Genomic DNA, 115,343 nt, shown 5'->3' on the forward strand with positions numbered 1-115,343 from the left:
TCCATAGTAGCGTATTTATCTTTATCTGCTTCGCGTACTACAATAGCTTGTTCTGCTTTGTAATAAATATCTGAAAGTTCAACCGCTTTTTTGCGTTCTTCAGTCGGGCTAAGACCGGAAATCACCATATCTACGCGTCCACTGGACAATTCGTTAAGCAGTGAATCAAAAGGCAGATCCTTAACTTCAAGCTCAGCGCCCATGTCGGCAGCAATTTCCTTAGCGATGTCGATATCAAAACCTACGATGGTATCTTTTCCGTCCACTACTTTATGGAATTCGTACGGAGGAAAATCTGCACTTGTTCCCATAATCAGCTTTTTAGTAACTGCACCGGAATTTGCATTACCACTAGCAGCGGTATCATTATCATTTTTATTTTGACCGCAGCCTGAAAGCAGACCTACCGCTAATACCATTCCTAAACTAAGTTTACCCCATTTGTTCATTTCTATATCTCCCCTATTCATATGAAAAAATCTAAGTTGACCCAATGACTGACTTATTATAAATCAGAACGCATGAATATGCAAAGGCATAATTGTGACAATAACTTCCTTTTAATGGATTTCTATGAGGGGAATTCTATAATACGCAGCTAAAAAATCACTTTTATTCACGTTGAAGCTAAATTTATACATTTTTACTATCCCCTATACTGGCTAAATCATTCGACTGTTTATTCCTAATTTCATAAAAAAAAGGACTGCTCCCAGAGTATTTACCATACTCCCAGGTGCAATCCCTTATTAACCCATTACAGAATTCGTTAAACTTTATCTGGTTATATCATCGTAGATATCCATGTACTGCTGAGCGGATACATTCCAGCTATAATCTCCCGCGAAAGCATTTTTTGTGATCTTTTTCCAATGTTCAGGCTGCTTGTAAAAAGAAAGCGCCCGGCGTAGCGTAAACATCATATCGTGTGCATTATAATTGCTGAACGTAAAGCCATTGCCTTCACCGGTTTCTTCATTATAAGCGTGCACAGTATCATTTAGGCCACCTGTCTCACGGACAACGGGTATGCTACCATACCGTAAAGCGAGCAGCTGACTGATGCCACAGGGCTCAAACTTAGACGGCATAAGGAAGATATCGCTGGCAGCATATATTTTTCGTGAGAGTGCATCATTAAATAAGATCTGTGAAGACAGCTTGGTCGGATACCGCCATGCCGCTTCCTTGAACCAACGCTCGTAAGATTCATCACCTGTTCCAAGCAGCACAAATTGAATATCCTCGTGATATAGCAGCTCATCCAGCACTCGGGTAAGCAGATCTAAACCTTTGGAGTCCACGAGACGCGTGACCATGGCTACCATTGGGATATTAGCATCCACAGGTAATCCCAGCTCTTCCTGCAAGGCTACTTTGTTCTCCGTCTTCTTGGTCAAATTAGAACGATAACGGGTAACAAGGCTCGAATCTGTCGCTGGATTATAACTTTTAGTATCAATGCCATTCACAATCCCACTTAAAACATCTGACCGTGCGTTCAACAAACCATCCAAACCGTAACCATAATAAGGTGTGCGAATTTCTTCTGAATAAGTCGGACTGACGGTCGTGACCCGATCACTGAATACAATCCCGCCTTTTAAGAAATTCACATTACCATAGTACTCCACACTACCAAAATAGCTGCTATCCAGACCTAACAGCTCTCCAAGTACCTCATAAGGAAACACTCCCTGATACAACAGGTTATGTATTGTAAATACACTCCGCATTTCACTGTAAAATGGATTGTGGCGATAATGCCCCTGTAGCAGCATTGGAATTACGGCCGCGTGCCAATCATGGCAATGCAGTACATCAGGCTGGAAATCAATGGCTGGCAGACACTCCAGCACTGCACGATTATAGAACGCAAACCGTTCACCATCGTCCATATAACCATAAATTCCATCACGGCCAAAATAATACTCGTTGTCGATAAAATAAACGGGGATACCCTCATAGATAATGCGTTCAATTCCACAGTATTGTTTTCGCCAGCCAATTGGAACAAACACTTCCGTTAAATGCTCCATTTGAGCGGTGAACTTGTCAGGAATCCCACGATATTTAGGTAAAATCACTCGTACATCTACCCCGGCAGCCTTCAGCGCTTTAGGTAATGCTCCAATGACATCGGCCAAACCACCCGTTTTGACAAAAGGATGGGCTTCAGCTGCGGCAAATAAAACTTTCATGATTATTTCCCCCTTAAACTGTACGGATTCTCTATTCGTACTTAGATCTATAACTCTTTTGCCTCTTTATTCTTACCCATTCGTGACGTTTTTTTAAACACCAGAAAGCTAAGGGGCGGAAGAGTCAGCTCTATGCTGTTCACCTGATTGTGCCATTCCAGCTTAACGCTCTTTTGAGGGACATTGTGCAATCCGGAGCCACCATACTCTACATTTTCTGAGCTAAAGAGCTCTTCATAAGTCCCGGCCCGTGGCACGCCTATACGATAATTGTGCCGTTCTACCGGTTGAAAATTGATGACTATAAGCAGCGTATCTCCTGGTTTCTTCCCTCGGCGTATATACGAAATCACACTTTGATCATTGTCATCCGCATCAATCCACTGATAACCCTCTTGAGAATGATCCAGCTCCCACAACGCTTTTTCGGAGCGATACAGTTTATTAAGTGCAGCCGTGTAGGCAAGCATACGACGATGGCTCTCATAATCCAACAGCAGCCAGTCCAGCTGCTCCTGATCCTTCCACTCGATAAACTGACCGAATTCCCCACCCATAAACAGAAGCTTTTTACCGGGATGAGAGATCTGATATCCCAGCAGCTGCCTGAGACCTGCGAACTTTTGTTCATAAGTACCCGGCATTTTGTCTAACAAAGACTTCTTGCCGTGAACAACCTCATCATGCGATAGCGGTAATGCGTAATTTTCGGCATAAGCATAACATATTGGGAACGTAAGTAAATTATGATGATAAGGGCGCCCACCAAAATCATGTTCTATGTAGCCTAGCGTATCATTCATCCAACCCATATTCCATTTGTAATTGAAGCCAAGGCCCCCTTCATGCACTGGTGCAGTAACCCCTGGCCAAGCACTGGACTCCTCCGCCATCATCAATGCTTTTGGGAAATAATGAAAGATAGCCTTGTTCAGATTCTGGATAAATTTGATGGCCTCCAGATTCTCCAATCCACCATTAACATTCCGCCGATATTGATGATCCCGCTTTTCGAAATCTAATCGAAGCATACTCGTAACCGCATCTACACGCATTCCGTCGATATGATAATACTCGAACCAAAACAGCGCATTAGAAATAAGAAATGAAGAAATCTCCGGCTTACTGAAATCAAACGAAAGTGTCCCCCAGCCTGGTTTTTCAGCTAACATTGGATCGGCATATTCATAAAGTGGCGCTCCATCAAACATACGTAATCCGTGTGCGTCTTTGGCAAAGTGAGCGGGAACCCAATCTAAAATCACACCGATACCTGCCTGATGCAGCTGATCGATCAAATACATCAACTCATGGGGTTCGCCATAACGGCTGGTTGCCGCAAAATACCCCGTCCCTTGATAACCCCAGGATAGATCATATGGATGTTCTGCCAACGGCATAAATTCCACGTGTGTATAGTTCATCTCCACCAAATAAGGAATTAACAGCTCGCTCATTTCCCGGTAGGTGTAGAACTCTCCATCCTCTTTTTGACGCCAGGTACCGAAGTGCATTTCATAAATGTTCATTGGTTGTTGATATGGAGCTTTGCTTTTCCGACGCCATGCTGCATCTCCCCAGCGGTAGCCATCCAGTTCTGTTACTACCGAAGCCGTTGCCGGTCGAACCTCAGCTTTAAAAGCAAAAGGATCCGCTTTAAGGAAACTTGATCCATCTGAGGCAAGAATCCTGTATTTGTAAAAAGTTCCCGGCTGTATTCCCGGAAAAAAACGACTCCAAAATCCTGAATCGGGTATCTTATATAACGAGTCCACGCCCTGTGTTCCGTCCCAATCATTATGATCACCAGCTAGTCCTACATATGTCGCATGAGGAGCCCACACGGTAAAGCGCACACCGGTAACGCCTTCTTCAGCGGCAGTGTGTGCACCCAGCATAGAATAGCTGCGATAATTGGTGCCCTCATGGAACAGATAGATATCAGCAGCTGACGGAAGGGTCTCGATTTTTGCTTTTTCAGCCAATTCTACACCACCTTTTTCAATGTGCTTGTACCTATTACCTTACCCGAATATTACCATTTTGAAAATGTTTTGATGTTAAAAGAAAAGATTTTCTGATAAAGAAATATTAATTGTAATTTTTCTGTTTACAAAGCAATATATTTCACCTATGTCGTTTCAAGCGCTTGTCGTAAGTTTATATTACAAGCATTGACAAAATAATGGGAGGGATAACAAATGAACAACAAAAAAGATTGTATCGCCATGTTATTGGCAGGAGGGGAAGGCCGCAGATTGGCTCCCTTGACTTCCAGTATGGCTAAGCCTGCAGTCCCTTTCGGTGGACAGTATAAAATTATTGATTTCCCGCTAAGTAACTGTGTAAATTCGAACATTGATACAGTAGGTGTTCTGACACAATACGAAGCTGACTCTTTGCATAATCATATCGGTGAAGGTGAGCCTTGGGGCTTAGTTAGTCAAAAGGATAAAGGTGTCACACTGCTTCCTTCAGGTGTTGAAGGCAGAGACAGTTATACAGGGACTGCTGATGCGATTTATAAAAACATTGACTTTATTGATAGCCGCAACCCAGAACATGTGCTCATTCTATCCGGTGACCATATTTACCATATGAATTACCGTAAGATGCTGAATTATCATATTGAAAAAGGAGCAAAAGCAACCATCTCCGTAATGGAGGTTCCTTGGGATGAGGCTAGTCGTTTTGGAGTAATGAACGTAAACGATGATCTGAAAATTTCCGAATTCGCGGAAAAACCTAAAGTACCAAAAAGTAATCTTGCTTCAATGGGTATCTACCTGTTCGAGTGGGCTTATCTGAAGGAGCACTTGTTGCGGGATGCAGCTAATCCTAATTCCAGTCATGACTTTGGTAAAGACGTAATTCCTACCATGCTGGATCAGAACGATGATTTATTCGCTTACCGTTTCAAGGGTTACTGGAGAGATGTAGGTACAGTCGGCAGTCTTTGGGAAGCACATATGGACCTTCTGCAAAAAGACAATGGCATGAAGTTAGACAAGACTCATTGGCCTATGTATAGTCGGGTTCGCCGGACTAAGCTTGCAGTTCATAAACCACGTGTTCAGAACCCAGCAACGGACTCTCTCGTGAATGAATCCTGCTCCCAAGAAGGTAGTCTACAACGTTCTGTAGTCTTTAATGGGGTAGAAATCGGTAAGATGAGCCAGATCAAACAAAGTGTTATTATGCCTGGAGTTCGCATTGGCCGTGGAGTGCTGATTGAGAATGCCATTATTGGTGAAGGGGCAATCATTAAGGATGGAGCAGTCATCAAGGGAAGCATAAATAATATCGTTGTTGTTGGACCACATGAGACTGTGGCTGCCAAGCCGGCGGTCCGAAACCAACCTTCCCGTCTGTTTCAGGATGTGTATGAGAAGACAGGACGTTTGCGTGAAGTTCTTCCTTCATAACAACCATTATATAGAAAAATACTTTATATAAAAAGGGGCTGTTGTCCTGGTCGATCATGACCAGAGCAACAGCCCCTTCGGTTGTAAAGAATTAGTGATTTTATGAATTACGGCTAGCCGTCCATTCTCTGTCTAATATGCTCATTTCCACACAATTTACATATTGCTCACCGAATAAAGCAGACTCACGTTGAACACCCTCCCGCTTAAAGCCAACAGCTTCATAAGCTTTCAGGGCAGCCGTATTGAAATCGAAAGCACCCAGAGACAGACGATGCAGGTCCAGACCATCAAATCCGATTCGAAGCATTTCTTGCATCATACGTTTGCCAATGCCTTTACCTTGAAACTCAGGATCTACTACTACCCTGCCGATACGTGCAGAACGATTAACCCGGTCAATGACTGAAAAGCTAATATGGCCCACTACCTGCTGCGTAGCTTCTTGAATTGCACAGAAGATAAGGCGATCTGATAAGCCTGGATGATTAGCATCCTTTAAGTATTTAACAAGCTGCTCATCATCTAAGGGATAAGTTAACGAAGGTCCTGCCCACTGCTTCAGATACTCTGGAGAAACACTCCAGCGCTTTAAGTGTTCAAAATCAGATTCCGATATAAACCTTAGGATCAGACGGTCTGACTCAGCACCTTCCTCAAAATGTTCATATAAGTTCACTAAACGACCATTTCCCATATCGTTAGTGCCCATGTAGTGAAAACCCATGCTCTGATAATAACGATTAAGCTTAATGTTATGTGCCACAGTGTCAAACCTAAGACTCTTACAGCCTAGATCTTTGGCTAGAACTACTGCATATTTAAGCATTTGCTGTCCGAGTCCTCGGCCGCGGTGGGAGTCTTTCACAGCCAATCGGTGCAAATAAGCGTAGGACTCATCATTTTTACTGCCCCAGTACTGTGGATCACTGAATTGCAACGTGAACATGCCAACTACAGCCCCATCGTCAAGGGCTAAATAAACATGTCTGTCAGCGAAATATCCTGCAATATCGGTCTCATTAAATTGTCCGGGTGTCCATTGGTTAATCCCGTTACGCTCCATCCATCCTGCCGCTTCTTGCAGTAGCCTCAAGATGTCGCTAACCCGATCTGGCTCTCCACGAACTATACGGATCGAATTCTTCGTTACCCCCATCTCACGTTAGGCCTCCCAATCATCTAATTCAGGAAAGGTAGCTGTCACTTGAGTTACCTCTTCTGTGATAACTTCCGGCTGTGGTTCTGTAAGAGGCAAGATGACGGTAACTTCCGTTCCTTTTCCAAGCTCACTTACCATATCAAGTGTCCCATTATGAAGTTCTACAAGTTGCTGTGAAATCGCTAACCCCAAGCCTGTTCCTCCATTAAGTGCATCCACTTGAAAGAAACGGTCCTTCACTCTGGATATATGTGCTTCACTAATCCCTATCCCGCTGTCTCGTACCATAATCGCTGTTTCTGTAGCAGACAGTCTCTTTGCTGACAGTTCAATACTGGAATCTTCATGTGAGAACTTCACTGCATTGTCTACCAAGTTTAAGAATACCTGTTTTAGCCGATTGGCATCCCCTTTAACAAAGATCGCATCTTCACATTCCAGCAACAGATGTATTCGTTTCTTTTCCGCTTTAGCCCAAACATTCAGTATCGTCTCTTGCAGCAGTACCTTTACATCTACAACCCCAATCGACAGTTTCATCTGGTTCTGCTGCAGCTTAGAAAAGTCGAGAATTTCTTCCACCAGCCCAATCAGGCGTTCACTTTCTTTGGAAATGATGCTGACTCCAAGTTTTGTCTCCTCCGGATCATACCCGCCGGATACCAAGGTTTCACTCCAGCCCTTGATACTTGTAAGAGGTGTCCGCAGCTCGTGAGAAATGGACGAGATAAAATCATCCTTAATCTGATTACTGCGTACAATTTCCTGAGCCATATAATTCAGCGTTGAAGCCAAATCACCAATCTCAAATTTATAGTCTCCCTTAATCCGTACGTTGAATCTCCCCTTCGCCATCTGAGCTGAAACTGCCGTAATATTATTCAGCGGCTTCACAATCGAGTTGGCCAGTCCGAAGCTAAACCCAACAACTACAGCCATAACAGCTGCAGCAATAGCAGTGGACAATAAAGTTAGATTAAGCAAATCATTATTGATTTCTTCTAGTGAAGTAATATACCTTAGGACATACTTATCCTGTCCATGAATCTGCAGCATTTTGGAAACCGCCATCACGCTCTCATTCGTGCCTGCCTGACGCCCTACCCAGCGCCCAACGCTGCCGCCAACGGCTTCTGGTACATCACTGGTCGTAATGGTCCGATCCGGCTGAAAGCCAGTGGAACTAGTGATGATATCCCCATTTAGCGATAAGATTTCCAGCTCCGTCTTGCTCAATGAGAACCTCTCCAGTACTTCTTGTAGCAGATAGATGCTATTATCGCTGGGTATCATGTTCTTTTGAAAAAACGACTCTGAAACAGAAATGTGATTTTTAATCTTGCTGTATACACTGTCATAATAATATGTTCTGATGGCCAGCAGGAAGATAACTTCTACGAGGAGAAGCGCCAAAAAAACTACAAGAATGTAGTGCAGAACAATCTGTCTGCGCATCCCCTTCTTAATCATTGTCCTTGGCCTTTCCATCTATATCCGTGCCCCCATACAGTCTGCAAAAATTCCGGCTCCGAAGGATTGTTCTCAATCTTCTGGCGTAAGCGCCGGATATTTACATCTACAATTTTGGGATCACCCATATACTCCTTGCCCCACACATGATCCAACAGAAGATCGCGGCTAAGTGGAGTGTTTTCTTTTTCAAGAAAGAATTGAATCAGAGAGAACTCCGTGGGCGTCAGTTCAATGGCTACATTATCACGTTTGAATTGTTTGGTAATAAGATCCAAGCTGAAAGGCCCCGAATGAAAAGAAACCTTGGCCGACTGTTCACGATGCACATTTACACGGCGCAGCAAAGATTGAATACGTGCAATTAGCTCCGTTGGGCTAAATGGCTTACTAACATGATCATCTGCACCTACGGACAAAGCGTAAACTTTATCCTGCTCCTGAACCTTGGCGGTAAGAAAAATAATTCCCAAGCGTTCATTAGTCTCCCTAATCCGTCTACAAACTTCAAATCCATCAATGCCGGGAACCATAACATCCAATAACGCAATATCAATATCAGGTATAGTGGTTAATTTATGCAATGCTTCATTCCCGTCAGCAGCCTCCAGCACTTCGAAACCATTACGCTTCAAATTAATGACTATGAAACTGCGAATGGACTCTTCATCTTCCAATATCAGAACTTTACTCATCTATTCCCTTCCTTTCAATAGGGGAGGCAATCTTATTGCTTCCTTCTTTAGTTGTACTTTGTTCTAGCTCACCACGGTAGCCGATGACTTTATCTAAATCCCGTCCAAGCAGCTCCCAGCCTTCATTCTTAGCCTTATCCCATTCCGAAGGAGAAAAGAAGGAAACCTCAGCAAAAGTCTCTCCGGTATCAGTCATGATGAACTTAAGGTTTTTATCCAGAACAGATTTCGTATCAATACTTACCTTTCCATGCAGCTCTGGATCAAAATTAATAGTAAAGCGATCCGATGGATCACGATATAGCTGGACTGCAAAGGTTAGGCCATCTTTTCCATCCCATTTATAATAGGAGGTGAAATAAGGAATATCTGCGGGGTCGAAATACTCCCATCCTTTTGGCGCTTCAAGCAATCCAACTTCAATAATGCCATCATGATCGATATCTTCGCTTGCAATCAGACGATCTTTGTAAGTCCTCGTATCACCTGGCAAAACCACACGCAGCTTGTTATGCTCCATAAGAACCATTAAGCTGTAGGCGGATTGGAAATCCACCGAAGCGTCTAATACGATTCCTTCTTTATCCTTAGCAATCTTTCCTGCGACAATATTGTAATAATTAGAAAAATACGGATCGATATCCTCGATCTTATCGAGCACCTTAAAGCCATCATTGTACTGATAGATCGAAATGGTTGCAAATTCATTTCTTTTAAAATAAACAACGGTGATGTCTTCAATTCCATCCTTGTTAAGATCATCAAGCATATATTTGGTGTAAGGAAGTGAAAGCACTTCTTCCAATGATCCGCTGGAATAGCTATACACGACGAGGCCTTTTTCTTCCCCGCGTGAATAACCTGTAATGATATTCAGCTTCCCGTCACCTGTCATATCTTTCAGATCGACGGACTCCAGCATAGTTCCATCCCCATCAAAAACAAGCTTTTTGACCCAGGCATCTCCTTGCTTCTCTAAGATCATCCCGTGAATCTCTACAGCTTCGCTTGGCGTTCTATAGAACACCAACGACTCCATAATTCCGTCGTTATTAAGATCCTCTGTGAAAATTGAGCTCTCATCATTAACCGGACGGATCAACTCCGTACCCGCTGGAATATGTGAATTAATAGCAGCCATAAGTGTTGCTTTGTCAGCAGACAGCTGCGGAGCTTTCATCTTCGAAACGGGATCACTGATGAAAGTACAACCCGAAAGTACGGATAACGACAGTGTTGCAGCTGCCAGGCACCTAAGACTTTTTATACTCAACCTCATCACTCTTTTCCTTATCCGTGTCCGAACTTTACAAATTTGCGCGTTCCTGAGACGTTAATCTACGTCCCTTTATATCATGCTTAATTCGTCCATCTTCTAGTACCCATATACGTGAAGCGAAACGTTCAGCCAGTTCAATAGGCAGCACCGTCACTACGGTAAGACCCGTCTCTTTACACAGTCTGCGCAAAGTTTCCAATACACTTTCTGCGGATTTGGGGTCCAGACCCGTAACCGGTTCATCCGCTAGAATTACTTTGGCACCATGAGTTAATGCTCTAGCAATCGCTACACGCTGACGTTCTCCACCGCTTAGCTGGCTAGTCTTCATCTTCGCTTTGTCTAGAAGTCCAAGGGCATCTAATTCATCCATCGCACCCATATAATCATCTGAACGAACCATCCCTGTAACCATACGCCACATTGGCGTCTGTGCGGACTGGCCGATCAGCACGTTTTTCAGCGCTGTGCGGTTAGGATTGAGCTCTGCATTCTGCTCCAGGTAAGCCCACTCCCGTCGAATTTTTCTTTTTCCGGAAAAGGCACTCGCCATAATATCCGTACCGTCCACTCTAAAATTCCCTCTGTCCCACTTCTCTCGCAGCGCTAAACAGCGTAATAAAGTGGTCTTACCGCTCCCACTCGCTCCAAGTATGGCTACGAGTTCACCCGGCTCTAATTGAAATCCTATATCCTGCAGGACCGGATTTTTGTCTTCCCCAACTGCCTTGGCTAAGTGTTCAACTGTGATCATAGTTCAGCCTCTCCCTGTCTTCATCTATAATCTATAGTGTACTCTGAATGTGAGTTCAATTTCCATGCGAGCACTCGTTCTTATCTTACCTCAATTTCTAGGTTGTGGCGAGAATAATAACCCCAGCAAGCCGAACACGATATATAAACCACCCATCAGGGCGAAAATACCGCCGCTTAAGCCCACTTGCAGCAACAAACCACCAATGCCGGGGCCGATAATACTGCCAATACTAAAATGGAAAGAAGCAACCACATTAGCAGCAGGCAGTAGATGTCGTGGCAAAATATCCGCGGCCAGACTTAGCCCTAATGAGAAAAAGGAGCCCACTAATCCTCCTGCGATCATCAGAAGTACCATTGTCAGCGTAAAATGATCACCTGCCAGCGGCAACATCGCAAAGGCGATCCCGCCTCCGATCCCGGCAATAATCAGTACCCGCTTGCGGCCAAACCGGTCGCTCCACAGACCTAATGGAAACTGCAGAAGCAGTCCTCCAATCCCCGCAAAAGGCAATAACGCTGCAATTTGATCTGTGCTGTAACCGATACGCAGACCATATACCGGAAAGCTGCTATTTAAGCTGGCTTCCATAAAGCCATATAAAAGGGCTGGAATTAAAGCGAACCAGGCTAAGCTGTAACAACGACCGAAACGGCGAACCTGGCTTTCACCACTCTCCGCTTTATCTGGCCGGGAATCCGGCAGAATTGTAGTCACAAGGATTAAGACTAACAAAAATAGAAATGCGAGAACAATAAAAGGCACGGCCTGTCCATAACGCAGCAGACTTATCCCAAGTGGTCCTAAGCTAAAACCCAGACCATAGGACATGCCATATAGTGAAAGATTACGTCCGCGATGCTCGGCAGGTGTCATAAGCAGAACCCAAAGCTGGGCCCCGTAATTAATCGCAGCATCGCCCACACCCACAAGCAGACGCAATACAAACCATACCTTGATCCCTGTAAAAAAGGGAAACATGAGCAAGCTTACTAAGACTAAACTAATCCCACCAGCTATCAATTTTTTAAATCCAACCGCTCCAAGAACACGTTCAGCAATCAAGGTCATCCCAAATGATCCTATGTATAGTGCAGCAGCATTCAGTCCGTTCAGTGACGAGGACACTCCTTTTTGCTCCAAAAGAATGGATAGAATGGGCAGCAACAGCCCTTGGCTAAGCCCTGCGGCTATAGTAGCGGTAATAAGAATCATGAAAGTCATTTTGCTATTACTTCGTATAGATACTTTAAGCCGGTCTGACACGGATGATATCCCCCTATAATAAAAACAATGATGTGATCTAACGCCAATTGGCAAACACCGAACATTATAGTGGACAACCCTCTTCAAAACAAGAGATAATATGTAGAAGTTACGGATTTCTGGGGGTGCATGTTACATGGATTACGAATTAAAAATCGACGTATCGCCGGTTTATGAACTGTTGGACAGTTTTATGATATATGTAACCAGAAAATGGATCTCCAATTTAGACCTCGGTCCCCACTGGGTTAGTGATGTGGAAGATCGCATTACTCCTCATAAAGTAACAGCTCTCATGCAAGCTGCCGAGTGGCCATTTACAGATTATGATGTGTTATATGCTTGGGTTTACAGCCGGGGGCCCGCAACATCAGTGCTGCATTTCCTGGATGATCTGGATTCAGCTTCTATAGAAGAGTGTTATCAGCAGATCGCACCGTTAATTCATGATTTCACCATAGATGAAGCTTCCCGGATCAAGAGCAGCTATAGTCCGCTTCTTAGACTCTGGTATGAGCAATATTTTCGTCATGTAGAACACAAGATTTTACCGTTATTAATTGAAGATGCCTCTGAGAAAAAAATGCTGGAAAGCAAAATGGACCCTATTTCTTTAATTGAATATGCATCCGGTGGTGTAGTTTTCGAGGATATACGGGATCTTAAGACTATAGTATTATTGCCTACCGTTCATAATCGACCAATTAACACCTACTGCTTCTACAACACTATGGTGATTGTACAGTATCCTGTAGATGTGCCATTGGAAGATGAAAATGAACCACCGATGGTGCTATTGCGCATGACCAAGGCACTGTCAGATCCAACCAGACTCCGATTGCTTCGGTATGTCGCCCATGAACCCAAATCTCTATGGGAGATGCAATCCGATCTAAATCAATCCAGAGAAATGCTTATGCATCACCTAATGATCCTACGCGTAGCCGGTTTACTCCGTATCCATCTTCGCGGGGAACAAGACGAGCGCTTCAGTATCCGTCCAGACGGCGCTTCTGAGCTTCAAATGTTTCTAGAATCTTATATTCACCTATAGAACACTATACAGATACAGATCCAAGGAGTGAGAGATATGAAATACACAACTCAACAAGTAATTTTCGATCTAGATGATACGCTGGTTCATTGCAACAAATATTTCGATTTAATTTTAGGGCAATATTTCGAGCTCATGACTGATTGGTTTAATAAATTTGGTCCAAGCACCAGTGAATTACGCAGCAAGCAAATAGAAATTGATGTTGATACCGTCAACACAAGTGGCCTGGCCAGCGACAACTTTCCCAAATCCTTAATCGCCACCTACCGTTATTTCTGCGCCAAATATAACCGTCCGACAGATCGCTTTCAAGAGCAGCAATTACACAAGCTCGGCCTAAGCGTCTATGACCAAGAAATTGAAGCTTACCCTGGCATGGTTGAAACACTCGATACGCTGAAGCAAGAGGGTCACCATTTATTCTTGTATACTGGCGGGGACGACACCATTCAGCAACGTAAAATTGAACAAATGAAGCTGGATGCTTATTTTGACGATCGTATCTATATTCGGAAGCATAAAAATGTTGAGGCGCTTGAAAATATTTTGGCTACCCAAAGCTTTGACCGCAAACGTACCTGGATGATTGGCAACTCGTTACGTACAGATGTACTTCCCGCAGTTACCGCAGGCATCAACAGTATTTACCTGAAGCAGCAAAATGAATGGAGCTATAACCTTATCGAGCTGGAGCAAGAGATGCAGCAAGCCGTGATGACTATTTCGTCCATCCACGAGGTGCCCCCTGTCATTCGCTCAGCCGCTAAATTCAAAAACTAATAACTAGCTACAACGTTACGTAGCATTGTTACAAATGACATATCTTCACTACCTACTGGATGATTATACTATTTTTATAGTATTCCTATATTGTCTAGGAGGTGAGATATGAATAAGAAAGTGTCAGCTAAACAATCTCAGACCAAAAGACCTTTGCTTCCCATGATATTAGGTGTCGTTGTTGTAATCCTTCTCGCTGTAATTGTTTTCATCTTAAGCAATAAGACTGATGATACAGCAGATCTACCCAACTACACCGACGTAAAGGGAAGCATTGTTGTTGATGGGCTGAAATATGAGAAGCAACCTCATCTTGGAAGTCCTGATGCCAAAGTTAAAGTTATCGAATTCGCAGATTTCAAATGTCCCGCCTGCAAAATGTGGACTGAAAAGTATCTGGATACTTTTATTAAAGACTACGTAGATACCGGAAAAGTGGAACTTTTCTTCATGAACTTTGCATTTTTGGACCGGGACTCTTATCTTGCCGCTAGCGCCGGCGAAGCCATCTACAAGCAAAGCAACGAGAAGTTCTGGGAATACCTTCATAAGCTGTACGCTAATCAAGGCGATGAGAGCGAAATTTGGGCCACTCAGAAATTCATTTTAAAATTCGTTAAGAATAACATCGAGGGCATTGATTACGCCCAATTTGAAACAGATCTCAAGAATCATACCTATATGTTCGATGTAAAAGAAGACTTTAAGATCGCTGGTTCCTACGGAGTCAACGGTACTCCTAAATTTATGGTGAACGGAGTGCTGCTTCAGGATTCTTCGTATGAAGGGTTAGCAGCAGCGATTGACAAGCAGTAATCAGTCTTTAAACTGCGCCCTATAAGCTGTTCACTTTGAAAAAAGTGACCTTCTTACAGGGCTTTTTTGTGTGTATGAATTAAAAAAGATGACTTCTGTGATATACAGAAGTCATCTGCTGATTACTTAATTAAGCCACTGCTTATTCTACCAAATGACACACGGCACTATGACCTTCTGACACGATTTTCCGTTCAGGCTTGACAGCCATACATACATCCGAGGCAAAAGAACACCGCGGATGAAAAGTGCAGCCACTTGGTGGATTAAGCGGTGATGGCACCTCGCCTTGAATCGATACCATCTGCTGCTTCTGCTCCACACTATCCGGAATCTTCAAAATCGAATTTAGCAGGACCTGCGTGTAAGGATGCGTAGGTTTCTTGAACAATTCATCCGCCGGAGCTTGCTCAACCACCTCTCCTAAATAAAGAACCGCGATATCATCACTCAAATACTCCACTACTGCCAAATTATGCGAAATAAAGATATAAGTCAGGTTAAACTCCTTCTGCAAATCCTTTAGTAATTGAATGACTTGAACCTGAATAGATACATCCAATGCGGACACCGGTTCATCACAAATGAGCAATTTGGGATTCAGTGACAACGCTCTGGCAATCCCAACCCGCTGCAATTGTCCACCTGACAGTTCATGCGGATAAGCGTATTGGACTTCAGAAGGCAAACCGACCCGCTCAAGTAATTCGATCACACGCTCATGCCGGCTTACTTTAGTTCCAATTTTGTGGATAGCCATTGCATCTTCAATAGCGTCTCCTACCGTCATTCTCGGACTGAGACTCGCCTTGGGATCCTGGAAAATAATTTGCATATCCCGGCGCATCGCCCGCAGCTTCTCTTTATTTGCCTTTGAGAGCTCCACGTCCTCAAAAAATATTTTTCCTTTGTCAGATTCGAGTAGACGCAGAACCATTCGCCCTAAGGTTGATTTTCCTGAGCCACTTTCCCCAACAAGCCCCAGTGTTTTCCCCGCTTCCAGGGTAAAAGAAACATTCTCGATGGCATGCAGCTTTTTTCCTTGTACCCGAAAAGTTTTCGAGACATTTTCTACGCGCAAGAGCGGATTATTGGGCATAGGAAGCGACCTCCTCAGCATGATGGCAGGCGATCTGATGATCGGTGCTAAAATCACGAAGCTTGGGAACTTCATTCTGACACCGTTCAGTTGTATAGAAGCAACGATCGGCAAATGGGCAGCCGGTCAATGTCTGTGTAAGTGTCTTTGCCGTCTTTGGAATAGGCATTATTTCTTTTCCCTTGTGGCCCACTTCGATAATGGAGCGTTTCAATCCAAGTGAATAGGGATGCGCCGCCTCACTTATGAACTTGTCCGTAGTGGCTTTCTCCATGATTTGGCCCCCGTACATCACGATGATTTTGTCACAAAAGTTGGTCGCAAGGCCAAAATCATGCGTTACCATCACTACGCTCATCCCATGTTTTCTGCGCAAATCCTGCAATAGTGCAAGAATCTGCATCTGCACAGTGACATCAAGCGCGGTTGTTGGCTCATCGGCAATCAATAATTGCGGTTCACATGCCAAAGCAATAGCAATCATGATACGTTGGCGCATCCCCCCGGAAAATTCGTGAGGATAACTTTTAAATCGTGATTTAGGATCCGGAATCCCCATTTCATGCAAGAGCTGAATGGTGCGGTCAAAAGCTTCCTTCCGGTTTGCATATTGATGTGTCAGCATGGCTTCCATTATTTGATCCCCGATACGCATGATCGGGTTCAAGCTGGTCATCGGATCTTGAAAAACAACGCCGATGTCACGTCCACGAATATCTTCTAATTGTTTGGGACGCATTTTAAGTAAGTCCTTACCATTAAACTGAGCTGTCCCCGATGTTATTTTTCCATTTTCACGGATGAGCCCAATTGATGACATCAATGTAACTGACTTACCGGAGCCACTTTCACCAACAATCCCCAAGGATTCATTTTCATTGATCGAAAAACTGACGCCGTTTACGGCATAAACTTCATCTTCACTGCGGGAGAACTTCACATGAAGGTCATCAATAGAAAGTAGCGGTTCACCCATATTAATTGCCTCCTTTCGGACTGAATGCTTCCTGGAGACCGTCTGCTACAAACAGAAACGAAAGCAAGGTTATTGCAAAGATACCTGCCGGAAAATACAGCAGCCATGGAAAGCCGAGAATATTCTCACTGGCTTGAGCAATCATACTCCCAAATGAAGGGATTGGTGGCCGAAGCCCCATGCCAAAAATACTTAAGCCTGCAATCTGGATGAGATCACCGGGAATCCCGAAGGCGAGAGAGACACCCATACTGCCGATAACATTCGGCAACATATACCGTCTGGCAATATGCGCCTGAGATGCGCCTAACGCTCTTGCCGCTTCCACCATCTCCCCGTCCCGCATACTTAGGACCAGACTTCGGATCAAGCGTGCATACCCCGCCCAACCCGGAATTCCAATTGCTAGAATCAAAGATAAATACCCACGTCCCAGCATAATGACTAATATCAAGGCGAACAAAAATCCCGGCAAGGTCATCATAAAATCCACAGCACGCATAATAATCATATCGGCGATTCCGCCGCGCAATCCGGCCCACAAGCCCAATATGATCCCGATAATGAAGCTGACCAAAGTCGCGCCAAAAGCAATAATCAGAGCGCTTCGAACACTGAACAGAATCTGGCTGAACATGTCATGCCCCACATTATCCGTACCAAAAATATGCTGCCAGGTCGGCCCTTGATTGATAGCCAAAAAATCTCCCGTGCGATAGTCATATGGGGCCACCCAAGGTCCAATGATCCCCGCGATCAAAAAAAGGATAACCCAGACCAAACCAATAACGGCAAGACGATGTCTTTTAAATCGCTTCCAACCTTGATAAAACTGGGATCTCTGAAGATTCTTTTTTCTCTTCAAAGCTACATCCGATTGAGTTGCTGCAACTGTGCCAGCCAATTGCTCCCCCTCCTAGGTTCGTATAGTCTGTGCCGCTTATAATCTGACACGCGGATCAATAAAGGCATAAATAATGTCAACGAGTAAATTCATAATCATAATCATGGATCCCAGCAGAAATACAGATGTGATGGCGAGCGGATAGTCGAAACTGGTAAATGCCGTCTGCATCACCTGACCAAGCGCTGGAATGGCGAAAATTTGCTCCACCCAGATCGTGCCCATCACGGTAAAAGCAAATTGAGGTCCGATGACGGTTATCATCGCAGTCAGCGAGTTTTTGACACCATGCTTAAAAATCATCGGCCAATATTTGACCCCCTTAGCTTTTGCGGTTCGCATAAAATCCGACCTCATGGTTTCGATCAGACTGCCCCGCATATATCTGGCAACAACACCGACATTCGCCGCAGATAAACAAATAATCGGCAAAATTGCTTGCCTCCAGTGACCCCATCCCGTTACAGGCAAAATTCCTTGAAACACAACACCAAATAACAAAACCATAATCACCGCGAGAACAAATGCCGGAATAGCCTGACCCGTCAATGAGATGGTGCTTACCACATAATCAATCCAAGTGTTACGTTTGAGTGCTGCAATAATGCCAAGCGGAACCCCGATAATTACCGAAAGAACAACAGATCCAAAGGCCAAAAGTGTACTGATCGGCAAAGCCTGCTTCAGTTGAGTCGCAATTTGCAAAGAAGGATTCTGCATCGAATTACCGAAATCGAAGGTTAATTGATGCCAAATATACTTCATGATTTGTTGCCACAGCGGTAAATTCAAACCATACCGGCTTTGAAACTGGTCCATGACTTGTTGATAGAGAACAGGGTTTTGCCCTTGCAGCGGAGCCAGTGCCGTAGCCATGGTATTCGTATTCATGAAACCGCCAGGTGAATAATACATCATGGTATAGCTAACTGAAATGACCAAGATTAAAGTGATAATAATTTGTAAAATGCGCTTTGAAATAAATTTCAATATGGTCAAATCCGACCCTCCTTTACCGATTCACGGGCACCATAATTGGCGCCCGCGATTGGTAATTATTCAACCCATTTAGGATTATTCTACAGATAAAAGATGTAGCCCATAGAAGTTGCCCCATGCCCAAGGATTTGATTGCACTCCTGTAATGCCGGGTTTTACCAAGAAGTATTGCTGTTGATAATACAACGGAACAGCATAAGCTTCTTCGAGCAGGTTATTAACTACCTTAGCCGCGATAGGAGCAGCGTCTTCGACGGTCAGCGCATTTACGAATTGCGCTTGCCACATTCTCAAATCTCTTAAGGTATCAGATTGATAACTGTTGTAATATACCTGTACATCAAGTGCATTTTGATTCAACTTGCCACCTGGCGCGTTTGGTGCTACGAAGGTCCAAGCGGTTACAAAGGCGGCATGTTTTTCATCGTTATTTTTAGCATTTTTCCAAAGGTCTACAATCTGTTGCCATTGTTCAGCGGCCGTTGGAAGCCCCGGTTGTTTCAAATAAGGCTGCCAATCTGCAGGCTGCTCTGCTGTCCATTTATCCAAAAAGGCGATATCCTCTTTAGCAGCTTTTTCTAATGCTGCCCAGTCGCTCCATTCTACACCGGCGTTCTTATTATCCGGATCCCCATATTTTTCAATAGCCGGTTTATAATAAGTTTCCTTGGTCCAATCCACGAATTGTTTCGTAGCTTCTAGCGGGGCATCCAGTGTTCCTATGGAATATAGTTGCTGCGTTGCACCCATGTCCAAACTTCCTGGTTCACTCCAGTTGGTTGCGCCCGACGCCAGAATAAAGCCTGGTTTTGCATCGCCCTGAGGTCCGCTGTACTGATAAGCGTTAAACTGCGCCTCATTGAGCTGAACTAGCTCTGTTTTGATACCAAGATTTTGTTGCAGTAATTGACCTAACGCCAAAGCGATTTGTTCACCCTGAGCATCTACTTGCTTGACCCCAACATACAACGATAGGGTTGGCAGACCTTTACCGCCTTCATAACCAGCATCCTTCAATAATTGTTTGGCTGCCTCGAGATCTTCCGGAAGTCCTTGCTCCAGTTTTTCCGTTGGCCAACCTGGTGAAGCAAAGATATTGGTCGCCCCGCCCATGCCGTTCAGCACCGATTCTACGATCGGTTTACGCTGGATCGCTTTGGCGATAGCCTGGCGCACCTCTTTTTTGTCATATGGAGATTCCGTTGTCGGGTTGCTCCAGAGCAAATATTTGATTGCATAAGTCGCTGCAGTATACAGCTGGGACTTTAGCTCCTCCGTTTTCTTCACGTATTGTAAATCAGACGCGCTTTGGATTAGAACGACATCTGCATGGCCGGACATATAATCCTCCACCGGTACGGTTGTCGCCGGAAGAACATGGATGGTCTCTACATTGCCGTGATTAAGCTGGCCGGCTGCACCTACATAATTCGGATTGCTCACCATGACGAGTTCACCGTTAGGTGTAAAAGATTTAACCATGTAAGGGCCATTGCTCACAAAATTCCCCGGTTCAAACCACTTACCAGGGTTCGCTTCGACCGCTTTAGGATTCATAGGCATCGACCCGGAAAGAACCATATCCCCCAGAATAGCGTGAGGCAGCGTGGTCGTAATTTCCAGCGTGTAATCATCAACTACTTTTAGACCAACTTCTTCTTTACTTACAGATCCGGCATGGTATGCATATCCGTTCTTCACAAAATTAAGTACGCTTAGCCAAAGTTGTGCGGTTGTGTTAGCTGGATCCAATTGATACATATAAGAAAAATAAAAATCATGGGCGGTTACAGGATCGCCATTTGACCATTTGGCATCTTTACGGAGGGTAAACGTCCAAGTTTTTTTGTCATCTGAAACGGTATAACCTGTCGCAATTTTCGGAACGATTTCATTATCCTGATTGTAGCCATAAAGCCCTTCGAGCAAAGTTCCTTGCCCTACCAGAATTTGTCCTTGCCATTGTGTAGGATCGAGCGTCGGGATCTTTGGATTGAAAACGGTTACCGAACTTCCCGCTTTAATTTCAAGATCAGAAGCGCCTTCATTCTTAACTGCCGTTTGACCTACATCACTGGTTGCTTTTACCGAAGTATTGCTATTACCTGCAGCATTTTTACCGTTCTCATTGGCACTATTAGAGGAATTACTGCAAGCAGTCACAGATAACAAAGAAAATGACAGAAGTAGAGCTAAGAACGCGTTCTTTTTTTTCATCCTCAAGTGAACCCCCTCATACATAGTCATAAAACAAAAAACTAACATTTTATTATCTTGTTATCTATGATGTTATCCTTCACCTTTTCATGCTTTGCCCCCCTAAATTTAAACTCCGATGTTTGTTTGTGAACTTACGAATGTCTTCTTTTGAATATCACTTAGGAAACTAAGAGTAATCGCTTACATTCTAAAATTTTCCACAAAGATTGTCAAGAAAAAAAGTTACGTTAGTTAGCATAACTAGTTATTATTAATATAACTTAATCTTATAATATGAATTTTTCGTTAATTTTTTATTAGATTTTTTAGTGTTATTTCGTAAATAATACTAACTTATTGACGAATTTTAGCTTATTTCTTGTAATGCTGATATAAATGCTATAGAAGAACTAGTTCTATGAGTTGAGTTCCTTAGGACATAATAAAAAGAGTGCATCCCGGCAGTCATTTTATGACCTTTGGGATACACTCTGAACCATTTAGATATGGGAATCGGAATAAAATACTGTTATCGATACAAATATCAGAATAGGTGGACTCCGCCTCTACCGGAAATTATCTAAACACTCATGTAGAAAGGCGTCTAGTGTGCGTGGATCTCTGCCGAGTAAACGCTTCACAGTGTCATTTGGACTTTCTGGCACCATCCTAGACATGGTTTGAATTTCCACAACGTGGTTCGCGAGCCAAGGAGGCAGATTCCCATGCTCAATAAGATTACGGAGTAGTACTTGAGGGTCCATGTTGATGTAACTTATCGGCCGATTAAGCAGGGCAGATAGTCGACTCGCGATCTGGGGATAACTGAAAATCTCCGAACCAGTAAGCGTATATATATGGCCTGATACCTTGTCGTTGGTCAGAACTTCTACGGCAACGTCTGCAATATCGCGACAGTCAATAAAGTTACACGGTGAAACGCCCATAGAGCCGAAGAAAACATTTTGGGTTGTGATCGTTGGTGCAAAGCGCATTAAATTTTGCATGAACGCATAAGGGCGCAATACGGTATGGGTGATACCCGATACCCTCAACGTGTTCTCAATTTCTTGATGCCAGCCCGCCACTGCCACTGGAGCGCTCTGCTCAAAGGCTGGACTGGATATTTTTACGATATGTTTGATTCCAGATTCGGTGGCAATCTGAATGATTGAGGTTTCCAATTCGATTTGTCTTGGACTGTTGGACATGGCAAGGAAGAGCTGGCTAGCATCTGTAAACGCGCGTCGCAGCGATTCAGGATCGGAAGCATCTACCCTTGCGACCTCAGTAGTCGATCGGCCTTTTTCTCCGATTTGATCACGCAACTTCTCTGGCTCTCTACTCAGCGCCCTGACAGGTACACCAAGATCAACCAAACGTTCCAAAAGCGCACTTCCAATCGTACCTGTTGCTCCCATAATAACTATCATTTTTATCTTCTCCTTTTGGATGAAAAATTAGTTGTGACGGCAAGTCGCCACCGCCATGTCACTATCGTGCTCGCTATGAATCCAGACAACGGGAAATCGATCCAGACACGATTTACCCAGACCAAGTGATTACTCGGTATCATAATTTCTACTACAACAGATGTTACCCATGCAGCGTATAGCCCAAATGAGGACCCGGCCATTGCGAATACCCCTACCACAACCAAGTGAGGTGCACCGATGACCCATCGCAAATGGCCCACTCGACTATGCAACAAAAGTCCAATCATCAAGGCCATCAAGGCGGATGCACCGCCAATAGTGGTCAATGCCGCTATTTGAAGCCCCCTATCTGCAGTAACCAATCCCCCGATACCTGCCATAATGGCAGGAGCAGCATAGGCCATTACAACTTCACGCCATAGTACAAAAGTCTTTTTCTTGGAACCAACAGCCTTGATGCTGTAAACATCATCTGTCTGATTCGGGTATTTCATCTGGTTCATTTACTTGCTCCCTTCTTCTTTGAAATAGTTCAACGATTGATTTCAGCGAACTATAATTAGGCGCCTAACTATATAAGAGTAAAAATAGGCTAGCTTCACTAGCCCAATTCTACTCATTACTGATGTTTCCCCTTTGGTTTCGAGCCTAATTCGCCCGTAAGTGCTGAAATGCCTTGTGTAACTCGACCTAGCAAGTCGAGAAATACGCTGCGTTCTTCGATGTTGAGCAACCCCACCATAGCTTCCAGCCGAGCGAAATGCTCAGGAGCCATTTCACGGAGCTTCTTCGCTCCTTCTTCCGTTAAAACGACTGATTTCTGACGGCCATCGTCTGAGCTTAATCGCCGAGATACTAGCCCATCTCGTTCAAGAATGTCGATAAGACCAGTCACTGTAGCACGTGTAACGCCTAGATGCTCCGCTAATTGCGAAGGCAACTCTTCTCCTTCGTTATCTTCAAGATCTGCCAATAAACGATAACGCCCTGTTGATAAACCGAATCTAGAGAAATGAATCTCCGAGGCGTGTCCAAGCATGGCTCCCGCTGCCATTAGCCTAGACGCGACGAGTATAGCCTGTGCGTCTATGTCTAGGTTATAGCGATCAATCTGACGCTTGGATTGTACAAGCGAGGGAATAGCCTCAATGTCGTTTATTTTTTTATTATTGTTGTTCATATATGTAGTATGGTCCCTAACTACTTTTGTGTCAACTCATTTTTTATACCTCGTCAACCCCGGAGTTAAACAGTTGCATTTGGTTGTAACTCTATATTTCTCCCAAAGCTTGATCAATCGACCTTCAAGATCTTCAATCCGTAGTGAATATTCTGCTCCTATTTTCTAAAGTAGTAGAAGTTCTGTCCGCATCATTCTACTATTCAAATTTTAACTGAAGCGAATCACAGATTGGCATATAGCCTATCTTTTGATAAATGCTATTAGATGTGGGATTTGCTAAGTCGGTATATAAGACGCATCTAGTAAACCCTTTATCCAATGCAAGTTGGCTTATTTGCGCCACAATTGAAGTTGCGTAACCCTTTCCGCGCTCATATGGAGGGGTATATACAAATGCCACGCCAATAGCCGTCTGCATCTCCCTTGTATATCCTGCCATAGAAACGGGTATCCCGTTGTCCTCTAAAATATATAGTTTTTTCGATGCTATTCGGTAGAGGTAAGGGTCTGCATCTTGCGGGATGGACATTTCTGTTTTACCATAACTCCCCGCTGCATAAAATGCTTCAGCCCAGTATGGGAAAAAGTGAATATCCTTTTTATCTAGCAATCGAATGATACCAACCTTTTGAATGTCTGGGTTTACTGCCGTAAGTTCATATATACGTTGGGTCATGATTGTTTTAAAGGTTGTTCCCTTGCGCAAAGTATATTCTTTGGCAAAATACTCTGCCAAGGTTTTTTCGGTCATCACACCTGGAATTTCACGGTCTTTCAGCCCATCTACCAGACAGTTTATAGCTTCTGGGTTAATTATGTTGTCTGTTGCATAAAGCGTAATATTGTGTGGCGGTGTCATTATGGCGGTAAGTTGTATGCCCCTAGCATCTGAAATCGTTACCATAAGCCAATTTACAGGGTCACGCCAGTCTGTTTTGTCTTTTCCTTCATGTCCAATTATGATATTGCCAAGAGGAATCAAATTTTGTGCTTCATGACGCATCAACATACCATAGGTATCATTGTAAAACTCATAGACATCCGTATACAACTTGAATTGCATTGCAATATCCCCCTTTCATCTGGTCAACGTTTTTCCGGATTTTTCGAACTAATCGTTCTTCTTACGGTTTGTTCATTTTTCGCCTGCCAATTTAATAATTAATTTATGAAGACGCAAAAAACCCCATCCCATTAGGGACGGAGTTGCTCCGCGTTACCACCCTGATTGACGTTTATAATAAACGCCCTCTTTGCCATCGTCCAACAACGATGCTTCTTTGTAACGGTAGAATCCCGGTCCCATCTACTATAATTCGGGGGACTGCTCTGAGGTGATTTTTGGATTCGGATATCCGCTGCCTCGCACCAACCGGCAGTTCTCTGAACGGCTTTTCCAGATCTATCTGTCAATAATTCAAACAACAATAAGGACCTTTAAACTTATATTGCTTCTAAAGCAGATAATCTAACTAATCATGCGACGATATGAATGCGGAGACTACACTCCGGTCTGCTTATTTTCTTCATCAGCACATAGCACCAACCTTTTACTTACCTGCTTAATCTGTTTCGATTAGCTTAGAGGTCAACTTCACTACTGGCCTGATATACTTCAAAAACCGCTCCGGATCGTGATAAACGTAAATGATTCTCCCAGGGGAAGTATCAAAGCAGTAACCAGTGTCTGCAAAATTAAAAGTTGCCATTGCCCTTTCCATCTTTTCCTCTACACTACGATTTTCCTGCTCATAATTGAATGGTTCATGTTCAAAAACAATATACTCGGCTTCGAGAACATCAATCATAAGCATTTGTGGAGGTACTTCACCTTTATAATCAAAAGGAAGACGTACACCAAAACACTCTGTACGTGGAATACCCCAATCGCAGAGTCTGCCATCCGGGTCATTAATGTAAGCCATAATCTGACCGCTGCCACCGTTAGATTCACTCCCGCCATCGTCATCCAATTTGCCCTTGATACTATCGAGTAAGCCGCAAATTGTTTCGCAGTCCTGTCCCGTAATAAGACTTTGCTTTTGCCAAAAATCCCAATACCCATTACTCTCATAGTTTTTAATGTGCAAAAATTTGTGAGTGGGAATGGTTACAAAATAAATGTTAAGATCATCTGTAGATTTCATCATACCAATCTCTCCAAATCCGAAAAAGTAGCGGTCGAAAGAGTTTATTTTTGTACGAAGGGCGACAGGCATAGGCTTTTTCCGGTATTCACTTGGAGTTACACCATATGTTCCCTTGAAAGCCCTGGTAAAAGCTTCATGTGATGAAAAACCATAATCAAAAGCAATATCCAAAATGCTCTTTTCACTATCCCGAACCTCTTTTAGTGCAAAGGCTAATTTTCTATGCCGTAGATAATCCCTAAATTGCATTCCCGATATTTCCTTAAATTTTCTCGTAGCATGAAATTCGGAATAACCTAACTTGTGAGAAAGAAATCGTAGCGTTATTGCTTCACTGTTACGATTCTTAATACACTCGTCAATTTCATTAACGATTATTTGGATTTGCTTGTGCCACTCGTACAATTGGTCTGTTCACCTCGTTTCAACCACTCTATAGTCATTGTAGAGTAATGGAATTTGCATTGCTTGATTCTACTTGCGGAAAAGAGATGACAATTCAAACGTTTTGGTCCTACTATTTCGGAATCTCATCATGAAACGGTACCACTATTTCGTTTGTATCGTTAAGGAATACATATTGAATCTCAGATTTCCTCTTTGCATTTAGTGGTCGGTGTATAACCCTATCGTTCTGTCAAAGTTATTTCCGCAAGCAGCTTAAGCGTGTCATGCATTCGCAGGATGGACAAGAAGCATGGAGTATCGGGAGGCATTAAACAAAAGGGCTCGGACCCGTTGAGACATGGGAGTGAAAATCACATGCCCTTACAGTTGTTCCAAGCCACCGCCTCTTCAATTTCCTTCTTATCTCACATTTAGCTAAAGGTAAAATCCTACGAATTCATGAGCCTGCATGAGTAAACTAAATCATTTCGGAGGAGTTCAATGCCCATCTCATTCCGGGTAATGGTGATGATTAGACCCTGTTAGAGTCTGGCGAACGTGATGTAATCAACTTGGACAGGTTCTGCCAATTCCATCCGAAGTGCCCGGTTGATCTGTCCCCGGTGATATTGCCCATGTAAAATGACCTGCGACAAGATATCCCGGACGGACGTTTGGAACGGGACTCCGTTCTGGTTCGCATAATCGACCCTCACGTCCAAATCAGATTCCTCGAGCCCTTCGATATACACACGATATTTCTCGGCGTTTTCTTCGAACTCCGTTCGGATCGCCGTCAGGTCCTCTGCTTCCTCCCACAACGAATATTGCGCACTACCCTTGCCCTGCAATCGGGACAGCCAGACTCGTTCCGCAACCGCGACATGCCGAACCAGCTTCAGAAGGTCCTTGTTCTTCATCTCACTCTCCTCGAGCGCTTCTAAGATTTGTGCGTCCGCCCAGTACAGGTGGTCCATCATACACTTGATCGTCTTCATTTTCGTTTCCCCCTCTTCGTCTCATTGGATTAATTGAACCTACCGTTTCCCGTAATTGGTCATTTATTTCACAAATCATCATAATCTTCATCAGTCAAAGGTTCTATTTTTTATCTCGCTCAATGGAATCAGGAGACGTGTGTCGTCTTTTGGTTAGAATCAGAAAATATAAAAGATGAGACCTTTGCCCTCGGCTACAGTTTGGCTGTAGAAGCGCCGGATTTCGTTAAAATGCTGTAGCAGGTAGGCAAAGAACGCATCCTTATCCTCGTCTGAAACAATATCAGGTTCAAGAGGATATACTTCTTCCTTAACCATGGCCGGGAAATCATACCGCAAGCGGAGCTGCGCTTCATCCAGCTCAGAAATAACCTGATGCGCTTCTGCAACTTGCTTGGCACGTAAGGAAAACGCCCCGAATGAGCCAAAATCGATGCCTTTGTCTGATGTCAGCGGAACAACATAACTAAGAGGGGCATCTCCATCGGAAATAACTCCACAAAGCAAGTAGTGAATCGCCTCCCAGGATCTATCAATGTCCAGTCCGGGATAATCGTCTATTTTCAAGCTATTCAATGCAATGTCGCCTGTAACAATTTGTTGCACTAGGTTGTCATCCATAGCAAAGTAATATCCACGCATTCCCATGTTGTCATCCTTCCTTCCATTCTAGTAGTGACTATACTGCCCTATCAAAATGTAACCTCTGGATTTATCCCGCAAGATAGAAAAAGAGTGAAGATCAGCCCCCTACGTAATCATAATATCTTGTGCGCACAAGTTACTACATCCCGTTTAAGATAGGTATGTCCTACACTCTTTAACTAATGAATTTTATGTGTAAAATATATAGTCTCTCACAGCTGTCACCGAAACCATATCCCATATACGGCGAGTCCGACTAATAGTCTTGACTACGGACCCAGCTGATGCTATTGGCGAATTTATTGCCGTTGAAGCAAGTTTGCGGACTCCAGTGCTGCTATTCTCCCGCAAGCGGTGCATATATAGCCCTTTTCATGCCAATAACGACTATGCGGTCCGATAGCAGTCCAAAAAGGACGTATTCCCGCGTTTTGGGTCATCTGTGTCCGCTAGCGGCTTCGTACATGCAAATGTGATGTAATCACCCGTGTTCCATATAAACTTCCAGTCAGACTATGACTCCACTGTTAATTGACCCGTATCCATATTATTAAGCACAAGTTTGCCTTCCAGCGGGGTGCCGTCTTCGCTCGCAAGCTTCAGCTTACCCGTACGGCCCTTTTCAATTAATGCCTTTACTTGTGTATCTGTAAGGGTACGCCCGTGGTTCTCTTTCCAGATCACGAACTTGCAGCCTTCTTTGTAATGAGAGCAGCCGTAGCCTTTTTTACCCATAAAAATCATCCCGCCACAGCCAGGACGCGGGCAGTTTCCGATAATTTTCGGACCTGAATTTGCTGATTCTTCTTCGTTAGCTGGTTTACGTTTTCTTGGCGCGGCAGGTTTATCGCTACTTTTACGAGATGTACCTCCACCACTCCGACCTTTAGCCCCTGTATTCACAGAAGGAGTTTCCCCTTCAAAAGAAGTTTTGGACGCCCGAGACTGCACACGAACCTTGTCCACGATCATACAGGCAAATCTTTTTACATTCTCCATAAATTGTCCGTCCGACGCCGTTCCTCTTGATATTTCGTTCAAGCGACGTTCCCACTGGCCGGTCATTTCAGGTGAAGTCAACAGCTCGATGCCCGCTCCACGTATCAGTTCAATAGCCGTTCGTCCTTTTTGCGTGATGGCGATTTTTTTGCCTTGCATTTCAATGTATCCGACATTCTTAAGCCGTTCAATGGTTGCTGCTCGTGTGGCTGGAGTACCCAGCCCTGAATCCTTCATAGCATCCCGAAGCTCTTCGTCTTCAATCTGCTTTCCGGCACTTTCCATCGCTCTAAGCAGCGTGCCTTCCGTATAATGCTTTGGCGGCTGTGTATCTTTCTCTTTAACGATAGCGTCACTACAGATCACCTCATCTGCCGGAGCGATTGCGAACGGTTCATTCACTTCAATCTCTTCGTCTTCCTCATCATCCTTGTTTTTTCCCTTGGACGACTTCGCTTTATCTTTTTTCTGGTCCGCGTAAATAACCTTCCAACCGAGGTTTAATAATTCCTTAACAGTAGTTTTGAACTTTTCGTCCTCTACATCAGTCATAACCGTATGCACTTTATATTCCGCAGCCGGATAGAACTGTGACAAAAAGCGCCGCACAATCAAATCATACAGCTTTCCCTCATCCGCACTAAGCCCTGTTGCTTTCCGATATGTAGGCAAAATCGCATGGTGATCCTCTACCTTGGAGGGATTGCAGATAAATTTGTTTCCTTTATGAACGTGATTACGATTCGCGCCCTTCACCCATTCATCATAAGCCGTCCCTTGGAGCGCAGATAAAGTCTTATGCATCTCCGGAATATTTTGTTCTGTAACATAGTTAGAATTCGTCCGCGGATAGGATATCACCTTATGCTTTTCATATAAGGCTTGTGCGATATCGAGTGTTTTTTTAGCGGAAAAAGCGTACTTCCCATTCGCCTCCCGCTGCAACAGCGTTAAATCATACAGTTTATTCGGGTACTCTTTCGTTTCCTTAACCTCATAAGATTCAATACGTCCCGGTTTTCCTTTGACCTTGGCAGCCAGCGCCTCCGCCTTCTCACCATCAGTCAGCCGGTCACCCTGCCACATGCCTTTATAGGTCATTTCATTTTGTGTAAAATGGCCCTCCACCTCAAAAAACTTAAGGGATGAGAACGCCTCAATCGTCTTCTGGCGATCATAAATAAGTGCAAGTACTGGGGTCTGAACTCTCCCCACCGACAGCAGCACATTATGTTTCGTAGTAAATGCACGTGATCCGTTCATACCGATTAACCAATCGGCTTCACTGCGCGCTTTTGCTGCTTTGGTTAGATTCTCGTACTCCGCCCCATCCTTTAGCTCTTGAAAGCCTTTGCGGATTGTCTCTGGGGTCAAATCGGAAATCCACAGCCGCTTCACAGGATGTTCAAGCTTCAAATGCCGCTGAATGAGCGAAAATATATGCTGGCCTTCTCGCCCGGCATCACAAGAATTTACTAGCAGATCGCTTCGTTTAGCTAGCTCTCCGATTACCTTCAGCTGATCAATGGTCCGCGCATTAGGAACTAGCTTGAATGGGTCCGGAATAATGGGAAGATCATTAATATTCCATTTTTTGTATTTCACATCATATGCATCCGGCTCAGCCAATCCGATTAGATGCCCTATTGCCCATGTAATAATGTACTGCTCCCCTTCAAGATAGGAACGGTAATTTTTAGCCTTTGGTTCTATTGCGGCGGCGATATTCCGCCCCATGTCCGGTTTCTCCGCAATAATAAGTGTCTTCAAAAACATTCGCTCCTTACCTTCTCGTTCTTAAGTCCAAAATAGGTCCAGTACTCTATTATAACATTAACCTCGGTTTTTTTTAATCGACCGGACTTTTCATAATCTTTCGTTTGATTTAAAATAAGTTGGTATAAGCGTATTCATATATCGGAGGGAAACAAACCTTGTATGAGAATCACAGATTTACTGAACCTTTTTCTGATCGAAACCTCTCTGCCCTGAAGGCGGATTGTGAGCAGTGCTTTGGCTTGTGTTGTGCCGCATTGCCTTTTGCTGCTTCCATAGATTTCGCTAGAGACAAAGACGCTGGACAGCCATGTCACAATCTACAGTCGGACTTTCGCTGTGGTGTACATACAGAGCTAAGAGAATTAGGCTACCGTGGTTGCACGGTCTATGACTGTTTTGGAGCTGGGCAAAAGATTTCTCAAGTCACTTATGCTGGAGAAGACTGGAGGAAAAATCCGAAAACTGCGAAGCAAATGTTCGAGGTATTTCCGATCATGTGGCATTTGCACGAGCTGCTCTGGTATTTACATGAATCTTTAAACTTAGAAATAACCCGTACAATCCATACGGAGCTGCAAACAGCTCTCGATGAAACGGAACAGCTCACTTTACTTAATCCTGAAGCACTTGCAAAAGTGGATGTTGCCGCTCATCGAGCAAAAATCAATATGTTACTGTTGCAGGTCAGTGAGCTTGTACGAACTGAGGCTCGCCGTAAACTAAAGAAATCAGCGAAGAATTTCAGTCGAGGTGCCGACCTTATGGGAGCTAAGCTCACAGGAGCCGATCTCAGAGGCGCCAATTTGAGAGGAGCCTATTTAATAGCCGCAGACCTTAGGGACGCTAATCTCAGAGGTGCAGACCTTATTGGGGCAGACTTTCGCGATACTGACCTCAGAGGTGCTAATTTAGCAGAAGCTCTCTTTCTCACTCAGGCACAGATCAATGCGGCAAAAGGCAATACTCTCACAAAATTACCAGCAACACTCTCCTGCCCTGATCATTGGCATTCCCATTAAATGAAAAAAGATCATTTATATCAGCTGTGAATAGAATTGTTTGATCCGAGACACAGCTTCCATAATTTCTAAGACTTCTTTCCCCGCTGTGTTTCGGTTCAGATACTCTACTCTTCCCTGTGATGCTTCCTTGCCCACAACTATTGATAGAGGTATCCCGATCAAGCTTGAATCTTTAAATTTCACACCAGCGCGTTCATCCCTATCATCAATCAGCGTCTCAATGCCAAGCTTGGTTAGTTGATCATAGAGACCTTCGGCAACCGTCCGCTGCTCACTATCCTTGACGGACATTATCAAGATATGAACCTGATAAGGTGCCAATGCTGCTGGCCACATTAATCCATCCTCATCATGATGCTGTTCAGCAATAGCGGATAAAAGCCGTGAGATACCAATTCCGTAACAGCCCATAATCATAGGTTGACTTTTGCCTGAAGAATCTAAGTAAGAAGCGCCTAGCTTTTCACTGTATTTAGTACCTAATTTGAAGACATGACCCACTTCAATCCCTTGATGAAAATGCAAAATACCCTCCAAACAATGCGGACAAACTTCACCTTCTGCTACATTCCGAAAATCCCCCACATGCTCAAGCGAAAAATCTCTGCCGGGTACGACATTACGGAAGTGATAATCTTTTTCTCCCGCCCCTGTAATCCCTTGAGTCATATCAGCTACTGCCGCATCTGCTAGGACAGTAAGCGTTAAGCCTACAGGTCCTACAAATCCACTTTCAACGCCCGCTAAGGATTTCACAGACTCGTAGTCAGCAAGCTTAATCTCATTCGTTCCTAAATATTTACTTACCTTTATTTCATTGACTTCATGATCACCCCGGACCAGTACAGCAAAAATCTGTCCATCACCTTCATAGATTAATGTTTTGATAATCTGGTCTGGCCGGATATCTAGCTCCTGCTCTAGTTGCTCAATTGTGCGCAAATCAGGAGTGAGGAATTTCTCTATCTCCGGTACTTGTATGACAACTTCATTTTTTACAGGCCGCACGGACTCTGCCTGTTCCAGATTGGCCGCATAATCACAAACGGTGCATGCTGCAATCGTATCCTCCCCAATATCAGCCAGCGCCATAAATTCATGACTGCCGCCCTCGCCTCCAATCGCACCGGAATCCGCATGGACAGCACGGAATTTCAATCCACATCGCTCCAATACCCGGTGATAAGCCTCGAACATTTGGATATATGATTTATCTAGACCTTCCAGGTTTGTGTCAAAAGAGTAAGCATCCTTCATCAAAAACTCTCTGCCTCTCAGCAGTCCAAAACGTGGTCGGCGTTCATCTCGGAACTTGGTCTGAATCTGATATACGGTAATAGGAAGCTTACGATAGGAGCTGATCTCATTCCGGACGAGTGTGGTTACTACTTCCTCATGTGTAGGACCTAGTATGAATTCCCGCTCATGACGATCCCGCAGCGTCATCAGCTCCTTACCGTATACCTCATATCGGCCTGATTCTTTCCAGAGCTCCGCAGGCTGCATAGATGGCATCAATACCTCCTGAGCCCCAGAGACATCCATCTCATGCCGCACAATCGCTTCTATTTTCCGTAAAACACGTCTGCCAAGCGGTAAATAAGTGTACACTCCCGCTGCTAATTGGCGGATATATCCCGCACGCAGCAGCAGCTGATGACTGCTTGTCTCCGCCTCTGAAGGTGCCTCACGCAGAGTTGTTAATAAAAGATTACTTTGACGCATATTTGTACCCTCCCTAAAAAATGAACGCTCTAAACGCAAAAAGACACATTCGTCAGGGACGAATGTGTCGTGATACCACCCTTATTTAACCGCCAGCCCGTACATAGTCTACACTTGATTTGGCGATCCTCGATCGAATAACGGCCGATTCCGGCAGCGGTTATACGCTGCAGCTACCCAGGCAGGATACCATCCACACGTATTTGAGGAACCTTTCAGCCGGTGAGTTCCCTCTCTGTTCTAACGCTACTAGGATCGTAAGTCCTTGGTCAATGCTTTTGTCATTTAAATATTGTATTAAATCTATATGAAAATAATATTTCCGTCAAGCGTCGGCTCCAAAAAGAAGCCGCTTCTCCAGCAGGTAAACTGCTTTTGAAACGGCTTCTTGAATTAATGCCTAGACAAGAACGCTTGAGCCCATCAGGTATTTATCCACTTCACGTGCAGCTTCGCGACCTTCGTTGATGGCCCAGACCACCAAGCTTTGACCACGACGCATATCGCCCGCAGCAAACACTTTATCTACGTTCGTATTGAATTTGCCGTAACGTGCTTTCACATTGGTACGACGATCAGTCTCCAGGTTAAGCTCCTCAACAATATCTTGCTCCGGTCCATCGAAACCAATAGCGATGAGAGCGAGTTGAGCAGGATATACAGCTTCCGTTCCAGGAACGGGCTGGTAGATTTTACGACCTGTCTCATCCACGATCCGGCGGATCTGCACCGTATGAAGCTCCTTCAAGTTCCCCTCTTCATCCCCAACAAATTTAGTGGTCATGATAGAGAATTCACGCGGATCATCGCCAAAAATAGCTTTCGCTTCTTCTTGCGCATAATCCAAGCTGTACACATTCGGAAATTGTGGCCAAGGATTAGCAATCGGATCCCGTTGCAGAGGCGCTTTTTCATGTGTACCAAATTGAGTGATACTGCCGCAGCCATGACGAAGCGCTGTGGCAACACAGTCAGATCCTGTATCCCCGCCACCCAAGACGATTACATCTTTACCTTCAGCGGATACATAGTTACCATCCTCCAGATTGGAATTCAAGTAACTCTTGATCGTGCCATTTAAATAATCCATGGCATACATAACGCCCTTAAGCTCACTGCCTTCAATGTTGAAACGGCGTGCTTTAGTAGCTCCACCACACAGAACGACCGCATCATACTCATCAACAAGCTGCTGAGCCGGAATGTCTTTACCAATCTCAGTGTTCACTACGAAGTTAATCCCTTCAGCAGCCAGCAAATCTACACGACGTTGTACAACTTTTTTATCAAGCTTCATAGTAGGTATTCCATATGTCAGCAGTCCGCCAATGCGGTCACTGCGCTCAAATACAGTTACAGAATGTCCAGCCTTGTTAAGCTGTGCTGCTGCGGCAAGTCCAGCAGGTCCAGAGCCTACGATTGCAATTTTTTTGCCAGTCCGTTTCTCCGGAGGATTAGGTACAACCCAGCCCTCTTCAAAACCCTTATCAACGATCGCAAGTTCAATTGTTTTGATGGTTACCGGCTGTCCGATCAGGCCCACTGTGCAAGAGCCTTCACAGGGAGCGGGACAAATACTGCCTGTGAATTCAGGAAAGTTGTTTGTCTTATGCAGACGTTCCAGTGCTTCTTTCCAGAGTCCACGATACACCAAGTTATTCCATTCCGGAATTAAATTGTGTACTGGACAACCTGAGGTCCCGCCAGCCATATCAATACCTGTATGGCAATAGGGGGTTCCGCAATCCATACAACGTGCGCCCTGTGTCCGAAGCTCGTCCTCGGATAAATGATGGTGGAATTCTTCCCAGTCCTTTACCCGCTGCTCAGGATCCCGATCACCTGGGAGCTGCCGTTTATACTCCATAAAACCTGTAGGTGTAGACATGTTTACGTTTCCCCCATCCGTTCTCTTCGTGTTGAAGTATAGTACATTGTAGCATATTGCGGCTTCGTATGGTTGTCAGCAACGCAATGAAGTACCTGCACATTCTATTCTATACCTATACATAATCATTTCTAATTTTAATTATAGTAACATTCATCACTTTTGCACAGTAATGGATAAATCTACTGATTATTTGTACTATTTCACATGTTATGTCAGAGAAAACGTTTTATTGCTATTCCGTACGTTCATAAACAAGGAAACGGTAATCATACGGATTCTTCTCATCACGAATTCCCTTGATATTGGAGACCTCTTTCCACATCCTCCAGTCAATCTCAGGAAACCGGGTATCTCCTTCAAAATCCTGTTCGATCTGCGTCAACATCAACTTGTCAGCATACGGCAACATCAACCGATAAATTTCCGCACCACCGATTACCATCAGCTCATCTTCTTTTCTACCCTCACTGAGAGCCTCTTCAAGCGTGTGTAGAACCTCTGCACCTTCAGCTGAATAATCAGTATCCCTAGTTAGAATTAGGCTCGTTCTGCCCTTCAAGGGCTTGCCTCCGAGCGAATCCCATGTTTTGCGGCCCATTAGCATTCTTTTGCCCAATGTTTCTGCTTTGAAATAAGCAAAATCCAGCGGCAAATGCCAAGGCATATCGTTATCTTTTCCTATGACATGATTGGCACCCATTGCCCATATCAAGCTAATACTCATGAAGTTCTCTCCTTCCTCCATACTAAAGTAAAAAACTATATTGCCAAAAATTATATATGCGAATCTTCATTTACAATTACGTTATACTGCGATCGGCGCTTTTATCGAAGGATGCGGATTGTACCCCTCAATGACCAGATCTTCCAGTTCAATATCAAAAATTGATTTCTTCTGTGAATTAATAACCAGTGTAGGCAATGCTCTTAATTCTCTTGATAATTGCTCTTTCACTTGCTCAACATGGTTTGAATAGATATGCGCATCACTAATGCTGTATACAAACTCGCCTACTTCTAGCCCACATTCGTATGCGATTAAATGTGTAAGTAAGGAGTAAGATGGAATATTGAAGTTTGCCCCGAGAAAAGAGTCCGCACTGCGTTGCAGCAAGTGACAGCTTAGTTTACCATTTGCAACGTAGAACTGGAACATAACGTGGCAGGGCGGTAACGCTGCTTTGCTTCCTTTCGTCCCAGCATTTATAACATCTTCCGGGTTCCATGCGCTGACAATTAAACGCCGAGAATCAGGATTTGTTTTGATCTGATGAATAACGTCTTGTAATTGGTCAATTGATTCGCCAGTTGAAGATGTCCAATTCCGCCATTGCTTACCGTAAACGTTTCCTAGCTCGCCATATTTCGCAGCAAACTCATCATCTTCTAAGACACGATCACAGAATGATTTCATCTCTGCTTGATATAATTGATTAAAATCTTCATCAACTAAACAACGATTCCCGAAGTCTGTCATATCCGGGCCTGCATATTCGTCCGATTCAACCCATCTTTTAAAAGCCCATTCATCCCAAATATGATTATTATTTTTCAATAAATAACGAATGTTGGTATCGCCTTTAATAAACCACAATAACTCACTTGCAATTAAGCGAAACGGTGTACGTTTTGTTGTAAACAGCGGGAAGCCTTTTGATAAATCAAATCGCATCTGATAACCAAATACACTAATTGTACCAGTTCCTGTACGATCTTCTTTTTTCACACCATGATCCAAAATATATTGTAAAAAATTCAAATAGGTTTGTTCTAACTCATTCGTCAAAGTATTGCACCTCCGTAATATTTCACCTCATATATTATATCTGAAAAATCCGATTTTTGTAGAAGGTAAGATAATTTTTAAATATATTTAATAATCGGGTTACCTATTCAATTATAAAGGATTGATTCAGCAATTGTATCTCTACTCCGCTATCCTAAGCTCCACTCTTGCCCCATAAGCCCGAAGGCTTGCTTGTCCACCCACAGGAAAGGTAATCATCGGCGATGTATGTCCAAAGTCCACGTCTGCAATCACAGGAATATCGGATAATTCTTCTTTTGAGCGGATAATTGTGGTCAGTAGCTTCTTTGACATACGCGATTCTTTTTGGAACCTGCCGATCACCAACCCTTTGACCTCTTCAAACTCAGGCTGATGAATTAGGGATTGCAGATCTCGATCAAAGGTTGCAGGTGCTGACTCATAATCATCCTCAATGAATAAGATAGAATTTTTTAAACTTGGCATATACTCTGTTCCCTGCAAAAGATTTAAAGTGCATAAATTGCCACCAATAATCGTTCCTTTCGCTTCCCCATCATTGATAATGAACGGACCTTCATTTTTAATAAATATCCGGTTTTCCTGATCCAGATACCACTCATCATCACTCCAATGCCTGGAAGGCTGCACTAGAATTTCTTTATTGTCCATCATCAGCTTGCGGAAATATTCGATGGTATATTCATTATCGTGGAGCATCGCAAATGTGGAAAAATGCGGTCCGGAGTATGTAACTAATCCTGTTTGAGCATAAATCGCATTACTTAGTGCAGTAATATCCGAATAACCACATAAACGCTTTGGATTCTCTGCAATGATTGAATAATCGATATAACGCAGGAGCTGGTTACTATTGAAGCCCCCAATGGTCGTTAATATTCCTTTCACTTTGGGGTCTAAAAAGGCTTCGTGCAAATCCTCAATTCTCGAATCAATAGAAGAGGAAACAAAATCATCCGTCTCAAAAGAATTTGTTGAAATGGATATCCGAAAACCTAACCGTTCAAGCTGCTCTTTAGCGATTTTTCTTTGCTGAGCATCGATTAATGACAAACTTCTGGAAGGAGAGATAATACGCAGCTCATCTCCAGGCTTTAATTTATCAGCTCTCATCATTGAACCTCCCTATATTTATAAAATACAGATTAAGTAATTGCTCTTCCTCCCAGTATATCTCTTTTCAAAAAAGTGGAAAACACAAAAAAAGGCGGAACGCATTTGCGTCCGCCTTTCTGTTGCCTGCTAGAGCAATTTTTGGAGAAAAATTATTTCATTACATGAATTGGGTGACCTTCAACCAATTCAGCAGCTTCCATGACGATTTCGCCAAGGGTTGGATGCGCATGAATAGTCAAAGCGATATCTTCAAGCGTTGCGCCCATTTCGATTGCCAAACCAAGTTCAGCGATCAAGTTAGAAGCTTCGATACCAACGATTTGAGCTCCCAGTACCAAATTGTTCTCGGAGTTAGCAACAATTTTGATGAAGCCTTCTGGGCTGTTCAAAGATACTGCGCGACCATTTCCTGCGAATGGGAATTTGCCGCTTTTCACTTTGTAGCCTTTGTCTTTTGCTTCTTTTTCAGTCAAACCAACGCTTGAACACTCAGGATCTGTAAATACAACAGCTGGGATGACTTTGTAGTCAACAACAGATGTAAGTCCTGCAATTGCTTCAGCAGCGATTTTACCTTCGTAAGAAGCCTTGTGAGCCAAAGCAAGACCTGGAACAACGTCGCCGATAGCGAAGATGGTAGGAATGCTTGTGCGTCCTTGGTGATCAACTTTGATCAATCCGCGCTCGTCGAGCTCAAGACCGATCAGATCCAGACCAAGTTCACCGTCAGTGTTAGGACGACGACCTACAGTAACAAGCAAGTAATCTGCTGTAACTTCTTTGGACTCGCCACCAACAGAGTATTTCACGGTTACTTCTTTGTCGTTCTGAACAGCACTTTCAGCTTTAGCGTTAGTTACGATTTCGATGCCAGTTTTAGCCATGTTTTTCGCAACAAGACGAGTCATATCTTTATCGAAGCCTGGAAGTACAGTATCCAAACCTTCGATGATTGTTACTTTAGTGCCAAATTTAGAGTACATTTGACCAAGCTCGGCACCGATGTATCCACCACCGATTACGATCATGCTCTTCGGAATTTCTGGAAGTTCCAGAGCTTCAGTCGAAGACAGAATACGTCCGCCGAATGGGAAAGGTTTAAGTTCAATTGGACGGGAACCTGTAGCAATGATGCAGTGTTTGAAGCGGTAACGTGGAGATTCATGATCATTGAACACACGTGCTTCTGTGTCGCTAATAAACATGCACTCGCCGTTAAATACTTCAATTTTGTTGCCCTTCATCAAGCTAGTCACACCGCTAGTCATTTTTTTAACTACGCTGTTCTTGAATTCTTGAGTTTTGGCAAAATCCACTTTAACATTCTCAGCTGTAACGCCGAAAACTTCACCATGCTGTGCGGATTCAAATTGATGCGCAGCAGCGATCAAGGCTTTAGAAGGAATACATCCACGGTTCAAACATACACCGCCGAGTTCCGATTTATCCACGATGAGGACTTTTTGGCCGAGCTGGGCGGCACGAATTGCCGCCACATACCCACCAGGACCTGCACCAATGACCAATGTATCAATATCTAGTGAAGCGTCTCCTACTACCATAATTATACCTCCATAACCAGCAGCTCAGGATTATTGAGCAGCGATTTAATGTAGTTCATAAAGTTTTGAGCAGTCGCACCATCGATAATACGGTGGTCAAAGCTGAGTGACAACGCCATCACTGGAGCAACTACGATTTCACCATTTTTCACAACTGCTTTTTCACTGATACGGCCAGTTCCGAGGATAGCCACTTCAGGGAAGTTGATGATTGGAGTAAAGAACATACCGCCAGCAGAACCGATGTTACTGATGGAGATCGTGCTGCCCTTCATTTCGTTAGCAGACAATTTACCGTCACGGCCACGAACGGCCAAGTCAGTGATGCTGCTAGCAATCATCCAAATGCTCTTACGGTCAGCGTCTTTGATAACTGGAACGATCAAACCGTTTGGTGTATCAGTAGCGATACCGATATTGTAGTATTTCTTGTAGACAATTTCGCCTGCTTCTTCATCAATCATAGCATTGAGTGCTGGGAATTGACGGGAAGCTGCAACAAGTGCCTTAACGATGAATGGAAGGTAAGTAACCTTAACGCCTTTTTTCTCAGCAATAGGTTTCATACGTGTACGGAATGCTACCAGTTCAGTAACATCTACTTCATCCATGATGGTTACGTGTGGAGCCGTGTAAGCCGATTTAACCATTGCGTTGGAGATCGCCTTACGAATACCCTTGAATGGTACACGTTCTTCTTCAAGACTAACGTTACCGCTAGCTGCTGCAGGTGCTGCTTTAGCTTCGGTTTTAGCAGCCTTAGGAGCTTCAGACGACGCTGCTGCTGCAGGAGCTGCTGGTGTAGAACCACCTTTCAAGAAGGCTTCTACGTCTTCACGAGTGATTTTACCACCTTTACCAGTTCCGTTCACTTTGGAAATATCCACTTTTTGCTCACGAGCAAATTTGCGAACGCTTGGTGTAGCCAATACATCGCGGTCAGGAGCTGGAGTTACACTTGCAGATCCGCCTTCTTTAGCATCAGCAGGGCTTGTTGCTGCAGGGGAAGAAGTAGTGTTTGCACTTCCTTTTGCTGCGTCGGCTTCAGCAGATGCATGACCTTCTTGTTCAGGAATGTCGCCTTCAGCAGCGATAATAGCAACAACTTCGCCTACACGGCAAACTTGGCCATCTTTAGTCAGAACTTCCAATACAGTACCATTCACTGGACATGGAACCTCAACTACAGCCTTATCATTTTGAACTTCCATGATGATGTCATCATCCGTTACCTTGTCACCGGCTTTGATATGCATTTTGATGATTTCACCTTCATGCAGACCTTCACCCAGCTCAGGGAAGCGATATTCAAAATTCGATACTTTGTTAGATGCTGGAGCAGCTGGCGCTTGAGCAGCAGGAGCTTCAGTAGCAGCACCCTCTTGATCAGGCACGTCACCTTCTGCTTCGATAATAGCCACTACTTCACCGACACGGCATACTTGACCGTCTTTAGTCAGAACTTCCAATACAGTACCGTTTACTGGGCAAGGCACCTCAACTACCGCCTTGTCATTTTGAACTTCCATTACGATATCATCATCCGTTACCTTGTCACCGGCTTTGATATGCATTTTGATGATTTCACCTTCATGCAGACCTTCACCTAGTTCAGGAAATCGGTATTCAAACTTTGCCACTTTGAAAACCTCCTCGTGAAATTGGGACTAACCTTATGATTTAAACTTTATAAGATGAAACAACGTTGTCATCCATATGGATGACAACTGTTTCTCGTAAAAATATTTAGAATTCCAAAACTTTCTTCACGCCTGCAATAATACGTGCAGGGTTTGGAAGCCATGTATCTTCTATTTGTGCGAATGGATACACAGTATCAGGACCTGCGATACGAAGCACAGGTGCTTCCAAGTGCAGTAGTGCTTTTTCATTGATTTGTGCGATAACTTCAGCAGCTACACCCGCACTCTTTTGTGCTTCTTGCACCACGATAGCACGGTTAGTCTTCTTCACAGACGCTACAATAGTATCGATGTCGATTGGACTTACAGTACGAAGGTCGATAATTTCAACATTAACGCCTTCTTTTTCGAGTTGCTCGGCTGCTTTGGTAGCTGTATGTACCATCAGCCCGTAAGTAATGATCGAAACGTCAGAACCTTCACGTACTACGTTCGCTTTACCAAGTTCAACTGTATATTCACCTTCTGGCACTTCAGCACGGAATGCATGATAAAGGTTCAAGTGCTCCATGAAGAAGACAGGGTCATTGTCGCGAATAGACGCGATTAGAAGTCCCTTCGCATCATATGGGTTTGAAGGAATTACAACTTTAATCCCTGGGCTTTGTGCGATCAAACCTTCGAGTGAGTCAGTGTGAAGCTCAGCAGCCTTAACTCCGCCACCAAAAGGAGTACGGAATACTACTGGAGCGTTATATTTACCGCCAGAACGCCAGCGCAAACGTGCTGCTTGAACAACGATTTGATCCAGTGCTTCAAAGATAAAACCTACGAATTGAATTTCAGCAATCGGACGGAAGCCTTGTACACCAAGACCAAATGCCAGACCGCCGATCGCGGACTCAGCTAGTGGTGTATCAAAAATACGATCTTCGCCAAATTCCTTTTGCAGACCTTCAGTTACACGGAAAACGCCACCTACATTACCAACATCCTCTCCGAAGATAAGAACGTTAGGGTCACGATTCAGTTCAACGCGCATCGCGTCGCGAATCGCTTCTTTCATATTCATTTGTGCCATTGCCTGATATCCCCCTTATTCAAAATCGGCTTTTTGCTCTTCCAGATGTTTAGGTGTTACTTCGAACATGCTGTCGATCAAGCCAGGTATTGTCATTTTTTCGGTTTGTTCAGCTTTTTTGATCTGCTCGTTAACAGTAGCTTTCGCTTCATCCTTCACGCGCAGTGTATCTTCTTCAGTCCAAAGACCTTTCTTCTCCAAATACTTGGCAAGACGGGCGATTGGATCCTTTTCACTCCATTGTCCTTCTTCTTCTTTCGAACGATATTTACTTGCATCGTCAGAAAGGGAGTGTGGACGGAAACGGTAAGTTACAGCTTCGATCAATGTAGCACCTTCGCCGTTACGTGCACGTTCTGCAGCATCACGTACAGCACTGATTACTGCAAAGATGTCCATACCGTCAACCTTAATCCCTGGAATACCAGCTGCAACCGCTTTGTGAGCGATCGATTTGGAAGCCGTTTGTTTAGCGAACGGAGTCGTAATCGCATAACCGTTGTTTTGAACAAAGAAGATTACAGGCAGTTTAAAACGACCAGCAAAGTTCAAGCCTTCGTAGAAGTCACCTTCTGAAGAACCGCCATCACCAGTGTAAGTAATTGCAACATTCTTTTGTTTTTTCAATTTGAAGCCCATAGCAATACCAGTAGCGTGCAGGATTTGCGCACCGATGATAATTTGTGGCATCAATACATTAACCCCGTCAGGAATAGCTCCACCATGTTGGTGACCGCGGGAATATAAGAAAGCTTGGTACAATGGAAGTCCGTGCCATACTAGCTGCGGAATATCACGGTAGCCTGGGCATAAGAAGTCTTCTTTCTCCAAAGCGAACTCACTACCAATCATGGTAGCTTCTTGACCGGATACCGGTGCGTAGAAACCAAGGCGACCTTGACGGCCAAGGTTTACTGCACGATCATCCCAAGTACGGGTAAATACCATACGATACATAATTTCTTTCAGTTGATCGTCGGTTAAATCGGGCATCTTATCCTTATTGATAATTTCTCCATCCGGGGAAAGTACCGATAGAGCCTCGACGTCCTCTGTATACACTTCATAAGGAACTTTACTCATTATCTTCACCTCAATAAAAAAATTTGAATATCAGCTGCCTCTGTTATAATATTATTATACACCTGTTTAGTTACTTTCGTCAAAGAAATACTTATAAAATTTATATTCCTTCAAATTTTGTATGTATAACAGGTGAGGAAATTTTATATAACAGTTTAACACTTTTCCAACAAGTAAATGATTAATAACACAGTTACACATTTAATAATTTTAGCGTAACCCTGTGTGTATTGCAAAATTCGACAAGAAAGGTGACGTGACAACGATGAGCGATTCTGTTTTTCTGAAACGCACAATTGTAAAAGAAACGCTTTGGAGTGAACATCTGCAGGAGGAACGTAAATTACGTATCTATCTGCCCCCAGGCTACAATGAAGTTCTGAGTTACCCCGTGGTGTACTGCCAAGACGGAGAAGAATTTTTCAACTTTGGACGCATTGCTACACTTGCTGGACAACTTATTATAGAAGAAGATGTCGAGCCCTTCATTATCGTTGGTGTAGAAGTTAACGTCGCTGTTCGGACTCAAGAATACGCTCCGTTCGGCAGCCGATTCAAGCAGTACCTATCTTGCTTTTCCGAAGAGATTATTCCCTTCATTGAAAAAAATTATCCCGTACGCCGTACACCCGACGAACGAATCTTAGCCGGTGATTCCCTTGGAGGCAGCGTCTCCCTCCATCTCGCTCTTGCTTATCCAGCTATCTTCACACGTATCATCAGCCTATCCGGTGCATTCTATCCCGAATCGCAAGCCATGCTGGCTAAAGAAGAAGATCTCTCCTGGCTCAACATTAATATGGTCGTTGGACTGCAGGAAACAGATTACCAGACTGATACAGGGACCTATGATTTTGTTCAGATGAACAGAGAAACAAAAGCATTGCTTGAAGCACGTGGAGCTACCGTATCCTACCGGGAGAAAGACGGTCGTCATCTCTGGGGCTTTTGGCAAAAGGAACTCCCTGAATCTCTACTCTATTTTTTAAACACATAATGCCTTATTGATAGAAGCAAAAAATGAACATCTAAAGAACGTATGTAGATTTCAGCCGTGTTTACGCTTACAGTTTAATCCAGCAAATTTCCTTAATTTACTTTAATACTAATCAGAGAGGCTGGAACCCAACCGGGTTACAGCTTTTCTCTTATCACCATTTCTAGCAACACGTCACAGCCTGCATTGATCAAATCATATACCTGTTCAAAATTACCTGTAAAATAAGGGTCTGGTACTTCTCTCAATTCTTCCTCAGGCAATAAATCCATGAAGAACAAAAGCTTAGCCTCTTCTCCACCAAGAACCTTTCGAACATTCTCTCCATTAGACTTGTCCATGCAGACGATATAATCAAACTTCTGAAAATCCTCGCTTCTGACCAAACGCGCTGCCATATTTGCATAGCTAATCTTGTTTTGATCAAGTATACGTCTAGTCCCTTCATGCGGTTCCTTACCTATATGCCAATCTCCAGTTCCTGCAGAGTCAACCAGAATCTTATGTGAAAGCTCTCGTTCATCAATCTTATGGCGCAGAACGGCCTCCGCCATTGGTGAGCGACAAATATTACCCAGACAGACAAATAGCACGTTTACGATTTCATTCACCTCCCAATTGTTAAAACATTAGTAAATATGAATTTATGCACATAAAAAATCGCACACTATCATTTTAGCGTTGTCTTGGTCAATTGTGCAACTTTTCGATCTGCATTATACTGGGACAGGATAACCAACTAGAGTTTTAGAGGAGGAATGGATGTTATGCCATCCAAACGAGTTGTTATTTTTGCCGGTGGAGAACTATCTCCGGATTATTTCGCTCTATTAGATGAAGAAGATTTTATTATCGGTGCGGACCGGGGTGCATTATTCCTCATCTCACATGGATATATACCCGATATTGCGGTAGGTGATTTTGATTCTGTATCGCCTGAGGCTTTTCAGGATATTCAATCCAAAAGTAAAAAAACAATCACTTGTGACGCCGTGAACAAGGATTTAACCGACAGTGAGATGGCACTCGATATTGCAATGAATCAGCAACCTGATTCTATTTTACTATTAGGAGTTACAGGCACTCGAATTGATCACTCCTTAGCCAGCATTCAAATGATGACAAGGGCTCTGCAACGGCAAATCAATTGCTACGTGATGGATTCTAATAACTATGTGACACTTACCGGATCCCAAACAGTCATTGAAGATTTGGGCTACACCTATGTATCTTTGCTTCCATTAACTCCTGAAGTAACAGGGATTACATTAGAAGGATTTCAATATCCTTTGAATGATGCTACTTTAAAGCTAGGGCAATCTCTAGGTGTAAGCAACAAACTGATTTCCTCCACTGGAACAGTTAGAATACGTAGTGGATTATTGCTGATTATCCAGAGCAAAGACTAAATACATAGTGATATAGAAACATCCTTGTAACTTTTGTTTCAAAATTAAAAAGCCGTTAAATCCTTTATATATCAAGGGGTTTGCGGCTTATTTTATTGCTCAAAATATCAAGTTATTAATTTTTTGTAACTTTTAATGAATTTTTAATAAAACGTTTACAACCCAGGCCCAGCCTCACTTTATTGCTGCTCTACCAAATTTTATGACATAGATAACCTGCTATACTACGAATCAGGCAAGCAAGACAAGCCAAGCAAGACAGATTGATATACTAACTTTGGAGGTACTTACAACATGAATAAACAACAATGGATAAAAAAAGCGATTGTTATAGGAATGGTTACTACAATGGGCTTAGGAACAATGATGGCAACTGGTGTAGGTGCAACTAAAGTTGAAGCCGCTACGGTGTCCAAAGGACAAAGCGTTGTCAATTTCGGAAAAAACTTTATGGGAACTCCATACAAATTCGGAGCCTCTACTTCTACTACTAAGGTTTTTGACTGCTCTTCCTTTATGAAACATATCTTTAATAAATATAATGTATCATTACCCCGCACAGCTGCGGCTCAATCAAAAGTAGGAACTGCTGTATCCAAAGCTAACCTTCGTGTCGGCGATCTTGTATTCTTCTCCAGCGGCAGCAGAGCAACTGGTAAAAATGTAACTCACGTAGCTGTTTACGCTGGAAACGGTAAAATTCTGCACACTTACGGTAAACCAGGTGTTACGGTTTCTGATCTTAATTCTGGTACATGGAAAAAGACTTATCTAAAGGCTCGCCGCGTACTGTAAACAACAGCTCTATAGTAGAGTCTTTTCTATAAAAGAGAATTAGTCTCAGGATGTGGTGCTGCCTTCGGGCACCCTCATTACATATCCTGTTCCGCGAACAGTATGAATCAACTTGTTCCGGTACCCTTTATCAATTTTTAAGCGGATATGCCTGATGTATACATCTACAACATTGGTATCTGCATGGAATTGATATCCCCATACTTGTTTGAGTATTTCCTCGCGGGAACATATAATCCCTCGATTCGCAGCGAGATAATATAGAAGATCGAATTCTTTATGCGTCATCTTAAGCTCGATCCCTTCACGGGTGACCAGCCTGCGGCTGGGATCGAGCATTAAACCATCTACCTTTAACAGATGTTTTAAATTTCGACGCCGACCCGTGAGGGTTAATAAATTTAGAATTCTACATTTAAATTCACCGGTATGTAGTGGTTTTGTCATGAAATCATTCCCTCCGGCTAAAAAGGCCGCAACTGCTCCGTTACCAGATAATTCTTCGGAAATCACCATGACCGGAAGAATCATTCCCTCATCTCTTACTGCGGAAATGATTTTCCATCCTTCCCATGTTCCCACCTCGCCTAAATCAGCAAGCAGCAATACCGGTTCTACTTCAGAAATGGATAAGCGAAGATCTTCGGGATCTTCGCTTTTTGTTATTTGCAGACCGATATCATTAAACACTTTCGCAATAGCGTCTAGTTCTTCCTCTCCTCTTCCGTTTCCCGCAGACATGTACCATATCATTTGCTCACTCACGAAGATCCCCCGTATCCATCAGACATGCATCAGCATCCCATTAATAGATATAGAATCCCCGGAAAACAAAGAGACCATTCCTATGAAATGGCCTGAGGATTTGTTTATTATGCTTTTTATCCAAAATATCGATGATAAAAGGTACGGGCAGCGGCAATATCCTTCGTTCCATGGATCAATGCCCGGCCATCTGCGAAGATCACCATCCGGTAAGGACCTTCCTTAAAGGAAATCAGATAAGGATTGCTCTCTACCTCACCGTCTCCTAAACGAGACAGACGACTGGCTGTTTCCTGCAAGTTAAGTTTCTGCGGCCGGGCAGGGCGGATCTGTACGGTATCCCTGCCACAAAGCACATCACTTCGTTCCGTATTTAAGGCTGTTAGATAAGGGTAGATCGGATGAGTCCCACAAGAAGGACAATTCTCCTTTTTAGCACTTTTCACGCCAATTTCTTGATGTTCATTACGCCATACATCGAAAGTCAGCAGTTTATTCCTTAATTGGTCCTTACGGTTACCGAGAAGCTTTAACGCCTCAGCTGTAGCATTTGCAGTAACCAATTGCACGGCCTGTGGGAGAATACCCGCTGTATCACAGGTATCTCCCCCTAGTGGGACTGTACCTAAAAGACAATGCAGACATGGCGTTTCTCCAGGCAAAATCGTATATGTAATTCCATAGCTTCCTACACATGCTCCATAAATCCAAGGGATATTATTCTTTTGGGCAATATCATTAATGATGAGACGTGTATCGAAATTATCAGTCCCATCCATAATCAGGTCCACCCCTGAGATGAGTCCTTCCAGCTCTTCCTTCCGCACATCCATAACATGCGCTTCTATGACAACCTCAGAATTAATCTGCTGCAGCCTGTTCTGGGCTGCAATGGCTTTTGGAGCTCTCTCCTGCGCATCCATCTCGGTATACAGCTGTTGGCGCTGCAGGTTACTCCACTCTACATAATCGCGGTCAACGATAAGAACATGCCCAACCCCACAGCGGACTAATGTCTCTGCAATCCCTGTACCTAACGCACCCGCACCAACTACAAGCACTTTTGATTTTGCAATACCCTGCTGTCCTTCAGTTCCAAACGGCGCGAAACGTATCTGTCGTGAGTATCGATCTTCTCGCCCAGCGTTATGAAACATACATTATCTCCTCCCCATATCCAAAAAGCGGAGAACAGCAGGATGTCTGCTATTCTCCGGATTTATGATTATTCTATACCTGTACAGCTGACCACTGCTCAACATCCCAAATTTTCGTAACCCAATCTTCATAAAAATCAGGTTCATGAGATACAAGCAGGACTGTGCCTTTATATTCTTGCAAAGCGCGCTTCAACTCTGCTTTAGCAATAACGTCAAGGTGATTGGTAGGTTCATCGAACAGTACCCAGTTGCTTTCGCGCATCAAAAGCTTACAAAGTCGCACTTTCGCTTGCTCCCCACCACTCAGCATACTAAGCGGACGTGTAATATGTTCATTTTTTAGGCCACAGCGTGCCAGATGTCCACGAACTTCGTTCTGAGTTAAACTGGAGAATTCATTCCAGACATCCTCAATGGGTGTAAGACTAGCTGCTTTCACTTCTTGTTGGAAATATGCAGGGTTCAGATAATCCCCAAGATAGGTTTTGCCGCTGTATGTTGGGATCACTCCCAGAATTGTCTTCAGCAGTGTCGATTTACCCACACCATTGCAGCCAACAATAGCAATCTTCTCTCCACGTTCAATGACCATATTTAGCTGTGGCAGCAGCGGACGATCATAACCGATCTCGAAATCAATTCCCTCGAAGACGGTTTTCCCGCTTGCCCGGCTCTCTTTAAACTTAAAGGTCGGCTTAGCAGCTTCTTCAGGCCGATCAATTCGGTCCATACGATCAAGCTGCTTCTCACGGCTTTTTGCCCGGCCTGAAGTTGAAGCACGCGCTTTATTCCGCTGGATGAAGTCCTCTTGTTTTTTGATAAAATCTTGTTGCTTCTCATAGGCATCGATATGCTGGTTTTTGTTCATCTCCGCCATATCGAGGAATTTCTCATAGTTCGCCGTGTAACGGGTCAATTTACCGAACTCTAAGTGATAAACGACATTAACGACTTTATTCATAAACTCAGTGTCATGGGAAATCAATATAAATGCATATGGGTACTGTTTCAAATAGTTGGTCAGCCAATCGATATGCTCAACATCCAAATAGTTGGTAGGCTCATCAAGCAATAGTACATTGGGTTTCTCCAGTAGCAGCTTCGCCAGCAGCACTTTGGTTCTTTGACCACCGCTGAGAGAAGCAACATCACGATCTAGCCCAATCACGGACAGGCCTAAACCATTGGCCATTTCCTCTACTTTTACATCAATCAGATAGAAATCTCCGATATCCAGTTGTTCCTGAATGTCTCCCATCTGCTCCAGTAGTACTTCTAGTTCCTCAGGCGAAGCATCACCCATCTGCTCTGTGATCTTCAGCATTTCCTGCTCCAACTCAAGCAGTGGCAAAAAAGCGTCCTTTAGAACATCGCGAATCGTTTTGCCCGGTGTAAGAATCGTATGTTGGTCCAAATAACCGTAACGCACCCGAGGGGTCCACTCTACTTTACCATTATCCTTCAAAAGCTTTCCTGTCAAAATGTTCATTAGCGTCGATTTACCAACGCCATTTGCTCCAACAATTCCCACATGTTCTCCTGGTAACAACCGGAAAGACACGTTCTTGAACAATGTCCGATCCCCAAAATTGTGGGAAACGTCTTCTACAGTAAGTAAACTCATAAATTCTCCGCAAGCTCCTGTCTATACTTAAATAATGCGTAAATCAAATCACGTATAAATATATATTTTATCATACTTTAGCGGAACACTGAATTAAATGTTAGTCCCAATAGTCTATCTTAAGAAAAAACCACGGCGTTTTCTAACGTTTCGCTCGCCCTTAATGTCCCCTAACAGCTCAGCAATTACATCTGCCAACTTCCCTTTTTGTAAAAATGGATCTTGCTGACACGGTAGATTATAAACTCTATCTATACCTAAAGAATTTCGCAATAGTTCAACAGATTGGTATTCAGCAAGTGGTAACCCCACTCTCCATTCCCGTTCAGGCTGCAGCCCACTCCGTTTAATCCATAATAAAGATTCCTCCAATCGCCAATCGGCGCCAGAAGCAATCAGAATGGGAATATCGCTATGCTTGATTTCTTCCAGCGCTCCATCAAATCCACCCGTTCCCAGATCTAAGACAACAAATTGATAAGCCCCTCTCATAAGCTCTGCTACATCCCCATGGTGAGGTCGCTTCCAGTAATGAACCTTCCTCCAGGAAAATACAGACTCAGAGCTCTCATCAGGAACTGAAGCGCTCTGCACATCAACCATATTGTGCATGCGCTCATAAACCGATGAATCCGGTGATAGATCAACCCAAGCTGTTGAACCGATCTGTGCCAGATAACTGCTAATTGCAAATGAAGTATGTGTTGTTCCAAGTCCCGGCCTTACTCCAAGTAAGGCGATCACTTTAGCCTTCCGTTTATCAACCGCTAGGGGCACAGACACTGCTAAAGGATTACCTTCATCCATATCATTCTCCACACGAACCAGCGCTTGAATAACAGCTGTTGCCTCCTGATATCTTTCCTCCGGATGAGGCCGTAATAAACGTCTAATTATAGGAATAAAAGCTGCGGGAACATGATCACGCAACTTATTTTCCATTCCAGACTCCCAGTGGCTGCATAAGCCTCCGGTAGCCATATACAAAAGTAACGCACCAAGACCATATAAATCAGAAACCGGCTGACTCTGCCCATTCCCATACTGCTCAGGAGCCGCAAATCCTACTGTACCAAGCTTCACCGTATCTTCAACGATTCCTTTTCTAAAATTCCGAGCGATTCCGAAGTCGATTAACATCAATTCTTTTTGCTTAGTTAACATAAGATTGGAGGGCTTTAAATCACGATAAACAATGGGCGGATGATGACCATGCAAATATTGCAGAACTTCTAAAAGCTGTTTAGCTATTTGTAGGATGAACTCACAAGGTAAAGATCCGGGATTATCCTTCATCAGCTGACTTAAAGTTATCCCTTCAATATAATCCATAACTAAATAAGAATACCCTTCTTGATCCGAAAGATAGTAATCAACAATACGGGGAAGCCGCGGGTGATCCAGACCCATTAGCATCTCCGCTTCCGCCTCAATGTCTGAAGGTAGTTCTTCTGAGCTTACACTTTCTTTTACAGCCCAGCGTTTCCCCTTTAAACGCAGATCCTCCGCAAGATAGACAATACTCATTCCACCTGTTCCAATCTGATCAATAATTCTGTATCTGGCGTCCATTATCTGCCCTACCCCAAGCTTCGATGCAAAATTCACCTGAACTCCCCCCTTTTTCACATAAAAAAAGAGAAAGCTTCCGCCATTAACGTTGTTACCGCAGATTACGATAACGTTAATAACGGGATGCTTTCCCTTAAGATTTTTAAATTAGGATCTAACTTAGTATTTAATCATATAAAGTGTTATTTCGTCACGATTATGAAACAGCTGCTTGGCCCGTTGAATCTGCATACGTTCGCCCTCAAACATTGCAATGATCTCTTTGATCATCGCTAGTGGTTTCTTATGCATCAACTTCACAGTCACAATCGCTGTTCCACCTGGGGACAGGCTGTGCAGCAGCCCGGTTACAAGCTTCGCCATCAGCTTAGGACTCCAGCTCATATCACATACAAGCAGATCAAATTCATTATCGCGGAATTTCACTTCTCCGGCATTTTTGCGCAGGATCTTCAGACCCGGGTAATTACGCAGCGATTCATGCATCAAAGCAGGGTCAACCGCTGTTACCTTCATTCCACGCTCCAGCAAGAAAGAAGTCCAGCCCCCTGGAGAGGCACCGATATCAAGCGCATTACGGAAGCTGTAAAAAGGAATAGCGAACTCCTTCTCCGCTTCCATCAGCTTGAACTTAGCACGTGAGATTTGTCCGTCTTCCTTGCGGAAACGGATTGCACCGCCATTCCAGCCGGATAGATTCTCTTCTGGTCTGGACACTCCTGCATATAAGGCATTCCCGTCTGCGTAGACAGAAATGACCCATGCCGGATCTTGTACTGTAAATTCTGCACCCAAGCTCTGCAATTGCTCCTGCAGCCATTCACGAAGTTCGCCCGGACTTTCCTGCCAGAAGGAAGGATCCCCTTTACGAACATTTAGGGATACTTTCTCCCCCTCTAGCTCACTGCGGCGGCTTAAATACACAGCCAAACGCTGTAACGCATCCATGGTTCCTTCATCCTGAAACTGCACAGGCTGTATATGACGAAGGAAAATGGGCAGATTCTGTGTGAGCAATCGTGATACTTCCTCGGGTTCAGACTGCAAGGTGGCTAGAAAGATTTCTCCCGGCAGCAGCAGCGTACTCTTCACTGCGCCGAACAAGCGCCGAAGCTCTTCCTGAGCATATGGCGCAAAGCCGTGATTAGCTGTACAAATATATCGGGAGTACACCATTTCTTCCGGAGCAGTGGTCTGCTCTTCGTTATCATGTCTTAATTCGTTCAAATCGTTTTGCCTCCAGGTCTAATTTTAATCCAGGGACGACCGCTATCCCATTCTACATCAACAGGAATATCATAGGTGGCCAAGATCATTTCTTTGGTTAATACTTCTTCTTTCGGTCCGGAACCAGCTAGCTTACCGTCGCGAATTAAAGCAACATGTGTAAAAAGCGGGACAATTTCTTCCACATGATGAGTTACATATACAACGGAGACATTACGTTGTCTCAGCTTGTCTACTTCAGCCAGCATTTTTTCTCTTTCGTACAGATCAAGACCTGCACAAGGCTCGTCCATAATCAGAAGTTTGGGGTCAGCCATAAGACATCTTGCCAGCATTGCTTTTTTTCGCTCTCCCTGTGACAAGGTTCCAAAAGGATGAAGTGCCATATTGCCCAGATTCATATCCTCTAGCAAGCGGATTGCCTTCTCCTTCACTTCGTGTGGAATGCTCTCGTAGAAACGCAAATAAGCGTAAGCTCCTGTAGCTACAACCTCCCACACCGGATCATTTAAAGACATTTTCTCCATTAAGGAAGGACCAATATAACCAATCTCTTTACGAACCTCGCGTAAATCACATTGACCATATTTATTCCCCAATACCTCAACAGTTCCTTTGCTAGGGAATAAATAACCTGTCATAATCTCCAAAATTGTTGTTTTGCCCGAACCATTTCGTCCCAAAATGACCCAGTTTTCGCCTTCCTTCACTTCTAACGATACATCGTCCAAGATTAGGCTTTCTTCTCTGCGCAGAGATAAATGTTGTAATGAAATGATCATGATATAACACTCCTTATGTATTCCAGAATCCGCTCAACTGAAACCATTGAATAATAAATATGCGGATTCTCTATCCGGTCAGCAGAAGCCACAAGTAGAGCAGGGACACTGGTAATACGGTATTGTTGGACCAGATTAGGCAACATGTTCACATTTCCGGCAACCATTTGGAGTTCAGCAGGCAATAGATGTGCCGCTACTTCCAACATGCGTTCTGTAGCCTTACAGGTACCACACAGCGGAGTATGCAAAAATACTACCAGCGGTTCTCCCGGTTTCGTGAGTAGCTCCAGTAAATCCGCTTCATTCATTTCCTTCATTTCAGATCCGTCTCCCCAGCGATATCATAAAGCTTATCAGAACTTAGGGGACCATTAAACAAGATCATCCCCTCAGGTTTAGCCGCGTATAAGATTTCATACATTTCTTTTCTCCCTAAAACACTGGAGGTGTGTAGATAGATTTCACGGGGGTACAGCCCTTCCAGAACAATCCGTCTAGCCACTTCCCCACCAGAATAATCATCCGGTCCCATATCATAATCTAACGATAAAATTCCAACCTCACACTCACGCAGCATCAGAAGACATTCTTCTGTTGTCCTGGCTAAAGCAAATCCAAGCGGACCTTTACGGAGATCGTCCATATAGATATGAATCACTTTCTAGCCCCCGCTTCAAACCAACTGCGAACAGTAGCTATTTCATTCCGATGACTGCCATCTGGACCCTTTTCAGTTTCCAAAACAACAGATTTTTTACGTAATGGATCAGAAGTTATTAAGCGCTTTAGACCCTCTTCGCCGATATAACCTTTTCCTATTCCAGCATGCCGGTCCCGTCTCGAATCAAAGGGAAACTTAGAATCATTTAGATGAACAGCTACAAGATGCGTCCAAAATCCAAGCTGGTTTCCTCGTTCAAGCAAGTCTTCCGTATGCTCAGGATTCCAAATTCCCGCTGCAAAAGCATGACAGGTATCCAGACAAAATCCAATCTTCTCGGGAAACTGGCTAAGCTCACGAACCTTCACCAATTCTTCAAGTGTAATCCCTTCAGTACCATGGTTGCCCGCTTGATTCTCGATTAACAGCTTGGCGTTACCTTCCCAGGACTCCAGCGTCTCATTCATACATTGTATAATATTTTGATAGCCTTGTAACGGTTCCATTCCAGCAAAGTGTCCAAAATGAACAACAATACCTAAGGAACCGCAGGCTTCAGCAATTTCCAGATCATTAAGTAGGGAGTCTACATACACCTTTCGAGGGGTAGCGTCATCCCTATTCGCAGCCATATTGATTGCATAAGGGGTGTGGGCGATAGAGGTGATCCCTTTTTCTTGGCAAAAGAGTGCACAATCCCTTGTATCTCGAATATCAACCGTCTTTAACTTCAGACTGCGCGGATTTTTCGGAAAATATTGAAAACTTGTTGCACCGCTCTCCCAAGCAAATCGGGCAGCTCTCCCATATCCACCACGAATGCTGACATGAGCCCCTACTTTGGGTTTAGGCTTCATGCTGACAGTCTGGGCAAAAAAATACTTTGCGTCCAGACAGCTCTGTTTTGATAATCGTTCCCCCATCGCGTAGGCAAGGCTCGCCCTCACGGTCATAGACTTTACATTGATCATTATAAGAACCCGTAACCGTATCACCGGTCATAAATGGCATTTCCATGTATCCGCCAATCTCTGTCGCATCAGTTAATACTTTTTGAATGCTTTGATACAGGCGGGAAATGGCTTCAGGTGATAAATTTTGTACTAAAACTGAAGGCAGAAGCCCTGCGTCAAAAGCAATCTCATCCGCATAACAATTTCCAATACCCGCCATTACATGCTGATTCACTAACAGACTTTTTAACGCACCACGCCGCCCTTTTAATATTCCTGCAAAACGTTCCGGCGTCATCCGTCGATCCAGCAGCTCAGGTCCAAGCTTACCCATCGTTGCTTCGCTTTCCTTCACGGATACTAAATGTAAGAACCCTAACCGCAGGCCCATAAAATAAAGGATCTGATCACCAAATGCGATTTCTACTTGCGTATTACGATCCGGCCGTTCTTCTTCTGAACCATAAAAAAGCAATCCACCCAGCATTAAATGCAATAGTAATCTTCGTCCATCATGGAGATGAAACAAAATATACTTGGCGCGCCGCTCTACAAAAACAACACGCGCACCGATCAAGGCATTAATGAAAGCTTCTGTTTCCATGTTAATTGTTTTTTCTCTGTTCACAATTACATTAGTTATCGGAACATTTATAATACGCTGGCTAAGCAGCTGTCTATAATTCTCCATTTCCGGCAATTCTGGCATACTCATCGTCCCCTCTAAGTTGGTGAAGTAAATAAGACCCTAGCTATTATACACCGAGAAACATTTTAAGTTCAGCTAAATCGGCACATATTTCATCGGGAGTGATCCCTGTGATGCTTTTATAGTGCTCCAGATTCTCTGTAGTGGTTAAACCGGTAAGAACAAGGATTGTACGACAGCCCGCATTAACACCGGCAGCGATATCCGTACGCATATTATCCCCAACAACAGCAGCATGTTCAGGTTGAATGTTCAGAAGATCTGTCGCATATTTGATCAGGTGGGATTCAGGTTTACCGATCACTACTGGCTTCACTCCACTTGCAGCCTCAATTGCTGCACCAATCGTACCCGCACCCGGCATAACCCCATCATCTGATGGTAACATTAAATCTGGATTGGTGAGCACAAACTTTGCCCCGCTCAAAATCCAACGCGAAGCTTGAGCTAACGAAGCATAATTAAAAGAACGATCGATACCTTGCACCACATAATCAGGGGATTCTGTGACGATTTGGAGCCCTGCCTCAATGCAAGCCATACGCAGTCCCTCTTCTCCAAGTATCGCCACTGTAGCCCCAGGTGATTCCTCAGCTATGTAACGTGCGGCTGCCATAGAAGAGGTACATACCTCCTCAGCTTTCGCCTCAATTCCCATTCCACTTAAGTGGGCAGCAACGTTAGCTGCCGTACGCGATGAGTTATTAGTAACAAATAAAAAAGGGATATCCGCTTCACGAAGAGCTTTTATCAGCAGATCAGCACCGGGAATCATTTTATGCCCATGGTACAATGTACCATCTAGATCAATCAATAATCCTTCAATTTGTTCCATCACTAACCCCTCAGTTTCCACAATAAATTTAATTAATATAATAAATAAATAATACTATTAACAAACTTGTAGCCTTTGCCCTGCTTGGATTTACAGAAAAACTCAATCCCTTTAGGTGGAAGATATCACCTACTGATTTTCGGCAATATGTCCAGCCATTCGTTCGTCTTTTACTCCGTGATTACTTTAAATCTAACACACTTCGTCGAATGAAATCGAACAACCGTCCCATCCAGCATTTTTTAGCATAGCACTGTCATTTCCTGCGCTTTCCCGGAAAATAATCATTCCCCCTATTGCCCATTTAGTCTGCGAGGTACCGGATATGCATTAAATTCCTCAGCTAATAATGTCTCTGGGAATAGGAGTTCAGCTTCCTCAAGCAAAGGAATTAACTCTTCATGCGAGCTGTAACGAGAACTGAAATGAGTCAGCAACAGCTGTCCTGCTTTGGCTTCTTTTGCTAACTCTGCAGCCTGACGGGCTGTACTATGATGATATTGATACGCCATGTCAGCCAGATCATGGGCGAAGGTTGCTTCATGAACGATAAGGTCTGCATTAAGAGAGAGTTCTAAGGCTCCCGAACAAGGTCTTGTATCTCCAAGGATAGTAACAATACGTCCTCGTTTGGGTTCCCTGACAACATCAGCAGCACAGATTCGTACACCTTCATCCGTAACAACATCTTCACCTTTTTTTAATTTCCCATAAATCGGTCCCGGTTTTAAACCATAACTCTTAAGCAATTCCGTATTGAGGCTTCCGGGACTATCCTTTTCCGTTACCCGGTAGCCATAGCTGTCAATCCGGTGCTCAAGTAATGCAGCCTCAACTTTAAAGCTATCATCCTCGAATATAATTCCTCCTGAATGCTCTACAATCTCAATCTTATAAGGAATTCGGGATTGGCTCACAGCTAAGGAGATCTCTAAGTAAGCTTTTAATCCAGGGGGTCCGTACACCGTTAACGGCGCTGTCCCTCCCTGATAACCACGACTTGATAATAGACCTGGAAGACCAAATAGGTGATCACCATGCAAGTGGGTAATGAATAGCTTTTCCAGCTTTCCTAGCCGAATCGGTGAACGAAGAACCTGATGTTGTGTACCTTCCCCACAATCGAACATCCAAATACTGCGACGTTCTTCCAGCAGTCTTAATGTAACGGACGTTACATTGCGTTGTAGCGTTGGCACACCTGCATTAGTACCTAAAAAATATAAATCCATTCTTTTTCCTCCCTTCTGCTTATTGGCTCAACCATCTCATTTCAATTCTAAACGACCTTCTTCCAGCAAAAAACCCCCCAGTTACGGGAGGTTCCGCTGAAAGGGATACAATCCCCTACAGACCAGGTATATAAATGAAAGAATTACAGCTTCTCTACATTAAAATACTGCGCTTCTGGATGGGCAAATACCATAGCCGAAACGGAAGCTTCGGGCTCCATCATAAAGCCTTCTGTAAGGTGAACACCGATATCCTCCGGAGATAACAACTTAAACAGTGGACCTTGATCTTCTAAATCCGGGCATGCAGGATAACCAAATGAAACACGGATTCCTTGGTATCTTGCCCCATGTCTTTGCTTCATCGTCATATCCGCCGGATCCGGGAAACCCCAAGTATCGCGCATCATATGATGGACGCGTTCCGCCAGTCCTTCTGCCACTTCAAGTGCAACCGACTGCAAGGCGTGTGAACGCAGATAATCTCCGCTTTCTTTCAGCTGAGTAGACAATTCACGTACACCGTGACCTGCTGTTACAACTAGGAATCCAACATAGTCCATAATACCACTGTCAACAGGTTTCAAGAAGTCCGCCAAGCACAGATGAGGCTCTACCCCTTGTCTCGGGAAAGTAAAGGTATGCAGGATCTCGGACGTATTCTGTGGATTATACACTATAATATCATTCCCTTGCGATTGTGCAGGGAAGAATTGATACATAGCATGTGGAGTAATGGTACCCTCTAGCATTGCTTGATGGAGAATATCGTCTACGGTACCTTTCAGTTCAACAGTCCGCTGATCTCCAGCAGCTAATTGGGCTTCTACAGAACCCCGTAACCCCAAATGATGACCCAGCAGCATTTGCATATTCACATAGGGGATAATATGCCCCAATGGATAGTTACGCAGTACGTGGCGTTCTAAATCCGGTGGAACAAATACAGGTGCATCTGGAGATATTTTGGAACGCACTGCTCTGGTTAGTTTCGGCAGTTCTTGCTTAGGCGCCACCGCAACCGCTGCTTCTGCCTCCACACGAATTTCCTCGGCAATCTTCTCCCGTTCTTCAGGGTTCATAAGCCGATTGGCAATATCCAGCCCGTCCATAGCGTCCTTAGCATACAATACTAGACCGTCATATTCTGGACGAATACGGGTCTTCGTAAATTTACGGGTCAAAGCTGCGCCGCCAACCATAATCGGAACATCGATACCTGCTGTACGTAAATCCTGAGCGGTGAGGACCATCTGCTGAGCAGATTTCACAAGCAGCCCGGACAATCCTATCGCATCAGCTTTTTCTCGACGGAAGGCTTCGATAATGGTCTCTGGTGGTACTTTTATACCCAAATTAATGATCTGATAACCATTATTGGAGAGGATGATCTCCACTAGATTCTTACCAATATCATGCACGTCCCCTTTTACGGTTGCCAGCATAATTTTTCCTTTAACCGCTGTCTCATCCTTCTGCATAAACTGCTCTAGATGATTGACAGAAGCCTTCATCACTTCAGCGCTTTGCAGCACCTCAGCAACGATCAATTCATTATTATTAAATAACCGGCCGACTTCCGACATCCCTGCCATCAGCGGTCCATTGATGATCTCCAGCGGACCAGATTTAGTCAATGCTTCATTAAGGTCAGGAATGAGTCCTTCCTTCGTACCTTCAACCACATAGGAAGCTAAACGTTCTTCAAGTGACAGGTTGGAAATCTTCTCTTTTTTCTCTACTTTTTTACCACGGAAAGCAGCTACAAAAGCAGAAAGCGTCTCATCATTCGTATTATAAATCAGTTCCTCAGCAAGATGACGTTCTTCGGCAGGAATGGAAGCATACCGCTCCACTTTCTCTGTATTTACGATCGCATAATCCAACCCAGCTTTTGTACATTCATAAAGGAATACGGAGTTCAACACTTCACGTCCCGCTTCCGGCAATCCAAAGGAGACGTTGCTAATGCCCAAGATCGTATGAACACCTGGAAGTGCTTCCTTGATCAAACGAATGCCGTCAATCGTTTCTTTTGCTGAACCGATATATTGTTCATCTCCGGTTCCTACAGGGAACACCAACGTGTCAAAAATAAGATCTTCTCCTGCTAAACCGTACTTATTCACTAGCAAGTCATAGGAGCGTTTAGCCACTTCCAGTTTATCTGTCGCCTTAATGGCTTGTCCCGTCTCATCGATGGTACCCACAACAATAGCTGCACCATATTTATGAATGATCGGCGTCACCAGCTCGAATTTCTCTTCACCATCTTCAAGGTTAATGGAGTTAATTATCGCCTTACCTTGACAGTACTGCAAAGCCAAATCGATAACCTTAGGATCGGTAGTATCGATCATCAGGGGTACTTTAACCTTTTTCACAACCAGTTCTAAGAAAAGCTTAATATCTTCAATCTCATCACGGTCAGGGTCTTGTACACACACGTCAATAACCTGTGCCCCACTCTTCACCTGAGCACGGGCAATTTCTGAGGCTTCCTCATATTTACCTTCGACGATAAGACGTTTAAATTTACGAGAGCCAAGTACATTCGTACGTTCACCAACCATGTATGGACGGTTGTCGTTCTCAATATAGATAGGCTCGATGCCTGAAAGTGCAGGCGGATGATTACCTGTCAGCGGGCGTGGAGGATATTCAGAAAGTGCTTCCTTCATCGCACGGATATGCTCTGGTGTCGTTCCACAGCACCCCCCCGCAATGTTCAGCCAGCCTTTTTCGGCAAAGGCTGCAATCTTGCGAGCTAAAGAATCTGGAGATTCATGATAATGTCCGTTCTCATCGGGCAATCCTGCGTTTGGATAACAGCTCACGGCTGCGGAGGAGATCTCCGAAAGCGAACGAATGTGATCCCGCATAAACTCAGGACCAGTCGCACAGTTGAGGCCCATAGAGATAGGCTTCAGATGTTCTAATGAGATATAAAATGCTTCAATATTCTGACCCGCCAATGTAGTACCCATTGGTTCAATTGTTCCGGAAATCATAACCGGCAACGTGATGCCAGTCTTTTCAAAAGCATTACGAATACCAATACTTCCAGCTTTAACGTTAAGTGTATCTTGAGAGGTCTCCAGCAGCAAAACATCTACTTTACCGTCGATCAATGCCACTGCTTGTTCCTCATAGCTATCAACTAACTCTTGGAAAGTAACGCCTCCAGTTACTGAGAGCGTTTTTGTTGTTGGACCCATAGCCCCCACGACGTATCGCGGACGGTCAGGTGTGTCATATTTGTCTACTGCTCTGCGAGCCAACTCTGCTGCCGCTAGATTGATCTCACGTGCCCGCTGAGGAATATCATATTCAGCTAGCACAACAGAGGTTGCACCAAATGTGTTAGTCTCAATGAGATCAGCCCCTGCTTCGAGGTACTGCTCATGAATCGTCTGAATGACTTCTGGACGTGTTAATACCAGCATTTCATTACAGCCGTCCAGCTCATCGCCTCCAAAATCTTCTCCAGTAAGAGGCACCTGTTGGATCATCGTGCCCATTGCGCCATCAAGGATCAAAATCCTTTGTTGTAAGCTTTCCTCAAGTGTATATTTAGCCAACTAATAGTCCCCCCAGTAAAACATTAGAGTAAGTTTAGCAGAATAAAGGAATTTCGAAAAGCCTTCCTTTCCACTCTGCTTTATCTGTTATTGCTCAGTAACCTTTGCGAACCTTTGAATCATGGTTTCACAGACAGCTCTTTGCTAGGCATAGAGTGCTGTGTCCGGGCTGTCACATGTGAAGTGACATTATATTGTCCTTCCTTTTCAAGGGTCCCTTCTGCTTGATAGACTCCTTTACCAATTAGCTTTCCCTTAAGCTCTATTTTCTGTCCCTCATCATTTTTATTCACAATTTCGAACAGAACCTCTTTTGCATCATCTACTGCCTCGTTATCTTGGGTCACCACAGCTTCAAAGGTTACCTTTTGATTTACAACAACTTCTTCAGGACTCCATTGTAGTTCGACTTTGATAGGTTCCATAGACATGTTCATATTCATGTTATGTATTTCTGAATGCTTGGTTCCATTTGAAGAACATCCACCTAGTACTAGAAGTGTTGCACCTAATAATACAGCGACTAATTTCTTCGATCTCATCATTTGGAGCCCTCCCAATCATTATCGAATAATAAAAATCTACCAATTCATGTTATACATCTCCATCTATTATACACATTATTATTGGTTTTTCAGTATTTTGCATCAATTCCGCATTAGTCTTGTGACTTAAATCATTTACTTAAAAATCTAATGAAATCCTTATGTTAGTATGTATGTACAGAAAAGCAGCGAGTTTCTTAGGATCTCAGAAACTCGCTGCTTTTATAAAGTCTTTATATTGGAGCTAATAGCTCTGTATATCTTACAAGGATTGAACTAGTGGAAGAAGTTCCTCAAGGTGATTGATTTCATGATCCGGATGAATATCAAGACTAGGTGCTCTACCTTTTCTATTAATCCAGACCGTGGTCAACCCTGCTGCCAGCCCCCCACGGATATCCGTTGTCAGCTTATCGCCGACCATAACCGCTTGCTCAGGCGTTACATCAAGAAGCTCTAAAGCATGCAGGAAAATTTCCTTATCCGGTTTGCCTTTACCAAAGCTTCCGGAAATCACAATATGATCAAAGAAAGGAATTAACTCGGGCACACCATCTAGTTTCTCTTGTTGCAGTGCAGGACAGCCGTTCGTAAGTAGCAAAAGCTTCACTTGACCCCGTAACTGCTCCAGTACATGCATTGTTTCTTCATAGATGTATGGACGTTTTCTGCGCTCTGCTGCGAATTTAGTTGCCAAGGTCTCAGCTAGTGCTTCGTCTTCCACCCCTAACGCTGCAAGTCCGCGACGCCAAGACTCTTTACGATATACCGGTGCAAGCTGCTCCAATTGACGGAATTCTGGCTGTTCACCTGCCGTAAAGTTAGCCCAGAGTGCTTCATATGGATTAATTCCGATCATCTTTGTAAATGGGAACGTCTCATAAGATTCATACAAGCTACTTGCTTCCTTACGAACTGCAACTTCTAGTTCTTGTGGATCGATCGTATCCCCGGCGGCTTCACAAGCAAATCGAAATGCTTCTTCGACGCTCCGATCATCCCACAACAATGTATCATCAAGGTCAAATAGTACAGCAGAAATTGGCATTACAGGTCTCCCTCTCCCTTTAACTGGTCTAGTTCTATTCGTGAACTACTTCAATGTTGTGAGCTTTAGCGAATGCTTCTAATCGTGTACTCATCGCATTAGTATCATAGCGATTCATAAGTTTTGTGAAAATCCATTTCGTACGTTTCCCTTTGTGCTTAATGACTACAGCTCCACGCGAAAGGGTGATTTTCTCAATATCTGCAGCTGGAAGTCCGCGTTCGCGATTGAATTTAATAGTGGACAGTCTTGCTTTTTCCACCTTCAAGTACGGACGACGGAAGAACAATAGCGCTGCCAGCAAATAGTACAGTACTACTCCCAGCCAATTAGCCAGCATGCCATTGCCTTTGGCCTGATCAATAGAACCAACTACCCAAAACATAGTGCCAAGTATCACTAACACTACCGGAAATGCAATGTTGCGACCTTTAAAGACTTCGGCATTCTGGGTAGGAGATTTAGAGGCATAAATCGTATCCTTGCCTTGTTTCTTTCTTTGCTTGTTGATTTGCTGTGTGTTGCGTTGAACCATTCTTTCCCAAGAACGGGCCATGTGCGTTCCCCCTAGTCATCCTGAAATATCTATGAAAAGGAACAGCGAGCTAATGTTTAAGCCCCTTGTTACCTTGTTCATGCTCATCGTTATCTACTACTTCAATAGTATTTAATTGTGCTCGGAAGTTATTGCGGATATTCCCCAGGTAAATTTCACGAAGCTTGGCGCGTTCCGCCACTTCCTCTTGATTAAGGCCTACGCTCTTCTGTTTGCGTGCCAATTCGTTAATTCGCGCGACCAACTCATCAATATTCAATACTTTCCCTCCCCCTATAAATTAATTCTAACTCTGCCATGAGAAAAAGAGCTTGTCAAGGTCTACTCCCTGCAAGCTCTACTGGTCATTCTATTATGTTCTCAGAAAATTAATAAATAGGTAAAGTAAGTATGTCTCCAGCGTTAATTTGACTACTCTTAATCCCACTTGAACGTTTAATTCCTTCTATATAAACAACTGTCTTCATATCAGCTGGTTTATTCTTAAGAGCAATACTCCATAGTGTATCTCCACGTTCAACCACAATCCGCTTCTCTTCCTTCATTATAGTCGTCGATCCTGCAAACACATTTCCCACTACTGTTAGGCCAGATAATACTAGCACGAAAATCAATATTAACTTAATAAAGAAATCTTGACGGAACAACGAAATCATCCCTCCAAGCAAACGTTCCGTTATCTCTTTCACCTTAGCGGAATTACGGGCAACGTCATTATGTCCTATAGATTCAACCACTGGGGCCTTGTCGTAGATGCTGCGGTATGTACTGTATTTTAGCATAATCATCATCCTCCAAACACTTGTTCTTACTTTCGAATTTATAATAACACGAACATGTGTTTTGTTCAATACTATTTCAGAACAATTGTTCTCTTTTTTTTTGAGAGACTCAAGCGGTTCATTTTATTATCATTTGTCTACCATTTTTTAACTCTAGCAGATTAATATTTATAATAGTTAGAACTTATGTTTGTGCGAACGGTAGTTCTATGTTATAATTTTCCCAAACATTACTATATGGGGTTGATTCCAATGTCAAAGATTTCAAGTCGCCAGCTGGCGATCCTGGAATTTATACGAAGCGAAGTCCGCAGCAAGGGTTATCCACCTTCCGTCCGGGAAATTGGAGAAGCTGTTGGCCTTGCTTCCAGCTCCACAGTTCACGGTCATTTGGACCGGCTTGAGAAGAAGGGACTTATTCGTCGAGATCCAACGAAGCCACGTGCAATAGAATTACTAGGCCAAGAGGATTCAGAGAATGTTCACCAATTCGCGCAGACCATCTCACGGATTCCTGTCGTAGGTAAAGTTACCGCCGGGGTACCTATCACTGCTACAGAGAATATCGAAGACTACTTCCCACTTCCTACTCACTATGTAGGTGACAACAAAGTATTTATGCTGTCTGTCATGGGTGATAGTATGGTTGACGCAGGCATTATGAATGGTGACTATGTGATTGTTCGCCAACAACAAACAGCGGACAACGGAGATATCGTTGTAGCCATGACCGAAGAAGATGAAGCAACCGTTAAGACCTTTTACAAGGAACGTGATCATATACGGCTTCAGCCGGAGAATCCAGCTTATGAGCCGCTTCGCCTTAATCGCGTAACTATTCTCGGAAGAGTCATCGGATTGTTTCGAGATATCCACTAAGTATGCACTTCTAACATAAAAGGCTGTTCCGCATATGCGGAACAGCCTTTTTTCTACGTTTTTTTTGCTTTTCCAACCACTTACGAACATTTGTTCCCAATGGCTAAAATGGCCATTTTCTATGAATAACCCTTTAGGCGTTCTGCTCATATCCTAATTAGAAAGGAGTGTTGCGTATAATGCCCAACTACCGAATTATTGTAGATCTGACCCAACGAATGTTATATCTTCTGGACAATGATATTGTGATTAGAGGTTTCCCTGTCGGCATCGGTAAGATGTTAACCCAATCCCCAGTGGGTGAATTCACTATTATTAACAAACAACCCGACCCAGGGGGTCCCTTCGGTGTGTTTTGGATGGGACTGTCTAAACCACACTACGGAATTCATGGAAACAATGACCCTTCCTCCATTGGGAAAGAGGTGTCCCACGGCTGCATCCGGATGTACAACGAGGATGTGTTAGCACTCGCTGCTATTGTCCCTATAGGCACACGAGTAACGATAAGAAATTAAATTCGAATGGAGGCTCGGCAACCCCCAAATCACATTAAAAAATGGGGGTCATTACATAAGTAAGTATTTTTTCATTAGCATACTAGGAGTTTGGTGATTATATGTCGAATATTGTTAACAGGATTGCAAATTGAAAAGGATGTGTTTAGTTTGAATAATTCAAAAATTAGAACCCTCGTCGATTTTAAAGTCGATGCACTGGGTAAGCTGTCCGGTTTACTTTTAAATGATGAACAAGCTAGTGGAAAAAAAGTGAATTTGCTCACCTCTTTTGGCAGCATTCAGGGAATCGTCTCTCCAACCGTCTCCAACAAAGAGGATGTATTTGATTTAAAATCTTTGATGGATGATGTAATTGTAGACGAATACATATCTTATTTGGGAGCAGAACACCCTGATAAAAATTTCAGCTATAACTTTGTTGTCCTCAATGACGTTACTGTAAGACCTTATGCTAGTTATGGGACTCCGATCGAATACAAACAGCTGATTGTTTATACCGATCATATCACTGCCTTCAATTTTCTATAGGTTTTCATAATCATCTTAAAAAGCACCCTTGCAGCAACCCCCAATTTTGCATCATTTGCAGAATCGGAAGGTTTCTCTGGGTGCTTTTTTTGGGTTAATCGTGAAGCCGATCCTATAATTCCACGAATTTCCCTTTTAAAAGATACTAGTGGAGATCATTCAGGCATATCTTTCAATAAGCAACAATTTGAGTCTAATGAGATAACTAGGAGGTGTGATTATATGCTGATTATCTTGATGTACTTATTTGCTATTTTAGGAGTTGTTTTAATTCTAAGTGCCGCCATTATAAAATTGAAAACGCTATCTGCTTCATCTGAAATTTCTAAGCTAGTTAATGCGACCTCATCTTTTAACATCAGCTTCACCAAAACATTCATTCCCCCCAATCAATCTCACTTGATCGCACTTAACGAGCCTAATAAAAAATTGGCAATCGGTACCAAAAATCCGAAGAGTAACAAAAAAGCAGTAGCAAAGCTATACTCTTTTGATAATGTAATGGGATCCGAGATTGTGGTTAACGCACTTACCCTTTCAAAAGTATCCAAAAGACATCAAAACAGCAAAACTACTGCAACAAGTGCAGATATTAATGTCCTTAAGGACACCGATGAAGAAGCTAATGTGATAGAAGAGCTTACGCTTAAAATATATATGAACAGCAAAGAAACGCCTGTGTATTGTATCTCCTTCTTGCCGGGTTTATTGCCTATTCAACAATCCGACAACCAGTACAAGGAAGCTTACTCCCAAGTACAACAATTACATGCACTGTTCAGGTCAATCGTATCTGAATAATTAAGTTGTTTTTTGCGCAATAAGATGTGTGAAAATAGCAACGTCCTTGTATGGAGATAAACTGCTTAACTTAAGCTCTAGCTCCACCATTTCTACATGCCATTGCTCATCCATTTTTATTTCATTATCCACAATATATCCGTAGATATTATGTATTCCGTATATACTTCTAATCTCATAACCACACTCCGCGAGCCATTCCACTAATTGATCTTTTGTATAGATGGTAATGTCTGTTTGAATAATGCCGCTATATTCCTGCGTGTTTCCAATACTGTCTATAGCCCCCATAGGATCTTTATTCATAACGGCTTTTTTCATCACTTTTGCCACTGGATTATGAGTTATAAGAGAAAGCATTCCGTTTTCATTTTGTTTTTTACTAATGTCCATTAACAATTGTTTTGGATCATCGAGATATTCAAGCACATTATGGCAAAAAATCCAGTCATATCCGTCCGCTAATACATCTGCATCTTGTAGCGTTGCCGATCTAAAGGCTATGTTAAGACCGTCTTTACATGCAGACTCTTGCGCAATGACTATCATCTCTGGAGTCGGATCTATCCCTGTAACTGTATAACCTTTTTTTGCGAATTCACGACTGGTTATCCCAAAACCACAGCCGATATCTAAAATAGATTGAACCTCTTCAGAGCTGCAGTGATTGTCAATTTGCTGCCAAGCGGAATGATAAAACAATCTCCCCCAAGGCATTTTAATGTAGTTTAAATAAGAATCCATTGATCTAGCAAAAGCCTTTGATGTAGACGCCATATCGCCATACCCCCATTTGTTTTCGACATAAAAAAATCTAAAATTGCACACTAAACCCATCAAACTGGTGAATGCCCGTACCATGTGCTACTACCTTTTGCTCACGTAACTCACGAACCGCTTTTTTGACCTCTTGTAAAATAGATGGATCTAAACCCAGTGTATTATGAGAACCGAATACTTGGGTAACTCCTGGAATTTCCGTAATCTTTTCTAAGGAGGCCACTAAATCAACCGGACTAGTCGAAGGGTAAAAGGCATAGATCGGCGTAACGTCATACAATAAATCACCTGTAAACAGATATCCGTTGGCATGATCAAAAAGGCTGATATGACCTGGCGAATGACCTGGTGTGTGGTATATTTCTATTTTACGCCCGCCTATGTCGAGCACATCCCCTTCTTGTAAAAGAGCTGTTGGTTTCCCTTGAAAAGGTATGTAGGTGTTAGGATCAAAGGTTTCAGGAACAGGAAGGGTGATCTCCCGGCTCATATCTTTTCGAATCTGGGCAAGGGACAAGCCTTTTATTCCGTTAATCAGCCAATCCTCATCCGCTTTATGAACATAGATTGTCTCGAATTGCCCATGACTGCCAATATGATCTGCATGCACATGCGTAGTTATGACAGCGATAGGTAAATCCGTTAACTGGTCCGTTATTCTTTTTATATTATCAATACCTAATCCCGTATCAATTAACGCGGCTTGTTTTTGCCCCAAGAGTAAAAAAGAATGCACCTTTTCCCAATGTCCATATTCACTGATTGCATAGGTGGTCGGATCAATTTCAGTTACTGTAAACCAACGATCTTTAATCAATTACACTCCCCCATTCCATTTTTCCCTTACATGCTCTTCTCCCTTACAATAATCCGCCTGTTCATCTGCTTGATAGATTTCTTGATAGGGCAAAATGTTGATTTTGCCTGAGTCTGGATATTCGCAAATATCTATTCCCTGATTCGTTCGGAGATCCAGATACCTGCATGGTGCATCGGAATGATTATAAAGCTGGTGCGCCCCTTCCGGTCCCATTTCAAAAAATATTACATCCCCTTCAGTAACCTCCGTAAAACCCTCGGGTGTTCTTAACATCGCTTTTCCCGCTAAAATCACAAATATTTCTTCAGCATTTCTATGAAAATGATAAGGAAAAGAATATTTATCAGGATCTAAAGATCTGATATCAAAAACTAAATGCTTGGAGCCCACCATTTCAGCTAACCTTTCACTCGTATGCCAAGCAAACTCTGGGATCGGGGACTGTTTTTGTGTAAAAGAGACCGTATTTTCATTAAAAATCTTCACCATCTGCAACACTCCTCCTTATGTTGTGCGTTCATTTACAACAAATAAAGAATCCCAGCTACAGCTAATGAAATAAGACCACCTAAAGCGGACCAATTCGCTACTTTGTTTTTAGCTTTACGGTCTTGCTTAGATTCCGAATAAAAGTTACCTCTTTGTTGTGTACCTGTCGTGAAGGCTCCAACACATATACCTGAAATTATAAAGAAGCCCAATCCTATGTAAATAAAAATTTGCATGAACTTACTCCTTCCCAGGAAAGAATTAGTTATCTATATATAAGATATTTTAACATTAAATCCCTCTACTACGTGCCATGACTTTCGGACCCAGATGACGCTATTTGCTAATTTTGAGCCTTTGAAGCATGGTTTCGGACTCCATGAAGCTAGAATAAAAAGTGGACAGTAGTTAACAGACTGGCGATAATGAGTCCACGGAGGTGTGTTCACATGGGAGAACATCGACAACGGTATAACGAAGAATTTAAAAAACAGACAGTGCAGTTCATTCAAGAGCAAACAAAAACAGTGGGCGACTTGGCGGAAGAGCTCAACATCCCAAAAAGTACCCTGCATCAATGGATGAGCCAGTATCGAGAATTAAAGAATGAACCGGCAGCTAGCGTGGATCGAGTACGAGAACTCGAGGCACAGTTGAAAGAAATGAGCCGTCAACTTCAAGAAAAAGATAACAAGATTGCCGATGTGGAAGAGGAATTAGCGATCGTAAAAAAAGCAGTGCACATCTTCAGCAAACCAAGGAACTGAGATTCCAGTTTATTGAAAAACATCGCTCCGAGTTTCTCTTGGAGAAGATGTGCATGACCCTACATGTGTCACGGAGCGGGTACTACAAGTGGCGGACAGAAAAAACCAGTACGCATATGCTTCGTAAGGCTGCGATAATGAAGCGAATTCAGTATCATTTTACAGACCATCAAAAGCGGTATGGGAGTCCGAAGATCACCCGCCTGTTACATCAAGAAGGTTATACCGTTACCGAACGCACGGTGAGTGTGTACATGCGACATATGAAGCTTCGCTCCATTGTCTCCAAAACGTATCGGGTACAGACCACTGACTCCAATCATGACCATCCGATTGCCCCGAATACGCTGAACCAGCAATTTAAAATACGCAAACCCAATTCAGTATGGGTTACCGACATTACGTACATTCCTTGCCGGGGAGGGCGCTTGTACCTGGCTAGTGTGATGGACCTTTGCACGCGCGAAATCGTGGGGTGGCGTTTGGAGAACCATATGGAAACTAGCTTGATTTCGGGCGCTTTACAAGATGCCTACGAAGCTAAACAACCGGAAAAGGGTCTATTACATCACTCCGATAGAGGTTCTCAATATACTTCTCATGAATACACAAAGCAGTTGAAAGCGTATGGCATGGAGTCCAGCATGAGCCGCAGAGGTAACTGTTATGATAACGCCTGTATCGAGTCGTGGCACAGCATTTTGAAAAAGGAGCTCATTTATTGTAATCCACGATTCAAAACTAAGGAGCAAGCCTACCAGACACTTTTTCAATATATTGAGTTTTACTATAACCGCAAGCGAATGCATGGCGCGCTGGGGTATCTTTCTCCAGTTCGTTTTGCTGAGCAATTGACTAGAATGTCTGTTGCGTGACTGTCCACTTTCTTGACAGAGGTCCACCAGTGACGTTATTCCTAAGGATGAGGCTCATATTGAGCGTTTTTAATGCCAATAGCGACTATGGAGTCCTTTAGTATCCCAAATGTGAGATAAAGCTCCATATAAGGTCTGTTGGGTCCTATAGCGGGCTCATATGCGAAATTTGCAACCTCAGCAAACGAAAATTGGCGTTCGAATGAAGTAAGGTACCAAAAAGAAGAAGAAGTGTGCCAACAACCATTTTTTTGATTATGGTTATGGCACACCCCTTCTACTCCGCACAACTCCTACGGCTCTGATCACACTTAATTCCTTTCAAGTTCAAGTGTTGCCAGTGAAACCATCACCCAAGGTGCAAACTTATTCGACGAATCCCCCTTAGGATTGTGTATCCGAAAAAGAAAAGCTTCCCCCGCCTGATTCTTCCAGACCATATAATCTTCTATCCCTTTATCACCGGTTGCCTGCAGATATAATTCTGCAAAACCTAGAGGATGTTCAATTAGTTCCCCGCTATGGTCGTTGGCTTTGCCAATTGCAGAAAGCTCGGTTTGTCCCTGCTGCTTCAGAGCGGTGAGCTCGTAACCGGCAGGCAAGTGTTCAATTTGGGCATAATAGGTTGGATCCTTAGTCAATAATAAACGATTAGACTGCGAGTCTAGTGTGAAATCCTGAAAGACATACAGGGAATATCCATCACCTTGCTCAAGTGTACCTTCTTGCCCTGAAATCCCTCCCTCCTGTTCACCAAATGCTTTGTTCTTTGGTCGATCGGATGTTAGAGGATCAGTGGCCTCCGGACTGGCGGACTCCTGCACCTCCATAGAAGGAGTAGCAGAAGGTTCAGGAGTGGTTGTAGCTTCGACAACTGGCATAGGCGCTGCACTTGACGCTGTAGGTTTTGCCTCGTCTGTTGTTTTATTGTTACTACATGCACCGAGAATTGAGGAAGACAGAAGAATACTAGTAACTGTAGTTAATAATATTTTTTTCATTACGCACCTCCTTATTACTATATTAGTTATTACCCACATGAGTGACGTGTCCTCTTAATCTTCAAACCTTTTCTTCATTTTTATTGCTACGGATTGAAAAATTTCAAACAATCGACTCGTTCTTATTAACAGCTATGGAGTTGTGCTCGAAATTCAAATTGTTCCCGGACGATTCGGGCACCTACTATCTTAATTAATGCCACCAGATTCCATAAAGTGACCCATGAGATCTTAGTTCTTCTCGGTTTCATAAGGTTAATTGGACTGAGCAAGAGCAAGGTAGACGACACATCAATTAAGTAAAACAAATTCCACAAAACACTTTACTTAACACATTTTCAGAAAAAAATTAAATAGCGACTCACAGCAATAAGGAAAACCAATTGTGCGCAAACGTCGATAAGGTATCTTTCACCTGCTCGTTTTGCTGAGCAATTTACTAGAAAATCTATTTCTTACCGTCCACTTTTTTGACTTTGGTCTAATTAAGAAAAAGTAAGAAGTGAGATCATGCTCATACAATCAGTTAGCGAGCATATGATTGTTGATAGAATACTTATAAATTATTGGAGGTTTTGCTAATGTATATGGTGTATCCTTATTGGTTCAGATCTCAATTTGTCCCCATTTGGGCAACTTCAACTCAAGAGGCTCTTGAATTAATGAGGACTTCAGTCCAAGGTGAACGAAATGACGAACTTTTTTATGACCAACTCATTCAACTTGCTCCGAATAAAGAACAAGCTGAAGTTATTACTTCTATTCGGAATGATGAACGTGGGCATAATCTTATGTTTCGACAAATGTACAGAGAATTGACAGGACATGAAGTGACAGGAGTTAGCGACGAAGTCCCTGAACAAGTTAATTCGTATAACAATGGTTTGCAAAAAGCCTTTCAAGGTGAATTGTCAGCGGTTGAAAAGTATCGAAAGATATGGTTCGGTCTTCCGTATGGCGTTTATAAGGATACTTTATATGGCATTATTCTCGATGAGCAAAAGCATGCAGCGAAGTATAATAATTTATTGATACTAAATTCAGCTGCAAATCAGTAGTCATTGTATCGACTGCCCTTCAGAAATCACAACTTTACTTTCATAATATTAAGCGTGTCCCCTCTGCCTTCTCTCGAGTGCAAATGTAAGTCTTATCTTGTACCTGTGTCATGACGGCGCCTTCCCTAACCCGTTGAACTCATCCACATTCTCGATCCAATCAAATGTCCCGCCCACGATGTGTGTGAACGATGCGTCAGCTCTATCCATACCACCATTATTCCCCGCATTTCTTTCTGATACTTCGTATATGATCGAACGTTTACTTTCCAACTGTCGAACTATGGTCTGCAGCACAATTCCTCAAAAACCATATTCTTTGCCCTCATCCTAATAATCCATTTTTCGCTATGCAGCTAAGCTAGATGGTGTTAAGCCTTCTGGCTTTTTTACATTTTAGTCAAGAACGAATTCAAAGGTAACGCATGCTTTGGATTCGCCTTTGAATTGATTATCGATAACGAAACATACGAGTGAAATTTATCAAAAGGCCGAGCTCGCAATTCAAAAATTCAATCATTTGACTGAGTCATAGCATTCTCCTTATAAGAGGCTAAGAAGTTTTACCTGTCGCGAAAATGGCTTGTCCCAAGTTGGAGAGCATTCTTATAGTCCAATTCATAAAATCGTTTAGCCAGCTTATTACCCCTTTCAAGCTTTGGAATAACACGTTTAGGTCATGGTAGCATAAGAATCACAGCGCACATATACACATATTTCAAAGAAAATAAATGAAAGCAGTATGGAGAAATTTGAAGCTCATATGAGAAGTATCCTCGAATGATCACTACATTTTTTGGGGGCATTACGGGGGCGTCCATAAACCTCTACAATATCTCCTATCCTTACCCCCACACACAAAAAAACCCTCAACACCAAAGGCGTTAAGGGTTTAAAGGTTCTAGTAAAGCGTCATATATTGGTTTCTTTCCAACTCATGAACCTGAGTACAATTTACAGTTTGCCTTTTTTTAATGGTCTGAATAGTACCTAACTCCGTTAAAATAAAGGGTTCTCTGAGAAAACGATTACGGATTTCAATGTCTTCCTTCTATTATTTGTGAGCATTTTGTGGGCGTTTATGTGGGCAGGAAATATAGCCCAATTTTCAATCAGAAGAGGTACTACAAATGCAATTGAAGATTTCAATCTAGGGAATAGAATCCAGAACATCGCTATCTTAAAAGTGGCTTGAAAATCGTATTAGGAGAATCATCGCCATTAAAATTAACTGTAGATATCGGATAACCATCGCTAATTGGCTTCGCTCCGGAATCATTGGTGGATGTATCATAGGATCCATTGCCTCCGTGAGGGAAGAAATTTAATGTATGAACAAAAACCCTGCTACCATCATGGTCAGCAAGGTTTTATTATGACGCTTACTCGTAGAGTTGATTACAGATAAAACAATATTTTTTGAGCAATAAAAGAGCAGTTCAGGTTATCCCTGTGATGACTCTTCTACATGGTACAACTCCTAACAGCAGCAATACAATGTTACACAGCTTATCTACTACTAAAGGACAAGAAAAAAGGAACCATAAAACGTCGCCCGCGCGGCAAACGAAAATAGTTTCCCGGAGACGCCACTGATGCTACCGATACAACGACAGAACCATTACTCAAATGACAGTGCTGCTTACTTTGGAATGTCCCAGAGAACTTTTGAAGAACTAGGAGCACCCCCTAAATTATGAGATGGGAAGATTTAAAGCCGGGACAGTCCGTGCGTATCTGTGACAATCACGATAGCGGATTTGGTGGAAGGTGCGGAAGTATTGTAGCTATTGGTACTTTTATTGGTATCAGCGAACGTATAGGTGCGTTGATTGACATATATGAACCGTTACTAATAATTATTTAACCAGAAGCCCTCGAAGAAGTCGACTTCGAATCACTGCCACCAGGATGGGCTGAATTTGATATAAGACACATCAAATTATAATGCCTCGTCAGCATTATCACTGACGAGGCGATTTTCACAATCGTATTAGCTAGGTGTCTCATTGAGCTATCGTTCTCCGTTAGTTGAATCCACCCGTGGAATGTAAAACTTGGCCGGTAATCCACTCCCCATCATCGGTGGCTAAGAATGCAACCAGACGAGCTGCATCCTTAGGCAATCCTACTCTACCTGTTACAAATTGCTTAGATAACTGCTGTCGTAGGTCAGGAGTCATCCAGCCGGTGTCTGTGGGTCCAGGATTTATCGCATTTACGGTGATGCCTTTCGGACCCACCTCTGCTGCAAAAGTTCGTGTGAAAGCATCTATTGCCCCTTTCGTTGTGGCATAAGAGATTTCACCAGCCATGGGGCCTAGTGATTGGCCCGATGTCATATTAATAACTCGACCACCTGCCGATTGCGTAAACCGTCTAGCGAATTCCACACTAAGCATAGTTACCGCCCTAACATTAATTGCGTAGTGTGCATCCAAAGACTCTGGGGTAATCGTGGTTAAGTCATCGTTAACCGAATAACAAGCATTGTTAACAAGAATGGAAGGTTCTCCTAGCTTCTGCTCAACGTTATTTAATAAATCCATAAAGCTTTCAGGTACAGAAAGATCCATCATTAGGTGTTCGCAACGAACGCCCATGGAACGTATTTCCTCACAAAGTTGCTTTTGCTCCTCGTTATTGCTACCCCAGGGCATCTGTTGATCGTAACTAACCCAGTGTGTAAAAAATACATCAGCGCCTAGATAGGCCAACTCTTTGCACACTGCAGCACCGATTCCTGTGCTGCGACTTGCACCTGTTACTATTGCGATTCGACCTGTTAATCTGCCAAGTGTAGTATTCATGGGTCTTTTCTCTCCTTTTTATTTTGAAGTCGCATTAAACTGCGGTGACTATTGTGCAAATCTGCCCGTTACTTCAATGAAAACAGCAGGCTACCGTAGCGCCTGCTCATTAATGTGTATTATTCAACTAAAGTTCCCGTTAGCTCAATAGTCTTATGTTTTAATTAGAGTCGCTGCTTATAGTTGTGAGGCTTGCCGAACACCTAACGCAGTGACGTCCCGACGGGCTTAGGGGGCTGGATGTGGTCACTCGCTTCTCAGAGTGACCCGGAGCGTCAATATGGTGTTAGTCGAAGGAAGTTCTGGAAGCAGCCATTGTATTTAAGGCGTTCTCAAAATAGCTATATACTTCATCTGCAATTCCCAGAAACTCTTCAACAAGTACATTACTATCCAAGTAACAAGCATACAGATAATCAACTAAAGCGGAGTCAATATCACAATAGTTTAATATGGCATTCTTCATCTTAATAATGTCATCTTGCCATACACCTGTATCTTCTAAAACCAAAGAGTATAATGCACGAATTAATCTCTTAGAGTAACCTTTAATATATCTAATTTTCATTGTGTTATCACTAGCATTAGAAAGTAAACTATGTATACGATCTACTTCCTCCTTGGTCTCTGTATTTAAGTCTAAAATGAACTCTGGAGAAATAATTATCGGTGGTACTTTTTCACCAACGTCATGACCATATATGCAAACACAAATTATCTTTACCCAAAAACCCCACTCATTTGGTTTACTTAATACATCGTCAATCGAGCAAATTATCGTATCAATCTTAGTTACTATTGGATATTCTTCCAAAAGCCTGTCTTTAATATTTGACAATCTTTCGTAATCAATATCTTTGGGATTTACACATACAATAGTAAAGTCTGCATCTGACGTAAAAGGTTTAGCAATTCCTTTTGGAATCGAGCCACACATATAAATGCTATGAATCTTACCTTTGAATTCGGTAAGTATATTATCTATATACTTATCAACAAAATCCTTATATTCACTTTGTATTTCAATTCTATTTATAACTTTTTCTAATATCATATAGACTCCTCCTAAACTAAGAACTTCTTTCGGCTAACGCCTTTTTGGGAACTTCGTAAATTCGTCATGACTTAAGTTATTCGCGAAATCATTCAACTATCCTTCCCAGTTAGCTTAATAAGGGATAAGTGAAAATGTATTCTGATAGACTACTCCAAGAATCAAACATTGGGGTATTTATTTTTTATGAAAAGAATTTTTGTTTCAAGCTTCATGTCACTTTTCTTATTATTGATGCCTGTACTTGCTGAGGCACATCCAGGACGCACAGATGCAAATGGGGGTCATTATTGCCGCACAAATTGCGCAAAGTGGGGACTGGAAAACGGAGAATACCATTACCACAACGGTGGAGGTTCAGATTCTAAACCGGCTGCCACATTTGTAAGACGTTAGATTTTTCAGCTGAGGATGAAGCAACTCTATTCGGAGATACAAAAACGTTTAATTCGCAACGAACGATAAAAATTAGTCAATCTATCATTAGCGATCTAAAGCAACACATTAAATATCAGAACCAACATAAATTAGCTTAGAAGGGTTCCTATAAACATAAGTTAAACTTAGTTCTTTCTAGAGATGATGGAAACTTCATGCCGAAATCTTCTTTATTCAATTCTTTTTCGCGAATTTTGAAACGTATTGGTCTCCCGGCGATGCCGATTCATTCTTTTCGTCACACTCATGCTGTTCTTATACTTGAGGCTGGTAACGATATGAAGTATGTACTAGAACGTTTAGGTCACGGTAGTATGAGAATCACAGCGAACATATACACACATATTTCAAAGAAAATAAATGAAAGCAGCATGGATAAATTTGAAGCTCATATGAGAAGCATCCTCGAATGATCACTACATTTTTTGGGGGCATTACGGAGGTGTTCATAAACCTCTACAATATCTCCTATCATCCTTACCCCCACAAAAAAAACCCTCAACGCTTAGAGCGCCAAGGGTTTAAAGGTTCTAGTAAAGTGTCATGTATTGGTTTCTTTCCCACTCATGAACTTGTGTACGATAGATATCCCATTCGATTTCTTTCAGCTCGTAGAAGTGAGCCAGCGCATGTTCGCCGAGAGCTTCGGTAATTACATGGCTGCGGATCATTTCGCTTAGCGCTTCTTTCAAATCGGATGGCAAGCTTGGGATGCCTTCTTCAATACGCTCTTCCTCAGACATCACATAGATGTTACGGTCAATTGGAGCTGGAAGATCAAGCTTACGCTTAATTCCGTCTAGCCCTGCTTTCAACATAACAGCAAGTGCGAGGTATGGGTTAGCTGCCGGGTCCGGGTTACGAACTTCAACACGTGTGCTAAGCCCTCTCGAAGCTGGGATACGAATCATCGGGCTACGGTTACTTGCAGACCAAGCTACGTAACAAGGTGCTTCATAGCCAGGAACAAGGCGTTTGTAAGAGTTCACTGTTGGGTTAGTAATCGCTGCAAAAGCACGAGCATGCTTCAAAATACCAGCCATATAATAACGTGCAGTTTTGCTCAGACCTAGCTTGTCACTTTCATCGTAGAACATGTTTTCTTTGCCATTAAACAAGGATTGGTGAGCGTGCATACCAGATCCGTTAATACCAAACAATGGTTTAGGCATAAAAGTTGCATGCAAGCCATGTTGACGGGCAACCGTCTTCACAACGAGCTTAAAAGTTTGAATTTGGTCAGCAGAAGTGATCGCGTCAGCATATTTGAAATCAATTTCATGCTGGCCGGAAGCCACTTCATGGTGAGAAGCTTCGATTTCAAAGCCCATTTCTTCAAGGGTCAATACGATTTCACGACGGCAGTTTTCCCCTAAGTCTGTAGGAGCTAAGTCGAAATAACCACCTTGGTCATTCAATTCTGTAGTTGGGTTACCTCTTTCGTCTGTTTTGAACAAGAAGAATTCAGGTTCAGGTCCAACATTCATCGCTGTAAAGCCCATTTCTTCGGCTTCCTTCAGACAACGCTTCAGGATACCACGTGGGTCTCCAGCAAATGGAGTACCATCCGGCATATACACGTCACAAATCAGACGTGCAACACGGCTATCAGTCACCCAAGGGAAGATTACCCAAGTATCAAGGTCTGGGAAGAGATACATATCGGATTCTTCAATCCGTACATAACCTTCGATGGAGGAACCATCAAACATCATTTTGTTGTCGAGTGCTTTTTCCAATTGGCTAACCGGAATCTCTACATTCTTGATAGTACCTAACAGATCTGTAAATTGCAGACGAATGAAACGAACATTCTCTTCCTTGGCAATGCGTAAAATATCCTCTTTAGAAAAGCTCACGTGATCCTCTCCCTTTCAAAACTCTGTATATTATTATTTATTAAAAAACCGGGATAACTCACCTTGAATAAGCGATACCTGTCCCGGTCTTTTACCGGAAACTAGTTCTTGCTTCAGCAAACGGTGAAGCTGCGAATCTGATAGCTCTCTACGTCTAACCTCTGTGTCAGGGGTAATCACTGTAGCTTCTTCGGATTCCTTCGAGACTGGGTTCATTACTTGCTTGATGCCAGCAATGTTAACACCCTTTTCAATCAAGGCCTTAATTTCTAATAGGCGCTCAACATCATTAAAAGAGAACAAACGTTGATTCCCAGAGGTACGTGCAGGTACGATTAGACTGTGCTGTTCATAATAACGAATTTGTCTTGCAGATAAATCAGTTAACTTCATTACAATTCCAATAGGAAATAATGCCATATTTCTGCGGATTTCATCACCCATGACTCATCCAACCTTCCAATGATCTTTTTCTGATCTCATTGTACATTTCCTAATACAGCGTGTCAATGGTGTGTAAGATTTTCTGACAGTAATTTTCGATCACGCATACTTTGGAGTGCCATCAAAACGCCATATTTGACATGGGAGTAGGTTAATCCCCCTTGCATATAGCCAATATAAGGCGCACGGATAGGCGCATCTGCCGATAACTCTAAGCTACCACCTTGTATAAACGTACCTGCCGCCATGATGACAGGATGTTCATATCCCGGCATATCCCATGGTTCTGGAACTACATGGCTGTCTACCGCCGCAGCACGTTGAATTCCCTGCACGAAGGCAATCAAGTGATCCGGTCCATCAAAGGAAACCGCCTGAATCAAATCTGTACGAGGTTCATTCCACGCTGGTTTCGTCTCAAACCCGCAGCGCTGAAATACAGCTGCCGCAAAAATACTGCCTTTAAGGGCTTGTCCAACTGTATGCGGAGCCATGAATAGGCCTTGGTATAACCCGCGGGTAGTTCCTAACATTGCGCCTACCTCGCCACCGATACCAGGAGCTGTAAGACGGTACGCTGTAAGCTCTACTAGATCTCTGCGCCCACAGATGTATCCACCCGTCTCAGCAATTCCACCACCAGGATTTTTAATTAATGAACCCGCTACTAAATCCACTCCAACCTGCGGAGGCTCAAGCTCTTCAGTAAACTCACCATAGCAATTATCAACGAACACAATAACATCCGGTTTCAATGACTTCACTCTCGCTGTCATGTCACCTATTTCGGCTACTGTGAAGGAAGCACGCCAATCATAACCACGCGATCTTTGGATTCCAATTACTTTAGTTTTCTCATTGATAGAGAGAGTTACCTCTTCCCAATCAATCTTACCCTCTGCTGTAAGGGCAACTTCCCGATATGTAATTCCGAAGTCTGCGAGTGAGCCTGTCCCATCTCCTGCTTGGCCAATCACCTTGTGTAAGGTATCGTACGGACGACCTGTGATGTATAAAAGCTCGTCTCCTGGTCGCAGCACACCAAAGAGGGCTGTTGAAATGGTATGTGTTCCTGAAGCAAAATGCGGGCGCACCAAGGCTGATTCCGCACCAAAAACGTCAGCATAGACAAGATCCAGCACTTCGCGTCCACGGTCGTTGTAAGCATACCCCGTTGAACCCGCAAAATGATAATCACTGACCTGATGACGTTGAAACGCTTCAATAACCTTCCATTGATTCTTATCGACAATTCGATCAAGAGCTTTGACTGCACCTTCGATTTCAACTTCTGCGGACTCTGCCGCTCCTAAAATATCTTCTGCAAAAACTGCCATTAGTTCTTATTCGCTCCTTACATTTACTTGCCATCATAATGACAGAAAGCGACAGTTGCCTGACGCTTTTTGTCATTAGCTATTATTTTATACCTATACAACAAGCATTTCCACTTTAGGGGAACAAAGAAGATTACGGCTGGTCCACAAAATCAGCAAGCATGTAACCCCATTTATCATAATCCTCTTTATTAAGACGGACGTTATAGATAACATCGTTCTCATCATAGGTGGTTTCCAGAACCTCACCTACTCTGTAAAGCAGGGAAGAAATATCGCCTCGGTCTCCAGGAATGCGAAAATTCAGCGTATCTCCAGCCAACTCATCAGAGATAATTTCAATAATCCGGGTTAAATCCTCCGGGTTAAACGCACTGATTTTCAAAAACCCTATGCCTGTTGGCAGCATTTCCAGTTGCTCAGGCTCACATAGATCGATTTTATTAAAAAGTACTATTTGCGGTTTGCTAGCTGCCCCTAAGTCCTGCAAAATAGTTTGTACAATCTCCATCTGCTCCTCACGCATTGGAGATGAGGCATCCACTACATGCAACACCAGATTGGCCTCATTGACTTCCTCCAGCGTTGCGCGGAAAGATGCTACAAGATCATGCGGAAGATTCTGAATGAAGCCTACAGTATCCGTAAGCACTACCTCTTTGCCACCCGTTAGTTGAAGCACACGTGAAGTAGGGTCAAGCGTAGCAAACAATTGATTCTCAATATAAACATCCGCATCCGTAAGCTGCTTAAGCAGCGTCGATTTACCAGCATTCGTGTAGCCGACTAGAGCAACCTGCACTGCCCCTGCCTTACGGCGGCGTTCACGGTGCAATTCACGGGTTTTAACTACCTCATCCAACTGGCGTTTCAACTCCGTAATCCGACCGCGAATATGACGGCGATCGGTCTCAAGCTTACTTTCACCTGGCCCTCTGGTTCCTATACCCCCGCCTAATCTGGATAAGTTTTTGCCTTGACCGGATAACCGCGGCAAAAGATAGGACAGCTGTGCCAGCTCTACTTGAATAATACCCTCTCGTGTTTTGGCCCGCCCAGCAAAAATATCCAAAATGAGCTGCGTCCGATCAATAATCTTCAGATCCAGAGACTCTTCAAGGTTCCGTACCTGCGCTCCAGATAATTCCTGATCAAAAATAGCCGTATTAGCTCCAAGACCATCAGCGGCCATGCGGAGCTCTTCTACCTTACCTTTCCCGATAAACCATTTCGAATCCGGTGTTTCCTTATTCTGACGCAACACATCCAGGACTTCAACACCTGCTGTTTCTGCTAATTGTACTAATTCCTGCAGAGAAAGCTCTGGGTCAATACCGGTACGTTTAATTTTATCTGTGACGAGAGTGACCAATATCGCCCGATCTTGAATATCCGTTTCTGTATCATGCGTAGTTATTGCCATTTATTCATGCTCCTTATGACGGTAATAGAATCTTTGTGTACCATTTAATCAGTTTTTCACTTCTTGCTGATGTTATACAGATGAACCTGTTCATTCACAGCGCTTCAAAACATTTTATCATAAGTTTCATTGGTAATATAGGCTGATAATGGAACGGCTCACCATTCTGTCCGCATTTTCATTATGATAATCTTCAATCTTTTATAAAAGATAAACCGACTAAGCACGTATAAACTTAGCCGGTGTCAATTTATTTAAGAGATTATACTCTCCCCTTTTGAATAATCATCGACCGGAAGAACAAGGTCTCTCGGTAAGATCTCCATCAAAGATTGTTTAGATATTTTGACATGCCTGCTTATTAATCTAACCGCTTGATGGCGGATTGCCTGTTCGAGGATATTGCGTACATAACGGGCATTACTAAAGTTTTCTTCAATAATTTTCTCATTAAGGATTAACTCTTTTAGTTTCCCGTTTGTTTCTGGAGTAATTATATAGTCTCTTTCAGCAGCCATTTTATGTGCAATCAATATCAGTTCATCTGTTGTGTAGTCCTGAAAATCGAGTTGAATTGGAAATCGTGAGGGAAGCCCGGTATTAGCCTCCATGAACATCTCCATTTCATTTGGATAACCCGCTAAGATAATGATGAGATCATCATTCCTGTCCTCCATAACCTTTACAAGACAGTCGATTGCCTCTTTTCCAAAATCTTTATCCCCGCCTCTAGCCAAGCTATAAGCCTCGTCAATGAATAATACGCCACCCATAGCCTTCTTAACAAGGTCTCTGGTCTTTTGAGCTGTATGCCCTATGTATTCCCCCACTAAATCCGCTCTCTCTACTTCGATTAATTGACCTTTACTTAATATGCCCATATTCTTTAACAGCTTGGCAACGATTCTTGCTACAGTTGTCTTCCCAGTCCCGGGGTTGCCTTTAAACAACATATGATAAACCTGATTAACTACATTTAACCCCAGTTCTTGTCTCATTTTTTCCACTTGGATAAGCGCATGAATTTCATATATGAGATCCTTCACCTTTTCAAGACCGATAAGCTCATGAAGCTCTTGCAGGATTTCTTTTGTAGATTCTAAATGATTATTTTGAGCCAGCGCGCTCTCCAATGTTTCATTCGTAATATTTGTTGGGTCTTGATTTTTGAAAGTTATATTCATTCTGGAATCATTAATGGTTATCTTTCTTAAATTTTCTTCACCCATTGTAATCACCTCGTTAGAGCATTATATGCAATAACTGAATGACATCATGCACTTGTTTTAAAGAATGGGGTTCGACATTGGATTCCCTGCTATCTCTCGCATCTTCTACGATGGTACACGAGGATAGAATGACCGAAATGCACAAAAGTCATAAGCAGAACTTTATTTTTTTATCATTTCACAACCCCATTATTTTTGATATACAAATAACAAATAGCCCCCCTTTAGAGTTTAGTCCATTTGGGGGCTGGCTTTTCTAATCAAGTCTCTTCCGGAATAGGAAGCATTATTAGAAGATTCTGATAATTGAGAACAATTACAGGAACAACTGCTGGATTTTCCATTTCGTATAGGCTAGAATTTCACGCGACTTATGCCTTGTCATCGACAGAACAGTGGATTCAGTAAGCCCCAGTTCAGGATTCACATAACCGAGCTCGTCCGCGATTTCGTGTGAACGCCATCCATGATATGTATGCGTAATAATAATTGCTGAGGACAATCCCTCACTTGTCATAATTGCTTTGCTATACAGAAGATTCTCGTAAGTGCTGGTAGCTTTATTTTCAACAGAAATGGCGCTATCCGGAACTCCATGAGCTACTAAATAATTGCGCATACCTTGACCTTCGGTATATTTCAGATCAGGTTTATCCAAACCTCCAGAAACTATGATATGCGGGAACATCCCCTCTTGGTAAAGCTTAAGCCCGTAATCCAATCGTTCCTTCAATCCCGGGCTAGGTTCATCTCCCCACATCGACATGCCAAGAATGATCCCTGTATCGGCTTTGAGCATAGGATCTGTCGTTGCAGCTTTATTGATATTCCTCAATGCGTACGCACACCACAACAAACCAACTACAACAATAACCATTAAAGCAATAAGCAACGTTCGTTTAGACCAAATTCGGCGTTTTTTGCGAACAATCCGAATCGGGGAAGAGTCTCTTCCATAAACGTACCATTCCATCTTTATTTCCTCCTGAATTCTCCATGATGAAATAATTCGGCACGATGTTTCAAAGAGAGTGAGAAATAAGGGAAAGCATGAGCATCGATGCCACGTAAAATAGTATGGGCAGTCTCCCAGGCTAGCTTATAATCGTTTTCTGAGATGTCTTGCCTCTCCAGTGCTTCCTCCAGTTCATCCTCATCGAGCAAAAACACCTCGCCGTTCCAAAGTACTACCACGTCCAGATACAAATCGTCAAACCAAGGCACACCTTGGTCAGTAACGCCTTGCACTTTACAGGTGTCTATGTACCATTGAACAATATTTTGTTTTTCGTCGAACATAGCCGTCACAATATAGTGACTATCTTTCGGAAAATATTGCAGCCAGGAATAACCTTTATCTGCAATACGATATGTATGTCGTCCATAGCTCTTCCACAGTGGTTCTTTCAGCCCGTAGATGGTATAAAGCGTAATATATCCGCTGAATTCCCGGCTCTCCACATAGCGGCAGGCAAAATGGCGACGCGTAATCCGGCGCCAGTTGGCCCGGTCTCCGAATTTACGTTTCATAGAAATTACCCTCTCCAGTATGGTCTATTCAGCTTAACACATTTAGAGGATACACTCAAAATATCCCGCAAAATACAAGAAATTTTTCTTCTAAACCTAATAAAAACGGCAGTCCAGCTTCGCTCTATAAATAAAGCAAAGCTGGACTGCCATGGATAAAGCCATTGTTTGAAATTCAAATTCGTTTTATTGAGTGGAAGAATCCCCGTTCACAAAACCTGTCTCTGGATCAGGGTTTGTGGATACATTCCCACTCTCATCGCCGGAACCCTCTCCACCGATAGTGGGTTCTGGAGTTGGGGTCGGCATTGGTGTTGGCGGTGGCGGGGTGATTTCAGGGATTGTAGTACCACCGTCATTTCCGCCTCCCTCATTGCCGCCTCCGTTATTGCCACCATTTCCATTCTCTCCGTTGTTGCCACCGTCCTCTGGGGTCGGGGTCGGAAGATTAGGATCTATGGTGGGTTCAGGGGTCGGCATTTCATCCTGCACGGATACACTAACCACATTGGAGGGCTCGCTCTCCACTTTTAGCGCAGGGTCATAAGAAGTTACATAATACTCGTAAACCAAACCAGGCAGTGCACTAAAATCGCCTGCGCTGGTAGTCACTGTATTTAACAGTGAGCCAAATTCAGCTTCCGATGTCTCTCTACGATAAATACGATACTCAACGCCGGCAACAGGAACTGCCTCCCAATTGAGATTTACAGTCATCGTAGAAGGATCATATGCTGCTGATAGTCCAGTAACGGTCTGAGCTGTTTCTGGTGTTTCAGTAGGCTCAGGAGCAATCTCGTTATCGAGCTGCGGGAAGGATTTCTTAGGAACATCCTTCAGCGCTTCCTCCATGACCTTACCCCAGAAAGCAGCGGCAAGCGGACTGCTGTTCTTAAGCAGATGCTTTTTACTTGGCTTGTCGTAACCCATCCAGACTGCTGCAGTCCATTCTGGCGTATAGCCTACAAACCATACATCACGGTTCGAGCTGATTCCAGAATATCCACTTTGCGTCGTACCGGTCTTACCGGCAACAGGACGGTCAATCCTAGCTTTTCTACCCGTACCGCTCTCCACGACCTTCTGCATCATCTCAGTCATTTGATAAGCTGTTTCCTTACTCATCACTCGCTCAGGCGTTGTATTCGCTTTGTAGACCGTCTCACCACTGCTGTCAGAGATGGATTTAATGGAATAAGCCTCTCTTAGTTCGCCGCCATTTGCAAAAGCGCTGTAGGCTTGCGCCATTTCCAGCGTATTGGTCCCTTTGCTCATGCCTCCAAGAGCCAGCGATAGGTTCTTATCCTCATCTTCCAATCCAATGCCTAGTTTCTTGGCAAATTTAAATCCGGTATTCACACCAATTTCATTGAGCAGCCAAACAGCCGGAATATTCTCTGATTTCTGAATGGCATCACTCATGTTGATGCTCTTAGAATATCCGTGCAGGTTGGTTGGACAATAGTTCGCGAAACATTGCTTCTCGTTGCTTAGCGTTGAATTCATGGTGAATTTCCCAGTTTCCAGCGCTGGAGCATAAGAGACAATTGGTTTGAAAGCAGAACCTGGAGAACGACGGCTGCCAGTTACACGACTGTAGCCTTTTTTCTCATAATTCCGTCCGCCAAGGAGTGCGACAATGCTGCCATTCTCCTGATTCACAATCGTCATTGAGCCTTGTACCAGCTCTTCATCTACACTCTTTTCAAAATTATCACTATCTGCAAAAGCATCTTCAACCGTTTCTTGAGCATGCTTATCCATGGTAGTGTAAATTTTGTATCCGCCGATATTCAGATCATCTTCTGACAATCCAAATTTTTCTTCCGCCTCATCTACTGCAAAATCAATAAATGCTTGATAACGCTGTTTCTTTTCTGGCGGCTTATAGTTATAATCTACGGCTTTTGCTTCGTCTCTTTCCTGCTCCGTAATGTACCCTTGCTCATACATAAGCTGAAGCACTACTGCCCGGCGTTCCTTCGAAAGATCAGGGTTACGCAGCGGGTTGTAACGAGACGGGCCTTTTGGCATGGCCGCCAATGTCGCGATTTCCCAAACCTTAAGCTGACTCAAATCACTTTTACCAAAATATCTTACTGACGCTGCTTTAATTCCGTAAATTGTACCCCCGAAGTTAATCCGGTTCAGATACATGGTAATAATCTCTTCTTTAGATTTCTGATTCTCCAGAGCTACGGCAATCGACACCTCAGTTGCTTTACGGAAAAACGTCTTGTCCCTTGTCAGGAAGATGTTTTTGGCGAGCTGTTGAGTAATGGTACTACCGCCCTCTACCATACTTCGTGCGGCTATATCCTTTACTGCTGCCCGGCCAATCGACCATAAATCCACACCAGAATGTTCGAAGAAACGTTTGTCCTCTGTGGCTACAAAAGCGTTAACCAATAACGGTGGAATTTCTTCATACTCTACTGGATCACTTTTCTCCAGTGATAATTCGCCGATTAAATTAGCATTGCGGTCATATACCTTAGTCGTTTCATTCACTGTTAGCTTATCCTGGTTCTCAAGCAGAAGCTTTTGACCATTTAGCATAATGAACAGATATCCACCTAATGCACAGAAAATGGCCAATGCCGTAGCGAAGAACAAGCTCCACAGCACACGCTTCTTCGTCAAAAATTTCTTTTTCTTTTTTGGTTTTGATTTTGGTTTTGATTTGGAACTGGACGACCCTCTATCTCTATTGTGATTCGTCCTGGATGTATCGTCTCTAGACATAATGCCTCCTGACTCCCTTTCGGAAATAAACATAAATGGTCTGCCATGAATGAAAAGAACAACCTTCACAGGTTGCTCTCTCACACTCTATTCAAACGATTTATAAACAAGAAAGGTTTCAATTCATTTTTGATAAATGTTATTCTTCACTACTGCTGTCTTGCATCAGTGATACACTACGTTGTGGTGTGAACGTGGAAATTGCGTGTTTATACACCATTTGCTGGCGTCCATCACTGTCAATGACGATTGTAAAATTGTCGAATGCTTTAATTATTCCCCGGATTTGAAAACCGTTGGTCAGATATACCGTAGCAGGGATATTTTCTTTGCGTAGTTGGTTCAAGAATGTATCTTGGATGTTAATGGACTTGTTCATATGACGTACCCCCAATGGTTCAATTAGATTGTTCAGAAGTATATTCAAGACCTGAGAGAAACTTTCCTGCTATTATACCACGTATTTTTGAGAAATTCTCAGAAAAGTTTTGTTCACCTTCGACATCGATCCACTCGATTTCCTTCATGTGGCGAAACCATGACAACTGTCTTTTGGCGAATCGGCGAGTATCGCGTTTAAGCAGTATCACAGCTTCTTCCAGCGTCAGCTCTCCCGCCAGGTAAGCGGCAATTTCCTTGTAACCCAATCCCTGCATGGACACAAGGCTTCTGCTGTAACCGTTATCCAGCAGTCCCTTCACCTCAGCAACGAGACCATCCGCCAGCATGCTATCAATTCGGTCCTCAATACGTTTATATAGTATTTTCCGGTCCATTGTCAAACCTATGAGACATAAGTCATAGGGAGATTCCTTCTTTTGAGCAGCATGAGAAGCGGAAAGTGTAGTGTTTGTCTGGTGTTGAATTTCCAGTGCACGGATAATTCTGCGACGGTCGTTAGGATGAAGTTTGGCTGCGCTGACTGGATCAACCGCCTCGAGTCTGGCATGCAGTGCAAGCGCTCCATGTTCTTCCGCAAATTGATCCTGCTCTTTACGGAAAGCTTCATCAGCCACTGCTTCCGAGAACTGAAAGCCGTAACATAAAGACTCAATATACAGTCCAGTCCCCCCTACGATAAAGGGAAGCTTCCCTCTAGCGCTTATCTCCTCGATGAGTCTAGTGCCCTGCTCTTGAAATTCAGCGGCAGAATACGCATCCTGCGGATCATGAATATCGATCAGGTGATGGGGAATGCCGTTCATTTCGGCGGATGTAATCTTAGCTGTACCAATATCCATACCACGATAAACCTGCATCGAATCGCCGGAAATAATCTCAGCGTTATAAGCCGCTGCCAGCTCCAGACTTAACCGGGTTTTGCCTACGGCAGTTGGTCCTAACAGCACTAGAACCTTATGCCTTTCTTTAGTTGTCAATGTGTATCACCCCGTACGATGTTTTGGAGTTGCTTCGGAGCAGCTCAGTAAACCCTAGGCGTTCAAATTCGCCACTCAAAGCCTTTTCTTTTAAAAGAACAGTCTTACGGGCGACCCTAACCGCTTCGGCTACACTCTCTGTCGATAAGGCTGCACGGTTAGCGAATTGCCGCAGCGGGGAAATCGAGGCAGAACCCGTCAGTGGCACGCGAAACATAGGATCAAAATAAACAATATCCACACTTCGATCTGGTTGAGACCGTAAATAATCCAAATGTTCACTATGCACGACATTAACTCTGCGTAAAGCCTCATTGACCTTTACTTGCCCAGAGGTGTAATGAGACATCCCTTCACTGAGCAGTGCGTACAGCGGTAATGAGCTCTCCAAAGCGGTTACCTCTGAGGACTCACCACCATGTACAGCAAACAGTAAGGAGTCAGCTCCTAATCCAGCTGTACAATCCAATACGCTATCTCCGGGAAGCATTCGAGCCGCAACAAGCATCGGCTCGATCTCACCCTTTAGAATTCGTTTAGCGCGAACGAAGCCCATGCTCGGATGAAACTCCATAGGCTCCATTCCTAAGCGGTGTAGTCGAACAGCGTCCTGAGATAGAATCAGAATATCCTCATCTCCGTAATGTTCAACCATCCTTGTAATGGAGAGCTTCTCACGTGGAGCATAACTACAACCCGTTCTCTCCGCAAGGCTTTGCGCGCGTTCTACTATTTCCATTATCGGGCTATACCCCGTAGTTATAATCATGGTGCCTCCAGTCTTGCTCTTAACTAATTTCAAAAAATGTATAATTACATAACCCGCTTGAACAATTTCTCTAAATCATAGGATGAAAAAGAGATCACAATCGGCCGTCCATGTGGGCAAGTATACGGTTGTTTGCACTCTGCCAGTCGGGACAACAGAGCCTCCACTTCCTGTTCTGTTAGTTTATGGTTGGCCTTAATCGAGGCTTTACATGAACACAGAATCGATGACTTTTCTCGTAGCTTCGCAAGATCAATCATACGCTCGCTTAAGACCCACTCCGCCATTTCTTCAACGACCGCCTTCTCATCCCCTTCAGGAAACCAATAGGGCAAAGAACGAACAAGAAAGGTCTGTCCGCCAAAGTGCTCAAGGTATACCCCGGCCTGCTGAAACCAATGTAGACGTTCACTAAGCTGACGACTTTCAGAAGGCGTGAACTCCAGTGTAATCGGCAGTAGCAGCTCCTGTGAGGCATCCTCCGGCCGACCAAATTTCTCATAGAAGTATTCGTAATTAATACGTTCATGTGCCGCATGCTGATCGATTAAATAGAGTCCTCCATCATTCTGGGCAATAATATAGGTCCCATGATGCTGGCCTATATAATTAAGCTCAGGAAAGGCCGGAAGTCCAGGCTCTTCTTGTTGTGGTGGAGCCCATAGCTTCTCAACCGAAGGGAGCTGCTTCTGCGCCATTGACGTTTCTTGCGGGCGATAGCTATTGGAATAACTAGTATTCGCATTAGTTTGGCGCCCCTGCGAAGATGAAGACGGATAGCCTGATCCGTAAGCTGGAGCTACCTCGCGAGCTACCTGATGATCCGCCTGACCATCCTTGCTAAAATCACGGGAATTACGGTCAAGGTTCGATGACTGTAGTCCACTTAAGAAGCTGGCAGATCCCTTAGGGGCTGTATCCTTCTCATCACCATTCGAAGATGACGGCGGAACAGCTCCTTTGGAAAAAGCAAATTGCTCCTGGATAAAGGAGCTGCTGCCCTTGGGTCCGATTGTTTCCTTGCTTGGACGTGGAATCAGACTTTGCCCCAGCAGTATTTTGCGGATCTCCTGCTCAACAAAGGTGTAAAGCTCATTCTCTTTACTGAATCTAACCTCGAGTTTTGCTGGATGTACATTGACATCTACCAAAGAGGGGTGCATATCCAGTTCAAGAACTAATAACGGATAACGGTTAATCGGAAGCAAGGTGTGATAAGCACGCATGATTGCTGCGTTCAGTCCATTACTGCGAATATAACGTCCACCGACAATAGTAGTGATTGCATTTCGATTGGAACGTGTCCATTCTGGACGACTAATATATCCGGAAATCCGGTAATCCAAGTCTTCTGCCGTAATCGGCAGCATTGCTTTGGCGGCATTGGTTCCGTAAACAGCTGCGATGACCTGCAGCAGATCACCATTTCCGAGCGTATGCAGCAGCTGATTGCCATTATGATGCAAGGTAAAAGAGATCCCCGGATGAGCCAGCGCCATGCGGTACATGGCATCTGAGATATGGCCCAGCTCCGTCTGAATACTCTTCATATATTTCAGCCTTGCCGGCGTATTAAAAAACAATTCACGAACGGCAAGATCACTTCCCCGGCCGGAAGGAGCGTCCTCATTTCGTATGAGATTGCCACCCTCAATGTCTACTAGGCGCCCTTTGCCGTCATCGGCAGTTGCAGTTAGAAGCGATACCTTGGAGACCGCGGCAATACTGGGAAGTGCCTCTCCGCGGAAGCCTAAGCTTGTGATTTGAAATAGATCGCGGCCATTCAGAATTTTACTTGTAGCATGCCGGTAAAAGGCGGTCTCGCAATCTTCAGGATCAATCCCGGAGCCATTATCTTTAACGCGGATGCTCTGCAAGCCCCCCTCTTCTACCGATACCTCAATTCTTGTACTGCCAGCGTCAATTGCATTCTCGACAAGCTCCTTTACAACAGAAGCTGGCCGCTCTACTACTTCACCCGCAGCTATCTGGTTGGCAATATGCTCGTCCAATATATGAATTTTGGCCATTTCATTCACCTCTTATTTAGGCAATCAATTATTATAAAATCTTTATTGCAGATCCTTAACCTTCATCTTCAGCTCGTTCAACAGACTCATCGCCTGCAGCGGCGTCATATTCATAAGATCAGCGTCACGCACAGAAGAAATGAACTCTTTTAGCGCAGGATTCTCTTGGATTTCGGTTACCGCAACTTGATGTGCACTACCTTTGCGATTCTTGCGTGGTTCTTCCTCACCAAAGATAGACAACTGAACAACCTCATTTTCTACAGGTGCCTCAGTGATGACACTTACGGCTTGCGCTATCGAGGATGCGCTAGCAACTTCTCTTACAGCCGCCTGTCTTTCGAGGCTTCCCCCGTAATGAAGTTCCGAACCACCAGGATGGGCTGCCTGCTCAATGCTCTGCAAGAGACCATAAGCTCGGTCAATAATCCCTTCAGGAAGACCCGCAAGACGTGCACAATAGATGCCATAGCTGCTGTCAGCCGCTCCAGGAACTAGCTTGCGCAGGAAGTTAACTTTATCACCGCTCTCTTGAACAGCCATAGAGTAATTCCGCAGTCCTTTAAGACTTCCTTCCAAATGAGCCAATTCATGAAAATGCGTCGAAACTAGAGCTTTGCAAGAAATAACATCATGTACATATTCAATAACCGCCTGAGCGATGGCCATACCTTCACTGGTCGAGGTACCTCTTCCCAGCTCATCAATAATAATCAAGCTACGAGCTGTTGCTTTCTCTGTCATAACCTGGATATCAGCCATTTCCACCATAAATGTACTTTGTCCACCGATCAAATCATCAGCTGCTCCAATACGAGTAAAGATCCGGTCTATAAGCGGAACTTCAGCACTGTTTGCTGGTACAAAACATCCAATCTGAGCCATGATGCAGATCAGCGCCACCTGACGCATGTAAGTACTTTTTCCCGCCATATTAGGACCTGTAATTAGAAGAATATTACCTTCTTTCCTACTCAGCGTGCTTCCATTTGCAATAAAAGCAGAATCTTTAAGCACCGCCTCCACAACGGGATGACGGCCCCCTTCAAGCCGAAGATCATAACCATCCGAAAGGACTGGCTTCACAAATCGATGTTCGGCACTAACTGCCGCCAAGCATTGATATACATCAATTTCGGCAACCTTTTCCGCAAGATTTTGCAGGCGGGGAATTTGCCCGCTGATGCGATCACGCAGCTCGGTAAACAGGCTGTATTCCAAATCCGTCATTTTATCCTGAGCTTCAAGGATGAGTGCTTCCTTCTCCTTAAGCTCAGGAGTGACAAAACGCTCTGCGTTGGCAAGCGTCTGCTTACGTTCATATCTTCCTTCCGGCAGTGCAGCCAGATTGGATTTGGTGATCTCTATGAAATAACCGAAGATTTTGTTATAGCCGATCTTCAGTGACTTAATGCCAGTGGCCTGTCTTTCCTTAGCTTCCAGTTCAGCGATCCAACGTTTACCGTTACTGCTAGCTTCCCTAAGCTCGTCCAAACGTTCATGATAACCGGAACGGATAATGCCACCGTCGCGCACAGACACCGGGGCATCCTCGACGATTGCGCGGTCAATATCCTCTCGCAGCTCAGCGCATTCATCCATACTTGCACCGATCTCTCGTAAAGTAGCTGAACCGGAGGTCATACATAAATCCTTCAATGCAGGAATTTGTGCCAGCGATAATTTCAGAGCATTCATATCACGGCCATTGGCACTGCCAAAAGCAATACGACCCACCAAACGCTCCAAATCATAAATTTCTTTAAGCGCTAAACGCAGGTCCTCGCGAACGATAAACTGATTGTACAAATAATCGACAGCCTCTAGGCGCCGTTCGATCGGAGCTCGCTGCAATAGCGGCTTATCAATTCTGCGGCGCAACAGACGGGCGCCCATCGACGTTTCCGTTCGATCCAGCAGCCAGAGCAGGGATCCTTTTTTGGAGCGTTCGCGAACCGTCTCGGTTAGTTCAAGATTCCGGCGTGTAAATGGATCTAGAATCATATAATTGCCTGGTTCATAAGGAGAAATCTGACTAAGCTGCCCTAACGAACGTCGCTGGGTCTCATTCAGATAAGAGATCAGAAGCGCCAGACATTGTCCACGTTCCTTCTCTAGACGTACCCATGCCGCTTCACCGAACTGACGACGTGCCAGCTCCTCCTCGCGTTTCTCCCAAGGGGTGTAAACTACAGGTTTGGCTAACAGCGGCGTTTCGCTTCGCAGGATCTCCAAAAGTGCAGCGTCTCCGATGATCTCAGCCGGTTCATAAATGCCAATCTCATCACGCAGCCATTCGGCTCCAGATAATACCGAAGTAACATACAGCTCACCAGTTGTTAAATCGCAGGCAGCTAATGCCATCATTCCGTCACTTTCGGTGACGCAAACGAGGTAGTTATTGCTCTTGTCAGCAATGATTTTTCCATCCATCACGGTTCCTGGTGTCACGACGCGTACAATATCCCGCTTCACCATGCCTTTAGTGACTGAAGCATCCTCTAACTGCTCACAAATGGCGACTTTATATCCTTTTTCTATCAGGCGTTGAATATATCCCTCGGCGGCGTGGTAAGGCACTCCACACATAGGGATTTTCTCCTCGCCCCCGCCTTCGCGGCCTGTCAACGTAATCTCAAGCTCCTTGGAAGCCAAAATGGCATCTTCAAAGAACATTTCATAGAAATCGCCCAGTCTAAAAAATAGGAAGGCATCCTTAGCCCCTTCCTTTACCTTTAAATATTGCTCTATCATCGGCGTATATTGTGCCATGGTCAACCTCCATGCCTATTTAATGCTGTCCCCCATTATAACAGAAAATTGATGGACAAAGTTACCCTGAAACCTCACATTAGTACAACGAAAGACTAGAATACTTATCAGACAAACACTTACTTGAGGTATATTCTTCTGCTTTTAAATATTGTAAAATCTTAACACAGAGCGTCAGCCCATATAAAAATCAAAGGAGAATACAATATGATACGAAAGCTAACGAAGGATGATCAAGAGCTGCTGATGGCATTGCTGCGGAAAGAGCCGGCGCTTAATTTATTTATCATTGGCGATGTGGAGAATTTTGGGTTTGAGCAGGATTTCATGGATTTATGGGGAGAGATTGACCCAGCCGACGGGCGGATAAAAGCCGCTCTGCTGCACTTCTATAGAAGTTACCTTCCTTATGCAGATGGCCCTTTTGATGTCGAGGGGTTCGCTGAGATTATCCGAAAGGATAATGACATACATATGATCTCCGGAGCCTCAGAGGTGGTGAAGGCTTTTGACGGTGAAATTAATTTCAAACAAGTAAAACAGCTGTATTTTGCTGAATTAAAAGAAATGAACAATAAAATAAGTGAGTCCTTCTCTTCAGCTGAGCCTATTAAAAAAGCTACGGTTCAGGATGTAGAAGCGATTTGCGCACTCACGGATACCATTGAAGAATTTGAAAGCAGCCGGAATGGTTCAAGAACCAGCCTGCGTAAAACGCTGGAAAGCAACACCGGCCGCACCTATTATATAGAACGGGAAGATAAGGTCATTGTCACCGCTTCAACTTCAGCGGAAAATTCCATGTCAGCGATGATTGTAGGGGTTGCCACACATCAAGCATTCAGAGAGCAAGGCCTTGCTTCGCGCGTAATGGCACAGCTATGTGCAGACCTGCTCCATGAAGGAAAGTCATTGTGCCTCTTTTATGACAACCCACATGCCGGAGTTATTTATAAACGACTTGGTTTTCAAGATATCGGTTCATGGACCATTGTTAACATGTAGACCAAATAGTAAAATCACACTTTTACTTTGCTGCACCATAACTCACGTATATCCCGTGATTCATCCCACGTCCGTTCAGCGGCAATATAGTCGAATAAAGGCTCGATATAGGGGGCGGCAATCTCGTAGCCGCCTAGGGAACGCAGCTGCGCCAGCAATGGGGGGATTGCGGCGCGCAGCGGAGATTTATCGCCGCTGTAGTAGGCGATATGCAGGTCTTCCCGGTCGAGCGGGCGTTGCGTCAGGTCCTCATAATGGCTCACGATTAGGTGAGCCAGATAGACCGCGCCTTTAGCGATGACCGGGGATACCAGGAAGCTCGGTAAGGTCCGGTACTCGAAGCCGCCATGCGGCTGAGTCCGGAAATCGCCGAGCACGCCGTATCGGGGACGACGCGCCCCTGCGCGGACGTCTTCGAGCAGAAGCATGGGCAGCGCGAGATAGTTATCGAGCGCGCGCAGCAGCGGCGCCGTCAGCGTCACGCCGCTGAAGTGCAGATGGCCGCCGAGGGCCCAGCCCGTCAGCGGCATGCCTCCCGCCCGCCAGCGCAGCGAGCGGTCGGCGATGAGCCGGTCCGCCAGCGCCGCGGCGGACATCAGCTGCGCCAGCAGTGCGCGCGGTTCCCCGCGCGGCTGAGGGCGCAGCTCGGCGACCGGGAACGCGCCGCGCGTTCCCGGAGGTCCGGCGTCGCAGCCAGCGACGCCGTCCGTGGGCAGGTACCGCGACGCAGGCACGACGCGGTAGGTGGATTCCCGGAGGATGATAAACTCCGGGTCCATGCCCATCAGCAGTCCGCTGCGGCCCGGCTGCTCCAGAGCCAGCTTTCGTTCCAGCGCTAACGCTGCGGAACGATAAGGCTCGGGCAATCGTTGCCCGGAGGTCTTTACTAGTGGAGTGACTCCCTCCACCACATACCTCCGGTTCCCCATTGCCCTCAGCAGGACCTCACCGCTATCCAGCCCCAAGCTATACAGCGTGCGGACAGCAATCCGCTGGAGCAATTTCATCACCCCGCGAAGCTCTCCCCGCACTCGGCCTCCCGTGGTATTGCTCTCGGCATTAGCAATCCTCACAGCTTCGCTGTAATTATCGGCGGCCGCACGCATTCCAAGACCTGCTCCAAGCAAAGAGATGTGGAGGACAGTCAAATGATAAACCAATATCTTATAACACTGCCTGTGGCCCTTCTCAGTAGCATGTGAAGCATATGTATCGACAAACCGTTTTCCAGAGGGCGTCAGCGTTGCTTCAACCCCGCTTCTAAGCAATCTGGACTCTCTCTCTGCCACAGACAATTCTGAATACACCTTAAGACCTTCATTCATACTCTTTAGCGCCTCCATCCGAGCGTGAACCTTTTTTCATCCTAAAAATAAATAAAAAAAAGGAGGGCATTCGCCCTCTACGCCGCCGCACTCCCTACATATAATGGACCATAACCCATTGATACTCAGTTAACGGCGGCGTATCCTTCCTTACAGCTCATCATCCAGATTGTCAGGGTCCAGATCATCGTAATCGAAGCTATCACCTTCAAAATCATAATCCTTGTCTTCTGGATCATCACTTTGCTCAGTGACATACACACGGACTTTGGTCTCAGCCACCAACTCCACTTCGAATTCGCGCTCTACGCGAAGTGTCACACTGCCTCCGCCTGGCGATACGCCCGCTTCTACACAGTTGGGTTCCTGCGTTGCCTCCGCAGAGACCTCAACTGTTGAAGTGCGGTGTCTCGTGTCCAGGTAGGAAAGCGGAATGAGCTCCACATAAGAGACTGTTTCCTTTGCTACCTCGGTCTGCTTGTTCTTGTCGTACGAGTACCAGATGTTTACATCATAAGTACCAATTACTTCGATTCCGTTCCCGGCGGCAACCGCTTCGTATTGGTGGTTGATAATCCAAGCCCCCAAAATACTAGTCGGATGATGTGGCGGAGTCACGGTATGGGTTGCTGTAGAGAACTTACGACCTTTGCCGCAAATTGCCTTCGTAATGATCTCCCTTGTTTGACGTTTATGGCTTAATGACATCTTTGAACCTCCTCCATACAATCATTCACTATCAAGTGTATGCAGGTTCTAGGCATTTGTTGATTGTTAGACTATAAATAAATTTGAGTAAGCCCTCAAGAAGGCTTTTTCAGGAGACTCATAGTTCATTTTATTTCAAATTTTGTACATATATGAGTAGATTCCAAAAATGGTCCAACCTGTTCCGGAGCCATTCCTACCCCCTCAAAAAACCTTAAAACACCAGCTATTGCGGGATTACCCGCACAATTCCAAGTGATCTATGTTTGCTTAAGTCAATAAAATCCTCATCAATATTCACCAGTGGCCGCAAAGGGTCTGTAGCAAGAATCATAACAATTTTTCCTTTTCGCCCATCTGTCAATTCCACTTCGTTCCCTAGCATTGACTGCATTAACTTATTAATAAACACTCTGCAAATATAAGGGTCGAGCTTACCGAACACGCTCTCCTCCATTTGCAGTAATACTTCGTATAAAGGAGCCGCTTTACGATAAAATCGGTCGGAAGTCATCGCGTGAAACACATCAGCCACAGCAACGATTTTACTGAAATCAGTAATCCGGTTCCCAAGCACACCAAATGGATAACCACTGCCGTCCATTCTTTCATGATGCTGTAAGGCTACTAGCGCTTGGGTATGGTTTGTGCCTACCGTATCCCTGATCATCTCATACCCAAAGGTCGTATGCTTTTTCATCAGCTGAAACTCTTCGTCAGATAATGGACCGGGCTTAGTTAATATGTCATCCGGGATTCTCATTTTGCCGATATCGTGAAGAGTTGCTGCAATGGTCAACATGCTCAAATCCTCAGACTTTAGCTTCAGCCATTTGCCTAGCAGGGTAGATATTATGCCCACAGCTACATTATGTCTGTATGTATAATCATCTTTGGTCTGCAAAGCAGCCAATACTCCGTAGAAGTCATTCTTTTCGCTTACCTGCTGGATAAACGGAATCACTTCATTTCTAACTTCCAGCATAGGAATTCTTTTATTTTTGTTATGACGAATCTGTTCAAAAATATTCTCAATCGCAGCTGTACAATCATCAATTGCAAGCTGGAAAAATTCCGCGCTATCCAGCTGGACGACGTCATGAGATTCCAGAGTGATCTTATGTTGACGAATTAATCTAATATGTTCAGCACTCAATAAAGTCAATGCGGGTAAAACAAATACTCCTTTGTCATTAAAGAGGTTAGCTACAAGTTGTTTTCCGATAAATGATTCCATATCTTTGTCCATACGCCTCACCTGCCAATGCGGAAAATTCGTATATGAATTTCCTGCTTGAATTTGAACTCACCCTATAATTGTTAATCTCTTTCGAAGATCAACTTTTAGTTCATACATATTTTATCGTGATTTCAGGGGCGAATGTTAATACTTCACTTTATTAAAGCCTAATTTTAAGCTTTTTTCCGGGTGAGTAAACGTTTCTCAGGCTTATAGCTGACCGGTATTTTATGGCGTTTCGCAATTTTTAAATACAGTGCCAATTCTCTGCAAAGCTGCAGAATCGCTGATCGCACTTCAAATTCCTCACGTGTCTCTGGCAAATCCATGCTTTCAAACTCATGTTCAAGCTCTTCCAGCAAATGTTCCGTGCGGCCTGTATATTCTTCAGCCAAAACATCTCCGCTAAGCTGGTCGAACAATTCAGCTACCATCTCTCCATGCGGTAAATGGCGATATACTTGAGAAATCAGCTGCATCATGCTTTGTATCGATTCCAGCTGCTCCTTACGCATATAGAAATAGACATTCCAAGCTTCATCAGGATGAATTACATGATTCTCCATCTCGCGAGTAGCTGCTGTCAGTCCCCGCTGCACTGCATTATCCGCTTCAATTAATTCTTTGCCATCCCACATATACGCAGGCTCACGCAAAGTACGGGCCATCTGAGTAAAAATAACTGAAAAGTATCGATCCACTTCCTTGCGGATTCCATAAATAACTCCCCCAGTCTGTGGCATGTAAATTAAGTTGACCACCCCCGCTGAACCGAGACCTATGGCCAGTAGCTCTACTTGCTGCAACAACACATGTAGCGATAACTCAGCTTGTCCAAACACACGAAACACAATAACAGAGCTAGTGACAATCCCTTCCTTGTAGCCAGACTTCACAATCATCGGAAAGCCAACAAGAACGTACAGTCCAAGTACCCAGTAATGAAACCCTAATATCCAAAATAAAATACACCCAAAAAAGAGTCCCACGAGCGAGGCCAAAAAACGCGCCGTTATCGTCCGGAAACTCCTTTTCAAGGTAACCTCCACACCCAGAATGGCTAAAAGCCCTGCACTTTGTGCATTGGGTATGCCTACTGCAGACGCGAGAAGAACGGACATTAACGTCGCAGCAGCTGTTTTAATCACACGAAATCCCATAACCCTATCTCTCCTTAAAAGCACTAACCGTTAATAGGTAAAGATATAGACATGTTACAAGATTTTGTGAATGGACACAACGTTACATTAGACTTACCGACGGTATAACAAGCGCTTCTCCAGATACACTACCAGTTGATACATTGCCGTTGCTACGGCTGCAATAATCAGCAGACTGGACATTACAAGCGTGAAATTAAACACCTGGAATCCATATATGATCAGGTACCCAAGACCGGATTTTGCTACTAGAAACTCTCCTACGATAACCCCGACCCATGACATTCCCACATTCACCTTTAGGGTAGAGACCACCGTTGGAAAAGATGCCGGAAGAATCACTTTAAAAAACACCTGAACTTTAGAAGCTCCAAAAGAGCGGACCACCTTCACCAGATTAGGATCCACACTGCAAAAGCTATTGTAAACAACAAGTGTAGTAATAATCACCGTAATCGATAAGGTTGTCACAACGATAGCGGTGAAACCCGCCCCGAACATTACGATAAAAATCGGCCCCAAGGCCACCTTCGGCATACTGTTAAAGACAACCATAAACGGATCAAGCACCGCTGATAAAAACGGAGACCACCAAATAATCACTGCCAGCAGTGTTCCTAACAAGGTTCCCAGAACAAAGCCTACCGCAGTCTCTCCTACCGTCATCCCCAAATGAGGCCACAAGCTTCCACTGATCATATCCTGCCAAATCTGTTTGAAGATTTTTGTCGGGTAGCTGAACAATAACTCATCAATCCAGCCCATTCTTGCTCCCGCTTCCCACAACACAAAGAACAGCAGCAACAGACTGCTTCTTACAGCAATAACCTGATTACGCCGGCGCTGTTTAGTTTTTTTGAAATCCACATGCATTTGCTGCAGCCACAGTTCACGGGAAGCTAAGACACCCGCTTGCTCTGTTCGTTTCATTAGCTTTCCCTCCCTGCGATCTCCATCTCTGTCCATACTTCATGAAAAAGCTCCGCAAACCCTGGCTGATCACGCGCATACAGCGGTGGGGCTGAGCGGATTAGCTCCGGAACAGGAAAAACTTTACGAATCTTCCCTGGATTTCGCTGCAATAAAATAACCCTACTGCTGACCGCAATCGCTTCTGACAGATCATGCGTGACCAAAATAGCCGTGGTTCCCCGGCTGCGTAAGGTCTCTGAGACTAAATCTTCCAGCTGAAGTTTGATCTGATAATCAAGTGCCGAGAACGGCTCGTCTAACAGCAGCAGTCCTGGATTGGTAGCTAATGTTCGTACAAGAGCCACCCGTTGCCGCATCCCTCCGGATAACTGAGAAGGATAGGCCTGTTCTTTCCCTTCTAATCCCATCTCGCGCAGCAGCTCCAAAGTCCGGTTATGGCTCTCCTCGTTTAAGCTTCCGGTCAGCTCCAGTCCAAGCACGGCATTGTCAAAAATACTCCGCCAAGGAAAAAGATAATCCTGCTGCAGCATATATCCAACCTCAGGTGAAGGGCCTAGAATGGGTTGGCCATTTACGAATACTTCTCCCTCAGAGGGCTGCAGCAGTCCGGCAATAATCGATAGGAGAGTCGTCTTACCACAGCCACTTGGGCCTACTAAGCTGACGAATTCTCCTTGCTCGACATTAAGATTTAGATCCTCAACGGCCAGTGAAGCTTCCCGATCGCCGAGATAGGCATGCGTTACTCCCTTTAATTGCACTACTGGAAGCAAGGTCATCCCCTCCTTATAGTTAACAAAATCCATTTAGGATCTTATCTCTCTTATTTAGAGCTACTGCTCTTTATGGTCTTTTCAGCTTTTTCAGCAAAAGTATTATTCACGATCTTTTCTGCTGGAACACGTTCTTTAAGTTCACCTGCGTTGTCCATAACATCTAGCAGATTATTCCATTCTTCATTATCAACAACCGGATTAATAGCGTAGGTGTCCTGTTCCTTGTAGCGTTTTACAGCAGAAATCACAATGTCACGATCCGTTTTATCAAAATAAGTTATTATGGCATCCGTAATTTCTTCAGGACTATGTTCCTTCACCCAAAGCTGAGCACGCTGGATGGCATTAGTGAACTTTTGCACGGTGTCACCATTTTTGCTAATGTAGCTGTTTTTTGACATGAATACCGTATAAGGTAAATAACCGCTCTCCACCCCAAACGATGCCACTACAGCTCCCCGGTCTTCTCGTTCGAAGATAGAGGCCTGCGGCTCAAACAGCTGCACATAATCCCCAGTACCTGAAGCAAATGCACCGGCAATATTAGCAAAATCGATATTTTGGATCAAGGTAATATCCTTCGCAGGATCAATTCCCTTTTTAGATAAAGTAAACGCGCCTGCCATTTGTGGCATTCCGCCTTTTCTTTGACCAAGGAAGGTAGAGCCCTTCACTTTATCCCAATTAAAATCTCCATCAGCCTTACGGGCGAACAGGAATGTTCCATCCCTTTGAGTCAGCTGTGCAAAATTAATGACCGGATCATCCGAGCCCTGCTGATACACGTAAATGGAGGTTTCTGAACCAACCAACGCCACATCAATAGCTCCTGAGAGCAATGCAGTCATGGTTTTATCTCCACCGGGAATCGTCTGCAGTTCTACATCCAGCCCTTCATCTTTGAAGAAACCTTGAGTCAAGGCAACATACTCGGGTGCATAAAAGACAGAGCGGGTAACCTCCCCAATCTTCACCTTTACCGTCTCTGACTTTCCGCCGCAACCGGCAAGTACTGAAAAGCATAAAGTAATGATCATGAGCGACAATGACAGCTTTTTCCGAATCTTCATTCTTCATTCTCCTTTCTTACCGGGTCCTTCGCCCTTGCTTAAAGCATATGCACATGCCTACTGAAAGGTTAAAATCCCGAATATCGTGGGGAATTAAAAGAATATCCATGATATCAGCGGTTTTTATTGATTTTATGGATAAATATCACTGGATTTGCTGTTTTTATATCTGTGCAAACGTTTTACCTGAGGATTTGATTACAGTACTATAAGAATTAAAGCGCTTACCATTTCCTTTATAGGAAAATTGCAGCAGAAGGGGTTATTTTATATGGATAAACGAGCAACATCTATCGCCAAAAAACACACAATAAACGGACTTTTGACTCTTAGCTTAACTGCCGTTCTGCTATCCGGTTGTTCAGGAAATAATAACAATATTCCTTCCTCTGCCTCCCCTTCTCCATCGCCAAAAGCAAATACAGCTCAGAATACTACAACACCTCCCGCTGCAAAAACGATTACCACTGACGAACAGCCCTCAACGGTTTATTATGAGATTTTTGTTCGTTCATTCTATGACTCTGACGGGGATGGCATCGGTGACCTCAAAGGGATTACCAAGAAACTAGATTACTTAAATGACGGAAATCCTGACACCACAGACGATCTGGGGATCGGTGGGATTTGGCTTATGCCTATTAACCCTTCACCAAGCTATCATGGTTACGATGTGACAGATTATCGTGCAATCAATCCAGATTATGGGACGATTGAGGATTTACAAGAGCTCGTTACGGAGGCGCATAAACGTGGGATTAAAGTAATTATGGATTTGGTCGTGAATCATACCTCCAAAGAACATCCTTGGTTCGTAGATTCCGCTAAAAATAAAGACAGCAAATATCGCGACTGGTACATATGGGCCGAAGATCAAGGACGCCCTGCCAATGGAGCTAGTGCCGCTGGTAGTGGCAGTGCATGGCACTCTTTACTGGGTAGTCATTATCTAGGTGGCTTTTGGGAAGGCATGCCTGATCTAAATTTTGATCAAACGGAAGTTCGTAATGAAATGAAAGATATCGGCAAGTTTTGGCTGGAACAAGGGGTTGATGGATTCCGTTTAGACGCTGCTAAACATATTTACGAAGACCTTCTAAGCGACAAAAGCCAAGCCACAACTAATAAAAATGTATCTTGGTGGCAGGATTTCCGCAAAGCGATGAATGAAGTGAATCCTCAAGCTTATATTGTCGGCGAAGTATGGGAGAATTCTGCAGTCACCGTAGGGGCTTATTTGGATCAAGCCTTCGACTCTAGCTTTAACTTTGGGTTAGCCGAGACCCTTATTAATTCCGTGAAAACTGAAAAAGACAGCGGGACTGCCTTTACGCTGGAACGTACGTATAATTTGTACTCCAAAATATCTGATAGCCATTTTACCGATGCAATTTTTTTGACAAATCATGATCAAAACAGAGTCATGAGTCAATTAGACGGCAATCTGGATCATGCAAAAATGGCAGCAGCCCTGCTGTTAACCTTACCTGGAAATCCTTTTATTTATTATGGTGAAGAAATAGGAATGCTTGGTGTAAAACCAGATGAAGGAATTCGTGAGCCCATGAGATGGATGACAGCGGATCAGGGTGAGGGGCAGACTACTTGGGAGGTCGGCAGCAATAACGCTGATGATGTTAGCATTAATGTCGAAAGCCAGACTAACGACAGCAGCTCACTGCTTAAAAGATACCGCGAACTCATTGCGTTAAGAAACGAAGTCTCTGCGCTCCGTGATGGCGGAATTCGAGACTACACTTCTGGCAATGCAGGGGTAATGGCCTACGAACGTATAACAACAGAGGATCAAGTCCTCGTTGTTCATAACCTAACTGGAGATGAACAAATCATTACGCTTCATCCAAATGCCGAGGGTATCTCTTACACCAAGATCCAAAAGACAACTGCTGACAAAGTGACCTTAAATTCAGATCAGCTTACTCTTCCTCCCTATTCAACGGTTATTGTGGACTAGGAAAAGAAGAGGAATGAAACACCCACTCTGCAACAGAACCACATAATTGTGCTTTCGATATAGGAAGAGCTACAATCCAGTCTTGGGAAGGATCGCTGCTCATTCGCAGCAACCAGCCACTTGAATGATCACTTATGAAGCTAGCATACTGAAACTTCCAGCCATTTTCACTAGAAATACAGAGTCGCAATTCTCCCTCTGCGTCGAAGCATTTCATCACTTGTGCAAGATGGTTGGAATGGACATCATCTCCTGTCTCTGCAGCTAAACACTCTGAGAGTCTGTGAACCGTAGAGGAATCAGAGCCTTTTTTCAGCTCCTCGAACCTTTTTTTTGACATTAGTAACGCCGGAATCCCGTGAGCAAAGGGCTCCATTGCTCTCTCACATTCGAACAACTCGAGACAAAAGCTCTCTGTTTCCTCTCTGTTCTTCAGCACACACGGAGGAGAGTCCGGTGTATTATTGCAGTAGGCTAGTATTTTATCCTTATGTATTTGTAAACACAGATCTTTAGTTTTCTCCTTCTCTCTATATTTGAATCTACCTATCCTTTCTGCTGTAGACGCAGTATTTAACAATTCATTTAAAACTACTTGGTCGGTTACCCGATCTGGAAATAAAAATTCCGTTAAATCCGTTAAATCCGTTCGTTCTTTCTCATTCACATTATTGTATCCTTCCTGTATTACATATAAATGTATATTAAACTAGCAATCTTTATGTTATCATAAGCTAATTTTAAGGTAAAATTAAGAAACAAGGGGTATGATCATTAACATGAAATACTTGTAGCGAGGTGATTTCAAAATGAGAATGCTCATCACATTTCAGAACAAACTTGTACCTGTGTATTTCACAACAGAAAATAAACAGCCCACTCAAAAAGTACTTAGATTACTTAACAGTACGCTGGAGCTCAAAATTCAAAAGGGCAAAAGTGCCCTCCAGAAATGCCTCAATTCTCTGATTAGTATCGAAATTAAAGGCTCTGAAGCTATATTGCACAGTTACAGTGAAAATGATTCATTGGCGCTATCCCTCTATTAATGGAGGGGTAGTTTTTTTGTCACAACATTGCTGTCCTCAGCTTTCTAATAAGGAACGTCCTAAGTAGCCAAGAGGTGCTGCTTGGACCCGTTGTCTTTTTGATGCTAACTTGATCAAAAATGACACTCCGTTTGATTGAGATACTATTTGCGCATACATAGACATACATAGCTTCAACTCTCAAAGTCAGGGACCTTGGTTCGCTGGTCCTGCTTGGTTCTGCTTGGTTCTGCTTGGTTCTGCTTGGTTCTGCTTGGTTCTACTTGATTCTGCTTGATGCCACTTTGTACTGATTTGTGCTATTTCATGGCACGTTTGGATTTCTGCTTGCCGGCCATCCCCATAGTCGGCTGCTATCGGACTCAGATGACCTTAATCGTAACTTTTGGGCTCATTTGGAATTCTAACGGACCCCAGGGTCACTATTGGCTCGAAAAACACTAATTATCGTCCTCAAAAAGCTAAATAGCTGCGCTGGAGTCCGAAACTCTGCTCTAATGTTCATAAATTCGCATATAGCGTCATCTGAGTCCGCGGTAATCTAAATTCGAAACTCAGTTTGCTTTAGTTGCTATTGTCGTGTACATAGTTGCTACTGTCGCGTACATAGTTGCTACTATCGTGTACATAGTTACTACTATCGTGTACATAGTTACTACTGTTGTAGCTTTAGTCGCTGCTTTTGAACTCATAGCCACTGCTTTCGGACTCAGATGACCTTAATCGTAACTTTTGGGCTCATTTGGAATCCTATCGGACCCCAGAGTCACTATTGGCGCGAAAAACACTAATTATCGACCTCAAAAAGCCGAATAGCTGCATTGGAGTCCGAAACTCTGCTCTAATGCTCATAAATTCGCATATAGCGTCATCTGAGTCCGCGGTAATCTAAATTCGAAACTCAGTTTGCTTTAGTTGCTATTGTCGTGTACATAGTTGCTACTGTCGCGTACATAGTTGCTACTGTTGTAGCTTTAGTCGCTGCTTTTGAACTCATAGCCCCTGCTTTCGGACTCAGATGATCTTAATCGTAACTTTTGGGCTCATTTGGAATTCTAACGGACCCCAGGGTCACTATTGGCTCGAAAAACACTAATTATCGACCTCAAAAAGCTAAATAGCTGCGCTGGAGTCCGAAACTCTGCTCTAATGTTCATAAATTCGCATATAGCGTCATCTGAGTCCGCGGTAATCTAAATTCGAAACTCAGTTTGCTTTAGTTGCTATTGTCGTGTACATAGTTGCTACTGTCGCGTACATAGTTGCTACTGTTGTAGCTTTAGTCGCTGCTTTTGAACTCATAGCCACTGCTTTCGGACTCAGATGACCTTAATCGTAACTTTTGGGCTCATTTGGAATCCCATCGGACCCCAGAGTCGCTATTGGCGCGAAAAGCACTAATTATCGACCTCAAAAAGCTGAATAGCTGCATTGGAGTCCGATACTCTGCTCTGATGCTCATAAATTCGCATATAGCGTCATCTGAGTCCGCAGTAATCTAAATTCGAAACTCAGTTTGCTTTAGTTGCTATTATCGTGTACATAGTTGCTACTGTCGGAGCTTTAGTCGCTGCTTTTGAACTCATAGCCACTACTTTCGAACTCATAGTACGATTCTATCGGACTCAGCTGACCTTAAACATAAATTTTGGGCTCATTTGTAATTCTATCGGACCCCAGAGTCACTATTGGCGCGAAAAACACTAATTATCGACCTCAAAAAGCTGAATAGCTGCGCTGGGGTCCGAAACTCTGCTCTAATGACTGAAAATTCGCATATAGCGTCATCTGAGTCCGTTGGCCGCTGAGGATACTTGGAAGGTCACTTAGCGAGTGATTTGTTGTCTGACTTAGCCGTTAACTTGGTGTGTAGCTCAGTGGGTTACTCGGCGGGTGATTTGGTGTTACTTGGTGTGTAGCTCAGTGGGTTACTCGGCGGGTGACTTGGTGTGTAGCTCAGTGAGTTAATCAGCGGGTGACTTGGTGTTACTTTGTGTGTAGCTCAGTGGGTTACTCGGCGGGTGATTAGTTGTGTTAGTCAGTGAGGTGACTTAGCCGTTAACTTGGTGTGTGACTCAGTGGGTAACTCAGCGGGAGAATTTGTTGTGTGCCTTAGTAAGTCGTTTAGCGGTTGACTTAATGTGTGACTCAGTTAGTAACCTACACGTTACTAGTTATGTGACTCAGTTAGTAACTTAGCCGTTAACTTGGCGTGTGACTGACTCAGTGTGTAACTTAGCAGTTGACTTAGTGTGTAACTCAACAAATGACTTTGCATGGGTCATCAGATTAGATGTAGCGGGTGGCCTGACCCTACTATGTCACCTGCCAAAAGTGACGTTTGTCGTAGGTTGGCTTTCATTTGCTGCCCCTTTATGCTGAAGCAATCTGCCAGAACTAAAAAACGCAGAGCAGTGATCCCCCCTTAACGGGAGGATCACTGCTCTGCTATATTTACGGACTTTTTTAACCCAAGGACTCTGTCTCATTCAGCGAAAAATCTACTATTAGGAAGAGCTAAGCAATTATCAGCTGATCTTGTAATTCTTCTGCTCTGCTTTTTCAGCTTTCTGGATTCGAAGTCTAAATAGCTTCACTAAATTCTGACGCGTATGCTCTTCGTGACAGCTGTCCAATTTTTTAATGATAAACCGATCGATGGACATGTCAATCGCTCCTTTTAGATCATTCTGGAACTTATAGAGACAGGAAATTATTTCCTGTTCTCTTGTATCACCTATTAACCTTGTTTTCATTTTTTCAAACTCCATAAGCGCAAACAAATTTCAAGAACAAAAAAATAATTTACAAACAAAAGATTACATGCTATATTAAATATAGTTAATATTAAATACACACATGCAAGGGAGAAATCATAATGTCTAAAGTTCTATTTATTAAAGCAAACAACCGTCCAGCAGAACAATCCGTAAGTGTTAAGCTTTATAATGAATTCTTGGAGAGCTACAAACTCAACCACCCAGAAGATGAAATCACTGAGCTTGATCTGTTCGCAGAGCAACTTCCATACTACGACAATACCCTGATCACTGGTATGTATAAAGCCGCTCAAGGATACGAAGCAACACCTGAGGAAGCAGCTGGTGCCGCTATCGTTAATAAATATCTTAATCAGTTCATCGCTGCAGATAAGGTAGTATTCGGTTTCCCACTGTGGAACATGACTGTACCTGCTGTATTGCACACTTATGTAGATTACCTTTGCCAAGCTGGTAAAACATTCTCTTACACTGCTGAAGGTCCAGTTGGTCTTTTGACAGGTAAAAAAGCAATCGTTCTGAATGCAAGAGGCGGTATCTACTCTGAAGGTCCTGCTGCAAGTGCTGAAATGGCAGTAAACTTCATCGTAGGTAACCTTAACCTGTGGGGAATTAAAGATATTACACAAGTAATCATCGAAGGCCACAACCAACTTCCAGCACAATCCGCTGAAATCATTGAAAACGGATTGCAACTGGCTAAGGAAACTGCTGCATCCTTCTAAACCATAACCGTTTAGATTCAATTCAATAATGAAGGGCGCCCCTTAGCTGTCAAAAGCTAAGGGGCGCCCTTTTTCAATGTCTATGCCGTTATATCAATTCTTTTTAATATTCATCCAGCTCTTTACGCCATCCGTATCCTCTGGTTCTGGATGAACTCACTTTAGTGGAAGCTGCGCTTTTTCTCTTAAGCTTGGCTTCTTTATTATTTTGGTACAATACTTCTCGTTGTGTTTTTCGGTAGTTGAATAGTCTCTTCTCTTCCAGTTCACCTGTTTGGACTGCTTCCAGTACAGCACAGCCCTCTTCGCGTTCATGTCTACAGTTACTAAACCGGCACTTAGAAGCTAGACCGCTGATATCACTAAACGCTAGATCAAGACCACCTTCATCTTCCCAGAGCTGCAGCTCCCGCATCCCCGGTGTATCTACGATAATCCCCCCATCCGGCAAAACAAACAGTTCACGGTGGGTAGTAGTATGACGTCCGCGGCTATCCCCTTCTCTAACATCCTGCGTAATCTGAAGGTTCTTCCCGCATAGCCAGTTGACCATTGTCGACTTCCCACAACCGGAAGAGCCCGTAAGAGCTACTGTTTGACCCTCACCAATGTAAGGCAGCAGCTTCTCGCGTCCTTCATCTTGTATTGCACTAACAGCATGTACTGATACTCCGGGAGCCGCGCTCTCCATTTCAGCGATTTTACTGTCTGCATCAGGACAAAGATCCGCTTTAGTGAGTAGAATAACTGGATTTGCTCCACTATTCCAAGCCATGATCAGATATCTCTCCATCCGGCGAACATTAAAGTCATCATTCAACGCGCTGACCAGAAATAATGTGTCTACATTGGAGGCAACAATTTGCTCATCTTGTGTATTTCCTGCGACTTTGCGTGAGATCACACTCTGCCGAGGCAATACGCCATGTATGATTCCATGCTCGCCGCCATCTTGCATCGCCAATGCTACCCAGTCTCCAATGGCAGGAAAATCACCCGAGGCTACAAATGTGTGTCTCAGCTTCCCGGCAAGCTCTCCCCACGTCTCTCCTACATCAGTTAACACCTTGTACTTACTGCCAAAGTCACCAACGATTCTCCCGGGAATAAATTGTTTATCCTCTGCATGACTCCACTTTTCATTCCATTTTGTACTCCAGTTTTCATTCCAACCATATTGCTTTATGCTATTCATTCATTTCCTCCTAAAAGATATGTTTATGTTTTTTCTTGCCCCTTGGCGTTTTCCGAGAACACAAAAAGCCGCCGGAAATAAAGACTCCGGCGGCGGTATATAGACATGTGGATTTATTACACCAAATCCAATCTTTCTACACACGCAAAAAAGCCACCGGACCCTATACGGTTCCCGGTGGCTCTAATAAGCGTAATTGAGCTTACCTGCTAAACTGCACGAATCAATTATTCGGCAGCAGCTGTTCCCGGAAGACACGTATCCACAACAGTTGAGTTCATTACATTTAAAACTGTCATAAAACATCGTCTCCTTCCGAAATTTAAGATGCTGTTATCATAATTGGTGCAGCAGTAAAATGTCAACCCCAAATTTTCCAGATTACAAAATAGCCTTTAATTCTTTCAGCTCACGGATCATTTTCCAAGGTTGGATGTCCAGCTGATCATCCCAAGGATGTTTCCTTTGCAGCCATATCCCTTCAAGGCCAGCCTTACCTGCACCCCAGATATCATTTACCGGATGATCCCCTATAAAAAAGGTTTGATCCGCAGAGGCACCCAACCTGTCTAAAGCTAATTGATAAATCGCAGGATCAGGCTTCGCAATGCCAACTTCTCCAGATATAACAATAGCCTTGAAGTACTCTCGCAGGCCGAGAATATCAATTTTGGTGTTCTGGATTTCTTTTTTACCGTTGGTGACCAGCCCCAAAGTATATCCACGCTCCACGCAATACTCCAGAACCTCCAAAGCATGCTCCATGGCTGCACCATGATTGATGTAGCTCGCATCATAATACGCTCTGATATGTTCAGCCGACACAGGCTTTTCCCAAGGCAGGATCTCACTAAGTTCTAAAAAAAATCCGTCTTTATCACGGTAGCCATCAGCGTCTCTGTGGATCATATCCTCGATCACGGCCTGCGCTTCCGCAGGTTCAAGATGCCCAAGAAAATCCTGCACGAACTGAGTGCTAAAGCTGCGAAATGTATAGTCGCGATCCATTAAAGTATTGTCCAGATCAAATAAAATAGCTTGTACATCCTTCATCAAGCAATTCCCCTTACATGCTGTTAATTTTCAAACCTAACCTACAGAATGTAATTGTACTATGCCTTTAGAGACAAAGAAAAGACTATTCAACAAAAAGGATTTGTGGCTTCCCTTTTACTGAACAGTCTTTGTGAAGATTCATATCTACGTCATTCCTTTACTCGAAATGCTCTGCCCGATGGGTCAGCATCATTTCTTCATCCGTAATATACAACGGAAAAGGAGGTGTTTCTTTTAGATAACTTTCTGTAGATAACAACCGATAATGAACCTCTGGCAACCAGGTGTCTTCAAGCAGTGGTAGCTTGCCTGTATCACTAATATAACTGTCTACAGCAGCCTGAACTAAATCAAGATAATACGGTACTAACTTGTCTTCTTCCTCGAAAATTTCATAGGTCTCTCGAGACATATAGAAATTCCGTTCGGGTATTCCACCCAAATAACGTTTCAGACGACTCATATCGATTCTTTTGTCCTCTAAGATTAATGCTGTTCTATTAATAGGTCCAGGCATATCTTCTTCGAACTTTCGAATCGCCTGTTTCACTTGAGGTAATGTGACGGTTACATGATCTGATTTGGGTTGCTTTTTTGTGCGTTTAAATAACATAACGAAAGTCTCCTTTCTAAATATGTCTCAGATAACGCTTACAATTCCATTTTATTCGAAATTCGAATAATTAATCAGTACATTTCAAATCGACACAGAATGTTAATATTTAAAAGATCATTATTTGACATATTCCCACCGAGTCCATACTTCTCGAGGATTTAGTTCATACTTGTCCTTCTCACGATACATAAACTGATGCATGATGAATTCACGACGAATAGTGGCAAAATCTTCATGAAACTGCTTAATAAACTCATTGATTTCCTTTTCCGTATAAACAACACCTGGCTCTAGCTTCTCAACCATGTATTGAAGCGCTATCAATTTCTTCTTGTATTGTGCGGGAATTTGCCGCAGCCGGCCATCTTTAGAGAAAAAATTACGAATTACAGTATCCTGAAGACTATTCTCAGGCAATTGCTCTTCCATATTCTCAGCTCCTTTCGAAAAAATAAATTGCAGTGAAGCTTCAGCCCCATTATTGATAAACTCCGGATTCAACTTAAAGTAAACTGTATTTTTGTCGCGTCTTTCCTTTATTAGAGCCGCTTCACGTAATTTAGCCGCATGATGAGTGACTGTAGGCTGCGATAAATTCAACTTCTCAGCCAGCGCTTGCCCATGCATTTCTCCTTGGGACAGAAGCAACAATAAGCGAAGACGCGTTGGATCAGCTAAAGCTTTATGATAACTCACGATTTTCTCCAACTGCACTGGGTTCACGCTCCTAGAATTTCACAATACATTGATACATTAGATATATATCTAATTATATAATAATCAACGTTGTTCTTGCAATGGATATTATACTCAATCTGCTCTTATGGAAAAATTCATGAATTTAGGGTAGGATTTAAAGAAAAGATAGTAACAATCAGGAGGTAACCCGCTTTATGAAAGATGTCATTATTATCGGTGCAGGTCCTTGCGGCCTCTCGGCAGCTATTGAATGCCAACGCCAAGGTCTGTCCAGCCTTATCATTGAAAAAAGCTTTATTGTGCACTCCATTTATTTGTATCCAACAAATATGCAATTTTTCAGTACGGCTCAGTTATTAGAAATCGGGGATGTTCCTTTCACTTCGACCAACGACAAGCCTTACCGTCATGAAGCGCTTGTCTATTATCGCCGAGCCGCCGAGCAATATGGTCTAGAGATCGCCGCTTATGAAGAAGCATTATCCATTGAACCGCTTGAAGATGGAACCTTTGCCGTACATACGTCAAATATGCGTGGTGAGCATCAGAAACGTATCACTGCAAATGTAGTTATAGCAACAGGTTATTTTGATCAGCCGAATATGATTGGCATTCCAGGTGAAGAACTACCTAAAGTTACTCATTATTTCGGTGAAGCCCATCCTTACACGGGAATGAAGGTAACTGTAATTGGCGGCAGTAATTCCGCAGTAGATGCAGCACTGGAGCTTATGCGTGTAGGAGCTACGGTAGATATGGTATATCGTGGTGAAAGCATCTCAGAGAATATTAAACCTTGGGTTCGGCCAATCTTTGAAGGCATGGTGCAAAAAGGGAAAATCACTCTGCACTTAGGCTCGCGTGTCACTGAAATTACTGCAAGCTCAGTAATTGTTACGGATCATAAGGGGGACAAGAAAGCATTGGATAATGATTTCGTTCTTGCCTTGACTGGCTTCCGTCCGAGCCGTACCCTCCTCACTTCAGCGGGTGTGATCATGGATGACGACATGGATAAGCCTGCTTTTAACACCTCTACCATGGAAAGTAATGTTCCAGGGTTGTATGTTGCTGGAGTAATCGCCTCCGGCCGCAATGCTAACGAAGTGTTTATTGAGACCGGAAGAGGGCATGGTAAGCTTATTGCAGATCACATTGTGTCAAAAGAAAGTTCTAATCCTAAGGAGTTGAAACATTAAGATGGACATGACCTCTTTGCTTTTGCTTGGACTTGCAGCGCTCGGAATTATCAGCAGCAATTCCCCTGTAACAATAGCAATGGTCGTCCTATTACTGCTAAGAGTACTTGGCTTACAGCAAACTTTTCCTTGGCTAGAAAAATACGGTTTAACCATCGGGATTATCATCCTGACCATCGGGGTCATGACCCCATTAGCCAGCGGCAAAATATCGCTGCAGACAGTCGGTCAATCCTTCTTGCACTGGAAGTCCTTGCTTGCTATCGCTATTGGCATTCTTGTCGCTTTTCTTGGAGGCCGCGGTGCTACGCTCATGACCAACCAACCCACAGTTGTTGCAGGTCTGCTGATTGGCACGGTGATCGGGGTTGCGTTATTTAAAGGCGTTCCGGTCGGTCCGCTGATCGCAGCCGGCATTTTATCACTTATGATCGGCAAAATGTAATAGAACAGCACAAAAAAGACCGCTTTTGGCGGTCTTTTTTATTGTGCCTTTTATTGAACCTTCTTCTTCATTATTCCTCCACCTGAGAAATGGACTGCGGAATTTGCTGCACCGCTCTTTTTTCAACGACTAATAAATCTTCAACGCCATACTCTGTCTTAATTTTCTGCAACTGCTTCAAAGCCTCTTCTTCTGTATTAAAATATCCTGCTTCCACGAGATATAAGCCCTTCTCATCC

At 43.7% G+C, this 115,343-nt stretch carries 105 protein-coding genes and 3 pseudogenes (2 of these 108 cut by a window edge); 23 read left to right on the forward strand and 85 right to left on the reverse strand.

The window, feature by feature from the left end; genetic code table 11:
- The 3 genes and pseudogenes from MHH50_RS16860 to glgB form a co-directional block, all read right to left on the reverse strand.
- Positions 1 to 323: pseudogene (locus MHH50_RS16860) on the reverse strand (ABC transporter permease subunit); its annotated part reaches 1,141 nt to the left of the window's first position; the annotation flags it as partial.
- Between the two features lie 453 nt (positions 324 to 776).
- Positions 777 to 2,201 carry a glycogen synthase GlgA gene (glgA, locus tag MHH50_RS16865; protein WP_076279326.1) on the reverse strand — a complete coding sequence of 475 codons (1,425 nt, stop codon included), beginning with the start codon at positions 2,199 to 2,201 and terminating at the stop codon, positions 777 to 779.
- Positions 2,202 to 2,248: 47 nt separating this feature from the next.
- Positions 2,249 to 4,186, reverse strand: a complete 1,938-nt coding sequence (gene glgB / locus MHH50_RS16870; protein WP_076190199.1) for a 1,4-alpha-glucan branching protein GlgB — start codon at positions 4,184 to 4,186, stop codon at positions 2,249 to 2,251.
- 216 nt (positions 4,187 to 4,402) lie between these two features.
- Between glgB and MHH50_RS16875 the strand changes: the two genes are divergently transcribed.
- Positions 4,403 to 5,626, forward strand: a complete 1,224-nt coding sequence (locus tag MHH50_RS16875; RefSeq protein ID WP_076130041.1) for a glucose-1-phosphate adenylyltransferase — start codon at positions 4,403 to 4,405, stop codon at positions 5,624 to 5,626.
- A gap of 100 nt (positions 5,627 to 5,726) precedes the next feature.
- Here MHH50_RS16875 and MHH50_RS16880 read toward each other — a convergent pair whose 3' ends face one another.
- The 6 genes from MHH50_RS16880 to MHH50_RS16905 all read right to left on the reverse strand — a co-directional run bounded on the left by MHH50_RS16880 (position 5,727) and on the right by MHH50_RS16905 (position 12,231).
- Positions 5,727 to 6,785, reverse strand: a complete 1,059-nt coding sequence (locus MHH50_RS16880) for a GNAT family N-acetyltransferase (protein WP_340033159.1) — start codon at positions 6,783 to 6,785, stop codon at positions 5,727 to 5,729.
- 6 nt (positions 6,786 to 6,791) lie between these two features.
- Positions 6,792 to 8,258 (reverse strand): HAMP domain-containing sensor histidine kinase, encoded by a 1,467-nt coding sequence (locus tag MHH50_RS16885; RefSeq protein WP_175618929.1) that lies wholly within the window; start codon positions 8,256 to 8,258, stop codon positions 6,792 to 6,794.
- Entirely contained in the window at positions 8,255 to 8,953 is a 699-nt protein-coding gene (locus MHH50_RS16890) for a response regulator transcription factor (RefSeq protein ID WP_036687642.1), read from the reverse strand. Before MHH50_RS16890 ends, MHH50_RS16885 begins: the two co-directional genes overlap by 4 nt.
- Positions 8,946 to 10,226: a hypothetical protein gene (locus MHH50_RS16895; RefSeq protein ID WP_254847685.1), complete on the reverse strand. Its 1,281-nt coding sequence runs from the start codon at positions 10,224 to 10,226 to the stop codon at positions 8,946 to 8,948. The genes MHH50_RS16890 and MHH50_RS16895 overlap by 8 nt, the downstream gene beginning before the upstream one ends.
- A 34-nt stretch (positions 10,227 to 10,260) precedes the next feature.
- On the reverse strand, positions 10,261 to 10,986 hold the full coding sequence (locus MHH50_RS16900) for an ATP-binding cassette domain-containing protein (protein WP_036687647.1): 726 nt from the start codon (positions 10,984 to 10,986) through the stop codon (positions 10,261 to 10,263).
- Between the two features lie 90 nt (positions 10,987 to 11,076).
- Positions 11,077 to 12,231 carry an MFS transporter gene (locus MHH50_RS16905; protein ID WP_076130060.1) on the reverse strand — a complete coding sequence of 385 codons (1,155 nt, stop codon included), beginning with the start codon at positions 12,229 to 12,231 and terminating at the stop codon, positions 11,077 to 11,079.
- A 160-nt stretch (positions 12,232 to 12,391) separates the two neighbouring features.
- Between MHH50_RS16905 and MHH50_RS16910 the strand changes: the two genes are divergently transcribed.
- From MHH50_RS16910 to MHH50_RS16920, 3 genes are all read left to right on the forward strand, one after another.
- Positions 12,392 to 13,309, forward strand: coding sequence for a helix-turn-helix domain-containing protein (locus MHH50_RS16910; RefSeq protein ID WP_340033161.1), 918 nt, complete (start codon positions 12,392 to 12,394; stop codon positions 13,307 to 13,309).
- Positions 13,310 to 13,345: 36 nt separating this feature from the next.
- The gene (locus MHH50_RS16915) at positions 13,346 to 14,092 is read left to right on the forward strand and encodes an HAD family hydrolase (protein WP_340033162.1); all 747 of its coding nucleotides are present in this window, start codon (positions 13,346 to 13,348) and stop codon (positions 14,090 to 14,092) included.
- A gap of 108 nt (positions 14,093 to 14,200) precedes the next feature.
- A complete protein-coding gene (locus MHH50_RS16920; protein ID WP_036687653.1) occupies positions 14,201 to 14,908 on the forward strand; it encodes a DsbA family protein in 708 nt (235 codons plus the stop codon).
- A 142-nt stretch (positions 14,909 to 15,050) separates the two neighbouring features.
- Here MHH50_RS16920 and MHH50_RS16925 read toward each other — a convergent pair whose 3' ends face one another.
- The 13 genes from MHH50_RS16925 to MHH50_RS16985 form a co-directional block, all read right to left on the reverse strand.
- Entirely contained in the window at positions 15,051 to 16,007 is a 957-nt protein-coding gene (locus MHH50_RS16925; RefSeq protein WP_076130038.1) for an ABC transporter ATP-binding protein, read from the reverse strand.
- Positions 15,997 to 16,983, reverse strand: a complete 987-nt coding sequence (locus tag MHH50_RS16930) for an ABC transporter ATP-binding protein (protein WP_076281726.1) — start codon at positions 16,981 to 16,983, stop codon at positions 15,997 to 15,999. The genes MHH50_RS16925 and MHH50_RS16930 overlap by 11 nt, the downstream gene beginning before the upstream one ends.
- Position 16,984: 1 nt before the next feature.
- A complete protein-coding gene (locus tag MHH50_RS16935; protein ID WP_081383373.1) occupies positions 16,985 to 17,887 on the reverse strand; it encodes an ABC transporter permease in 903 nt (300 codons plus the stop codon).
- A 36-nt stretch (positions 17,888 to 17,923) separates the two neighbouring features.
- A complete protein-coding gene (locus tag MHH50_RS16940; RefSeq protein WP_036687660.1) occupies positions 17,924 to 18,886 on the reverse strand; it encodes an ABC transporter permease in 963 nt (320 codons plus the stop codon).
- 75 nt (positions 18,887 to 18,961) lie between these two features.
- Positions 18,962 to 21,103, reverse strand: coding sequence for a peptide ABC transporter substrate-binding protein (locus tag MHH50_RS16945; RefSeq protein WP_076130036.1), 2,142 nt, complete (start codon positions 21,101 to 21,103; stop codon positions 18,962 to 18,964).
- 548 nt (positions 21,104 to 21,651) lie between these two features.
- On the reverse strand, positions 21,652 to 22,518 hold the full coding sequence (locus MHH50_RS16950) for an SDR family oxidoreductase (RefSeq protein WP_340033163.1): 867 nt from the start codon (positions 22,516 to 22,518) through the stop codon (positions 21,652 to 21,654).
- Between the two features lie 2 nt (positions 22,519 to 22,520).
- Positions 22,521 to 23,024: a hypothetical protein gene (locus MHH50_RS16955; RefSeq protein ID WP_175619959.1), complete on the reverse strand. Its 504-nt coding sequence runs from the start codon at positions 23,022 to 23,024 to the stop codon at positions 22,521 to 22,523.
- 116 nt (positions 23,025 to 23,140) lie between these two features.
- Positions 23,141 to 23,701, reverse strand: coding sequence for a MarR family transcriptional regulator (locus MHH50_RS16960; protein ID WP_076279322.1), 561 nt, complete (start codon positions 23,699 to 23,701; stop codon positions 23,141 to 23,143).
- A gap of 199 nt (positions 23,702 to 23,900) precedes the next feature.
- Entirely contained in the window at positions 23,901 to 24,767 is an 867-nt protein-coding gene (locus MHH50_RS16965) for a GNAT family N-acetyltransferase (protein WP_340033164.1), read from the reverse strand.
- 499 nt (positions 24,768 to 25,266) lie between these two features.
- Positions 25,267 to 26,259, reverse strand: a complete 993-nt coding sequence (locus MHH50_RS16970; RefSeq protein ID WP_340033165.1) for a helix-turn-helix transcriptional regulator — start codon at positions 26,257 to 26,259, stop codon at positions 25,267 to 25,269.
- A gap of 524 nt (positions 26,260 to 26,783) precedes the next feature.
- Positions 26,784 to 27,239 (reverse strand): DinB family protein, encoded by a 456-nt coding sequence (locus tag MHH50_RS16975; RefSeq protein ID WP_076281723.1) that lies wholly within the window; start codon positions 27,237 to 27,239, stop codon positions 26,784 to 26,786.
- A gap of 159 nt (positions 27,240 to 27,398) precedes the next feature.
- Positions 27,399 to 27,887, reverse strand: a complete 489-nt coding sequence (locus tag MHH50_RS16980; RefSeq protein WP_076130031.1) for a YfbM family protein — start codon at positions 27,885 to 27,887, stop codon at positions 27,399 to 27,401.
- Between the two features lie 510 nt (positions 27,888 to 28,397).
- Positions 28,398 to 30,653, reverse strand: a complete 2,256-nt coding sequence (locus tag MHH50_RS16985) for a DNA topoisomerase 3 (protein WP_340033166.1) — start codon at positions 30,651 to 30,653, stop codon at positions 28,398 to 28,400.
- Between the two features lie 164 nt (positions 30,654 to 30,817).
- On the opposite strand from MHH50_RS16985, the gene MHH50_RS16990 reads away from it, so the two are divergent.
- Positions 30,818 to 31,681, forward strand: coding sequence for a pentapeptide repeat-containing protein (locus MHH50_RS16990; protein WP_340033167.1), 864 nt, complete (start codon positions 30,818 to 30,820; stop codon positions 31,679 to 31,681).
- A 15-nt stretch (positions 31,682 to 31,696) separates the two neighbouring features.
- Here MHH50_RS16990 and MHH50_RS16995 read toward each other — a convergent pair whose 3' ends face one another.
- From MHH50_RS16995 to pdhA, 9 genes are all read right to left on the reverse strand, one after another.
- Positions 31,697 to 33,409: a proline--tRNA ligase gene (locus tag MHH50_RS16995; RefSeq protein ID WP_340033168.1), complete on the reverse strand. Its 1,713-nt coding sequence runs from the start codon at positions 33,407 to 33,409 to the stop codon at positions 31,697 to 31,699.
- Positions 33,410 to 33,809: 400 nt separating this feature from the next.
- Complete coding sequence (locus tag MHH50_RS17000; protein ID WP_076130028.1) at positions 33,810 to 35,297, reverse strand: glutamate synthase subunit beta; 1,488 nt, start codon at positions 35,295 to 35,297, stop codon at positions 33,810 to 33,812.
- A gap of 235 nt (positions 35,298 to 35,532) precedes the next feature.
- On the reverse strand, positions 35,533 to 36,024 hold the full coding sequence (locus tag MHH50_RS17005) for a dihydrofolate reductase (protein ID WP_076130027.1): 492 nt from the start codon (positions 36,022 to 36,024) through the stop codon (positions 35,533 to 35,535).
- 81 nt (positions 36,025 to 36,105) lie between these two features.
- Positions 36,106 to 37,086 (reverse strand): thymidylate synthase, encoded by a 981-nt coding sequence (locus tag MHH50_RS17010; protein ID WP_340033169.1) that lies wholly within the window; start codon positions 37,084 to 37,086, stop codon positions 36,106 to 36,108.
- 141 nt (positions 37,087 to 37,227) lie between these two features.
- Positions 37,228 to 38,202: a S66 peptidase family protein gene (locus MHH50_RS17015; protein ID WP_076279317.1), complete on the reverse strand. Its 975-nt coding sequence runs from the start codon at positions 38,200 to 38,202 to the stop codon at positions 37,228 to 37,230.
- A gap of 152 nt (positions 38,203 to 38,354) precedes the next feature.
- Positions 38,355 to 39,767, reverse strand: a complete 1,413-nt coding sequence (gene lpdA / locus MHH50_RS17020) for a dihydrolipoyl dehydrogenase (protein ID WP_036687684.1) — start codon at positions 39,765 to 39,767, stop codon at positions 38,355 to 38,357.
- Positions 39,768 to 39,769: 2 nt separating this feature from the next.
- Positions 39,770 to 41,407 carry a 2-oxo acid dehydrogenase subunit E2 gene (locus MHH50_RS17025; protein ID WP_340033170.1) on the reverse strand — a complete coding sequence of 546 codons (1,638 nt, stop codon included), beginning with the start codon at positions 41,405 to 41,407 and terminating at the stop codon, positions 39,770 to 39,772.
- Between the two features lie 106 nt (positions 41,408 to 41,513).
- The gene (locus MHH50_RS17030; protein WP_038571553.1) at positions 41,514 to 42,491 is read right to left on the reverse strand and encodes an alpha-ketoacid dehydrogenase subunit beta; all 978 of its coding nucleotides are present in this window, start codon (positions 42,489 to 42,491) and stop codon (positions 41,514 to 41,516) included.
- A 15-nt stretch (positions 42,492 to 42,506) separates the two neighbouring features.
- On the reverse strand, positions 42,507 to 43,574 hold the full coding sequence (gene pdhA / locus MHH50_RS17035; protein WP_038571556.1) for a pyruvate dehydrogenase (acetyl-transferring) E1 component subunit alpha: 1,068 nt from the start codon (positions 43,572 to 43,574) through the stop codon (positions 42,507 to 42,509).
- Between the two features lie 265 nt (positions 43,575 to 43,839).
- On the opposite strand from pdhA, the gene MHH50_RS17040 reads away from it, so the two are divergent.
- Entirely contained in the window at positions 43,840 to 44,571 is a 732-nt protein-coding gene (locus MHH50_RS17040; protein WP_076184429.1) for an alpha/beta hydrolase-fold protein, read from the forward strand.
- A 137-nt stretch (positions 44,572 to 44,708) separates the two neighbouring features.
- Here MHH50_RS17040 and MHH50_RS17045 read toward each other — a convergent pair whose 3' ends face one another.
- Entirely contained in the window at positions 44,709 to 45,173 is a 465-nt protein-coding gene (locus MHH50_RS17045) for a low molecular weight protein-tyrosine-phosphatase (RefSeq protein ID WP_340034623.1), read from the reverse strand.
- A 165-nt stretch (positions 45,174 to 45,338) separates the two neighbouring features.
- Here MHH50_RS17045 and MHH50_RS17050 point away from each other — a divergent pair, with 165 nt between their 5' ends.
- Positions 45,339 to 45,980 (forward strand): thiamine diphosphokinase, encoded by a 642-nt coding sequence (locus tag MHH50_RS17050; RefSeq protein ID WP_036687693.1) that lies wholly within the window; start codon positions 45,339 to 45,341, stop codon positions 45,978 to 45,980.
- 294 nt (positions 45,981 to 46,274) lie between these two features.
- Positions 46,275 to 46,775: a C40 family peptidase gene (locus tag MHH50_RS17055; RefSeq protein WP_076128433.1), complete on the forward strand. Its 501-nt coding sequence runs from the start codon at positions 46,275 to 46,277 to the stop codon at positions 46,773 to 46,775.
- 45 nt (positions 46,776 to 46,820) lie between these two features.
- Here the strand turns inward: MHH50_RS17055 and MHH50_RS17060 are convergent, their stop codons facing one another.
- The 18 genes from MHH50_RS17060 to MHH50_RS17145 form a co-directional block, all read right to left on the reverse strand.
- Positions 46,821 to 47,540, reverse strand: a complete 720-nt coding sequence (locus MHH50_RS17060; protein WP_076128431.1) for a response regulator transcription factor — start codon at positions 47,538 to 47,540, stop codon at positions 46,821 to 46,823.
- Positions 47,541 to 47,656: 116 nt separating this feature from the next.
- Positions 47,657 to 48,697, reverse strand: a complete 1,041-nt coding sequence (locus tag MHH50_RS17065) for a ThiF family adenylyltransferase (protein WP_340033171.1) — start codon at positions 48,695 to 48,697, stop codon at positions 47,657 to 47,659.
- Positions 48,698 to 48,770: 73 nt separating this feature from the next.
- Complete coding sequence (locus MHH50_RS17070; protein ID WP_036687697.1) at positions 48,771 to 50,324, reverse strand: ABC-F family ATP-binding cassette domain-containing protein; 1,554 nt, start codon at positions 50,322 to 50,324, stop codon at positions 48,771 to 48,773.
- A gap of 114 nt (positions 50,325 to 50,438) precedes the next feature.
- On the reverse strand, positions 50,439 to 51,932 hold the full coding sequence (locus MHH50_RS17075) for a serine/threonine-protein kinase (RefSeq protein WP_340033172.1): 1,494 nt from the start codon (positions 51,930 to 51,932) through the stop codon (positions 50,439 to 50,441).
- A gap of 123 nt (positions 51,933 to 52,055) precedes the next feature.
- The gene (locus MHH50_RS17080; RefSeq protein WP_076184506.1) at positions 52,056 to 53,072 is read right to left on the reverse strand and encodes an SAM-dependent methyltransferase; all 1,017 of its coding nucleotides are present in this window, start codon (positions 53,070 to 53,072) and stop codon (positions 52,056 to 52,058) included.
- Positions 53,073 to 53,119: 47 nt separating this feature from the next.
- Complete coding sequence (locus MHH50_RS17085) at positions 53,120 to 53,902, reverse strand: ATP-binding cassette domain-containing protein (protein WP_036687827.1); 783 nt, start codon at positions 53,900 to 53,902, stop codon at positions 53,120 to 53,122.
- Positions 53,902 to 54,225: a thioredoxin family protein gene (locus MHH50_RS17090; protein WP_076281717.1), complete on the reverse strand. Its 324-nt coding sequence runs from the start codon at positions 54,223 to 54,225 to the stop codon at positions 53,902 to 53,904. The genes MHH50_RS17085 and MHH50_RS17090 overlap by 1 nt, the downstream gene beginning before the upstream one ends.
- Positions 54,222 to 54,566 carry a cyclic-phosphate processing receiver domain-containing protein gene (locus MHH50_RS17095; protein WP_076128423.1) on the reverse strand — a complete coding sequence of 115 codons (345 nt, stop codon included), beginning with the start codon at positions 54,564 to 54,566 and terminating at the stop codon, positions 54,222 to 54,224. The genes MHH50_RS17090 and MHH50_RS17095 overlap by 4 nt, the downstream gene beginning before the upstream one ends.
- Positions 54,563 to 55,426: a deoxyribonuclease IV gene (locus tag MHH50_RS17100; protein WP_340033173.1), complete on the reverse strand. Its 864-nt coding sequence runs from the start codon at positions 55,424 to 55,426 to the stop codon at positions 54,563 to 54,565. The genes MHH50_RS17095 and MHH50_RS17100 overlap by 4 nt, the downstream gene beginning before the upstream one ends.
- Positions 55,416 to 56,231 (reverse strand): DNA-formamidopyrimidine glycosylase family protein, encoded by an 816-nt coding sequence (locus tag MHH50_RS17105; protein ID WP_076309786.1) that lies wholly within the window; start codon positions 56,229 to 56,231, stop codon positions 55,416 to 55,418. Before MHH50_RS17105 ends, MHH50_RS17100 begins: the two co-directional genes overlap by 11 nt.
- Positions 56,232 to 56,277: 46 nt before the next feature.
- A complete protein-coding gene (locus tag MHH50_RS17110; RefSeq protein WP_076128417.1) occupies positions 56,278 to 57,066 on the reverse strand; it encodes a TIGR01457 family HAD-type hydrolase in 789 nt (262 codons plus the stop codon).
- Positions 57,067 to 57,359: 293 nt separating this feature from the next.
- Positions 57,360 to 58,298: a ribonuclease Z gene (rnz, locus tag MHH50_RS17115; RefSeq protein ID WP_076281714.1), complete on the reverse strand. Its 939-nt coding sequence runs from the start codon at positions 58,296 to 58,298 to the stop codon at positions 57,360 to 57,362.
- Between the two features lie 143 nt (positions 58,299 to 58,441).
- On the reverse strand, positions 58,442 to 61,879 hold the full coding sequence (gene metH, locus MHH50_RS17120) for a methionine synthase (RefSeq protein WP_076128413.1): 3,438 nt from the start codon (positions 61,877 to 61,879) through the stop codon (positions 58,442 to 58,444).
- 119 nt (positions 61,880 to 61,998) lie between these two features.
- Positions 61,999 to 62,424, reverse strand: coding sequence for a FixH family protein (locus tag MHH50_RS17125; protein ID WP_038571571.1), 426 nt, complete (start codon positions 62,422 to 62,424; stop codon positions 61,999 to 62,001).
- Positions 62,425 to 62,686: 262 nt separating this feature from the next.
- Positions 62,687 to 63,472, reverse strand: a complete 786-nt coding sequence (locus MHH50_RS17130) for an HAD family hydrolase (protein WP_076184436.1) — start codon at positions 63,470 to 63,472, stop codon at positions 62,687 to 62,689.
- A 34-nt stretch (positions 63,473 to 63,506) separates the two neighbouring features.
- Complete coding sequence (locus tag MHH50_RS17135; protein WP_076128411.1) at positions 63,507 to 64,028, reverse strand: hypothetical protein; 522 nt, start codon at positions 64,026 to 64,028, stop codon at positions 63,507 to 63,509.
- A gap of 49 nt (positions 64,029 to 64,077) precedes the next feature.
- Positions 64,078 to 64,287: a DUF896 domain-containing protein gene (locus tag MHH50_RS17140; RefSeq protein ID WP_036687717.1), complete on the reverse strand. Its 210-nt coding sequence runs from the start codon at positions 64,285 to 64,287 to the stop codon at positions 64,078 to 64,080.
- Positions 64,288 to 64,396: 109 nt separating this feature from the next.
- A complete protein-coding gene (locus MHH50_RS17145) occupies positions 64,397 to 64,810 on the reverse strand; it encodes a LysM peptidoglycan-binding domain-containing protein (RefSeq protein ID WP_076128409.1) in 414 nt (137 codons plus the stop codon).
- A gap of 252 nt (positions 64,811 to 65,062) precedes the next feature.
- Here MHH50_RS17145 and lexA point away from each other — a divergent pair, with 252 nt between their 5' ends.
- From lexA to MHH50_RS17165, 4 genes are all read left to right on the forward strand, one after another.
- Positions 65,063 to 65,689 carry a transcriptional repressor LexA gene (gene lexA / locus MHH50_RS17150; RefSeq protein WP_036687720.1) on the forward strand — a complete coding sequence of 209 codons (627 nt, stop codon included), beginning with the start codon at positions 65,063 to 65,065 and terminating at the stop codon, positions 65,687 to 65,689.
- Between the two features lie 179 nt (positions 65,690 to 65,868).
- Positions 65,869 to 66,207 carry a L,D-transpeptidase gene (locus MHH50_RS17155; RefSeq protein ID WP_076128407.1) on the forward strand — a complete coding sequence of 113 codons (339 nt, stop codon included), beginning with the start codon at positions 65,869 to 65,871 and terminating at the stop codon, positions 66,205 to 66,207.
- Between the two features lie 150 nt (positions 66,208 to 66,357).
- Positions 66,358 to 66,738 carry a hypothetical protein gene (locus MHH50_RS17160; protein WP_139329870.1) on the forward strand — a complete coding sequence of 127 codons (381 nt, stop codon included), beginning with the start codon at positions 66,358 to 66,360 and terminating at the stop codon, positions 66,736 to 66,738.
- Positions 66,739 to 66,960: 222 nt separating this feature from the next.
- Positions 66,961 to 67,539: a hypothetical protein gene (locus MHH50_RS17165; RefSeq protein ID WP_076128403.1), complete on the forward strand. Its 579-nt coding sequence runs from the start codon at positions 66,961 to 66,963 to the stop codon at positions 67,537 to 67,539.
- Here the strand turns inward: MHH50_RS17165 and MHH50_RS17170 are convergent, their stop codons facing one another.
- Genes MHH50_RS17170 through MHH50_RS17185 form a run of 4 tightly spaced genes read right to left on the reverse strand, consistent with a single transcriptional unit; the run spans position 67,540 to position 69,864 of the window.
- Positions 67,540 to 68,316, reverse strand: a complete 777-nt coding sequence (locus MHH50_RS17170) for a methyltransferase domain-containing protein (protein WP_076279302.1) — start codon at positions 68,314 to 68,316, stop codon at positions 67,540 to 67,542.
- Between the two features lie 37 nt (positions 68,317 to 68,353).
- Entirely contained in the window at positions 68,354 to 69,136 is a 783-nt protein-coding gene (locus tag MHH50_RS17175; protein ID WP_076279301.1) for an MBL fold metallo-hydrolase, read from the reverse strand.
- On the reverse strand, positions 69,137 to 69,628 hold the full coding sequence (locus tag MHH50_RS17180) for a cupin domain-containing protein (RefSeq protein WP_076279300.1): 492 nt from the start codon (positions 69,626 to 69,628) through the stop codon (positions 69,137 to 69,139).
- A gap of 32 nt (positions 69,629 to 69,660) precedes the next feature.
- On the reverse strand, positions 69,661 to 69,864 hold the full coding sequence (locus MHH50_RS17185) for a DUF5316 domain-containing protein (RefSeq protein WP_076184440.1): 204 nt from the start codon (positions 69,862 to 69,864) through the stop codon (positions 69,661 to 69,663).
- Positions 69,865 to 70,077: 213 nt separating this feature from the next.
- Between MHH50_RS17185 and MHH50_RS17190 the strand changes: the two genes are divergently transcribed.
- Together MHH50_RS17190 and MHH50_RS17195 are read left to right on the forward strand one after the other, a co-directional pair.
- Entirely contained in the window at positions 70,078 to 70,395 is a 318-nt protein-coding gene (locus MHH50_RS17190) for a transposase (protein ID WP_036683594.1), read from the forward strand.
- Between the two features lie 11 nt (positions 70,396 to 70,406).
- Positions 70,407 to 71,270, forward strand: coding sequence for an IS3 family transposase (locus MHH50_RS17195; protein ID WP_256715985.1), 864 nt, complete (start codon positions 70,407 to 70,409; stop codon positions 71,268 to 71,270).
- 311 nt (positions 71,271 to 71,581) lie between these two features.
- Here MHH50_RS17195 and MHH50_RS17200 read toward each other — a convergent pair whose 3' ends face one another.
- Entirely contained in the window at positions 71,582 to 72,271 is a 690-nt protein-coding gene (locus MHH50_RS17200) for a hypothetical protein (RefSeq protein ID WP_340033174.1), read from the reverse strand.
- Between the two features lie 581 nt (positions 72,272 to 72,852).
- On the opposite strand from MHH50_RS17200, the gene MHH50_RS17205 reads away from it, so the two are divergent.
- On the forward strand, positions 72,853 to 73,329 hold the full coding sequence (locus MHH50_RS17205; protein ID WP_076220480.1) for a ferritin-like domain-containing protein: 477 nt from the start codon (positions 72,853 to 72,855) through the stop codon (positions 73,327 to 73,329).
- Positions 73,330 to 73,437: 108 nt separating this feature from the next.
- On the opposite strand, the gene MHH50_RS17210 is transcribed toward MHH50_RS17205, so the two are convergent.
- The 3 genes from MHH50_RS17210 to MHH50_RS17220 all read right to left on the reverse strand — a co-directional run bounded on the left by MHH50_RS17210 (position 73,438) and on the right by MHH50_RS17220 (position 77,193).
- Positions 73,438 to 73,626, reverse strand: a complete 189-nt coding sequence (locus MHH50_RS17210) for a hypothetical protein (protein WP_340033175.1) — start codon at positions 73,624 to 73,626, stop codon at positions 73,438 to 73,440.
- A 1,730-nt stretch (positions 73,627 to 75,356) separates the two neighbouring features.
- Positions 75,357 to 76,139 carry an SDR family oxidoreductase gene (locus MHH50_RS17215; RefSeq protein WP_076281706.1) on the reverse strand — a complete coding sequence of 261 codons (783 nt, stop codon included), beginning with the start codon at positions 76,137 to 76,139 and terminating at the stop codon, positions 75,357 to 75,359.
- 286 nt (positions 76,140 to 76,425) lie between these two features.
- Complete coding sequence (locus tag MHH50_RS17220; RefSeq protein WP_340033176.1) at positions 76,426 to 77,193, reverse strand: nucleotidyltransferase; 768 nt, start codon at positions 77,191 to 77,193, stop codon at positions 76,426 to 76,428.
- A gap of 186 nt (positions 77,194 to 77,379) precedes the next feature.
- Between MHH50_RS17220 and MHH50_RS17225 the strand changes: the two are divergent.
- Positions 77,380 to 77,550: pseudogene (locus tag MHH50_RS17225) on the forward strand (YHYH domain-containing protein); the annotation flags it as partial.
- Between the two features lie 218 nt (positions 77,551 to 77,768).
- A pseudogene (locus MHH50_RS17230) lies at positions 77,769 to 78,044 on the forward strand (tyrosine-type recombinase/integrase); the annotation flags it as partial.
- A gap of 117 nt (positions 78,045 to 78,161) precedes the next feature.
- Here the strand turns inward: MHH50_RS17230 and glnA are convergent.
- The 13 genes from glnA to mutS all read right to left on the reverse strand — a co-directional run bounded on the left by glnA (position 78,162) and on the right by mutS (position 95,148).
- The gene (gene glnA, locus MHH50_RS17235) at positions 78,162 to 79,490 is read right to left on the reverse strand and encodes a type I glutamate--ammonia ligase (protein ID WP_036687730.1); all 1,329 of its coding nucleotides are present in this window, start codon (positions 79,488 to 79,490) and stop codon (positions 78,162 to 78,164) included.
- A gap of 33 nt (positions 79,491 to 79,523) precedes the next feature.
- Positions 79,524 to 79,934: a MerR family transcriptional regulator gene (locus MHH50_RS17240; RefSeq protein ID WP_019910684.1), complete on the reverse strand. Its 411-nt coding sequence runs from the start codon at positions 79,932 to 79,934 to the stop codon at positions 79,524 to 79,526.
- Positions 79,935 to 79,996: 62 nt separating this feature from the next.
- Positions 79,997 to 81,271 carry a methionine gamma-lyase family protein gene (locus MHH50_RS17245; protein WP_036687732.1) on the reverse strand — a complete coding sequence of 425 codons (1,275 nt, stop codon included), beginning with the start codon at positions 81,269 to 81,271 and terminating at the stop codon, positions 79,997 to 79,999.
- Between the two features lie 133 nt (positions 81,272 to 81,404).
- Complete coding sequence (hflX, locus tag MHH50_RS17250) at positions 81,405 to 82,694, reverse strand: GTPase HflX (RefSeq protein ID WP_076308353.1); 1,290 nt, start codon at positions 82,692 to 82,694, stop codon at positions 81,405 to 81,407.
- 254 nt (positions 82,695 to 82,948) lie between these two features.
- A complete protein-coding gene (locus MHH50_RS17255) occupies positions 82,949 to 83,923 on the reverse strand; it encodes an AAA family ATPase (protein WP_076098759.1) in 975 nt (324 codons plus the stop codon).
- Between the two features lie 316 nt (positions 83,924 to 84,239).
- Complete coding sequence (locus MHH50_RS17260) at positions 84,240 to 84,896, reverse strand: YdcF family protein (protein ID WP_076277324.1); 657 nt, start codon at positions 84,894 to 84,896, stop codon at positions 84,240 to 84,242.
- Positions 84,897 to 84,898: 2 nt separating this feature from the next.
- On the reverse strand, positions 84,899 to 85,453 hold the full coding sequence (locus MHH50_RS17265) for a DUF402 domain-containing protein (RefSeq protein WP_076190185.1): 555 nt from the start codon (positions 85,451 to 85,453) through the stop codon (positions 84,899 to 84,901).
- 186 nt (positions 85,454 to 85,639) lie between these two features.
- Positions 85,640 to 88,198, reverse strand: coding sequence for a PBP1A family penicillin-binding protein (locus tag MHH50_RS17270; RefSeq protein ID WP_076190184.1), 2,559 nt, complete (start codon positions 88,196 to 88,198; stop codon positions 85,640 to 85,642).
- Between the two features lie 139 nt (positions 88,199 to 88,337).
- The gene (gene hfq, locus MHH50_RS17275) at positions 88,338 to 88,577 is read right to left on the reverse strand and encodes an RNA chaperone Hfq (RefSeq protein ID WP_036687741.1); all 240 of its coding nucleotides are present in this window, start codon (positions 88,575 to 88,577) and stop codon (positions 88,338 to 88,340) included.
- A 19-nt stretch (positions 88,578 to 88,596) separates the two neighbouring features.
- The gene (gene miaA / locus MHH50_RS17280; protein WP_340033177.1) at positions 88,597 to 89,577 is read right to left on the reverse strand and encodes a tRNA (adenosine(37)-N6)-dimethylallyltransferase MiaA; all 981 of its coding nucleotides are present in this window, start codon (positions 89,575 to 89,577) and stop codon (positions 88,597 to 88,599) included.
- Positions 89,567 to 90,379 (reverse strand): class I SAM-dependent methyltransferase, encoded by an 813-nt coding sequence (locus tag MHH50_RS17285; protein WP_340033178.1) that lies wholly within the window; start codon positions 90,377 to 90,379, stop codon positions 89,567 to 89,569. Before MHH50_RS17285 ends, miaA begins: the two co-directional genes overlap by 11 nt.
- A gap of 11 nt (positions 90,380 to 90,390) precedes the next feature.
- Complete coding sequence (gene mutL / locus MHH50_RS17290) at positions 90,391 to 92,376, reverse strand: DNA mismatch repair endonuclease MutL (RefSeq protein ID WP_076306035.1); 1,986 nt, start codon at positions 92,374 to 92,376, stop codon at positions 90,391 to 90,393.
- A 42-nt stretch (positions 92,377 to 92,418) separates the two neighbouring features.
- Entirely contained in the window at positions 92,419 to 95,148 is a 2,730-nt protein-coding gene (gene mutS, locus MHH50_RS17295) for a DNA mismatch repair protein MutS (protein WP_340033179.1), read from the reverse strand.
- A 207-nt stretch (positions 95,149 to 95,355) separates the two neighbouring features.
- Between mutS and MHH50_RS17300 the strand changes: the two genes are divergently transcribed.
- Positions 95,356 to 96,153 carry a GNAT family N-acetyltransferase gene (locus MHH50_RS17300; RefSeq protein ID WP_340033180.1) on the forward strand — a complete coding sequence of 266 codons (798 nt, stop codon included), beginning with the start codon at positions 95,356 to 95,358 and terminating at the stop codon, positions 96,151 to 96,153.
- A gap of 14 nt (positions 96,154 to 96,167) precedes the next feature.
- Here the strand turns inward: MHH50_RS17300 and MHH50_RS17305 are convergent, their stop codons facing one another.
- The 7 genes from MHH50_RS17305 to MHH50_RS17335 all read right to left on the reverse strand — a co-directional run bounded on the left by MHH50_RS17305 (position 96,168) and on the right by MHH50_RS17335 (position 103,365).
- Complete coding sequence (locus MHH50_RS17305) at positions 96,168 to 97,478, reverse strand: hypothetical protein (RefSeq protein ID WP_340033181.1); 1,311 nt, start codon at positions 97,476 to 97,478, stop codon at positions 96,168 to 96,170.
- A 150-nt stretch (positions 97,479 to 97,628) separates the two neighbouring features.
- Positions 97,629 to 98,186, reverse strand: a complete 558-nt coding sequence (locus tag MHH50_RS17310; protein ID WP_036687755.1) for an outer spore coat protein CotE — start codon at positions 98,184 to 98,186, stop codon at positions 97,629 to 97,631.
- A gap of 226 nt (positions 98,187 to 98,412) precedes the next feature.
- A complete protein-coding gene (locus MHH50_RS17315; protein WP_051491532.1) occupies positions 98,413 to 99,435 on the reverse strand; it encodes an HD-GYP domain-containing protein in 1,023 nt (340 codons plus the stop codon).
- Positions 99,436 to 99,599: 164 nt separating this feature from the next.
- Positions 99,600 to 100,586, reverse strand: coding sequence for an aromatic acid exporter family protein (locus MHH50_RS17320; protein WP_076190180.1), 987 nt, complete (start codon positions 100,584 to 100,586; stop codon positions 99,600 to 99,602).
- Positions 100,587 to 100,679: 93 nt separating this feature from the next.
- Positions 100,680 to 101,516, reverse strand: coding sequence for an ABC transporter permease (locus MHH50_RS17325; RefSeq protein ID WP_076128364.1), 837 nt, complete (start codon positions 101,514 to 101,516; stop codon positions 100,680 to 100,682).
- Positions 101,516 to 102,325: an ABC transporter ATP-binding protein gene (locus MHH50_RS17330; RefSeq protein WP_340033183.1), complete on the reverse strand. Its 810-nt coding sequence runs from the start codon at positions 102,323 to 102,325 to the stop codon at positions 101,516 to 101,518. The genes MHH50_RS17325 and MHH50_RS17330 overlap by 1 nt, the downstream gene beginning before the upstream one ends.
- 17 nt (positions 102,326 to 102,342) lie before the next feature.
- Positions 102,343 to 103,365 carry an ABC transporter substrate-binding protein gene (locus MHH50_RS17335; RefSeq protein WP_076128360.1) on the reverse strand — a complete coding sequence of 341 codons (1,023 nt, stop codon included), beginning with the start codon at positions 103,363 to 103,365 and terminating at the stop codon, positions 102,343 to 102,345.
- Between the two features lie 271 nt (positions 103,366 to 103,636).
- Between MHH50_RS17335 and MHH50_RS17340 the strand changes: the two genes are divergently transcribed.
- A complete protein-coding gene (locus tag MHH50_RS17340) occupies positions 103,637 to 105,340 on the forward strand; it encodes an alpha-amylase family glycosyl hydrolase (RefSeq protein ID WP_076128357.1) in 1,704 nt (567 codons plus the stop codon).
- Here MHH50_RS17340 and MHH50_RS17345 read toward each other — a convergent pair.
- A complete protein-coding gene (locus tag MHH50_RS17345; protein WP_076128355.1) occupies positions 105,327 to 106,007 on the reverse strand; it encodes a hypothetical protein in 681 nt (226 codons plus the stop codon). The genes MHH50_RS17340 and MHH50_RS17345 overlap by 14 nt on opposite strands.
- A 142-nt stretch (positions 106,008 to 106,149) precedes the next feature.
- Between MHH50_RS17345 and MHH50_RS17350 the strand changes: the two genes are divergently transcribed.
- Positions 106,150 to 106,389, forward strand: a complete 240-nt coding sequence (locus MHH50_RS17350) for a hypothetical protein (protein ID WP_036687997.1) — start codon at positions 106,150 to 106,152, stop codon at positions 106,387 to 106,389.
- A 2,528-nt stretch (positions 106,390 to 108,917) separates the two neighbouring features.
- Here MHH50_RS17350 and MHH50_RS17355 read toward each other — a convergent pair.
- Positions 108,918 to 109,145, reverse strand: a complete 228-nt coding sequence (locus tag MHH50_RS17355) for a hypothetical protein (RefSeq protein WP_038571602.1) — start codon at positions 109,143 to 109,145, stop codon at positions 108,918 to 108,920.
- Positions 109,146 to 109,267: 122 nt separating this feature from the next.
- On the opposite strand from MHH50_RS17355, the gene MHH50_RS17360 reads away from it, so the two are divergent.
- Complete coding sequence (locus MHH50_RS17360) at positions 109,268 to 109,894, forward strand: FMN-dependent NADH-azoreductase (protein WP_076128352.1); 627 nt, start codon at positions 109,268 to 109,270, stop codon at positions 109,892 to 109,894.
- Between the two features lie 103 nt (positions 109,895 to 109,997).
- On the opposite strand, the gene rsgA is transcribed toward MHH50_RS17360, so the two are convergent.
- The 4 genes from rsgA to MHH50_RS17380 form a co-directional block, all read right to left on the reverse strand.
- A complete protein-coding gene (gene rsgA, locus MHH50_RS17365) occupies positions 109,998 to 111,089 on the reverse strand; it encodes a ribosome small subunit-dependent GTPase A (protein WP_076133795.1) in 1,092 nt (363 codons plus the stop codon).
- Between the two features lie 381 nt (positions 111,090 to 111,470).
- Positions 111,471 to 112,142 carry an HAD family hydrolase gene (locus MHH50_RS17370; protein WP_340033184.1) on the reverse strand — a complete coding sequence of 224 codons (672 nt, stop codon included), beginning with the start codon at positions 112,140 to 112,142 and terminating at the stop codon, positions 111,471 to 111,473.
- 160 nt (positions 112,143 to 112,302) lie between these two features.
- Positions 112,303 to 112,758 (reverse strand): DUF3939 domain-containing protein, encoded by a 456-nt coding sequence (locus MHH50_RS17375; protein WP_036688004.1) that lies wholly within the window; start codon positions 112,756 to 112,758, stop codon positions 112,303 to 112,305.
- 120 nt (positions 112,759 to 112,878) lie between these two features.
- Entirely contained in the window at positions 112,879 to 113,475 is a 597-nt protein-coding gene (locus MHH50_RS17380; protein ID WP_036688006.1) for a metalloregulator ArsR/SmtB family transcription factor, read from the reverse strand.
- 179 nt (positions 113,476 to 113,654) lie between these two features.
- Between MHH50_RS17380 and MHH50_RS17385 the strand changes: the two genes are divergently transcribed.
- A complete protein-coding gene (locus MHH50_RS17385; protein ID WP_036688007.1) occupies positions 113,655 to 114,659 on the forward strand; it encodes a YpdA family putative bacillithiol disulfide reductase in 1,005 nt (334 codons plus the stop codon).
- Between the two features lies 1 nt (position 114,660).
- Positions 114,661 to 115,104, forward strand: coding sequence for a DUF441 domain-containing protein (locus MHH50_RS17390; protein WP_036688009.1), 444 nt, complete (start codon positions 114,661 to 114,663; stop codon positions 115,102 to 115,104).
- Positions 115,105 to 115,174: 70 nt separating this feature from the next.
- Here MHH50_RS17390 and MHH50_RS17395 read toward each other — a convergent pair whose 3' ends face one another.
- On the reverse strand, positions 115,175 to 115,343 hold the end of the coding sequence (locus MHH50_RS17395; protein WP_076128342.1) for a DUF4179 domain-containing protein. It continues 767 nt past the right edge of the window; the window shows 169 of its 936 coding nt (coding positions 768-936); its start codon lies beyond the right edge, outside the window; its stop codon occupies positions 115,175 to 115,177.

The sequence above is a fragment of the Paenibacillus sp. FSL H3-0302 genome, assembly GCF_037982245.1.
GTDB lineage: Bacteria > Bacillota > Bacilli > Paenibacillales > Paenibacillaceae > Paenibacillus_AQ > Paenibacillus_AQ odorifer.

Bases quoted from the DNA above. Each gene is read 5' to 3' on its own strand.
- glgA (WP_076279326.1), bottom strand. From the start codon at position 2,201: ATGAAAGTTTTATTTGCCGCAGCTGAAGCCCATCCTTTTGTCAAAACG.
- MHH50_RS16875 (WP_076130041.1), top strand. From the start codon at position 4,403: ATGAACAACAAAAAAGATTGTATCGCCATGTTATTGGCAGGAGGGGAA.
- MHH50_RS16880 (WP_340033159.1), bottom strand. From the start codon at position 6,785: ATGGGGGTAACGAAGAATTCGATCCGTATAGTTCGTGGAGAGCCAGAT.
- MHH50_RS16885 (WP_175618929.1), bottom strand. From the start codon at position 8,258: ATGATTAAGAAGGGGATGCGCAGACAGATTGTTCTGCACTACATTCTT.
- MHH50_RS16890 (WP_036687642.1), bottom strand. From the start codon at position 8,953: ATGAGTAAAGTTCTGATATTGGAAGATGAAGAGTCCATTCGCAGTTTC.
- MHH50_RS16900 (WP_036687647.1), bottom strand. From the start codon at position 10,986: ATGATCACAGTTGAACACTTAGCCAAGGCAGTTGGGGAAGACAAAAAT.
- MHH50_RS16910 (WP_340033161.1), top strand. From the start codon at position 12,392: ATGGATTACGAATTAAAAATCGACGTATCGCCGGTTTATGAACTGTTG.
- MHH50_RS16915 (WP_340033162.1), top strand. From the start codon at position 13,346: ATGAAATACACAACTCAACAAGTAATTTTCGATCTAGATGATACGCTG.
- MHH50_RS16920 (WP_036687653.1), top strand. From the start codon at position 14,201: ATGAATAAGAAAGTGTCAGCTAAACAATCTCAGACCAAAAGACCTTTG.
- MHH50_RS16925 (WP_076130038.1), bottom strand. From the start codon at position 16,007: ATGCCCAATAATCCGCTCTTGCGCGTAGAAAATGTCTCGAAAACTTTT.
- MHH50_RS16930 (WP_076281726.1), bottom strand. From the start codon at position 16,983: ATGGGTGAACCGCTACTTTCTATTGATGACCTTCATGTGAAGTTCTCC.
- MHH50_RS16945 (WP_076130036.1), bottom strand. From the start codon at position 21,103: ATGAAAAAAAAGAACGCGTTCTTAGCTCTACTTCTGTCATTTTCTTTG.
- MHH50_RS16950 (WP_340033163.1), bottom strand. From the start codon at position 22,518: ATGATAGTTATTATGGGAGCAACAGGTACGATTGGAAGTGCGCTTTTG.
- MHH50_RS16955 (WP_175619959.1), bottom strand. From the start codon at position 23,024: ATGAACCAGATGAAATACCCGAATCAGACAGATGATGTTTACAGCATC.
- MHH50_RS16960 (WP_076279322.1), bottom strand. From the start codon at position 23,701: ATGAACAACAATAATAAAAAAATAAACGACATTGAGGCTATTCCCTCG.
- MHH50_RS16965 (WP_340033164.1), bottom strand. From the start codon at position 24,767: ATGCAATTCAAGTTGTATACGGATGTCTATGAGTTTTACAATGATACC.
- MHH50_RS16975 (WP_076281723.1), bottom strand. From the start codon at position 27,239: ATGAAGACGATCAAGTGTATGATGGACCACCTGTACTGGGCGGACGCA.
- MHH50_RS16980 (WP_076130031.1), bottom strand. From the start codon at position 27,887: ATGGGAATGCGTGGATATTACTTTGCTATGGATGACAACCTAGTGCAA.
- MHH50_RS16995 (WP_340033168.1), bottom strand. From the start codon at position 33,409: ATGCGTCAAAGTAATCTTTTATTAACAACTCTGCGTGAGGCACCTTCA.
- MHH50_RS17000 (WP_076130028.1), bottom strand. From the start codon at position 35,297: ATGTCTACACCTACAGGTTTTATGGAGTATAAACGGCAGCTCCCAGGT.
- MHH50_RS17005 (WP_076130027.1), bottom strand. From the start codon at position 36,024: ATGAGTATTAGCTTGATATGGGCAATGGGTGCCAATCATGTCATAGGA.
- MHH50_RS17015 (WP_076279317.1), bottom strand. From the start codon at position 38,202: ATGAGAGCTGATAAATTAAAGCCTGGAGATGAGCTGCGTATTATCTCT.
- lpdA (WP_036687684.1), bottom strand. From the start codon at position 39,767: ATGGTAGTAGGAGACGCTTCACTAGATATTGATACATTGGTCATTGGT.
- MHH50_RS17030 (WP_038571553.1), bottom strand. From the start codon at position 42,491: ATGGCACAAATGAATATGAAAGAAGCGATTCGCGACGCGATGCGCGTT.
- pdhA (WP_038571556.1), bottom strand. From the start codon at position 43,574: ATGAGTAAAGTTCCTTATGAAGTGTATACAGAGGACGTCGAGGCTCTA.
- MHH50_RS17040 (WP_076184429.1), top strand. From the start codon at position 43,840: ATGAGCGATTCTGTTTTTCTGAAACGCACAATTGTAAAAGAAACGCTT.
- MHH50_RS17050 (WP_036687693.1), top strand. From the start codon at position 45,339: ATGCCATCCAAACGAGTTGTTATTTTTGCCGGTGGAGAACTATCTCCG.
- MHH50_RS17055 (WP_076128433.1), top strand. From the start codon at position 46,275: ATGAATAAACAACAATGGATAAAAAAAGCGATTGTTATAGGAATGGTT.
- MHH50_RS17065 (WP_340033171.1), bottom strand. From the start codon at position 48,697: ATGTTTCATAACGCTGGGCGAGAAGATCGATACTCACGACAGATACGT.
- MHH50_RS17070 (WP_036687697.1), bottom strand. From the start codon at position 50,324: ATGAGTTTACTTACTGTAGAAGACGTTTCCCACAATTTTGGGGATCGG.
- MHH50_RS17080 (WP_076184506.1), bottom strand. From the start codon at position 53,072: ATGGTGTACTCCCGATATATTTGTACAGCTAATCACGGCTTTGCGCCA.
- MHH50_RS17090 (WP_076281717.1), bottom strand. From the start codon at position 54,225: ATGAAGGAAATGAATGAAGCGGATTTACTGGAGCTACTCACGAAACCG.
- MHH50_RS17100 (WP_340033173.1), bottom strand. From the start codon at position 55,426: ATGAAGCCTAAACCCAAAGTAGGGGCTCATGTCAGCATTCGTGGTGGA.
- MHH50_RS17105 (WP_076309786.1), bottom strand. From the start codon at position 56,231: ATGCCAGAATTGCCGGAAATGGAGAATTATAGACAGCTGCTTAGCCAG.
- MHH50_RS17110 (WP_076128417.1), bottom strand. From the start codon at position 57,066: ATGGAACAAATTGAAGGATTATTGATTGATCTAGATGGTACATTGTAC.
- rnz (WP_076281714.1), bottom strand. From the start codon at position 58,298: ATGGATTTATATTTTTTAGGTACTAATGCAGGTGTGCCAACGCTACAA.
- MHH50_RS17125 (WP_038571571.1), bottom strand. From the start codon at position 62,424: ATGATGAGATCGAAGAAATTAGTCGCTGTATTATTAGGTGCAACACTT.
- MHH50_RS17130 (WP_076184436.1), bottom strand. From the start codon at position 63,472: ATGCCAATTTCTGCTGTACTATTTGACCTTGATGATACATTGTTGTGG.
- MHH50_RS17135 (WP_076128411.1), bottom strand. From the start codon at position 64,028: ATGGCCCGTTCTTGGGAAAGAATGGTTCAACGCAACACACAGCAAATC.
- MHH50_RS17145 (WP_076128409.1), bottom strand. From the start codon at position 64,810: ATGCTAAAATACAGTACATACCGCAGCATCTACGACAAGGCCCCAGTG.
- lexA (WP_036687720.1), top strand. From the start codon at position 65,063: ATGTCAAAGATTTCAAGTCGCCAGCTGGCGATCCTGGAATTTATACGA.
- MHH50_RS17155 (WP_076128407.1), top strand. From the start codon at position 65,869: ATGCCCAACTACCGAATTATTGTAGATCTGACCCAACGAATGTTATAT.
- MHH50_RS17165 (WP_076128403.1), top strand. From the start codon at position 66,961: ATGCTGATTATCTTGATGTACTTATTTGCTATTTTAGGAGTTGTTTTA.
- MHH50_RS17170 (WP_076279302.1), bottom strand. From the start codon at position 68,316: ATGGCGTCTACATCAAAGGCTTTTGCTAGATCAATGGATTCTTATTTA.
- MHH50_RS17180 (WP_076279300.1), bottom strand. From the start codon at position 69,628: ATGGTGAAGATTTTTAATGAAAATACGGTCTCTTTTACACAAAAACAG.
- MHH50_RS17185 (WP_076184440.1), bottom strand. From the start codon at position 69,864: ATGCAAATTTTTATTTACATAGGATTGGGCTTCTTTATAATTTCAGGT.
- MHH50_RS17190 (WP_036683594.1), top strand. From the start codon at position 70,078: ATGGGAGAACATCGACAACGGTATAACGAAGAATTTAAAAAACAGACA.
- MHH50_RS17200 (WP_340033174.1), bottom strand. From the start codon at position 72,271: ATGAAAAAAATATTATTAACTACAGTTACTAGTATTCTTCTGTCTTCC.
- MHH50_RS17205 (WP_076220480.1), top strand. From the start codon at position 72,853: ATGTATATGGTGTATCCTTATTGGTTCAGATCTCAATTTGTCCCCATT.
- MHH50_RS17215 (WP_076281706.1), bottom strand. From the start codon at position 76,139: ATGAATACTACACTTGGCAGATTAACAGGTCGAATCGCAATAGTAACA.
- MHH50_RS17220 (WP_340033176.1), bottom strand. From the start codon at position 77,193: ATGATATTAGAAAAAGTTATAAATAGAATTGAAATACAAAGTGAATAT.
- MHH50_RS17240 (WP_019910684.1), bottom strand. From the start codon at position 79,934: ATGGGTGATGAAATCCGCAGAAATATGGCATTATTTCCTATTGGAATT.
- MHH50_RS17245 (WP_036687732.1), bottom strand. From the start codon at position 81,271: ATGGCAGTTTTTGCAGAAGATATTTTAGGAGCGGCAGAGTCCGCAGAA.
- hflX (WP_076308353.1), bottom strand. From the start codon at position 82,694: ATGGCAATAACTACGCATGATACAGAAACGGATATTCAAGATCGGGCG.
- MHH50_RS17255 (WP_076098759.1), bottom strand. From the start codon at position 83,923: ATGGGTGAAGAAAATTTAAGAAAGATAACCATTAATGATTCCAGAATG.
- MHH50_RS17260 (WP_076277324.1), bottom strand. From the start codon at position 84,896: ATGGAATGGTACGTTTATGGAAGAGACTCTTCCCCGATTCGGATTGTT.
- MHH50_RS17265 (WP_076190185.1), bottom strand. From the start codon at position 85,453: ATGAAACGTAAATTCGGAGACCGGGCCAACTGGCGCCGGATTACGCGT.
- MHH50_RS17270 (WP_076190184.1), bottom strand. From the start codon at position 88,198: ATGTCTAGAGACGATACATCCAGGACGAATCACAATAGAGATAGAGGG.
- hfq (WP_036687741.1), bottom strand. From the start codon at position 88,577: ATGAACAAGTCCATTAACATCCAAGATACATTCTTGAACCAACTACGC.
- mutL (WP_076306035.1), bottom strand. From the start codon at position 92,376: ATGGCCAAAATTCATATATTGGACGAGCATATTGCCAACCAGATAGCT.
- mutS (WP_340033179.1), bottom strand. From the start codon at position 95,148: ATGGCACAATATACGCCGATGATAGAGCAATATTTAAAGGTAAAGGAA.
- MHH50_RS17300 (WP_340033180.1), top strand. From the start codon at position 95,356: ATGATACGAAAGCTAACGAAGGATGATCAAGAGCTGCTGATGGCATTG.
- MHH50_RS17305 (WP_340033181.1), bottom strand. From the start codon at position 97,478: ATGAATGAAGGTCTTAAGGTGTATTCAGAATTGTCTGTGGCAGAGAGA.
- MHH50_RS17310 (WP_036687755.1), bottom strand. From the start codon at position 98,186: ATGTCATTAAGCCATAAACGTCAAACAAGGGAGATCATTACGAAGGCA.
- MHH50_RS17315 (WP_051491532.1), bottom strand. From the start codon at position 99,435: ATGGACAAAGATATGGAATCATTTATCGGAAAACAACTTGTAGCTAAC.
- MHH50_RS17320 (WP_076190180.1), bottom strand. From the start codon at position 100,586: ATGGGATTTCGTGTGATTAAAACAGCTGCTGCGACGTTAATGTCCGTT.
- MHH50_RS17325 (WP_076128364.1), bottom strand. From the start codon at position 101,516: ATGAAACGAACAGAGCAAGCGGGTGTCTTAGCTTCCCGTGAACTGTGG.
- MHH50_RS17330 (WP_340033183.1), bottom strand. From the start codon at position 102,325: ATGGATTTTGTTAACTATAAGGAGGGGATGACCTTGCTTCCAGTAGTG.
- MHH50_RS17335 (WP_076128360.1), bottom strand. From the start codon at position 103,365: ATGAAGATTCGGAAAAAGCTGTCATTGTCGCTCATGATCATTACTTTA.
- MHH50_RS17340 (WP_076128357.1), top strand. From the start codon at position 103,637: ATGGATAAACGAGCAACATCTATCGCCAAAAAACACACAATAAACGGA.
- MHH50_RS17350 (WP_036687997.1), top strand. From the start codon at position 106,150: ATGAGAATGCTCATCACATTTCAGAACAAACTTGTACCTGTGTATTTC.
- MHH50_RS17355 (WP_038571602.1), bottom strand. From the start codon at position 109,145: ATGAAAACAAGGTTAATAGGTGATACAAGAGAACAGGAAATAATTTCC.
- MHH50_RS17360 (WP_076128352.1), top strand. From the start codon at position 109,268: ATGTCTAAAGTTCTATTTATTAAAGCAAACAACCGTCCAGCAGAACAA.
- rsgA (WP_076133795.1), bottom strand. From the start codon at position 111,089: ATGAATAGCATAAAGCAATATGGTTGGAATGAAAACTGGAGTACAAAA.
- MHH50_RS17370 (WP_340033184.1), bottom strand. From the start codon at position 112,142: ATGAAGGATGTACAAGCTATTTTATTTGATCTGGACAATACTTTAATG.
- MHH50_RS17375 (WP_036688004.1), bottom strand. From the start codon at position 112,758: ATGTTATTTAAACGCACAAAAAAGCAACCCAAATCAGATCATGTAACC.
- MHH50_RS17385 (WP_036688007.1), top strand. From the start codon at position 113,655: ATGAAAGATGTCATTATTATCGGTGCAGGTCCTTGCGGCCTCTCGGCA.
- MHH50_RS17390 (WP_036688009.1), top strand. From the start codon at position 114,661: ATGGACATGACCTCTTTGCTTTTGCTTGGACTTGCAGCGCTCGGAATT.